The 113,999-nt window shown below is 62.2% G+C and carries 94 protein-coding genes and 2 pseudogenes; 38 read left to right on the top strand and 58 right to left on the bottom strand.

The window, feature by feature from the left end; all coding sequences use genetic code 11:
* The coding region (locus tag ABIB91_RS30755) for a mannose-1-phosphate guanylyltransferase (protein WP_354170080.1) at nucleotides 1–654 on the bottom strand (654 nt) is incomplete at its 3' end.
* 7 nt (nucleotides 655–661) lie between these two features.
* Nucleotides 662–946, bottom strand: a pseudogene (locus ABIB91_RS30750) (UDP-glucuronate 5-epimerase); the annotation flags it as partial.
* 223 nt (nucleotides 947–1,169) lie between these two features.
* Between ABIB91_RS30750 and ABIB91_RS30745 the strand changes: the two are divergent.
* The gene (locus tag ABIB91_RS30745) at nucleotides 1,170–2,129 is read left to right on the top strand and encodes a lysylphosphatidylglycerol synthase transmembrane domain-containing protein (protein WP_354170078.1); all 960 of its coding nucleotides are present in this window, start codon (nucleotides 1,170–1,172) and stop codon (nucleotides 2,127–2,129) included.
* A gap of 102 nt (nucleotides 2,130–2,231) precedes the next feature.
* On the top strand, nucleotides 2,232–3,005 hold the full coding sequence (locus tag ABIB91_RS30740) for a glycosyltransferase family 2 protein (protein WP_354170076.1): 774 nt from the start codon (nucleotides 2,232–2,234) through the stop codon (nucleotides 3,003–3,005).
* Here the strand turns inward: ABIB91_RS30740 and ABIB91_RS30735 are convergent.
* The 4 genes from ABIB91_RS30735 to rfaD form a co-directional block, all read right to left on the bottom strand.
* Entirely contained in the window at nucleotides 2,983–4,905 is a 1,923-nt protein-coding gene (locus tag ABIB91_RS30735; protein ID WP_354170074.1) for an SDR family NAD(P)-dependent oxidoreductase, read from the bottom strand. The genes ABIB91_RS30740 and ABIB91_RS30735 overlap by 23 nt on opposite strands.
* An 85-nt stretch (nucleotides 4,906–4,990) precedes the next feature.
* Nucleotides 4,991–6,280 carry an O-antigen ligase family protein gene (locus ABIB91_RS30730; RefSeq protein WP_354170072.1) on the bottom strand — a complete coding sequence of 430 codons (1,290 nt, stop codon included), beginning with the start codon at nucleotides 6,278–6,280 and terminating at the stop codon, nucleotides 4,991–4,993.
* Complete coding sequence (gene rfaE1 / locus ABIB91_RS30725; protein ID WP_354170090.1) at nucleotides 6,277–7,749, bottom strand: D-glycero-beta-D-manno-heptose-7-phosphate kinase; 1,473 nt, start codon at nucleotides 7,747–7,749, stop codon at nucleotides 6,277–6,279. The genes ABIB91_RS30730 and rfaE1 overlap by 4 nt, the downstream gene beginning before the upstream one ends.
* A gap of 23 nt (nucleotides 7,750–7,772) precedes the next feature.
* Nucleotides 7,773–8,753 (bottom strand): ADP-glyceromanno-heptose 6-epimerase, encoded by a 981-nt coding sequence (gene rfaD / locus ABIB91_RS30720; RefSeq protein WP_354170070.1) that lies wholly within the window; start codon nucleotides 8,751–8,753, stop codon nucleotides 7,773–7,775.
* A 174-nt stretch (nucleotides 8,754–8,927) separates the two neighbouring features.
* Here rfaD and waaF point away from each other — a divergent pair, with 174 nt between their 5' ends.
* Together waaF and ABIB91_RS30710 are read left to right on the top strand one after the other, a co-directional pair.
* Nucleotides 8,928–9,998, top strand: a complete 1,071-nt coding sequence (waaF, locus tag ABIB91_RS30715; protein WP_354170068.1) for a lipopolysaccharide heptosyltransferase II — start codon at nucleotides 8,928–8,930, stop codon at nucleotides 9,996–9,998.
* Nucleotides 9,991–10,521, top strand: coding sequence for a D-glycero-alpha-D-manno-heptose-1,7-bisphosphate 7-phosphatase (locus ABIB91_RS30710; protein WP_354170066.1), 531 nt, complete (start codon nucleotides 9,991–9,993; stop codon nucleotides 10,519–10,521). Before waaF ends, ABIB91_RS30710 begins: the two co-directional genes overlap by 8 nt.
* A 223-nt stretch (nucleotides 10,522–10,744) precedes the next feature.
* Here the strand turns inward: ABIB91_RS30710 and ABIB91_RS30705 are convergent, their stop codons facing one another.
* Entirely contained in the window at nucleotides 10,745–11,782 is a 1,038-nt protein-coding gene (locus ABIB91_RS30705; RefSeq protein WP_354170064.1) for a glycosyltransferase family 4 protein, read from the bottom strand.
* Nucleotides 11,783–11,907: 125 nt separating this feature from the next.
* On the opposite strand from ABIB91_RS30705, the gene galE reads away from it, so the two are divergent.
* The 3 genes from galE (at nucleotide 11,908) to ABIB91_RS30690 (ending at nucleotide 15,579) form a co-directional block, all read left to right on the top strand.
* Nucleotides 11,908–12,921: a UDP-glucose 4-epimerase GalE gene (gene galE, locus ABIB91_RS30700; RefSeq protein ID WP_354170062.1), complete on the top strand. Its 1,014-nt coding sequence runs from the start codon at nucleotides 11,908–11,910 to the stop codon at nucleotides 12,919–12,921.
* Between the two features lie 118 nt (nucleotides 12,922–13,039).
* A complete protein-coding gene (locus tag ABIB91_RS30695) occupies nucleotides 13,040–14,842 on the top strand; it encodes an ABC transporter ATP-binding protein (RefSeq protein ID WP_354170060.1) in 1,803 nt (600 codons plus the stop codon).
* A 35-nt stretch (nucleotides 14,843–14,877) separates the two neighbouring features.
* Nucleotides 14,878–15,579, top strand: coding sequence for a fumarylacetoacetate hydrolase family protein (locus tag ABIB91_RS30690; protein ID WP_219682080.1), 702 nt, complete (start codon nucleotides 14,878–14,880; stop codon nucleotides 15,577–15,579).
* A gap of 63 nt (nucleotides 15,580–15,642) precedes the next feature.
* Here the strand turns inward: ABIB91_RS30690 and ABIB91_RS30685 are convergent, their stop codons facing one another.
* The 3 genes from ABIB91_RS30685 to ABIB91_RS30675 all read right to left on the bottom strand — a co-directional run bounded on the left by ABIB91_RS30685 (nucleotide 15,643) and on the right by ABIB91_RS30675 (nucleotide 18,000).
* Entirely contained in the window at nucleotides 15,643–16,983 is a 1,341-nt protein-coding gene (locus ABIB91_RS30685) for an MFS transporter (protein ID WP_354170058.1), read from the bottom strand.
* 146 nt (nucleotides 16,984–17,129) lie between these two features.
* Nucleotides 17,130–17,588 carry a YybH family protein gene (locus ABIB91_RS30680; protein ID WP_354170088.1) on the bottom strand — a complete coding sequence of 153 codons (459 nt, stop codon included), beginning with the start codon at nucleotides 17,586–17,588 and terminating at the stop codon, nucleotides 17,130–17,132.
* Nucleotides 17,589–17,703: 115 nt separating this feature from the next.
* Nucleotides 17,704–18,000: a hypothetical protein gene (locus tag ABIB91_RS30675; protein ID WP_354170056.1), complete on the bottom strand. Its 297-nt coding sequence runs from the start codon at nucleotides 17,998–18,000 to the stop codon at nucleotides 17,704–17,706.
* 1 nt (nucleotide 18,001) lies between these two features.
* On the opposite strand from ABIB91_RS30675, the gene ABIB91_RS30670 reads away from it, so the two are divergent.
* A complete protein-coding gene (locus ABIB91_RS30670) occupies nucleotides 18,002–18,250 on the top strand; it encodes a hypothetical protein (protein WP_354170054.1) in 249 nt (82 codons plus the stop codon).
* Nucleotides 18,251–18,256: 6 nt separating this feature from the next.
* Here the strand turns inward: ABIB91_RS30670 and ABIB91_RS30665 are convergent, their stop codons facing one another.
* The 3 genes from ABIB91_RS30665 to ABIB91_RS30655 form a co-directional block, all read right to left on the bottom strand.
* Nucleotides 18,257–19,183: an aspartyl/asparaginyl beta-hydroxylase domain-containing protein gene (locus tag ABIB91_RS30665; protein WP_354170052.1), complete on the bottom strand. Its 927-nt coding sequence runs from the start codon at nucleotides 19,181–19,183 to the stop codon at nucleotides 18,257–18,259.
* Nucleotides 19,184–19,318: 135 nt separating this feature from the next.
* Complete coding sequence (locus tag ABIB91_RS30660) at nucleotides 19,319–19,474, bottom strand: hypothetical protein (RefSeq protein ID WP_007601983.1); 156 nt, start codon at nucleotides 19,472–19,474, stop codon at nucleotides 19,319–19,321.
* Between the two features lie 146 nt (nucleotides 19,475–19,620).
* A complete protein-coding gene (locus ABIB91_RS30655; protein WP_354170050.1) occupies nucleotides 19,621–20,544 on the bottom strand; it encodes a LysR family transcriptional regulator in 924 nt (307 codons plus the stop codon).
* Between the two features lie 212 nt (nucleotides 20,545–20,756).
* Here ABIB91_RS30655 and ABIB91_RS30650 point away from each other — a divergent pair, with 212 nt between their 5' ends.
* Together ABIB91_RS30650 and ABIB91_RS30645 are read left to right on the top strand one after the other, a co-directional pair.
* Nucleotides 20,757–21,467 carry an SDR family NAD(P)-dependent oxidoreductase gene (locus ABIB91_RS30650; RefSeq protein WP_354170048.1) on the top strand — a complete coding sequence of 237 codons (711 nt, stop codon included), beginning with the start codon at nucleotides 20,757–20,759 and terminating at the stop codon, nucleotides 21,465–21,467.
* A 29-nt stretch (nucleotides 21,468–21,496) separates the two neighbouring features.
* Complete coding sequence (locus ABIB91_RS30645; protein ID WP_354170046.1) at nucleotides 21,497–22,732, top strand: YbfB/YjiJ family MFS transporter; 1,236 nt, start codon at nucleotides 21,497–21,499, stop codon at nucleotides 22,730–22,732.
* Between the two features lie 19 nt (nucleotides 22,733–22,751).
* On the opposite strand, the gene ABIB91_RS30640 is transcribed toward ABIB91_RS30645, so the two are convergent.
* The 4 genes from ABIB91_RS30640 to ABIB91_RS30625 all read right to left on the bottom strand — a co-directional run bounded on the left by ABIB91_RS30640 (nucleotide 22,752) and on the right by ABIB91_RS30625 (nucleotide 28,532).
* The gene (locus ABIB91_RS30640) at nucleotides 22,752–24,212 is read right to left on the bottom strand and encodes a flavin-containing monooxygenase (RefSeq protein ID WP_354170044.1); all 1,461 of its coding nucleotides are present in this window, start codon (nucleotides 24,210–24,212) and stop codon (nucleotides 22,752–22,754) included.
* Nucleotides 24,213–24,370: 158 nt separating this feature from the next.
* The gene (gene ahcY, locus ABIB91_RS30635) at nucleotides 24,371–25,792 is read right to left on the bottom strand and encodes an adenosylhomocysteinase (protein WP_354170042.1); all 1,422 of its coding nucleotides are present in this window, start codon (nucleotides 25,790–25,792) and stop codon (nucleotides 24,371–24,373) included.
* Nucleotides 25,793–25,919: 127 nt separating this feature from the next.
* A complete protein-coding gene (gene metK, locus ABIB91_RS30630; protein WP_354170040.1) occupies nucleotides 25,920–27,116 on the bottom strand; it encodes a methionine adenosyltransferase in 1,197 nt (398 codons plus the stop codon).
* 60 nt (nucleotides 27,117–27,176) lie between these two features.
* Nucleotides 27,177–28,532: a hypothetical protein gene (locus ABIB91_RS30625; RefSeq protein ID WP_354170038.1), complete on the bottom strand. Its 1,356-nt coding sequence runs from the start codon at nucleotides 28,530–28,532 to the stop codon at nucleotides 27,177–27,179.
* A gap of 172 nt (nucleotides 28,533–28,704) precedes the next feature.
* Between ABIB91_RS30625 and ABIB91_RS41770 the strand changes: the two are divergent.
* The 7 genes and pseudogenes from ABIB91_RS41770 to ABIB91_RS30580 all read left to right on the top strand — a co-directional run.
* Nucleotides 28,705–29,748 (top strand): annotated as a pseudogene (locus ABIB91_RS41770) (tetratricopeptide repeat protein); the annotation flags it as partial.
* A gap of 113 nt (nucleotides 29,749–29,861) precedes the next feature.
* Nucleotides 29,862–30,704 (top strand): FkbM family methyltransferase, encoded by an 843-nt coding sequence (locus ABIB91_RS30605; RefSeq protein ID WP_354170030.1) that lies wholly within the window; start codon nucleotides 29,862–29,864, stop codon nucleotides 30,702–30,704.
* A gap of 161 nt (nucleotides 30,705–30,865) precedes the next feature.
* Nucleotides 30,866–32,329, top strand: a complete 1,464-nt coding sequence (locus ABIB91_RS30600; protein WP_354170028.1) for a glycosyltransferase — start codon at nucleotides 30,866–30,868, stop codon at nucleotides 32,327–32,329.
* A 10-nt stretch (nucleotides 32,330–32,339) separates the two neighbouring features.
* On the top strand, nucleotides 32,340–33,089 hold the full coding sequence (locus ABIB91_RS30595) for a class I SAM-dependent methyltransferase (protein WP_354170026.1): 750 nt from the start codon (nucleotides 32,340–32,342) through the stop codon (nucleotides 33,087–33,089).
* Nucleotides 32,972–35,719, top strand: coding sequence for a hypothetical protein (locus ABIB91_RS30590; RefSeq protein WP_354170024.1), 2,748 nt, complete (start codon nucleotides 32,972–32,974; stop codon nucleotides 35,717–35,719). The genes ABIB91_RS30595 and ABIB91_RS30590 overlap by 118 nt, the downstream gene beginning before the upstream one ends.
* A 102-nt stretch (nucleotides 35,720–35,821) precedes the next feature.
* Nucleotides 35,822–38,425 (top strand): hypothetical protein, encoded by a 2,604-nt coding sequence (locus ABIB91_RS30585; protein WP_354170022.1) that lies wholly within the window; start codon nucleotides 35,822–35,824, stop codon nucleotides 38,423–38,425.
* Nucleotides 38,426–38,635: 210 nt separating this feature from the next.
* On the top strand, nucleotides 38,636–39,157 hold the full coding sequence (locus tag ABIB91_RS30580) for a hypothetical protein (protein ID WP_354170020.1): 522 nt from the start codon (nucleotides 38,636–38,638) through the stop codon (nucleotides 39,155–39,157).
* Nucleotides 39,158–39,883: 726 nt separating this feature from the next.
* On the opposite strand, the gene ABIB91_RS30575 is transcribed toward ABIB91_RS30580, so the two are convergent.
* The 7 genes from ABIB91_RS30575 to ABIB91_RS30545 form a co-directional block, all read right to left on the bottom strand.
* Nucleotides 39,884–40,069: a hypothetical protein gene (locus tag ABIB91_RS30575; RefSeq protein WP_354170018.1), complete on the bottom strand. Its 186-nt coding sequence runs from the start codon at nucleotides 40,067–40,069 to the stop codon at nucleotides 39,884–39,886.
* Between the two features lie 7 nt (nucleotides 40,070–40,076).
* Nucleotides 40,077–41,195: a cobalamin-independent methionine synthase II family protein gene (locus tag ABIB91_RS30570; RefSeq protein ID WP_354170016.1), complete on the bottom strand. Its 1,119-nt coding sequence runs from the start codon at nucleotides 41,193–41,195 to the stop codon at nucleotides 40,077–40,079.
* 21 nt (nucleotides 41,196–41,216) lie between these two features.
* Nucleotides 41,217–41,933, bottom strand: coding sequence for an ABC transporter ATP-binding protein (locus ABIB91_RS30565; protein WP_354170014.1), 717 nt, complete (start codon nucleotides 41,931–41,933; stop codon nucleotides 41,217–41,219).
* Complete coding sequence (locus ABIB91_RS30560; protein WP_354170012.1) at nucleotides 41,926–42,681, bottom strand: ABC transporter ATP-binding protein; 756 nt, start codon at nucleotides 42,679–42,681, stop codon at nucleotides 41,926–41,928. Before ABIB91_RS30560 ends, ABIB91_RS30565 begins: the two co-directional genes overlap by 8 nt.
* A complete protein-coding gene (locus tag ABIB91_RS30555; protein ID WP_354170010.1) occupies nucleotides 42,678–43,706 on the bottom strand; it encodes a branched-chain amino acid ABC transporter permease in 1,029 nt (342 codons plus the stop codon). Before ABIB91_RS30555 ends, ABIB91_RS30560 begins: the two co-directional genes overlap by 4 nt.
* Nucleotides 43,707–43,714: 8 nt before the next feature.
* The gene (locus ABIB91_RS30550; protein WP_007601971.1) at nucleotides 43,715–44,584 is read right to left on the bottom strand and encodes a branched-chain amino acid ABC transporter permease; all 870 of its coding nucleotides are present in this window, start codon (nucleotides 44,582–44,584) and stop codon (nucleotides 43,715–43,717) included.
* Nucleotides 44,585–44,745: 161 nt separating this feature from the next.
* Nucleotides 44,746–45,936 carry an ABC transporter substrate-binding protein gene (locus ABIB91_RS30545; protein ID WP_354129509.1) on the bottom strand — a complete coding sequence of 397 codons (1,191 nt, stop codon included), beginning with the start codon at nucleotides 45,934–45,936 and terminating at the stop codon, nucleotides 44,746–44,748.
* A 525-nt stretch (nucleotides 45,937–46,461) separates the two neighbouring features.
* On the opposite strand from ABIB91_RS30545, the gene ABIB91_RS30540 reads away from it, so the two are divergent.
* Together ABIB91_RS30540 and ABIB91_RS30535 are read left to right on the top strand one after the other, a co-directional pair.
* Nucleotides 46,462–46,728, top strand: a complete 267-nt coding sequence (locus ABIB91_RS30540; protein ID WP_354170007.1) for a hypothetical protein — start codon at nucleotides 46,462–46,464, stop codon at nucleotides 46,726–46,728.
* A 53-nt stretch (nucleotides 46,729–46,781) separates the two neighbouring features.
* On the top strand, nucleotides 46,782–47,648 hold the full coding sequence (locus ABIB91_RS30535) for an NAD-dependent epimerase/dehydratase family protein (RefSeq protein ID WP_354170005.1): 867 nt from the start codon (nucleotides 46,782–46,784) through the stop codon (nucleotides 47,646–47,648).
* Nucleotides 47,649–47,748: 100 nt separating this feature from the next.
* Here ABIB91_RS30535 and ABIB91_RS30530 read toward each other — a convergent pair whose 3' ends face one another.
* The 6 genes from ABIB91_RS30530 to ABIB91_RS30505 all read right to left on the bottom strand — a co-directional run bounded on the left by ABIB91_RS30530 (nucleotide 47,749) and on the right by ABIB91_RS30505 (nucleotide 54,392).
* Entirely contained in the window at nucleotides 47,749–48,309 is a 561-nt protein-coding gene (locus ABIB91_RS30530; RefSeq protein WP_354170003.1) for a sugar transferase, read from the bottom strand.
* Nucleotides 48,306–49,253: an NAD-dependent epimerase/dehydratase family protein gene (locus ABIB91_RS30525; RefSeq protein WP_354170001.1), complete on the bottom strand. Its 948-nt coding sequence runs from the start codon at nucleotides 49,251–49,253 to the stop codon at nucleotides 48,306–48,308. Before ABIB91_RS30525 ends, ABIB91_RS30530 begins: the two co-directional genes overlap by 4 nt.
* Nucleotides 49,254–49,356: 103 nt before the next feature.
* Nucleotides 49,357–50,565 (bottom strand): glycosyltransferase family 4 protein, encoded by a 1,209-nt coding sequence (locus tag ABIB91_RS30520; RefSeq protein ID WP_354169999.1) that lies wholly within the window; start codon nucleotides 50,563–50,565, stop codon nucleotides 49,357–49,359.
* 71 nt (nucleotides 50,566–50,636) lie between these two features.
* Entirely contained in the window at nucleotides 50,637–51,719 is a 1,083-nt protein-coding gene (gene wecB, locus ABIB91_RS30515; protein ID WP_354169998.1) for a non-hydrolyzing UDP-N-acetylglucosamine 2-epimerase, read from the bottom strand.
* Nucleotides 51,720–51,930: 211 nt separating this feature from the next.
* The gene (locus tag ABIB91_RS30510) at nucleotides 51,931–53,310 is read right to left on the bottom strand and encodes a hypothetical protein (protein WP_354169996.1); all 1,380 of its coding nucleotides are present in this window, start codon (nucleotides 53,308–53,310) and stop codon (nucleotides 51,931–51,933) included.
* 71 nt (nucleotides 53,311–53,381) lie between these two features.
* Nucleotides 53,382–54,392 (bottom strand): polysaccharide biosynthesis protein, encoded by a 1,011-nt coding sequence (locus ABIB91_RS30505; protein WP_354169994.1) that lies wholly within the window; start codon nucleotides 54,390–54,392, stop codon nucleotides 53,382–53,384.
* A gap of 807 nt (nucleotides 54,393–55,199) precedes the next feature.
* Here ABIB91_RS30505 and ABIB91_RS30500 point away from each other — a divergent pair.
* Together ABIB91_RS30500 and ABIB91_RS30495 are read left to right on the top strand one after the other, a co-directional pair.
* The gene (locus ABIB91_RS30500) at nucleotides 55,200–56,051 is read left to right on the top strand and encodes a hypothetical protein (protein ID WP_354169992.1); all 852 of its coding nucleotides are present in this window, start codon (nucleotides 55,200–55,202) and stop codon (nucleotides 56,049–56,051) included.
* A gap of 157 nt (nucleotides 56,052–56,208) precedes the next feature.
* Nucleotides 56,209–56,559, top strand: a complete 351-nt coding sequence (locus ABIB91_RS30495) for a hypothetical protein (protein WP_354169990.1) — start codon at nucleotides 56,209–56,211, stop codon at nucleotides 56,557–56,559.
* A 151-nt stretch (nucleotides 56,560–56,710) separates the two neighbouring features.
* On the opposite strand, the gene ABIB91_RS30490 is transcribed toward ABIB91_RS30495, so the two are convergent.
* The 5 genes from ABIB91_RS30490 to ABIB91_RS30470 all read right to left on the bottom strand — a co-directional run bounded on the left by ABIB91_RS30490 (nucleotide 56,711) and on the right by ABIB91_RS30470 (nucleotide 63,514).
* The gene (locus ABIB91_RS30490) at nucleotides 56,711–57,583 is read right to left on the bottom strand and encodes a dTDP-4-dehydrorhamnose reductase family protein (RefSeq protein WP_354169988.1); all 873 of its coding nucleotides are present in this window, start codon (nucleotides 57,581–57,583) and stop codon (nucleotides 56,711–56,713) included.
* A 117-nt stretch (nucleotides 57,584–57,700) separates the two neighbouring features.
* Nucleotides 57,701–59,077, bottom strand: a complete 1,377-nt coding sequence (locus ABIB91_RS30485; RefSeq protein ID WP_354169986.1) for a hypothetical protein — start codon at nucleotides 59,075–59,077, stop codon at nucleotides 57,701–57,703.
* Between the two features lie 1,086 nt (nucleotides 59,078–60,163).
* The gene (locus ABIB91_RS30480) at nucleotides 60,164–60,295 is read right to left on the bottom strand and encodes a 50S ribosomal protein L11 methyltransferase (RefSeq protein WP_354170086.1); all 132 of its coding nucleotides are present in this window, start codon (nucleotides 60,293–60,295) and stop codon (nucleotides 60,164–60,166) included.
* 253 nt (nucleotides 60,296–60,548) lie between these two features.
* Nucleotides 60,549–62,396 (bottom strand): asparagine synthase (glutamine-hydrolyzing), encoded by a 1,848-nt coding sequence (gene asnB / locus ABIB91_RS30475; protein ID WP_354169984.1) that lies wholly within the window; start codon nucleotides 62,394–62,396, stop codon nucleotides 60,549–60,551.
* Nucleotides 62,375–63,514, bottom strand: coding sequence for a glycosyltransferase (locus tag ABIB91_RS30470; RefSeq protein WP_354169982.1), 1,140 nt, complete (start codon nucleotides 63,512–63,514; stop codon nucleotides 62,375–62,377). Before ABIB91_RS30470 ends, asnB (ABIB91_RS30475) begins: the two co-directional genes overlap by 22 nt.
* A gap of 298 nt (nucleotides 63,515–63,812) precedes the next feature.
* On the opposite strand from ABIB91_RS30470, the gene ABIB91_RS30465 reads away from it, so the two are divergent.
* Nucleotides 63,813–64,640, top strand: coding sequence for a methyltransferase domain-containing protein (locus ABIB91_RS30465; RefSeq protein ID WP_354169980.1), 828 nt, complete (start codon nucleotides 63,813–63,815; stop codon nucleotides 64,638–64,640).
* 9 nt (nucleotides 64,641–64,649) lie between these two features.
* Here ABIB91_RS30465 and ABIB91_RS30460 read toward each other — a convergent pair whose 3' ends face one another.
* Nucleotides 64,650–65,933 (bottom strand): nucleotide sugar dehydrogenase, encoded by a 1,284-nt coding sequence (locus ABIB91_RS30460; RefSeq protein ID WP_502917024.1) that lies wholly within the window; start codon nucleotides 65,931–65,933, stop codon nucleotides 64,650–64,652.
* Nucleotides 65,934–66,184: 251 nt separating this feature from the next.
* On the opposite strand from ABIB91_RS30460, the gene ABIB91_RS30455 reads away from it, so the two are divergent.
* The 3 genes from ABIB91_RS30455 to ABIB91_RS30445 all read left to right on the top strand — a co-directional run bounded on the left by ABIB91_RS30455 (nucleotide 66,185) and on the right by ABIB91_RS30445 (nucleotide 69,886).
* Entirely contained in the window at nucleotides 66,185–67,378 is a 1,194-nt protein-coding gene (locus ABIB91_RS30455; protein ID WP_354169978.1) for a glycosyltransferase family 4 protein, read from the top strand.
* 42 nt (nucleotides 67,379–67,420) lie between these two features.
* Nucleotides 67,421–68,443 (top strand): NAD-dependent epimerase, encoded by a 1,023-nt coding sequence (locus tag ABIB91_RS30450; RefSeq protein ID WP_354169976.1) that lies wholly within the window; start codon nucleotides 67,421–67,423, stop codon nucleotides 68,441–68,443.
* 105 nt (nucleotides 68,444–68,548) lie between these two features.
* The gene (locus ABIB91_RS30445) at nucleotides 68,549–69,886 is read left to right on the top strand and encodes an oligosaccharide flippase family protein (protein ID WP_354169974.1); all 1,338 of its coding nucleotides are present in this window, start codon (nucleotides 68,549–68,551) and stop codon (nucleotides 69,884–69,886) included.
* A gap of 29 nt (nucleotides 69,887–69,915) precedes the next feature.
* Here ABIB91_RS30445 and purU read toward each other — a convergent pair whose 3' ends face one another.
* Nucleotides 69,916–70,779, bottom strand: coding sequence for a formyltetrahydrofolate deformylase (gene purU, locus ABIB91_RS30440; RefSeq protein ID WP_354169972.1), 864 nt, complete (start codon nucleotides 70,777–70,779; stop codon nucleotides 69,916–69,918).
* 158 nt (nucleotides 70,780–70,937) lie between these two features.
* Here purU and ABIB91_RS30435 point away from each other — a divergent pair, with 158 nt between their 5' ends.
* The gene (locus tag ABIB91_RS30435; RefSeq protein WP_354169970.1) at nucleotides 70,938–71,780 is read left to right on the top strand and encodes a uroporphyrinogen-III synthase; all 843 of its coding nucleotides are present in this window, start codon (nucleotides 70,938–70,940) and stop codon (nucleotides 71,778–71,780) included.
* A 123-nt stretch (nucleotides 71,781–71,903) separates the two neighbouring features.
* The gene (locus ABIB91_RS30430) at nucleotides 71,904–73,166 is read left to right on the top strand and encodes an MFS transporter (RefSeq protein ID WP_354169968.1); all 1,263 of its coding nucleotides are present in this window, start codon (nucleotides 71,904–71,906) and stop codon (nucleotides 73,164–73,166) included.
* Here ABIB91_RS30430 and ABIB91_RS30425 read toward each other — a convergent pair.
* Nucleotides 73,163–73,837, bottom strand: a complete 675-nt coding sequence (locus tag ABIB91_RS30425; RefSeq protein ID WP_061021477.1) for a Crp/Fnr family transcriptional regulator — start codon at nucleotides 73,835–73,837, stop codon at nucleotides 73,163–73,165. The two genes, ABIB91_RS30430 and ABIB91_RS30425, sit on opposite strands and share 4 nt — an antisense overlap.
* 327 nt (nucleotides 73,838–74,164) lie before the next feature.
* Here ABIB91_RS30425 and ABIB91_RS30420 point away from each other — a divergent pair, with 327 nt between their 5' ends.
* From ABIB91_RS30420 to ABIB91_RS30395, 6 genes are all read left to right on the top strand, one after another.
* Entirely contained in the window at nucleotides 74,165–74,986 is an 822-nt protein-coding gene (locus ABIB91_RS30420) for an ABC transporter ATP-binding protein (RefSeq protein ID WP_354169965.1), read from the top strand.
* On the top strand, nucleotides 74,983–76,914 hold the full coding sequence (locus tag ABIB91_RS30415) for a long-chain fatty acid--CoA ligase (RefSeq protein ID WP_354169963.1): 1,932 nt from the start codon (nucleotides 74,983–74,985) through the stop codon (nucleotides 76,912–76,914). Before ABIB91_RS30420 ends, ABIB91_RS30415 begins: the two co-directional genes overlap by 4 nt.
* Nucleotides 76,915–77,134: 220 nt before the next feature.
* On the top strand, nucleotides 77,135–78,028 hold the full coding sequence (locus ABIB91_RS30410; protein WP_247392420.1) for a branched-chain amino acid ABC transporter permease: 894 nt from the start codon (nucleotides 77,135–77,137) through the stop codon (nucleotides 78,026–78,028).
* Nucleotides 78,029–78,031: 3 nt separating this feature from the next.
* Nucleotides 78,032–79,105 (top strand): branched-chain amino acid ABC transporter permease, encoded by a 1,074-nt coding sequence (locus ABIB91_RS30405; RefSeq protein WP_354169961.1) that lies wholly within the window; start codon nucleotides 78,032–78,034, stop codon nucleotides 79,103–79,105.
* A gap of 46 nt (nucleotides 79,106–79,151) precedes the next feature.
* The gene (locus ABIB91_RS30400) at nucleotides 79,152–80,435 is read left to right on the top strand and encodes an ABC transporter substrate-binding protein (RefSeq protein ID WP_026233336.1); all 1,284 of its coding nucleotides are present in this window, start codon (nucleotides 79,152–79,154) and stop codon (nucleotides 80,433–80,435) included.
* 183 nt (nucleotides 80,436–80,618) lie between these two features.
* Nucleotides 80,619–81,458: an ABC transporter ATP-binding protein gene (locus ABIB91_RS30395; protein ID WP_354169958.1), complete on the top strand. Its 840-nt coding sequence runs from the start codon at nucleotides 80,619–80,621 to the stop codon at nucleotides 81,456–81,458.
* A gap of 61 nt (nucleotides 81,459–81,519) precedes the next feature.
* Here the strand turns inward: ABIB91_RS30395 and ABIB91_RS30390 are convergent, their stop codons facing one another.
* Nucleotides 81,520–82,671 (bottom strand): AGE family epimerase/isomerase, encoded by a 1,152-nt coding sequence (locus ABIB91_RS30390; RefSeq protein ID WP_354169956.1) that lies wholly within the window; start codon nucleotides 82,669–82,671, stop codon nucleotides 81,520–81,522.
* Nucleotides 82,672–82,751: 80 nt separating this feature from the next.
* Here ABIB91_RS30390 and ABIB91_RS30385 point away from each other — a divergent pair, with 80 nt between their 5' ends.
* A complete protein-coding gene (locus ABIB91_RS30385; protein ID WP_354169954.1) occupies nucleotides 82,752–83,975 on the top strand; it encodes a phenylacetate--CoA ligase family protein in 1,224 nt (407 codons plus the stop codon).
* Here the strand turns inward: ABIB91_RS30385 and ABIB91_RS30380 are convergent.
* The 12 genes from ABIB91_RS30380 to ABIB91_RS30325 all read right to left on the bottom strand — a co-directional run bounded on the left by ABIB91_RS30380 (nucleotide 83,972) and on the right by ABIB91_RS30325 (nucleotide 98,000).
* Nucleotides 83,972–85,069 (bottom strand): DegT/DnrJ/EryC1/StrS family aminotransferase, encoded by a 1,098-nt coding sequence (locus tag ABIB91_RS30380; RefSeq protein ID WP_354169952.1) that lies wholly within the window; start codon nucleotides 85,067–85,069, stop codon nucleotides 83,972–83,974. The two genes, ABIB91_RS30385 and ABIB91_RS30380, sit on opposite strands and share 4 nt — an antisense overlap.
* A 2-nt stretch (nucleotides 85,070–85,071) precedes the next feature.
* Entirely contained in the window at nucleotides 85,072–85,539 is a 468-nt protein-coding gene (locus ABIB91_RS30375) for an acyltransferase (protein ID WP_085360012.1), read from the bottom strand.
* Nucleotides 85,536–86,597, bottom strand: a complete 1,062-nt coding sequence (locus ABIB91_RS30370) for a Gfo/Idh/MocA family protein (protein WP_085360014.1) — start codon at nucleotides 86,595–86,597, stop codon at nucleotides 85,536–85,538. Before ABIB91_RS30370 ends, ABIB91_RS30375 begins: the two co-directional genes overlap by 4 nt.
* Nucleotides 86,598–86,734: 137 nt before the next feature.
* Nucleotides 86,735–87,910 carry a glycosyltransferase family 4 protein gene (locus ABIB91_RS30365; RefSeq protein WP_354169949.1) on the bottom strand — a complete coding sequence of 392 codons (1,176 nt, stop codon included), beginning with the start codon at nucleotides 87,908–87,910 and terminating at the stop codon, nucleotides 86,735–86,737.
* Nucleotides 87,903–88,835: an NAD-dependent epimerase/dehydratase family protein gene (locus ABIB91_RS30360; RefSeq protein ID WP_354169947.1), complete on the bottom strand. Its 933-nt coding sequence runs from the start codon at nucleotides 88,833–88,835 to the stop codon at nucleotides 87,903–87,905. Before ABIB91_RS30360 ends, ABIB91_RS30365 begins: the two co-directional genes overlap by 8 nt.
* 79 nt (nucleotides 88,836–88,914) lie before the next feature.
* A complete protein-coding gene (locus ABIB91_RS30355) occupies nucleotides 88,915–89,535 on the bottom strand; it encodes an acyltransferase (RefSeq protein WP_354169945.1) in 621 nt (206 codons plus the stop codon).
* 113 nt (nucleotides 89,536–89,648) lie between these two features.
* Nucleotides 89,649–90,737, bottom strand: coding sequence for a glycosyltransferase family protein (locus ABIB91_RS30350; RefSeq protein ID WP_354169943.1), 1,089 nt, complete (start codon nucleotides 90,735–90,737; stop codon nucleotides 89,649–89,651).
* Nucleotides 90,738–90,739: 2 nt separating this feature from the next.
* Nucleotides 90,740–92,578, bottom strand: coding sequence for an asparagine synthase (glutamine-hydrolyzing) (gene asnB / locus ABIB91_RS30345; protein WP_354169941.1), 1,839 nt, complete (start codon nucleotides 92,576–92,578; stop codon nucleotides 90,740–90,742).
* A 3-nt stretch (nucleotides 92,579–92,581) separates the two neighbouring features.
* Nucleotides 92,582–94,129, bottom strand: a complete 1,548-nt coding sequence (locus ABIB91_RS30340; RefSeq protein ID WP_354169939.1) for a lipopolysaccharide biosynthesis protein — start codon at nucleotides 94,127–94,129, stop codon at nucleotides 92,582–92,584.
* A gap of 759 nt (nucleotides 94,130–94,888) precedes the next feature.
* Entirely contained in the window at nucleotides 94,889–95,281 is a 393-nt protein-coding gene (locus ABIB91_RS30335) for a hypothetical protein (protein ID WP_354169937.1), read from the bottom strand.
* A gap of 126 nt (nucleotides 95,282–95,407) precedes the next feature.
* Nucleotides 95,408–95,623: a sugar nucleotide-binding protein gene (locus tag ABIB91_RS30330; protein WP_354170082.1), complete on the bottom strand. Its 216-nt coding sequence runs from the start codon at nucleotides 95,621–95,623 to the stop codon at nucleotides 95,408–95,410.
* A 43-nt stretch (nucleotides 95,624–95,666) separates the two neighbouring features.
* Nucleotides 95,667–98,000, bottom strand: coding sequence for an NF038122 family metalloprotease (locus ABIB91_RS30325; RefSeq protein ID WP_354169935.1), 2,334 nt, complete (start codon nucleotides 97,998–98,000; stop codon nucleotides 95,667–95,669).
* A gap of 342 nt (nucleotides 98,001–98,342) precedes the next feature.
* Here ABIB91_RS30325 and ABIB91_RS30320 point away from each other — a divergent pair, with 342 nt between their 5' ends.
* On the top strand, nucleotides 98,343–99,536 hold the full coding sequence (locus ABIB91_RS30320) for a CaiB/BaiF CoA transferase family protein (RefSeq protein ID WP_354169933.1): 1,194 nt from the start codon (nucleotides 98,343–98,345) through the stop codon (nucleotides 99,534–99,536).
* Nucleotides 99,537–99,633: 97 nt separating this feature from the next.
* Here ABIB91_RS30320 and ABIB91_RS30315 read toward each other — a convergent pair whose 3' ends face one another.
* From ABIB91_RS30315 to ABIB91_RS30300, 4 genes are all read right to left on the bottom strand, one after another.
* A complete protein-coding gene (locus tag ABIB91_RS30315; RefSeq protein WP_354169931.1) occupies nucleotides 99,634–100,509 on the bottom strand; it encodes an outer membrane protein in 876 nt (291 codons plus the stop codon).
* Nucleotides 100,510–100,675: 166 nt separating this feature from the next.
* Nucleotides 100,676–102,193 carry a tripartite tricarboxylate transporter permease gene (locus tag ABIB91_RS30310; RefSeq protein ID WP_354169929.1) on the bottom strand — a complete coding sequence of 506 codons (1,518 nt, stop codon included), beginning with the start codon at nucleotides 102,191–102,193 and terminating at the stop codon, nucleotides 100,676–100,678.
* 11 nt (nucleotides 102,194–102,204) lie between these two features.
* Nucleotides 102,205–102,747, bottom strand: coding sequence for a tripartite tricarboxylate transporter TctB family protein (locus tag ABIB91_RS30305; RefSeq protein WP_354169927.1), 543 nt, complete (start codon nucleotides 102,745–102,747; stop codon nucleotides 102,205–102,207).
* 179 nt (nucleotides 102,748–102,926) lie between these two features.
* Entirely contained in the window at nucleotides 102,927–103,901 is a 975-nt protein-coding gene (locus ABIB91_RS30300; RefSeq protein WP_354169925.1) for a Bug family tripartite tricarboxylate transporter substrate binding protein, read from the bottom strand.
* A gap of 520 nt (nucleotides 103,902–104,421) precedes the next feature.
* Here ABIB91_RS30300 and ABIB91_RS30290 point away from each other — a divergent pair.
* The gene (locus tag ABIB91_RS30290) at nucleotides 104,422–107,877 is read left to right on the top strand and encodes an autotransporter outer membrane beta-barrel domain-containing protein (RefSeq protein ID WP_354169923.1); all 3,456 of its coding nucleotides are present in this window, start codon (nucleotides 104,422–104,424) and stop codon (nucleotides 107,875–107,877) included.
* Here the strand turns inward: ABIB91_RS30290 and ABIB91_RS30285 are convergent.
* From ABIB91_RS30285 to ABIB91_RS30275, 3 genes are read right to left on the bottom strand one after another with little or no spacing between them, the layout of a single operon-like run.
* The gene (locus ABIB91_RS30285) at nucleotides 107,841–108,104 is read right to left on the bottom strand and encodes a GspMb/PilO family protein (RefSeq protein WP_354169921.1); all 264 of its coding nucleotides are present in this window, start codon (nucleotides 108,102–108,104) and stop codon (nucleotides 107,841–107,843) included. The two genes, ABIB91_RS30290 and ABIB91_RS30285, sit on opposite strands and share 37 nt — an antisense overlap.
* A 24-nt stretch (nucleotides 108,105–108,128) precedes the next feature.
* Nucleotides 108,129–108,926, bottom strand: coding sequence for an enoyl-CoA hydratase/isomerase family protein (locus tag ABIB91_RS30280; protein ID WP_354129491.1), 798 nt, complete (start codon nucleotides 108,924–108,926; stop codon nucleotides 108,129–108,131).
* A 44-nt stretch (nucleotides 108,927–108,970) separates the two neighbouring features.
* Nucleotides 108,971–110,170: a pyridoxal-phosphate-dependent aminotransferase family protein gene (locus ABIB91_RS30275; RefSeq protein ID WP_354169919.1), complete on the bottom strand. Its 1,200-nt coding sequence runs from the start codon at nucleotides 110,168–110,170 to the stop codon at nucleotides 108,971–108,973.
* Between the two features lie 230 nt (nucleotides 110,171–110,400).
* On the opposite strand from ABIB91_RS30275, the gene ABIB91_RS30270 reads away from it, so the two are divergent.
* Complete coding sequence (locus ABIB91_RS30270; RefSeq protein WP_354169917.1) at nucleotides 110,401–113,412, top strand: FAD-binding and (Fe-S)-binding domain-containing protein; 3,012 nt, start codon at nucleotides 110,401–110,403, stop codon at nucleotides 113,410–113,412.
* Nucleotides 113,405–113,833, top strand: coding sequence for a GlcG/HbpS family heme-binding protein (locus ABIB91_RS30265; protein WP_007601896.1), 429 nt, complete (start codon nucleotides 113,405–113,407; stop codon nucleotides 113,831–113,833). Before ABIB91_RS30270 ends, ABIB91_RS30265 begins: the two co-directional genes overlap by 8 nt.
* Nucleotides 113,834–113,999: the final 166 nt, after the last annotated feature.

The following is a 113,999-nucleotide window of genomic DNA, read 5'->3' as shown; positions in this document are numbered from 1 at the left end:
CTCCACGCTTGCCGCATCGACCTTGCGGTATTCGTCGAGCAGGACGCTGGCCGGGAACATGAAATTGCCGCTGTTCCAGAGATAGCCGGAATTGAGGTAGTCGGCCGCCTTCACCGCATCCGGCTTCTCGACGAAGCGCGCGACCGCGTGCACCTCGCCGGAGATGACCTCGCCCGGGCTGATATAGCCGTATTCGGTCGCCGGCCGCTCTGGCTTGACGCCGAACGTGACGATGCGCCCGGCGCTCGCGGCGGTGAGGCCCTGGCGGCAGGCCGCGACGAAGGCGGCATTGTCCTGCACCACGTGGTCGGCGGCGAGCGCGAGCACGATCGCCTCACTCGAACGGTTCTGTGCGAACACCGCGCCGGCTGCGATCGCCGGGCCGGAATCGCGCCGCATCGGCTCGAGGATCACGTCGGCCTCGATGCCGATTTCGGCGAGCTGCTCCAGCACCATGAAGCGGTAGGAGGCATTGGTGATGACGATCGGGCGATCGAACAGCGAAGCCTCCGAGACGCGCAACAGCGTGTCCTGGAAGGTCGAGCGCGTGCCGAACAGCGGCAGGAACTGCTTGGGGCGCACCTCGCGCGAAGCCGGCCACAGCCGCGTTCCGGCACCGCCGCACATGATCAGGGGGATAATGCGTTTGTCCATCGTCATTTCAAACCTTGAACTCGTTCCGATACCAGGTGACAAAATTACGAACTCCGTGCGCGATCGGCGTTGACGGTGCAAAGCCGGTGTCGCGCATCAGATCCTCGACATCCGCGAACGTTTCCAAGGGGTCTTCCGGCTGCATCGGTAGCAATTCTTTGATCGCCGTCCGACCCAGCTCCTGCTCCGGCTCCAGAACTCCGACGACGTGCATCAGCTCTTCCGGGTGGTAGTTGCCGACATTGTAGACCTTAGACGGCGCATTTGCGGCAGCCGGACGATCTGCGGTGATCCCTCATCCTGTTCCCAAGGTCTGCTTCGCCCGATCCGTCGCTCGATCTCTCGCCCGCGGCGTCTCTTTAACCTCCGCATCGACGGGGTCGCAACAGCCCCGCCGCCCTGCATGAGGGCTCCCGATCACCGCTATTGCAAGATCGGCGCCAAAACCATACCAAAGCGGCCGAATTCGGCGCCTTGCGTCGGGTTGCTTCAAAACCCTTGTTCATGCGGGCGAAATGCGCCGAATCCTGCTGTCGACGGCCAAGATCCTGATTTCCGGAGCGCTGCTGTACCTGGCGCTGCGCAAGGTCGATCTGTCCGAACTGTTTTCGCGGTTCACCCTGACCAGCCTGTTCTGGATCGGCTTGGCGATCGCCGTTACGTTCCTGCAAATCTTCGTCGGCGTGTTGCGTTGGCGCGAGATCAGCGCCGCATGCGGCGCCCCGCTCGAGCTCGGGCGGGCCATGCGCTACAACGTGATCGGATCGTTCTTCAACCAGACCCTGCCCTCGGCGATCGGCGGTGATGCGGTCCGGCTGTGGCTCGTCGCGCGCGCCGGCGCCGGCTGGCGCGCTGCGACCTACTCGATCTTCGTCGACCGCGCGATCGGTTTGATCGCGCTCGCGATCATGATCGTCGCGAGCCTGCCCTGGAGCTACGGCCTCATCGCCGATCCGCACGGGCGCTCGGCGCTGCTGCTCGTCGACCTCGCGGCGCTCGCGGGTGGCCTCGGCTTTCTGGTCTTCGGCGCGCTGAAATGGCACTGGTTGAAAACCTGGTGGGCCACGCATCACATCCACGCCTGTGCCGTGATCGCCAACCGCGTGATCTTCAGCCGCTCGCGCGGACCGGCCGTCGTGATCCTGTCGCTCGCCGTGCATGTGCTGGCCGTCGTGGTTGCCTGGTGCGTCGTGCAGTCGATCGCCGCGCCGGTCGGATTCAGCGACGTCTTTGTGCTCGTGCCGCCGGTGATGCTGATCACGATGATGCCGATCTCGATCGCCGGCTGGGGCGTGCGGGAAGCCACCATGGGCCTCGCGTTCGGCTTCGCCGGCCTGGCCGCAAACGAGGGGGTCAACGTCTCGCTGCTGTTCGGCGCCGTGTACTTCATCGTCGGCGCGATCGGCGGTCTGGTCTGGATCCTCAGCGCGGAGAAAGCCGCGCAGGGATCGGCGCCGCTCGGGGTGCGTGAATAAGGGTTCACAAGGCCGGCACGAAAGTACGCGACCGCGGCGGTTACCTATCAATCTTCGGAGCTGTTTCCTATAGTATCCGGCGCGTAGCATCACGGATCCGGAATGAAGATCAGCGTCATCACAGCCAGCTACAACTCCCAGGCGACGATCGGCGCCACCATCGAATCCTTTCTCGCCCAGACCCATCCCGACAAGGAGATGCTGGTCGTCGACGGCGCCTCGAAGGATGCGACGCTGAAGGTTGTGGAGTCGTTCGGCTCCAGCGAGATCCGCGTGATCTCCGAGCACGACAAGGGTGTCTATGACGCCATGAACAAGGGGTTGCATCTTTTCAAGGGCGACGCGATCGGATTCCTCAATTCGGACGACACGTTCCACGACGACGGCGCGCTGGCGGCGATCGCGGCGGCGCTGGAACAAGCGGACGTCGTCTATGGCGATCTCGACATGGTCACCGATCATCAATCCAAGGCTCTCGTGCGAGCCTGGCGTGGCGGGCACTACGGTCGCTACTCGTTTCAGCTCGGCTGGGTCCCGCCGCATCCGACGTTCTATATGCGGCGCCAGGTCGTCGAGACGGTCGGCGACTACGATCTGAGTTATGTCACGACCGCCGACTACGATTACATGCTGCGTACGCTGGCGCTGAACGATTACCGGGTCGCCTACCTTCCGCGCGTCATCGCCGATTTCCAGATGGGCGGCATCAGCACCAGCGGCTGGCGCGTGACCCTGCGAGGCAATCTGGAGTGCCTGCGGTCGCGCCAGCAGCATCTGAACGCGCCGGTCATCGACGCCGCGTTCTTCCTGCGCTTTGCCCGGCGGATCTTTCAGCTCCGCTCGCCGGCATCCCTCAGGATGCGGCGCTCGCGTTGACCCCGAACTCCGGAACGGCATCTTTCAGGATTGTCCTGATGGTGGCGCGATCGTCATGCGCGATGGCGAGCTCGAGCGCGGAGATCCATTTGCGCAGCGTCTGCATCGGCGGTTCATTCGGCTTCGCCGCCATGACGCCAGCGACCCCGATATTGACGGTCGGCTCCTCAGAGGCGAACAGAATTTCGTTCAGCCGCTCGCCTGGCCTCATGCCGCTGAACACGATCTCGATGTCGTGGCCGGGCTGCAAACCCGAGAGCCGGATCATCCGTTCGGCCAGATCGACGATCTTCACCGGCTGGCCCATGTTCAACACATAGACCGAAACGTCGAAACGCTTGGCGCCGAGCGCGTGGGTGGCGGCCGTGATGACGAGATCGCAGGCTTCGCGAATGGTCATGAAATACCGGACCATGTCGGGATGCGTCACGGTAACCGGACCGCCGGCCTCGATCTGCGCCTTGAACTTCGGCACGACCGACCCGTTCGAAGCCAGCACATTGCCGAACCGGACCGAGATGAAGCGCATCGCCGGCTTGCTGCCGCCGGCCTGCGCCACCAGGTCGTGGTCGAGCGCCTGGCAATACATCTCCGCGAAACGCTTGGTCAGACCAAGCATCGAGACAGGCTCGATCGCCTTGTCGGTCGAGATCATCACCATGGCCTCGGCGCCTGCTGCAAGCGCGGCATCGGCCACGTTGATCGAACCGAAGATGTTGGTCTTGACGCCCTCGCTCCAGTCCCGCTCCAGGATCGGAACGTGCTTAAGCGCGGCGGCATGGAACACGATGTCCGGCTTGAACTCCGCCATCAGGCGCGTGATGCGCTCGCGGTCGCGGATATCGGCGATCCGACCTTCGATCTCGGCGTCGGATCCGCGCGCGGCGAGCGCCTCGGTGACCGCATAAAGGGCCGGCTCCGAATTCTCGACGATCAGGAGACGCGCCGCGCCGAACGCAACCACGCGCTCGCAGATCTCCGAGCCGATCGAGCCGCCACCTCCGGTGACAATAACGCCCTTGTCCCTGATCAGGGCTTCCAGCCGCGCGTAGTCGATCGTCTCGCTCGGCCGCAGCAGCAGGTCCTCGACCGCAACCGAGGTGAGCCGCGGCATATCCCCCTGCTCGAGCGAGGGCAGGCGGCTGACGATCAGGCCAAGCCGCCGCGACCGCATCAGCACAGATTCGGGATGCGACTCCGGTGCGAACGCAGACGGCGTCATCACCACCCGGGCGATCGGCTTATTGCGCTTGGCGAAGCTGGCGATGACGTCCTCGATGTCATCGATCGCGCCGACGACCGGCACGTTGCGGATGAGCTGGCCGAGATCGGAGCGCGACGGCGACAGCACCCCGACCGGCCGCAGATGCTTGATGGCGCCACTCTCGATGCCGCGCAGCACGACCTCAGCATCGGCGGCGCGTCCGATCAGGAGCGTCGCCGCGGCATTTTCGTTCCTGACGTGGTGCATGACGCGGGTATAGCGGAAATAGCGATAGGTCAGCCGCAGCGTGCTTAGCGCGGAGATTTCCAGGAACCAGTACAGGACAATGGTGATCTTGCCGAGAAAGAAGGTGCCGTGCACGTTCGGCGCGACGAAGATGTAGTCGAGCACGAGAAGGGCGACGGTGAGCACCGTAGCGACGCGGATGATGTTCAGCGCATCGGGCAGCGAGATGAAGCGCCACTTCGTTGTCGTCAGGTTGAAGACGTAGAAGACGACCACGCTGAAGGCGAGGAAATAGGGCAAGATCTGGAGCAGCAGCGGCAAGCGGGCCGTGAAGCCCGCACCACCCTCGAAGCGTACATAGAACGCAACGAACAGGGCCGCGGCCGTCGCCACCACGTCGTGAAGCGCGATCAGGAAATTGCGCAAGGTAAGATGCGAAAGACGCGTCATCTGCCGGCCGACTATATCCAGTTCTTCAACACAACCTGATCGCGCTGATACCCCATCTGTCGGGGACTTGCCAGCGCCCTGAAGCTCAGTTGCGGGCTTCTCCCGGGCTCCGGCCGGTCCGGCGCGAATTGCACACCATGCCGCCGGCTACACCGACACCAAGCACGTACATCCAGCCTTCATGGAAGTCGAACAGATGGGAATTGAAGAGCGAAGTGAATACGTTTTGGACAACGACCAGCAACCCAATCCAGTTGGCGAGCGCGTCGCCGCGGAACAGGAGGAAATGCACCGCCCACATGGTATACAGGATGATGATGCCGACAACGCCCCATTGCACGGCCACGTTCAGCGTCTGGTTATGAGGATTGCCGATCACCTCGCTTGAGGCCTGGTGGGGGCCCCCGGTCGCAGCCTGCTCGAACAGGCCGCGCGTGGAGCCGGTTCCGTGACCGAAGACCGGCGCCTCGGCAAAGAAACCCAGCGATTTGCGCCAGAACTCGAGCCGAAGTCCGATCGATGTCGGGATGCCCTTGTCCTTGTAGAGCTCGTACTGCACGGAGAATGTTTCAATCGTGTTGTGCAGCGTCGACGAGGTCTTCCATGTCAGCGCGGCGATGGCCGCGAGAGCCGCGAAGATGAGCAGGACGCTGCGCCATTTCAAATGCAGCAGCCCGAAGACGGCCAGCATGATCGGTACGGTCACAAGTGCGGTGCGCGAGATCACCACAAAGGCCATGTTGATGAAGAAGCTGAGCGCAATGGCCGCCAGTAGCGCAGCCAGCCAGACCCTCTTCTGCTGCAGCAGCTTCACGATCGGATAGGCGAGCCCGACCGCGCATAGCGTAAATTCCTGGCTCTGGTCGATATAGTTCTTCACGAAGATGCCGCGCGAATTGGGTTCATCAGGCGGCTTCAGCGAGAGCGTGGGATGGAAAAACACGAGCCAGGACATCACCGACAACAGCGCGCAGGACACCAGAAAGGCGACGAACACCCAATGTCCGCGCGGCGAGCGCGCAAAATGATAGAGCAGGACCGGCAGCACCAGCAGCTTGACGGTCGGATTGACCGCATAGAAGCGCGCGCCCCAGGCCGCGTCCGACCACAGCGTCCCCGCCAGCGCGAGCAGGACCAGCGCAATCGGCGCCGCACAGATCGGACGCTTGAGCGATTGCAGGAACTCACGGACGTCGAGGAACGGCACCATGCAGAGCAGCATCAGGACATTGAATATCGCCGCAAGCGACGTCGACCATGGCAGCGAGGCCGCGGTCAGTATCGCGAACAGATCGACCGTCTCGGACCAGGCCGCCGGACTGCGCAGACGCCGCCACAGCATCTGACCGGTCGTCGCACCGGCGAGTGTCTTCATTTGATCTCTCCCCGCGCGCGATGAACCAGCGTCGTCGTGCTGAAGCCCTGGAGAATGTCGACCAGCACGACGGTCCCGCCCGCGGCCTCGACGACCTCATGACCAACCACCTGCTCGCGGGTGTAATCGCCCCCTTTGATCAGCGCGCTCGGCTTGATGCGGGTGATCAGGTCGATCGGCGTATCCTCATCGAAAATAACGACGAGATCGACGGCTTCGAGCGCCGCCAGCACTTCTGCACGCGCCCGCTCGTCCTGAACGGGGCGGTCGGCGCCCTTCAGCCGCCGCACCGAGGCGTCGCTGTTCAGCCCCACGATCAGGCGGTCGCAGGCGGAGCGCGCCGCTGTCAGCACCTTGACGTGGCCGGGATGCAGGATGTCGAAGCAGCCATTGGTGAAGCCGACGCGCTGGCCTTGCTTCTTCCATTCCGCGAGCTGCGCCTCGAGCGCGCCGGGCTCGAGCGCGATCTTCTCTTCGGCCGCGAGAGAGGCATGCGGCAAGATCTTTCGCTTCAGCTCGGCCACAGTCACGCTGGCGGTGCCCTGCTTGCCGACGGCGACGGCGGCCGCGGCACTCGCCATGCGCAGCGCCGTGTCCCAGGCCGCGCCGGTGGCGAGCGACACCGCGAGCGCCGCGGCAACGGTGTCGCCGGCGCCGGAGACGTCGCGCACCTTGACGGGAAACGCCGGAACGTGAACGGCCTCGCCGTTGCGCGGCACCAGCGTCATGCCGTGCTCGCCTTGGGTGACCAGGATCGCTTCGCAATCGGCGAGCCGCATCACGTCCTCGCTGGCATCGACGATGCTCTGCGGCGTGTCGGCGCGGCTTCGGGTCGCTTCTGAAAATTCCTTGCGATTGGGCGTGAGCAGCGTCGCGCCGCGATAGATCGCCCAGTTTAGGCTTTTGGGATCGACGATCACGGGCTTGCCGAGTTTTCGCGCAGCGTCGATGGTGTGGCGGATGACGCGGGCGGTCAGCACCCCCTTGGCGTAGTCGGACAGCAGCACGATGTCGGCGCGCGCGATCTGCGGCAGGATTGCTTCGATCAGCTTGGTCTCGATCGTATCGGAAGCAGGCTGTGCCTGCTCCCAATCCGCACGCAGCATGTGCGTGGAAAAATGCTCGGAGACGAAACGCACTTTTCGCGTGGTCGGACGCGAGGGATCGCACACCAGTACGCTTTCGATGGCGCCCTGCTCCGCAAGCGTCGAGGCGAGCTGCCTGCCCGCCTCGTCCTCGCCGACGAGGCCGACGAAGATGCAGCGCGCGCCGAGCGCGGCGACGTTGCGCGCGACATTGCCGGCGCCGCCGATATGGATCTCGCTGCGCTGGGCCGCGATGACAGGCGCCGGCGCCTCCGGCGATATCCGCGACACCTCGCCATAGACGAACTCGTCCAGCATGATGTCGCCGATGCACAGCACCGTGCAGCCTGAGATGGCTTGCGCGAGGGCATCGAAATCGAGAATGGGCGTTGGCATGGTGATGGACCTCAGCGGAAGCGGTCGGGCCGGTCGAGATAATCCCCGACATAGGCCTTCACCGCGTCCTCGAGCGTCGTGAAACCGCCATTATAGCCGGCGCGGTGGAGGCGATCGACCTTGCTCTGGGTGAAGTACTGGTAGCTGCCGCGGATCTGCTCGGGCATGTCGATGTATTCGATATTGGGGCTGGCGCCGAGCGCGGCATAAGCCGCGAGCATCAGGTCCTTGAAGCTGCGTGCCTTGCCCGTGCCGACATTGAACAGCCCGGACACCGAGGGCGTTGCCAGCAGCCACATGATCACGCGCACGACGTCGTCGACATAAATGAAATCGCGGCGCTGATCGCCGTCGGCGATGCCCTCGCGATGCGACTTGAACAATTGCACGACGCGGCCCGCTTTGACGTCGTCGAAGCGGCGCGCCAGAACGCTCATCATCGAGCCCTTGTGGTATTCGTTGGGGCCGAACACGTTGAAGAATTTCAGTCCGGCCCATTGCGGCGGCAGCTTCTCGCCGTTCGCGGCGCGCTCGGCGACGGCGAGATCGAACAGGTGCTTGCTCCAGCCGTAGAGGTTCATCGGCCGCAGTTTTTTCAGTGCAGACACAGAGCTGTCGTCGTCAAATCCTGCTTCGCCGTCGCCATAGGTCGCCGCCGAGGAGGCGTAGATCAACGGCACCGCATTCGCCGTGCACCAGTCCAGGAGGCGCATCGACAGGCGGAAGTTGGTCTCGAACACGAGGTCGCCGTCGGTCGCAGTGGTCGCGGAAATCGCCCCGAGATGGATCGCGGCATCGAGCTTGCGGCCCTGCAGCCAGTCCGGCAGCTCAGCCGGCGGCACGATATCCAAAAGCTGCCGCTTGGCGAGGTTGCGCCATTTGCCCTCGTTGCCAAGGAAATCGCAGACGACCACGTCGCTGCGGCCGGCCTCGTTCAGCGCGGCGACGACATTCGATCCGATAAAACCGGCCCCGCCGGTCACCAGCAACATTCCAACTTCCCTGCCAGATTCCGCGTGCCCGAAGTTTTGCGGCCCGGTTCTGCCCTAGCGCATGATCCGCCAAAGTGTAAGCGGTTTTGGGATTGCCACTCAGCCGGCTTTACCTGCCGGCCCGGAGCGGCTAACCGAACCGCCACATCCAGCGCACCCCGGCCTTCTTAACGAATGAACCAAGATTCGCAACTTAGTAGGGAGGCAGATCGGGGCGACACGCGCCCGATCCTGATCGTCCCCTACATGTGGATCGGCGATTTCGTCCGGAATCACACCGTCGTGCGGGTCCTGAATGAGCGCTGGCCGAACCGGCCGGTCGATCTGCTCACGACCCCCCTATGTGCGCCCTTGGTCGATTACATGCCGGGCGTGCGCGAAGCGATCGTCTGGGACCTGCCGCGCGGCCGGCTCGCCGCGGGCCGCCAGCTCGGCCTAGCGAAGCTCCTGCGCGAGCGAAACTACGGCACCGCCCTGGTGCTGCCCCGGACCTGGAAGGCCGCCATTGCGCCCGCTTTGGCCGGCATTCCGGAAAGGGTAGGCTTCGTCGGCGAGTTCCGATTCGGCCTGCTCAATCGCTGGCGCTGGGGCGAAAAGAAGCTGCCCCGCTTCATCGACAAGAACGCCGCTCTCGCCCAGCCCGATGGCGCCCCGCTGCCTCCGGAATGGCCGGTGCCGCAGTTGCGGGTTCAGGCAGAGGACATCGTCCGCTGGCGGCAGGCCAACGGCCTCAGCGCCGGCGCTGCCGTGGCGCTCGCCCCCGGCTCGGTCGGCGTCTCAAAACGCTGGACCTACTATCCCGAGGCCGCCCGCTTGCTCGCCGAGCGCGGCCTTGAGGTCTGGGTTGTCGGCGGTCCCGGGGAAAAGGGCTTCGCCCAGGAGATCGTCGCGGCCGGCGGCGCGGGGGTGCGGGACCTTACCGGCAATGATCTGCGCAACGGCGTGCTGGCCATGGCTGCGGCCGGCGTCGCCATCTCCAACGATTCCGGCCTGATGCACATCGCAGCCGCCCTGGGCACGCCGACCATGGGCATCTTCGGCCCGACCAGCCCCTATCTCTGGGCCCCCCTCAACAGCCTCGCCGCGACCGTGGTGCAGGACAAGAGCGTGCTCTCCTGCCAACCCTGCCAGAGCACGATCTGCAAGATGAACGACCACCGCTGCATGCGAGATATCGCGGCGCAGGACGTGGTCGAGATCGCGAGAGACGTGCTGGCGAGGACGCAGGGACTTGGAAATGTCTGACGGCCGCGCGGCGAAACCCGCCGCATTCCTCGATCGGGATGGCGTCATCAACCGTGACGATGGCTATATCGGCACGCAAGACCGCATCCGCTGGATGCCCAACGTTGCGAGGGCCATTCGCCGCCTCAACGAGGCCGGCTATTGGGTATTCGTCTTCACCAACCAGTCCGGCGTCGCGCGCGGCCTCTTCACTGACGCGGACGTGAACCGGCTGCACGGTTGGATGTGCGCCGAGCTCGCCCGTGACAGCGCGCGGATCGATGACGTCCGCTTCTGTCCATACCATCCGCAAGGAACGGTCGCCGGCTATATCGGAGAGCATGATTGGCGCAAGCCCGCACCCGGTATGTTGCGCGATCTCGTCCAGCACTGGCCGGTGCAACTCGACGGCAGCTTCGTAATCGGAGATCAGGCTAGGGACATCGAGGCCGGCAAGGCGCTCGGACTGCCGGGCTTTCTCTTTCCAGGCGGCGACCTCGACGCGTTCGTGACCGAGGTGCTCGCCCGGACAAAACGATCGTAGACCGCGGCGATCCGGCGGGACATCGAGTCGAGAAAGAACGTCAACGGGTGCCGTGCCGGAGTGTATCCCCGGGGGTCGCGCACAATCTGGAATGCCGTCTACTTGCAGTGTCTCGTCCGACGGCTCAAAACAAGTTCGTAAATCCGCATTTGCATTGCGCAGGCCGCCAAGCCATTGATTCCGCTGCCCGGCTGGTGCATGGGGAGATATTTTCTCCGCTCGCTCAGAGCAGTGGCCGATAGACCTCACCGATCCGGGCCGCCTCGGCATCGAGGCTGAATCGTTCGAGCACGCGTGCCCGCCCGCGCTCGCCCATCGCGATCGCGGCGGCCACATCACGCATCAGCGGTTCGACCGCTGCAACCAGCGCGTCCGCATCACCGGTCGGGATCAGCACGCCAGTCACGCCATCCTCGACCACGAGTTCGGCCGCGCCGGCGCGCGCGGCGACCAGCGCGCTGCCAGCCGCCATCGCCTCGATCAACGTCAGGCCAAAGCCTTCGTTGCGCGAGGTGAAGGCGTAGATGGTCAGCCGCTGATACCAGCGTTGCACGTCTTCGATCGGCAGCTCGCCGGTGATGACGATGCGCGATTGAAGGCCAGCGGCCTCGATCCGCTTCTTCAGGTCGTTTGCAAAAACGGTTTGCTCGGGTGTGACCTGGCCGACGATGATTGCGGTGAAGTCCGGATAGCGCGGCAGCAAGCGGCACATCGCATCGACGAACACATCGGTGCCCTTCTGCGCGCGCACCCGGCCGAAGCAGCCGATTGCGTAGCGGCCCGGCAGCGCGGCTTCCGCGAAGGCAGCAGTGCGGTCGAGCGGCGGTGCATAGACGGCGGTGTCGACGCCATGTGGGATCACCGTCGCCTCCACTTTCAGGAACGAGGCCGAAAGATCTGATGTCGCGATGATCGCGTCCATGCGCCGGATCAGCCAGCGCGTGATCCAGCTATGATGGCGCTGTGCTGCCGAGGTGAAGACGAGCTTGAGCGGCCAACCGAGCGCGCGCAACAGCACGCCCGCGATCATCTCGTTGTTGCGGCGCGCGTGCCAGATCACCGACGCCTTGCGGCGCCACAATCCCAGGAGATCGGCACCGCCCAGGTGCGCGATCCCCTCCGGCGCGTCGGAGCCGAACCACGCGGCGCGAAACAGCTTTGCCAGCCTCGGCGCCACCATCCGGTTGGTCGCGGTGACCCCGGAATAGCGCCTGTGCAGATTTGGCACGATCACTTCGAGATCGCTTGGGGAATTCGTCACGCCACGCTCCGTTTCGAAAGTCCCTATACGCAACATTAAGCATAGTGACCAGTTCAGCCGCGCCGATACCCACTCTTCACCACGTAAACGTTAGCTTGGAGCGTTGATCGAAGACGGGTGAGATCATGACTGTGCTTGTCACCGGCGGTGCCGGCTATATCGGAAGCCACACGGTTCTGGCCCTGGCGGAAGCCGGCGAGGACGTCGTCGTGATCGACGATCTCTCCACCGGTTTCTCGGCCTATCTGCCCGAAGGCGTGCCGCTGTTCATTGGCGATGCCGGCGACGAGAACCTGCTCGAAGGCGTGATCGCCCAGCACAACATCGAGAGCATCATCCATTTCGCGGGCTCGGTGGTCGTGCCGGATTCGATGCGCGATCCGCTCGGCTATTACCGCAACAATTTCACGACCGCGCGCAACCTGCTCAACGTCGCGGTCAAGCGCGGCATCGACCGCTTCATCTTCTCCTCGACCGCGGCCGTCTACGGCGATCCGGACCTGGTGCCGGTGCCCGAGCATGCGCCGACACGGCCGCTGTCGCCCTACGGGTCGTCGAAGCTGATGACCGAGATCATGCTGCACGACGTCGCCGCCGCCTACGGCATGCAATACGTGACCCTGCGCTATTTCAACGTTGCGGGTGCCGATCCGCAGGCCCGCATCGGCCTTGCCACCGTCGGCGCCACGCACCTGCTCAAGATCGCGGTGGAAGCCGCGACCGGCCAGCGCGCCAAGATCGACGTGTTCGGCACCGACTATCCGACCCAGGACGGCAGCTGCATTCGCGACTTCATCCATGTCACGGACCTGTCGCAGGCGCATCGCTCGGCGCTCGCTTATCTGCGCAACGGCGGCGCGTCGACGACGCTCAATTGCGGCTATGGCCGCGGCTACTCGGTGCTGGAGACCATCGACGCGGTGCGCCGTGTTTCGGGCCGCAGCTTCGCCGTGCAATACGCCCCGCGCCGGCCCGGCGACATCATGACCATGGTCGCCGACACCAGCCGCATCCGCGGCCTGCTCGACTGGAAGCCGCAATACGACGACCTCGAGACCATCGCCGCCCATGCGCTGGCCTGGGAGGACAAGCTGTTCCGCGAGCGTCACGGCGAGCTCCGCCACGCCGCCTCGGCCTAGATTCCATTCCAGCGCAAGCCCTTAATTGGGCTTGAAAAGCGCGGGCTTAGCGGGCACAGAGGCCGTTCGATCCCTGACGCGCGGGCAGGCTTATTCCTGTGCCGTCAATGGACTGCGGATGGCTCAGTTTCCAAAGAAAATCACCGACGATCCCTATGCGGCAGCGGTGCTGATTCGCCGCCTGGTCACGGAACAGGGGATCCTCTACTGGCGGCGCTACCTCGTCGCCTTCGCGCTGATGGCGCTTGCCGCCGGATCGACCGCGGGCGCGACCTACGTGCTCGGCCAGGTCATCAACCAGGCCTATGTCGACAAGAACATCCCGGGCATCGCGATGTTCTCGGGCATCACGGTGATCCTGCTCTTCATCAAGGGCGTGGCGACTTACGGCCACATGGTGATCCTGACCAAGATCTCCAACGCCATTCTCGCCACCAACCAGCGCCAGCTGTTCGCCAAGCTGATGCGCGAGAGCGTCGGATTCTTCTCCGAGCGGCATTCGTCGGAATTTCTGGCACGGCTGACGGCCGGCGCGAAGTCCATCACCGATGTCCTCAACATGCTGGTCAACGCGGTCGGGCGCGACCTCATGATGCTGCTCGCCATGATCGGCGTGATGGTGTGGCAGGATCCGGTGATGTCGTTCATCGGCCTCGTCGCCGTGCCGCCGGCGATGCTGGTGCTGCGCAAGCTGGTCAAGCGCATCAAGGGCCTCGCCTACAACCAGTTCACCGGCACCGCCGACATCCTGGAGACGATGCAGGAATCGCTGCAGGGCATCCGCACGGTGAAAGCGTTCACGCTCGAAGACACCATGCAGACCCGCATCAACGAGAACATCGCGATCGTCGAGCGCAACGCCAACAAGATGGCCCGCGTCGCCAACCGCTCCAATCCGCTGATGGAGATGCTCGGCGGCTTCGCCGTCGCGGGCTGCCTGCTCTATGGCGGCTATAGCGTGGTCGCGCTCAACGCCACGCCTGGCGCATTCTTTTCCTTCATGACCGCGTTCCTGATGGCGACCGAGCCGGCCAAGCGGCTGGCGCGGCTCAACATCGACCTCAACAGCCAGCTCGTCGGCGCCCGCATGCTGCTGGAAGTCGTCGACAGCCCCGCGAGCGAGCATTCCGACGACGACAAGCTGGCGCTGAAACTGTCGACTGCACGCATCGAGCTGCGTGACGTCAGCTTCTCCTATCGTAGCGGTGAGGCCGTGCTCAACCGCATGAGCTTTGTTGCCGAGCCCGGCAAGGTCACAGCATTGGTCGGCCCCTCCGGCGGCGGCAAATCGACCGTGCTGGGGTTGCTGCTGCGCTTTTACGAGGTGACGCAAGGCGACATCGTGATCGACGGCCAGTCGATCGGCGCCGTCTCGCGAAAATCGCTGCGGGCCCAGACCGCCTATGTCGGCCAGGACGTCTACCTGTTCCGCGACACCATCCGCAACAACATCGCCTTCGGCCGCGCGGGCGCAACCGAAGAACAAATCATCGATGCTGCGAAAGCAGCCTGCGCGCATGATTTCATCATGGGCTTCCCGCTCGGCTACGACACGCCCGTCGGCGAGCACGGCACGCAACTGTCCGGCGGCCAGCGCCAGCGCATCGCGGTCGCGCGCGCGCTGATCAAGAACGCGCCGATCATCCTGCTCGACGAAGCCACCGCCGCGCTCGATTCCGAGTCCGAGCGGCAGGTGCAGGAGGCGATCGAGCATCTTTGCCAGAACCGCACCACAATCGTGATCGCGCATCGCCTGCACACCATCATGCACGCCGATGCGATCCTGGTGGTCGAGGGCGGCGAGATCGTCGAGCAGGGCCGGCATGACGAGCTGCTCCGCCGCGGCGGGCGCTACGCCTCCTTCTTCCGCCTGCAACATCACGACGCCGGCGCTCTGGCGCCGATCAGCGCAACCGCATAGAGTTCCTTTCACCTCAAGAGCAGCGAGATCGCACCATGAACGCCGCCTCCTACGTCATCCCGCTTCCGACCCAGGCCTCGCTTCCCGTCGTCGGGGAAAGCGGCCGTTATCCCGTGCGCCGCATCTGGTGCGTTGGCCGCAACTATCTCGAGCACATCCGCGAGATGGGCAATGACGAGCGCGCCCCGCCGTTCTTCTTCGCCAAGCACGCCGACATGCTGGTGCCGGACGGCGCCACCATTCCCTATCCGCCGCTGACAAAGGACTTGCATCACGAGGTCGAGCTGATCGTCGCGATGAAGAGCGGCGGCCTCAACATTCCCGCCGAGAAGGCGCTCGACCATGTCTACGGCTATGCCGTCGGCATCGATTTGACCCGCCGCGACCTGCAGATCGCCTCGCGCAAGAAGGAGCGTCCGTGGGAGGTCGGCAAGTCGTTCGACTATTCGGCGCCTTGCTCCGCGGTGCAGCCGGCATCGAAGATCGGCCACCCCGCCAAGGGCAAGATCTGGCTCACGGTCAACGGCAAGGAGGCGCAGAAGGGCGACCTCACCGAGCTGATCTGGAATGTGCCCGAGATCATCTGGCAACTCTCGCAGCAGGTGAAGCTCGCCGCCGGCGACATTATCATGACGGGCACGCCGGCCGGCGTGTCGCAGCTCCAGCCGGGCGACAAGCTCGAATGCGGCGTCGACGGCGTCGGCACGCTGAAGGTGAGCATCGGTCAGCCGGAATAAGGCTGAGCTCGAGATCACGGGACAGCAAAGCCCCGGGCATCGCGTCCGGGGCTTTTTGCGGATTCAAGTTCGTCGCTCGTACGCCCCCGCCGCGTTGATGTCCTTTCCGGTGTAATCGGTCATCATCGCGGTCGCGACCAGCGTCACGACCGCGCAAATCGCGATGTAGACCGCGATCGCGGTCGCCGAGTGGAACGTGCCGTACAGCCAGGTGGCGATCAGCGGTGCGGGGCCGCCGGCGATCACGGATGCGAGCTGGTAGCCGAGCGAGGAGCCGCTGTAGCGCAGGCGTCCGGTGAAGCTCTCGGCGATCAAGGCGGCTTGCGGTCCATACTGCATGTCGTGCGGAATCAGCGACAGGATGATCGCGAGGAAGATGATGGTCAGCGACCCCGTATTGAGCATGGCGAAATAGACGAAGCCGAAGATGCCCGTCACAGCAGCGCCGAGCATATACATGTTCTTGCGGCCGATCTGATCGGAGATATGTCCGCACAGCGGGATCGACACGAACGACAGCACCGAGGCCGAGAGCACCGCGGTCAGCAGGAAGTCGCGCGATACGTGCAGGGTGCCGATGCCATAGGAGAACACGAAGGCCGTGAAGATGTAGAACGGCGCCTGCTCCGACATGCGCGCAAACGCAGACAGTAGAATCTCCTTCGGGTATTCCCGGATCACCGTGAGCATCGGCGTGCGATCGACCTGGCGTTCGGCCACGAGCTTGGAGAACACCGGGGTTTCGAGAATGCCGAGCCTGATATAGAGGCCCACGCCGACCAGGATGATGCTGAGCGCGAAGGGAATACGCCAGCCCCATGCCAGGAACTGATCACCCGCCATCTGGCTAAACACCAGCACGGCAAGATTGGCGAGAAAAAGCCCGCAGGGCACACCGAACTGCGGCCATGATGCGATCAATCCACGGGATCGGTCGTTGCGCGCCCATTCCATCGACATCAGTACCGAGCCGCCCCACTCACCACCGACGCCGACGCCCTGAATGAACCGCAGCACGGTCAGAATCACGGCGCCCCAAATACCGATGCTCGCATAGGTCGGTACCACCGCCACGGCAGCGGTCGCCAGTCCCATCAAGAGCAACGTCGCGATCAGTGTGGATTTACGTCCGATGCGGTCGCCATAATGGCCAAAGATTGCCGCGCCGACGGGCCGCGCGGCGAATCCAACCGCGTAGATCGCAAACGCCTCCAGCGTGCCGACCCAGGGATCGGAGTGAGGAAAGAAGAGCTTTGCGAAAACCAGACCCGTGACGGTGCTGTAAAGAAAGAAGTCATACCACTCGATCGCGGTCCCGATTGTGGAGGCGATCACGGCGCGGCGAAGCTGGCGCTGATGCTCGGGGGCAGTAAGTCGGGTGGCGTCGAGATCAAGGGTTGCCATGGGAGCGCATCCTCAGATAGGCCCCCGCTTGCGTGTTTTCACCTGTTATTGTTGCCGAAAAAACGACGTTGGGTTCCAAGAGTTCCAACCGACGTGAAATGGGAGGCTAAAACTTTAGTCGGTCGATAAGCCCGGCGAGGGGGGCACTACCAAGCCTTCACCGGTCGATTGGCGTGGCTTGTCTGCGGCACACCGCGATTGAGCGACATGTGCGAATGCACGCAGAGCCAGCTATCGCCATGTCTTGAAAACACCATCGTGGCCCGGCCGGGGCGCGGAAACGCGCTGCCGTCGGGATGATAGCCCGTGCTCGTCCATGGCACGATCACTGTCGCCGTTGTGCCATCGGACGATGCCAGGATCGAGGCCTGGGCGATGACGAAACGGAAGTCGGACGTCTTCGGCCAGACGTTGTCCCATTGCGTGGTGACCCATTGGTCGAGGCCGGGAATGACGTCGTTGTGCGTGCCGAAGGCCAGCACATCCGGATGGAAGAGCGGCCGCGCCGAAGCATAGTCGACCTCGCGGACATAGCCCGCGAAGGTCTCCAGCCAGTGGCGAAAGAACTGCGTGATCTCGGTATTCGCGGTCGGCAAGGAGGCCATCGCCTGCTCCATGTTCGGCAACTCAATCGCGGCAATCTTTGTTGCCATGAGGCGAACCGTCCAGCAAGATATGTGGAGAGCACCGGTGGAGATCGATCCACGAACCGGGCCGATTTCATGGAGCAGACTCATGAGACGCCTTCTCCTGCTTGCAGCCACGCTTATCGTCTCGTGCAATGTTGCCAGCGCGCAGTCCAGTCAGCCCTATGCCGGCCTTGAGCATCGCCCAATCAAGGCGCTGTCGCAGCATCAGATCGACGATCTTCGAGCCGGACGTGGCATGGGCCTGGCGCTTGCCGCCGAACTCAATGGATATCCCGGCCCCAGCCATGTTCTTGAGCTCGGTGATCGACTTGATTTGACCGCGGATCAGCGCATCCAGGTTCAGCGCCTCTTCGATGCCATGAAGCAAGATGGGTAACAAGCTGGTCGAGCAGGAAACGGAGTTGGACCGCCTCTTCTCCGCCCGCGTCGTGACATCGGAATCACTCAAGGCGGCCCTCGTTGCCATTTCGGAAACCCAGGCACTGCTCCGCGAAAGCCACCTCAAATATCATCTATCGACAACCGCGTTGCTCGACCGGAGCCAAATGCAGCGATACGCGGAGCTGCGCGGTTACCAACGCCCTGGTGGCTCCGAAGAACACAAGCACCGTCACTAAACGCGATCACCGCAATGCCGACAGCACGATGAGGCCGAGGATCACCGCCGTCAGCGAATATTTGAGCGTGTAGTAGACGTTGCGATTCCATTGCTTGACCTTGCGGTTCGCAAGGATCTCGTAGAGCTTCCCGAACACCTTGTTGAGCACGCCGACGCTCTCGCCGTCCACGTTCTGGGTTGCAGACGCCTTGACGATGTGGTGGCTGACCCAGCGGTTGATCGCGGTCATGAAGCCGTACTTCATCGGACGCTCGACATCGCAGAACAGGATGATGCGATTGACGTCGGTGGCATTCTCGGCGCTGTGAATGAAGGTCTCGTCGAACATGAAGGCCTCGCCGTCGCGCCAGACGCATTCGACGCCATCGACCAGGATGTGGCACCTGTTCGAGTTCGGCGTGACGAGGCCGAGGTGGTAGCGCAGCGAACCCGCAAAGGGATCGCGGTGGGCGCCGAGCTTGCCGCCCGGCGGCAGCATCGCAAACATCGCACCATGCACGCTCGGAATGGAGTTGAGCAACTCCACCGTCTTCGGGCACAGCGTGCGCGCCGAAGGCAGGAAGTCGTCGTACCATTTCAGATAAAAGCGCTTCCAGCCGCTCTTGAAGAACGAGTAGAAACCCCAATCGTTGTTCTTCGCCGCCGCGCGAATGAAGCCTTCGTCGAACAGGCGAACGGCCTCGTCGCGAATGGTCTCCCAATTCTCACTGAGGGCTTTCAGCTCCGGAAACTGATCGACCGGGATCACCGGCTTGTTCGGCACCGCCGAGCCCGCGTACATCAGCACATTGTAGGGCGCGAGATAGGTGGAGTGGTCGCCAAGCTGGCGCGCGAAGCGCAGCCGCTGCTTGCCGCGGAAATGAACGTAGATCGTTGATGCCGCCAGCACATAGAGAATGACGAGTTGCGGCGCAAAAAGCTGTTTTAACATCTCCCCCGTTCCCCGGTGATTCAACCGGGGACGTGATCTATCCCGACGCGGCCCGAGCGGCAAGATATTCGCCGATGGGTTGCAATCACGCTCCGGAGATCAGGGCCGGGAACTTGAGGCCAAAACGAGCCGAATTCAGGCCCGTGACAGCGCCTGGAGACCCTTGAAGGTCAGGCGCTTGGGGTCGGTGACGCCGGCGAGATACAGGCGGCGGATGAACGTGATCACGGCGTCGCGGTCGCAATCGGTCAACGCGACGACGGCGTCGACCGCGATTCTCTGGGCTTCCATTGGGCTCATCTCGGCCTTGCAAGTAACCCCGGCCGAGACAGGCTAGGACTCCGCGGTTAATCCGGCGTTAACCGTTCGGGCAACATGGCCGATTCACCCGAGCGGCCGTATACGCAAAACAACGCATTGCCCGTGCACGCAGCGGCTCACCGCGCGGTGATGCTGTTCTTGAGCTGAGCAAACTGCTTCTTCAGCCGTGGCACCGCAAAGTCCGTGAAGGTCCGCACCTTCGGCACCGAGAGCCGGCCCTGCGGACAGATCAAATGCGCGGGCATCTCGGGATCCTCCTCGCCGGCCAGCACGATCTCGAGCTCGCCGCGCGCGACCTGCTCGCCCACCTGGTACGAATACATTCGCGCCACACCGCGGCCGGCGACGGCCGAGGCCACCGCCGCATAGGTGCTGTTGACGACAAGCCGCGGCGTGAACTGTACCGTGCGGGCTGCCGATGACCCGGCCTGCGGTGCAAAGGTCCAGGAATTGGGAAGGTGCGCCATCGCGACGATCTGGTGCTTGGCGAGGTCGCCGGGCTCGGTGATGCGCGGGTGCTGCTTCAGATAGCGTGGTGATGCCACCACGACGCGGCTGATCTCGCCGACCCGCATCGCGACCATCGCCGAATCCGCGAGATGGCCGATGCGGAGCGCGACGTCGACCCCCTCCTCGATCAGATTGACCGCACGATCGAACAGCAGGAGTTTTGCCGACACGGTCGGAAAGGCATCGAGAAAGGCATCGAGGATCGGCCGCAGCACCATCTCACCCGACACCACGGGCGCAGTGATCGTGAGCGAGCCACGGGGCGCCGTGCGAGGCCCGGCCGCAATGTCGTCGGCCTCCTCCAACTCGGTGAGCACGCGGCGACAGACTGCGACATAGCGCTCGCCCTCCTCGCTCAGCTTGAGCGAACGTGTGGTCCGATGCAGCAGTTCGGCGCCGGCCCGCTGCTCCAGGAAAGCAATGGCGCGGCTCACCGCCGCCGGCGAACGGCCGAGCTTGCGGCCCGCAGCCGCGAGGCTGCCCTCGTCCACCGCAAGGACAAACACCTTCATCGCATCCAGACGATCCATACGTTTCCCGCCAGCCATCGAGCTCCGACTCCAAGCTAGGCGTTCGCTCCCGCTGCGACAACCGCCGCCGGGCGACGGCCGGCATTCGTTCGCGCCGCGAAAGAGTGTCTGCCGGACAGCGCATATTCGCAGCTGGCCCGCTGCGGCGTACGTCATATGCCAAGCCAGCCGCCGCTGGCGCAGATTATGAACGCCAACAACAGGAGCCCGTCATGGGTATCGAACAGAAGGTCGCCATCATCACCGGTGCTTCGCAGGGCATCGGTGCCGCCCTAGTCCAGGGTTTTCGCGATCGCAACTATCGTGTCGTCGCGACGGCACGCTCCATCAAGCCGTCGGGCGATGACGATGTCCTCGCCGTTCCCGGCGACATCTCCGAGAGGGGTACCGCCGAGCGCGTGGTCTCCCAAGCCATCTCCCGCTTCGGCCGTGTCGACACGCTGGTCAACAACGCCGGCATTTTCGTCGCAAAGCCGTTCACGCAGTACACGGCGGAGGACTATGCGGCGGTGATGGGCACCAACGTCGCGGGCTTCTTCCACGTCACGCAGCTCGCCATCGCCGAGATGGAGAAGCAGGGGCACGGCCACGTCGTCCAGATCACAACCACGCTGGTCGACCAGGCCAATTCGAACGTGCCCTCGGTGCTGGCCTCGCTGAGCAAGGGCGGGTTGAGCGCCGCGACCAAGTCGCTCGCGATCGAATATGCCAGGCGCGGTATCCGCGTGAACGCGGTGTCGCCCGGCATCATCAAGTCGCCGATGCACCCCATTGCGACGCACGCCCAGCTCGATGCGCTGCATCCTGTCGGCCATATGGGCGAGATGTCCGACATCGTCGATGCTGTGCTCTATCTCGAAGGTGCCTCCTTCGTCACCGGCGAAATCCTGCATGTCGACGGCGGCCAGAGCGCCGGCCACTGAACGCTAGCGCCTTCGCGCACGAGGACGACATGACAAACGCAGATGCCAAGCAGCAAGTCCACCCCCGATCGCATCAGCGGTCGGGTTCGACATCACAGACTTCCTCACAGCAAACCTGGCGATATGCGGTAGCAGGATTGTCCGCATCGCTGGTCGGGCTTGGCCTCGCGCGCTTTTCCTACACGCCGCTGATCCCGGCCCTGATCGCCGCAAAATGGTTCGACCCGTCCGACGTCATCTATCTCGGTGCAGCGAACCTGGCCGGCTATCTTGCCGGCGCGCTCGCGGCGCGGACCGTGGCCGCGCGCATCGGCGCCGTTCGCGGCTTGCGGGCGATGATGTTGCTCGCGACCCTCTCCTTTTTTGCCAGCTCGACCCCGGTGTCGTTCACCTGGTTCTTCGCCTGGCGCTTCCTGTCGGGGCTCACCGGCGGAATCATCATGGTACTGGCGGCCTCCGTCATTCTGCCGCATATCTCGGCGGCGAGGCGCGGCATCGTCGGCGGCGTGATCTTTGCGGGCGTCGGGCTCGGTGTCGCCGCATCCGGCACGCTGGTGCCGCTGTTGCTGCAGCAAGGCTTGCAACAGAGTTGGTATGGTCTTGGCGTGCTCGCGGGCACGCTCACGCTGGTGAGCTGGTGGAACTGGCCCGCTGAGGCCAAGGCCGATACCGTGTCATCGCAGCGGGCGAGGCACGCTTCGCCCGCTGCTCGCGGCTTGCTCATCCAATACGGCCTCAACGCGGTGGCGTTGGTGCCGCACATGGTCTTCATCGTCGATTTCGTCGCGCGCGGCCTCGGCCAGGATATTGTTGCGGGATCGCACTACTGGGTGCTCTATGGCCTTGGCGCAATCGTCGGCCCGCTGGTCACCGGTCATCTCGGGGACCGCGCTGGGTTTGGACCGGCGCTGCGCGCCGCCTTCCTGATCGAAGCGGCCGCCGTGTTGCTCCCGACCGTCAGTACCGCGCCTCTCCCGCTAATCGTATCGAGCGTGGTGGTCGGCGGCTTCACACCTGGCATCGTACCGCTCGTGCTCGGACGCATCCATGAGCTGGTCCCACATTCTGCCGAGCAGCAGCGCACGACATGGAGCCATGCCACGACCAGCTTTGCGCTGTTCCAGGCGGCCGCGGCCTACGGCTTCTCCTGGATCTACGCACAGACCGGCGGCGATTATCTCGCCTTGTTCGCGCTGGGCGGCGGCGCCGTGGTGCTCGCACTCGCGATTGATCTTGCCCTGCCGCTTGCCACGCGCAAGGCTTAGAACGCCGCGGTCGTCGCGATCAGGAATATTGCATCACGCCGTCGTCGATCCGGCCGAACCGCAAGGAGACGATGTCGAGCGCGTAGTTCTGGTAGAGCCGCCACGGCTGCTTCGAGCCTTGCTTCGGCATCTTTGCGACCGAGCGCTGCACATAACCCGAGGTGAAATCGAGCGACGGCTGCGCCGTGATCGTGGGATCGTCATTATGTGGCATGCACTGCCGGAAATTGTGCCGGTCCATGTAGTTGATGAGCCGACAGACATATTCGCAGGTGAGGTCGCATTTCAGCGTCCATGATGCGTTGGTGTAGCCGAACGCAGAAGCCATGTTGGGCACGTCGGCATACATCATGCCCTTGTAGGTCAGCGTGTTGGCGAAATCCGCGGCGCGGCCGTCGACACTGATGTCAAGACCGCCGACGACCTGGAGCACCAGTCCCGTCGCGGTCACGATGATGTCCGCCGCAAGCTCGCTGCCGTCCTTCAGGCGGATACCATCGTGCGTGAACGTGTCGATCTCTTTGGTGACTACGGAGGCGCGCTGCTCGCGGATCGCCTTGAACAGGTCGCCATCCGGCACAAGGCAGAGCCGCTGGTCCCACGGATTGTAGCGTGGCGTGAAATGGGTCGCGACGTCGTAGTCGGGGCCGAGCGCCATCTGCACGCCCTTGAGAACCAGCTCCTTCACCTTCGCAGGGCGGCGCCGACTGAGCTGGAAGAAGAACATCCCCCACATCACGTTGCGCCAGCGGATCAGGTGATAGGCAAGCCGCGTCGGCAGATTGCGCCGCAATTTGTTGGCGACGGGATCCTGTGCAGGGCGCGACACCACATAGGTCGGCGAGCGCTGCAGCATGGTGACCTGCGCGGCCGTCTTGGCGAGCTCCGGCACCAGCGTCACCGCGGTCGCGCCCGAGCCAATCACGACGACGCGCTTGCCGGCGCAGTCGATGTCGTCGGTCCATTTCTGCGGATGCACGATGCGGCCGGCGAAATCCGCGAACCCCGGAAACTCCGGCGTGTAGCCCGCCTCGTATTTGTAATAGCCCGAGCACATGAACAGGAAATTGCAGGTGAAGCGCACGGTTTGTGCCACGCCCTCGCCGGTGATGCGCTCGGCCTCGACGGTCCAGCGCGCCTCACTCGTCGACCACGCCGCACGCTCGACCCGATGGTGAAAGCGAATGTGCTTCTCGATGCCGTTCTCGGCTGCGGTTTCGCGAACGTAGCTGAGAATTTGCGCGCCGTCGGCGATCGCCTTCGGATCGGTCCAGGGCTTGAAGGAATAGCCGAGCGTGAACATGTCGCTGTCGGAGCGGACGCCGGGATAGCGAAACAGGTCCCAGGTGCCGCCGATACGGTCGCGTCCCTCGAGGATGACGTAGCTCTTGGTCGGACATTTGGTCTGAAGATGATAGCCCGCGCCGATGCCGGACAGGCCGGCACCGACGATCAGCACGTCGAAATGGTCTTGAGCCATTGTTTCCTCCGCTGCCAAGGATTGTCTGACCGGGATCATTGCTCGTCAACTGGCAATCGGCCTGAGACAACCTCGGGGAGACGCGTGCGTCACGCTCAAGACAACAAAGCCCCGGATCGCTCCGGGGCCTTGCATCGAAAATAGATACGATCAGCGGATCAGTAGCGGTAATGGTCCGACTTGTACGGACCTTCCTGCTTGACACCGATGTAATCGGCCTGGTCCTTGCGCAGTTCGGTGAGCTTGACGCCGATCTTGGCGAGGTGCAGGCGCGCGACTTTTTCGTCGAGCGACTTCGGCAGCACGTAGACTTCCTTCTTGTACTTGCCGTCCTTGTTGTTGGCGAAAAGCTCGATCTGCGCCAGCGTCTGGTTGGTGAAGGAGGCCGACATCACGAAGGACGGATGGCCCATCGCGTTGCCGAGGTTCACGAGGCGGCCTTCCGACAGCATGATGATGCGGTGTTTGTCGGGGAACTCTATCTCGTCGACCTGCGGCTTGATGTTGGTCCATTTCAGGTTACGCAGACCCGCGATCTGGATCTCATTGTCGAAGTGACCGATGTTGCAGACGATGGCGCGATCCTTCATTGCGCGCATGTGCTCGATCGTGATGATGTCCTTGTTGCCGGTCGCGGTGACGAAGATGTCGGCGCGGGGCGCGGCGTCTTCCATGGTCACGACTTCATAGCCTTCCATCGCCGCCTGCAGCGCGCAGATCGGATCGACTTCGGAGACCATGACGCGGCAGCCGGCCTGGCGCAGCGAGGCGGCCGAACCCTTGCCGACGTCGCCGAAGCCCGCGACCATCGCAACCTTGCCGGACATCATCACGTCGGTGCCGCGGCGAATGCCGTCGACCAGCGATTCACGGCAGCCATAGAGGTTGTCGAACTTCGACTTGGTGACGCTGTCGTTGACGTTGATGGCGGGCCATAGCAACGTGCCAGCCTTCTGCATGTCGTAGAGACGATGCACGCCCGTGGTGGTTTCTTCGGAAACGCCCTTGATGCTCTTGGCGATCTCCGCGAAGTAGCCCTTCGGCTTCTCCTTGAGCTGCTTCTTCAGAAGCGCGAAGAAGACTTCCTCTTCTTCCGAACCCGGCTTGTCCAGGAACTTGGTGTCGCCGGTCTCGGCGCGCAGGCCGAGATGGACGTACATGGTGGCGTCACCGCCGTCGTCGAGGATCATGTTCGGGTGACCGCCGCCGTGCCAGTCGAACAGCTTGGCGGTGTAGTCCCAGTACTCGGTAAGGCTCTCACCCTTGACGGCGAATACCGGAATGCCGGCGGCTGCGATCGCCGCCGCGGCGTGGTCCTGCGTCGAATAGATGTTGCAGGAGACCCAGCGGATGTCGGCGCCGAGCGCGGCCAGCGTCTCGATCAGCACGCCGGTCTGGATCGTCATGTGCAGCGAGCCGGCGATACGCGCGCCCTTCAGCGGCTGCTTCGGGCCATATTCTTCGCGGGTGGCCATCAGGCCGGGCATCTCGGTCTCGGCGAGCGAGAGCTCCTTGCGGCCGAAATCGGCGAGCGAAATGTCCTTGACGATGTAATCGGTGAAGCCGGGCTTCGCGTTCATTGCGGGCGTCCTGTTGTTGAATTGGTCATCCCGGGTCACCCTGGAGGGGCGAGCCCGGAATCTCGAGGCGATCGATTAGGAATTCCGGGTTCGCCGCTATCGCGGCGCCCCGAAAGGTCGTCGGTGATCAGACCGCGCGCTTGAGCGCTTCGACGAGATCGGTCTTCTCCCAGGAGAAGCCGCCCTCGTTGTCGGGAGTACGGCCGAAATGGCCATAGGCGGAGGTGCGCGCGTAGATCGGGCGGTTGAGATCGAGATGGCTGCGGATGCCACGCGGGGTGAGATCCATCGCCTTGGCCGCGGCCTTCTCGAGCTGATCCTCCGACACCTTACCGGTGCCGTGGGTGTCGATGTAGATCGACAGCGGACGCGCCACGCCGATGGCGTAGGCGAGCTGCAGCGTGCAGCGATCCGCAAGACCGGCCGCGACGATGTTCTTGGCGACATAGCGGGCGGCGTAAGCCGCGGAGCGGTCGACCTTGGTCGGATCCTTGCCGGAGAACGCGCCGCCGCCGTGCGGGGCCGCGCCACCATAGGTGTCGACGATGATCTTGCGGCCGGTCAGGCCGGAATCGCCGTCGGGACCGCCGATGTAGAACTTGCCGGTCGGGTTGATGTGCCAGATGGTCTTCGCAGTGATCCATTCCTTCGGCAGCGCCTCGCGCACGTAGGGCTCGACGATGTCGCGAATCTGCTTGGACGAGATGTCCTCGATCAGATGCTGATGCGACACCACGATCTCGCGCACGCCGACCGGCTTACCGTTCTCGTACTGCACCGTGACCTGGCTCTTGGAGTCCGGGCCCAACACCTTCTCGCGGCCGGAGTGGCGCGCTTCCGAGATGAGGCGCAGGATCTTGTGGGCGTAAAAGATCGGCGCCGGCATCAGATCCGGCGTCTCGTTAGTGGCGTAGCCGAACATAATGCCCTGGTCGCCCGCGCCCTCTTCCTTGACTTCGCCCGGCTGCAGCGCATCGACGCCCTGCGCGATGTCGGCCGACTGCGGATGCAGCAGGATCTCGATGTCCGCCTTCTCCCAGTGGAAACCTTCCTGCTCGTAGCCGATGTCCTTGATCGCGGCGCGCACGACGCCTTCGATCTGCTCATTGGTGACGGATGCAGGACCGCGGGTCTCACCGGCGATCACGACCTTGTTGGTGGTCGCGAGCGTTTCGCAGGCGGCACGGATTTGCCAGGGATCGATGCCTGCTTTCGGTCCTTCGCGGTAGAACAGATCGACGATCTCGTCGGAGATCCGGTCGCACACCTTGTCCGGATGGCCTTCGGACACGGACTCGCTGGTGAAGAGATAGGACGCGCGCATCAGTAACCCCTTGTTCCGCCGCTAGCTGGCGGGCGTTGCGATATTTAGCTTTGAATGATGTCAATCACGCCGGCGCGAGATGACGTAGGATTCGTCGAGAAACCAGAGCCCATTGTACTTTCGCAGCACGTCCCTGGCGGCGTCCAGAGTGCGGCCGTTTTGAGTCATTTCCGTCAACCGGTCGTCCTCAATCTGAGCGACATACACCGCCGCATTCCAGGCTGCAAAGGCTGTCGAGGTTCCGATAGTACCCGTCACCTCGTTGGGCAGCGCTTCCATATCATACCTGAAGATCGAGCGGTTATCTGCGTAAGCATTAAAATTTAAGTCGCGGCCCACCGAGCCGAGCTCGTACTTCACCGCGCGCAATAGCTCATGACGGCTCACCGAGAAAGGATTTTCTCCGGGCCAGATCGCCTGGATCATCTCCATGCCCGGATCCTGGCCGTGGGAGTGAATACCGATCAGGCGGCCGCCTGCCCGCAAGGCCCGCGCCAGGGGCGCAATAATCCGTTTTGCCCTGAAATTGACCGAGGACAGCGCGCGGTATGGCTGGGATGCAATAACGAGGTCGAAATTGGCCTCGGCCTGGCCCGGCCGCGGTATGGTCGAATCGAGCAGAAACCGCTGGTCTTCACGGTACAGCACCAGCACGACAGGCCGCTCATAGAGCGGCATCCCCGTGCGCGGGCTGACAGCCGCGCGCCAGTTCTGCTCCAAAAACGGCTTCAACTCCGCGATTTGCGTCTCGAACTCGCCCGAGGAAGCCCCCCGCAGGGGAACCTCGTGCCAAACGGTCGCCGCGGCCGCCGCGGGCGATGCCGGCGTGAGCCAGGGCGCCTCCGCGTAGAGCATGTTGGTAAAAACGAACACCGAGGCCGGATGCTCGAAAATGCGATCCGGCACCTTGTCCAGCGTCAGGCGGAGGTCCTCGAGACTGAGTTCCTTGCCGGCGACATAGAACGGCATGTGCGGAAAGCGCTGATGCATCGAGCGCAGCACGCGTGCCAGTACCGTGCCGTCGCCCACGCCGGCATCGAACACGCGCAACGCCGGGGGCCGGGGATGGATGCTGGCAAGCTCCAGCGCCACGCGCTCGGCGACCACCCGCTTCTCACTGCAAGTGTGGACGAACAGCAGGTATTTCTGCCGGTTCTCGAAAAAGCGGAAATTGCCGCGCGGATCGCGCTTTTCCGGGGGCACCTGAAGCCCCCGCGGCGGCGGCACACCGCCGACCATCGATGCAGCCATGTAGGCCTGGATCCGGTCCAGGGTGTCGATCGTGATGCGCTTGCCCTCGCGCAGGCGGTGCACGAGCTTCCCATCGTTCACCGCGCGCCGGCCGAACGTCGACTCCGCCATGTCCGCCTTACGGCAAAACTCGGTGATTTGGCTTAGGATTTCGTCATTCTTCATGGAGTGGGACGCAGTGGGCAGAGGGATTGGGTAGTGCCTCCTAGCAAAATCTGCCCACCGAGGGAATAGGGGTAGGCCGCCCCCCGTTTGCCGTGTGTACAACAGGGAGCCGTGAACCACCTTCCCCTGCCGGGCAACAAACAGACGCCTCTCCTCTACGGGACCACCGCCAATGCGTCGCCTGCTCATCACGCTCTGCCTGCTTGCCGCAACCCTGTGGTCGGCGCCAGCTTTTGCGCAGGCGCGCAACCAGCTGGGGCCGCTCTGCACCACCGACACCACGCCGGCGGACCAGATGATCGATGCCTGCACCAAGATCTCGCGCTGAAGGTGTTCAAGGGCTAGCTCGCGACGGTCTATTTCTGGCGCGCAGTCGGCTGGAACAAGAAGGGGGGACTACCCAAAGGTCATCACCGACGCCACGGAAGCGATCCGGCTGCAGCCGAGCCAAGCGCCCCACAATCAGCGCGGCTCTGCCGACTATGACAAGGGCGAGCTCGACGTCGCGACCGCGGATTTCGTGCGCTGAAGCTCGGCCCGTCCAGCGGCACCATCTTCCACAACCGCGGCAATGCTGGCGCGGCAAGGGCGATTACGCCAAGGCGATCGCCGATTGCGACGCCACGATCAAGCTGCAGTCGAAATCGGCATTGTCGTTCCAGAACCGCGAATCGCGAAGGAGGCGCTCGGGGATCTCAACGGCACGCTGACCGACATCAACCAGGCGATCCGGCTCGATCCGACGCTGCCGCAGCCACTGATCAACGGCTCCGCAATCTGGTGTGCGAGAGGCGATCTCGATCGCGCCATTGCCGACGGCTCCGAGCCATCCGGCTGACCAAGGAGAAGCCGCCCGCCAACATTATGATGGCGCCGAACAACGTGCTGATGTCGCGTTACCCGCCCGCGCGCAGGCCTATGAGACCAAGGGCGATTACACCCGCGCGAGGGGATCATGGCATCTGATGCCGGCAGCACGGCCAACCACCACAAAGGTGCGGCTGTCGCTAGTGACGGATGCAGCCGCCAATCCCGCGCGATGCGCCGACCCAGCCCACGTCGGCGCCGGCGCCGCAGACTGGCGGGGCGTCAGTGCCTATCGCCTGCTCCGGCCGTTCGCGGCCCGCGGATGGCGCTGATCATCGGCAACGGCGCCTATGCGCACGTCAAGGCACTGCTCAATCTGCCTAACGACGCGCGCGCCGTGGCCAAGAGCCGAATGGGGTCGCCACAGGGGTCAATTCCTCATTTGCAGGGTTGGCGCGTTTACACTGGATCGCTCATCAGCTAGGCATACCCCTTCGCTGAGGCGCCACCCGGGACCCATTGATGAAGACGGCCCACAAAATTGGCCTTGCCCGCATGATTTATCACGCGGTTCATGCCGGGCGCACGCTGCTCGGCCGAACCGACCGGCAGGTCGTGGTCAGGGACGGCATAAGCTATGATCTGGACCTCTCTCAGGGCATAGATTTTGCCATCTATCTCGGCGGAATTTTCGAGCGCAGCACTGCAGTCGCTCTGAGCAAATTGGCCGAGCCCTCCTCTCTCGTGCTCGATATCGGCGCAAATATCGGGGCGCACACGTTGCGCTTGGCTAAGCTCGTTGGTCCAAATGGGCGAGTCATCGCGTTCGAGCCGACCGAATTTGCATTCCGAAAGCTTCGACGCAATCTCGATCTCAATCCAACGCTTGCCTCCCGGGTGGAAGCGCTCCATTGCTTCCTGACGGCCAATGACGCGACCCCCGTTCCGAACGCGATTTATTCCAGTTGGCCGCTTGCAGCCGAGGCCGGATTGCATGCCAAGCATCTTGGCCGCGAAATGCAGACGGAATCGGCACAGGCGCGGAGTCTCGACAACGTTCTGGCACAGGGGGCTGATCGCAAGGTTCAGCTGGTCAAACTTGATGTGGACGGCTTTGAATGTGACGTACTGCAAGGCGCCACTTCATTGCTTCGCGATACGCGCCCAATCTTCGTGATGGAACTGGCGCCCTATGTGCTTGAGGAACGGGGGGCCTCGCTGGACCAGCTTCTTTCCTACTTCATTCCGAATGGCTACTCGTTTTACGATGAGCGGACGCAAAAGCGGCTGCCTTCCTCGGCCAAGGAGCTGCAGGGGATGGTTTCGAGCGGTGAAAGCGTGAACATCATCGCGCGTGTGGGCTGATCCACTCGGAACTTCACGCAATCAGCCCCTTGCGCTCCCTGGTTGCAGTTCGAAGCTGGTTCAGTCTACAAAAGCCGGGCGCGTGCCGGGGCAAGGGACCAACACGGCATTTGACCGATCCATCAATACGGACGCAAGTCCCGACACGATCTGAGGCTGCAATGAATCTAGCGCACTCTGCCGTTCCGCTGCAGTTGAGCAGCCTGCGCAAGCGGGAATTACTGGAACACGTAGATACTAATCTCGATGACCTGGAACACTGGCGCAAGTTCAATGCCGCCTACCATGAAGACGACCGCAAGTTCATGCGATTTCTCATTCCGCCCGGCAAACGGGTTCTGGAACTCGGCTGCGGCACCGCGCGTCTACTCGCCGCATTGCAGCCCTCTTACGGCGTCGGCATCGATTTCAGCGCCAAGACCATTGCCAAGGCGCGCGAGTCGTTCCCCCACCTTCATTTCGTTCTGGGCGATGTTGAAGATCCGGCTACGCTGGCCGGGATCGAAGGACCATTCGATTACATCGTGATCGCCGACACCATCGGCATGTTTGAAGATATCGATGGTACATTAAGACAAGTGCATCATTTGTGCACGCCGTCGACACGGATCATCATCGCCTATTACTCCCACCTATGGGAGCCGATTCTGAAATTTGCCGAACTACTGCGTTTGCGCAGCAAGCAACCAAGAATCAATTTTATTGCGACGACTGACTTTCTGAATCTGATGGACCTCGCGGATTTCGAAGTGATCAGTCAGGAGCAAAGGCAATTGCTGCCAAGGCGATGGTTGGGAGTTGGTCCCTTCATCAACCAGTTCATCGCGCCGCTGCCCGGCATCAGAAATCTGTGCCTGAGAACCTATATCGTCGGACGTCCGGTGCTGCCATTTCCAGATCGGAAACTATCGGTGAGCATCGTTATCCCTTGCCGGAACGAAAAGGGCAATATCGAAAACGCCATTTTGCGAATGCCGAGATTTGCCGCGAACCAGGAAATACTGTTCGTGGAGGGGAATTCGCGCGACGGCACCTTTGAGGAGTGCGAGCGGGTACGCGAGGCCTACAGTGATAGCTGGGACATCAAGGTGATGAAGCAGGAGGGCAAGGGCAAAGGCGATGCGGTCCGGAAAGGTTTCGCAGCAGCGAACGGCGACGTGCTGATGATTCTGGATGCCGACCTGACGATGCCCCCGGAAATGCTGCCGAAGTACCATGCAATCATCGAGAGCGGAAAGGCCGAATTCGTGAACGGAACCCGCCTGATTTATCCCATGGAAAATGAGGCGATGCGGCCGCTCAATTTCATCGCCAACCGCTGCTTTGCCTATATGTTCAGTTACCTGGTGAATACGCGGCTGACGGACACGCTCTGCGGCACCAAGGTACTTTTGCGAAAGGACTACGAGGTGCTGGCCCGGGAGCGCGACTATTTCGGCAACTTCGACCCGTTCGGCGATTTCGATCTAATCTTCGGCGCCGCGAAGCAAAACCTCAAAATCATCGAGACACCGATTCATTACAAGGCGCGGACGTTCGGCGAAACTCAGATTTCCCGATTCCGTGACGGATGGCTGTTGTTGAAGATGGTTTGGTTCGCGTATCGCAAACTCAAGGCCGTTTGAGCGGTGAGCCATGACGAACAGCGCCGACGGATTGAATCAACGCCAGATCATTCATCGGGACGTATGGGAGACAAAGAAGGCGCTACGGCTCCTTTACCGCGACTACCATCGGCAGCTTTTTGAGAGCTGTCCCGAAGGCGCCGTCCTCGACATCGGCGGCGGCACCGCCCATATTAAGGAAACTCGTTCCGACGTTGTCTCTGTCGATATTCTGTCCTTTCCGGGTATCGACGTGGTCGCCGACGCTCACCGGCTACCATTCGGGAACGGCCTCTTTGCCGGCGTGGTGATGCTCGATGTCTTGCACCATCTTGAGCGCCCGATCGAATTCCTCAAGGAAGCGTCGCGCGTGCTGAAACCTGGTGGAAGACTGGTCATGATCGAGCCCGCGATGACAACGCTGGCGCGCAGGTTCTACGATCGGTATCACGAAGAGCCTGTGGATATGAATGCCGACCCATTTGCTTCGGTGGCGATCAATCCCGACCGGGACCCTTTCGACGCCAATCAGGCTATTCCCACCCTCCTGTTTGCCACCGCGCCGGCGCGTCGGCGTGTCGAGGAGACGATTCCCTCGTTGCGCGTCCGAAGTGTGGACTGGCACAGCCTGTTTGCCTATCCGATGAGCGGCGGATTTCAGAAATGGTCATTGATTCCAGCAGCGCTGGTAAGCCCGACGCTGGCATTCGAGAACTTGGTGCCCGCAATTCTCCGAAAGCATCTGGCATTTCGGATGATCGTTATAGTCGAGCGAATATAGGGTGCAAGCAGCTGTTGCGGATTTCCGGATTTGCTATCGAGCTCGCTTCTATCCGCCGCATCCATGACCGGATGCTGTTCGGAGCCAGGCTGATATTCTGGCCGCTTATCGTGTTGACGCTGGTATCGCTAGCGCTTCAGCTCGGTGGCTGGCAGAGCGAATTCAACGTCTCCGGACCATTTGCAGAGGAGACGAATCCGCCACGGGCTTCCCTCGTATTAGAGCTCCCCGCGGATGGACTCGCTCGGTGGTGGAGGCAGCCGCTGATCGGAGACGACGGCGGCAATCTCTCTAAATCATCCCTAAAGCTGCGCATCAACGGCCGCGAGATGGGGCCGCCACATACCCTGCACGAAACGATTCGGACAGGTCACACGACCGGCTTCAGCCACTGGGGGCGCCAAATAATCTTCGCGCTTCCCCCTGACATCAAGAATGGCCCGGAAACAACAGCAACACTTCGGTACAAAGTACGGCCGAGGATTTGGGTGACATCCGCCCTGGCAGTTCTGAGCACCCTGCTGGGCTATTTTGTATGCTCCGGTCCGCTCAGAGCGGTCACGGAACGCTGTGGAGAGCCAATCAGGGCGGGGGTCCTAAAAGTGCCTTACGTGATATTGTCGGGACTTTGCTGGGCCGGCTTGGTCGCCTCTGCGGTATATATCCTCTCGAGCCTCTATGCCTTGGTAACGGGATGGGCGCTGCCAACGACCGCGCTCATTCATTGGTCGTCAGTCACCGAATGGGCCGCCAGCAATGAGCCCTATTTCGGCTATCCACTTTTGATGCTGGCCGGCCTCGGGACGGTAACGACGTGGCTCGTCGGCTCGAATCCGCTTCACCAGGGAGCGATCGAATCAAACGAACAGTCGCTGCAACGGCTTCTCGCATGGTGCGAATTTCCGATCACCGCGTGTGCCCTTGTTCTTTGCATGAGCGCGATATGGGCGGGACTCGTCAGACCGGGGGACCCGAACGCGACCAACATTGGCGGTCTGCTTCCCTTTCTGGACGGGGGCAATTATCTCGCCGCCGCCTTCGATCAGGTAAAGGACGGCGTTTGGAACGCGCCGGCCCTGCGGCGGCCCTTGGCTGCGGCTTTTAGATCTGTTCTTTTGTTTCTTGGTAATTCTTCCGTGCAACTCATGCTCATCTTGCAAGCCTGTCTGGTAGCAGGGGCCGCCTGCTTCGCGACCCATGCCATCGCCGCGTGGCGCGGCGTCTGGGCCAGCGTAGCCTTTCTTGGGTTGACGTATATCTACAGCCGCTACTTTGTGCCCACTGCTCTCACTGAGCCGTTTGGCTTGTTCTGGGCGCTGTTGTCGATCCCGTTTTTCATCAAGGCTTTCCGTGATCACTCGGTTAACGCGGCGCTGGTGGCGTTTGCGATGACGACCGTGGCGCTGACGACGCGAATGGGCAGCATGTTCACGATTCCCGCACTAGCAGTGTGGCTGGTTTGGCAATTCGGCAAAGGCCCCGCGGCAAAAATCAGGACTGGCACCATAGCGATCTGCATTTTGCTCAGCGTTTTCGTGCTCAATTCGCTACTGCAAAGAGCTTATGCAAGAGGTCCTAGTCCCAGCACCGGGAACTTTGCTTACGTGCTCTGCGGATTGTCGATCGGGACAACATGGGACGGCTGTGTCAAAAAACTTGCCGCAGAAGGCACCCCCATTGAAGGCTCCGAAGATGACCGTACGCGGCAACTGTATTCGGCGGCCTGGAGAAATTTTCGCGCGCAGCCCGGAACCTTTATCCGGCGACTGACCGATAGCGCTCAGGCCTTCGCTACGCAATTTCCCGAGGTAGTTTGGAGGGGCTACGGACGGATCAACGCGCCTGATTGGCTACTTCGGAATGTACTGACTGCGATGGCCCTCACCGGATTTTTGTACGGCGCTGCGAGAAGAGCCAACGCTGTCGAACTTACGTTCTGGACTCTTCTCTGGGCAAGCATCGTGGTTTCGTCCTCCTTGATCTACTTTGATGACGGCGCACGCTCTCTCGCCGCGAGCCATCCGATGATGGCGCTTTTCTTTGCGCTGGGGATGAGCAACCTGGCACAGCTACCGGCGAAATCCACCTCGCGCTCTCAACTAGCACGAAACGGTTTCGTTGGATTAATCGCTGCGGCAATGCTCTTTGTTTGCGTTCCGTGGATAGCTCATCGCTTCTCTCCCATCTCGGCCTTAGTAAGCGCAATCCCGCTCCCAAAACCAAACGAGACTTTTGTCTTCGGGGGACACCGAATGTCCGGCTTTCTCGTAGTCGAGGACAACCAGCCTCTTCGCGACGACGTACCGTCGCTTCATCTGGCGGACTTCGATGCCATCATCACACAGAGCGGCGTGGAACAATATCAAGAACTAGTTCACCCGATGCTGCCGCCGCTGCCGTTTGGCTTCGTCTTTGCTCCGCGCGTGGAGAGTGGCAGCAACAGCGGCCTCCTTTACATCGTGCCAGCGGAGGTGGTTGAACATCGTGAAGTTCCAGTCTGGCATTTCGATCTCAAGCGATGGCGCGAAAAACCAGATTTCGAGCGATGGTTCGACAAACAGGACGACACTGACGACTATTGGATCTACGTGACAAAGGCTGAGCCGTGGCAACCGCTGGATCCAAAATAGCTGTGCGAGGCCGCTTACCGCGAGTTTGTGTGGACGCAGGGGAGATCAACGCCAGGATCTCCGAAGGCATCTGGCATTCCGCATGATGGAGCGCGTGTAGGGATGCAGCGGCTATTTCGAACAGGTGAAATTGCCATCGGGCCGTCTTCTATCCGCTTGCACGGCTGGATGCTATTCGGTGCGAGGCTGATATTCTGGCCGCTCGTCGTGTTGACACTCGTGTCGCTGGCGCTTCAGCTCGGTGCCTGGCGAAAGGAATTCACAATTGTCGGCCCCTTCGCGGCGGAGACGAATCCGGCGCGAGCTTCGTTTATATTAGATGTCCCGCAGGAGGCGCCCGCTCCGTGGTGGAGGCAGCCGCTGAGCGGCGACAACGGCGAGAAACCTTTTCAGTCCTTTCTCGACTTTCGCATCAATGGCCGCGAAATGGGACCTCCGCACACGTTGCACGAAAAGATTCGGACCGGCAAGACGACTGGCTTCAGCCACTGGGGCGCTCAAGTGATCTTCTCACTTCCTCCTGACTTGACGAATGATCCAAAGACAGCAGCAACAGTTCGATACAAGGTACGGCCGAGAGCCTGGGTTAGCTATGCACTGGCAATTTTGAGCGCCCTGGTCGGCTATTCCATATACTCTAGTCCGCTCAAATCGCTCGCGGCACGCCTTGGGGACCGACCAAAGGCGATCGTAATAACAGCGCCGCACCTGATGTTATTTGGGCTTTGCTGGGCTGGCCTGATCGCTTCAGCTGTATATCTCCTGTCTATCCTCTATGCATTGGCAGCGGGTTGGGCCCTCCCGACCACTGTATTGATTCGTTGGTCGCCGGTCGCGGAGTGGGCGGCCAGGTATGAGCCTTATTTTGGCTATCTGCTTCTAATGTTGGCGGGCTGGGGGACTGCGACAAACTGGTTCATCGGGCTGGCTGCGCGTCACCACCAGCCGTTGCTGGAATCGACCGAGCAGTCGCTGCAACGGCTTCTCGCCTGGTGCGGATTTCCGGTTGCCGCGTCCGCATTTGTATTTTGCACCAGCGCAATGTGGGCCGGAATTGTCAGGCCGGGCGACCTCGACTACGCGAACATCGGAGGCCTGATTCCATTCTCGGACGCGGCCGGATATCTGGCGGGTGCCTTCGATCAAGTGAAGGATGGCGTCTGGTCCCCCATCGCGCTGCGGCGACCTCTGGCCGCCGGTTTCAGATCGGTTCTTCTCATCTTTGGCAACTTCTCGTTGCCGTCAATGTTGATATTGCAGGCTTGTGTGGTCGCGGGCGCTGTTTGTCTCGCCACCTATGCGATCGTCGTGTGGCGCGGCATCTGGGCCGCAATAGCTTTTTTTGCTCTGACCTATATTTTTGATCGCATCTTCGTGCCGACAACGCTGACCGAACCGCTGGGCGTGTTCTGGGCGTTATTGTCCATCCCTTTCTTTATCAGAGCCTTTCGTGATCATTCCGTAACGGCAGCGCTGCTGGCGTTTACGATGACGAGCGTCGCTCTGATGACGCGAATGGGAAGCATGTTCACGATTCCTGCTCTCGTGATGTGGCTGATTTGGCAATTCGGCAAGGGCATCGGAGCGAAACTAAGGATCGCTGTCGCAGCAACTTGCGTTTTGCTTGGTGTTTTCGGGCTTAATTCCCTGCTGCAGAATGCTTATGGAGCAGGTCCCAGTCCGAGCACGGGCAACTTCTCTTACGTGCTCTGCGGGCTGTCGATGGGAACAACATGGGATGGTTGCCTCAAGAAGCTCGCTGAAGAAGGCACCGCTGTTCAAGGCAGCGAAGATACTGTTGCGCGGCAACTCTATTCCGCGGCTTGGACGCATCTCCGTGCGCACCCTGGACCCTTTTTCCAGCGACTAGCGGAGGGCGCCCAAACGTTCGCTACGGAATATCCGAGCGTCATGTGGCAGGGTTACACAAGGGCTATCGATTTTCCCGCCTGGCTGTTTCCGAACGTACTGGTCGCGATATCCCTGATTGGCCTCCTGCACGGCACGATGCGAAGAGCCAAGGCTGTCGAAGTCACGTTCTGGATACTTCTCTGGGCGAGCCTCGTGGCATCGTCCTGTATTATCTACCTCGAAGAAGGATCGCGCGTCCTCGCCGCGAGTCATCCGACGATGGCGCTGTTCTTTGCGCTGGGGATGAGCAACCTGGCATCAACTCCGGCGGAACTGCCGTCGGACTCCCGATTTTCACGAAACGGCCTCATTGGATTAATTGCGATGGCAGTGCTCTTTGTTTGCGTTCCCTGGTTAGCCCATCATTTTTCGTCCACTGGGACCATGGCGAGTGCAACCCCGCTCCCGGCACGAAGCGAGGCTTTAGTCTTCGGAGGCCCACGGATGTCCGGCTTCCTCGTAATTAATGACGACCAGCCTATTCGCGACGATGTCCCGTCCCTTCATCTGGCGGACTTCGACGCCATTATCGGGCAGAGCGGCCTCGAGTATTACCAAGGTCTAATTCACCCGGTGTTGCCACCCTTGCCGTTTGGCTTTGTTTTTGCTCCGCGCGTGGAGAAGGGCGGCAGCGACCTCGGTGTCCTATACATTGTGCCACCGGAGGTCATGGAACGTCGTGAAGTTCCAGCTTGGCATTTCAATCTTAAGCGATGGGGCGACAAAAACAACGGCGCTGGTGACTACTGGTTCTACGTGACGAAGGCGGAGCCCTGGCAGCCGTCCGATCGCTGACGATCGCAGCTGCGACTTTCAAGGGGCGTGAAGCGCGTCTTGTTCACGGAACGGTTGCACACTAAGAACGGGCCGCTAACAGGGCGGGGAATAGCCAAGGGCTGTCAGATGGGAAACTTTACGATTTCTGCTGGCCCTTTGGTGTCGTTGTTACTCACGCTCCCGGCAGCCAACTGTTCGGCATCGACTTGCTTTCAGGCATAAACCGCCGTGCAGGCCTTCTACGTAGTCTTGGGCTTCCTGATTACATTAGTACTCAACACCCGCGCCGAATATCTGAGCGTTTTTCGCTTCTACGTGAGCCGCTATCTGCGGCTTTGGCCAGCATATGTGGCAGTGGCGGCGGCATCCCTCATGCTGGTCGAGAGGCCTGTCTGGTTCGAGAGCGTCTCAAACCTGGATGTTCCGGCTGCACTCTTCGTGATTGTGAGTGACTGCACGATTTTCTTTCAGGACTTTTTGTTGTCTTTCGCAATCAGTCCCGACGGCACACTTTATCGAACCTCCCACTTTGGCACCGAGCCCGGCAACCCGATGTGGAAAGCTTTTGCTGATTCCGCAAACGTGGAGCCTCGGGGTCGAATTGACGTTCTACCTGATAGCGCCGTTCGTTTGCCGGTCGCCGGCACGGCTGATCACATTGTTCGGTTTAGGATTGCTCACTCGAGTCGCGATCGGTCTTTGGTCGCTGCCAACGCGCGATCCCTGGCTCTAACGTTTCTCGCCTGCTGAAATGATGTTGTTTGCCGCCGGTGGCCTAAGCTATTTTGCGGGTAGGTGGTTGGAGCGTGGGGCGTCCCTTCCGAAGGGCTGGCATGATTTGCCTGGGAGTGCTGGCGATCATCATCGTGTACCATCATCTACACTTGACGACGCTTTGGCAAATTCCATTCCTATTGAACGGAAACATACTCGCAATGGTCGCCGTATCCTGTCCCTTTCTGCTCGCCCTGTCGCGCGGATCGGCATGGGACAGCATGATCGGCGAATTGAGCTATCCGATGTATCTGTCGCATTTTTATAAGAGAGATGATGTACCGAGACACGCGCGATGTGACGGCACCGAATAACGTCGGTATGTCTGCGCGACCGTCGCATTCAGCATTGCGCTGCTTTGGCTGGCCGTGCTCCCTGTGGATCGATATCGAAAGGTTCGGCGCGCGGCGAACAAACCAAAGCGATGAATTGATTCCCGCCATTACCTGACCTTCGCACGGCAGCTCCGCGCGTAACAGCGGCCTTCTTACATCGTGCCGGCGGAGATCGTGGAACGTCGCGACGTTCCTGCCGGGCTTCGAGCTCTAGCGGTGGGATAATCGCAGTCGCATGGCAAGTACTGCTTCTACGTCAAAAAAGCAGAGTCATGGCAACCTCCGATCGCTGATAGTACACACCGACTAGCTCTAGAGGCCAGCAGAGAGGCGAAGCGGCGGCGGTGGCTGAAGCTCTTGCACGACTTCAGTTCATCCCAGGCTGAAATCCGCGCCCCTCAAGGACGACCAAGTCGGCCCACCGGCTTGGATTAATCTTTAATTCGGGAAGGACGGTGACATGAAGATTCGTGGCCGGCGAGAGCACGGAGAAGCCGTTAAAGCCATTGCGCGGGGAAAGCTGGGTGATCGGACGCGCCGCGAGAATGAGCATGGAAACCCTATTTCCCCCAAACTTCCCTGGCGATCTCGACCGCGAGGCTGAGCTTGGCCCACTGCTCCTCTTCGGAGAGGACGTTGCCCTCTTCCGTCGAGGCAAAACCGCATTGCGGGGAGAGTGCGAGCTGCTCCAGCGGCGCGAACTTGGCGGCTTCCTCGAGACGGCGCTTGATGGCGTCCTTGTTCTCGAGTTCACCGAACTTCGAGGTGATGACGCCGACCACGACGACCTTGTTGCCCTTGGGCAGGAAGCGCAGCGGCTCGAAGCCACCGGCGCGGTCGCTGTCGTATTCGAGGAAATAGCCGTCGTAATTGGTGCCGGCGAGCATGGTCTCAGCAACCGGCTCGTAGCCGCCTGACGAAATCCAAGTCGAACGGAAATTGCCGCGGCAGACGTGCGTTGTCACCACCATGTCGGCGGGCTTCTCGGCCAGCGCGTAGTTGATGACGCGCGCATAGATCTGCTGGAGACCCTCGGAATTGTCGCCGCGCTCGCGCGCCTTCTGCAATTCGTCCGGCGAGCAGAGATAGGCCCACACGGTGTCGTCGAACTGGAGATAGCGGCAGCCGGCGTCATAGAACGCCTTCACGGCCTTGCGGTAGGTCTTGCCGAGGTCCTCGTAGAAGGCGTCGAGATCGGGATAGACGTCCTTGGAGATCGCCTTGCGGCCGCCACGGAAATGCAGCACCGCCGGCGACGGGATCGTCATCTTGGCGGTCACGTGGGCCTGGTCGGCGACCTTCTTCAGGAAGCGGAAGTGATCCAGCATCGGATGGTCATCCGGGAAGTCGAGCTTGCCGATCACGCGTACCGCGTCATGCCGGGTCTCGACGCCCGCGAACTGGATGCCGGTGTCAGGGTGGAACATTTCGCAGCCGGTGAGCTTGGCCAGGAAATCGAAATGCCACCAGGAGCGGCGGAATTCGCCGTCGGTTGCGAGCTTCAGGCCAAGCGAAGCCTGCTTATGCACGACCTTCTCGATCTCCATGTCCTCGATCTTGCGCAGGTCGTCGGCCGAGATCTCGCCTTTCTCCAGCCTGGCGCGGGCTTCCTTGATCTTGGCGGGGCGCAGGAGGCTGCCGACCTCGTCGGCGCGGAAGGGGGCTTTGGTTCGCTGCATTCTTAAACTCCCGTGAATTTTTTAGTGGGCCGCCGCCCCTGCGACGCCGAGGTGGCGCTCGAGGACCGACGGGTCGGCCTTCAGCGCGGCGCTCGGGGCGTCGTGGACGATCGTTCCGCGCTCCAATATCACAACACGGTCGGCCAGCCCCAGAATCTTTTGGGCATTCTGCTCAACGATGATCGAGCAGATGCCGCCCGCCCGCGTGATGGTCCCGATCGCTCTCAAGAGCTCCTCGACGATGATGGGGGCAAGGCCCTCGGTCGGCTCGTCCAGGAGAAGCACTTTCGGATTGAGGGTCAGCGCGCGACCGATCGCCAGCATCTGCTGCTCGCCGCCGGAGAGCTGGTTGCCAAAATTGCTCCGCCGCTCCTTCAGCCGCGGGAACATCTCGTAGACCCTCTCGACGGTCCAGGGGCCGGGCCGGGCCACTGCGGACATGTTCTCCTCCACCGTGAGCGAGCGGAAGATGTTGCGCTCCTGGGGCACCCAGCCGATCCCGGCGCGCGCCCGCTGGTCCGGCCGCAAGGTGGTGACGTCGGTACCGGCCAGCCCGACGGTCCCGGAGAAGCGACGGGTGACGCCAACGATCGAGTTGATCAGCGTGGTCTTGCCGGTGCCGTTGCGCCCCAACAGCGCCAGCACCTGGCCTTCGGCGAGACGCAGGGACATGTTCGGCAGCACCACGGCCTCGCCGTAACCGGCGCGAAGCGAGTCGATCGCGAGCAGGTCAGACATTGACCGCCTCCTCGCCGAGATAGACCGCCTTCACTTGCGGGTCGCGCGCGACCTGCTCGGGCGGGCCTTCGGTGAGCAGCGCGCCGGAGACCAGGACAGAGATGCGGTCGGCGAAAGAGAACACGAGGTCCATGTCGTGCTCGATCAGTAGCACGGTCACATCGCGCGGCAGGCTACCGACGACGGCGAGGATGTCGTGGCGCTCGCTCTCGGGCACGCCGGCGGCGGGCTCGTCCAGCAGCAGCACGCGCGGCTTGGCGGCGATCGCGACCGCGATCTCGAGCAGGCGCTGCTTGCCATAAGGCAGCGTCACGGTCTGCTCGTTCATGACGTCGAGCAGGTGGAAACGCGTCAGGAGGTCGGCGATCTCGCCGTTGACGTCCCTGCGCGTGCCCATCCGCCGCCACCAGTCGCCGCCATGGCCTAGGCGCTCAGAGACAGCGAGACCGATGGTCTCGAGCGGGGTCAGGTCGGGATAGAGCTGGTTGATTTGGAAGGTACGCGACAGGCCGCGCAACACGCGCTTGTGCACGGGCAGATCCGTGACGTCCTGGCCTTCGAGCAGGATGCGGCCCGAGTTCGGCTTGAGCACGCCAGTGAGCTGGTTGATGACCGTGGTCTTGCCGGCGCCGTTCGGGCCGATCAGCGCGTGGCGGGCGCCTTGTTCGATTTTTAGCGACAAGTCGCGGGTGACGCGCAGACCGCCGAACTGCTTTTCGAGATTCTGGGTTTCGAGCGCGATAGTCATGCGTCGCTCTCCGGCGCGGCGACGACGGCCTTGCGCCCGGCTATCTGCCTGATGACCAGATTGGGCACATACAGCATCCAGCGATGCAGGCGCTGCCGTCCGATCAGGACGATCGCGACCAGCACGAGGCCGATCCAGAATTGCCAGTATTGCGGGGTGATGGTCGAGAACAACTCCTGGAGCATGCGAAACAGCACTGCGCCGATCAGCCCGCCATAGAGATAGCCGGTGCCGCCGATGACGAGCACCAGCATCAGGTCCGCCGAGCGCTCGAAGGCGAACACATCGAGAGAGGCGATCGCGGTGGTCTGGGTGAACAGCGCGCCTGCGATGCCGGCATAGAACGCGGCGAGCGTGTAGATCGCAATCAGGTGGCGGTTGACGGGAATGCCGATGGCGGCCGCGCGCAGCGGATTGTTCTTGATCGCGCGCAATGACAGCCCGAACGGCGAATGCACGACGCGGCGGGCGAACAGGAACAACAAGAACAGAACGGCGAGCGAATAGAAGAAGCCGGTCTTGCCGAACATGTCGAACGGGATCTCGCCGAAGATCGGCTGCATCTCGATACCCTGCAGGCCGTCGGTGCCACCGGTGATGTTGGAGAAGCGTTCGGCCAATGCCTCAAGCAGCAACGCGATGCCGAGCGTCACCATCAGCCGCGTGAGATCGACGCCACGGATCACCAGGACGCTGGTGGCGAAGCCGAGCACCATCGCGACAAGGCCGGCGACAACAAGCGCAAGGACGGGCTCGTTGATGATCCCGTGCAGCGCGAGAAGCCCCGCCGCGTAAGCGCCGACGCCGAAGAAGGCGGCATGGCCGAGCGAGACGATGCCGGCGTAGCCGAGGATCAGATCGAGCGACATCGCAAACAGCGCGAGCCGCAGGATGTCCGTCATGATCAAATAACGCGTGGGAAATACGAAGCCGCAGGCCAGCACGATCAGCCAGAAAGCGGCCTCGCCATAGTGCCAGCGTGCCTGGCGCTGGGCGTGATAGCCGACGTCGGAGGAGGCGCTCATCGGCGAACTCAACGCGCGGCCGTGCGGCCGAACAGACCGTTCGGGCGCCAGATCAGGATCACGATCATCATGGTGTAGATCACGAAAGGTCCCATCTTCGGGACGTAATATTTGCCGGCGACGTCGCCGATGCCGAGCAGCAGCGAGGCCAGGAACGGGCCGGTGATCGAGGACGAGCCGCCGACGGTGACCACAATCAGGAAGTAGATCATGAACTTCAGCGGAAAGTACGGGTCGAGGCCGAGGATCTCGGCGCTCAGCGCGCCGCCGAGACCGGCCAGGCCGCAGCCAAAAGCGAATGTGAAGGCGAACACCTGCGGCACGTTGATGCCGAGGCCGCTCGCGGCGCGGGGATCGTCGACCGCGGCGCGCAGGCGGCTGCCGAACCGCGTCTTGGCCAGCACCATCTGGAGACCGATGGTGAGCAGCCCGCAGATCACGATGATCATCAGCCGGTAGCGGCCGATGCCAACGCCGAACAGGTCGAACTGACCCTGGAGCGCCGCCGGCAGGTTGATGAAGACCCGCGACGAACCCTGGATGTAATCGACGGCCGCGACCGACATGAACGTGAGGCCGATCGTGAACAGCACCTGGTCGAGATGGCTGCGCGCATAGAGGTGTCGGTACAGCGTGCGCTCGAGCACAATGCCGATCGCAGCGGAGGAGACGAAAGCAAGCGGCAATGCAGCGAAGAATGGCCAGCCCATTCGGTTGACCAGCACCATGCAGACATAGCCACCGGCCATGGCGAAGGCGCCATGGGCGAGATTGACGAAGTTCATCAAACCAAGCGTAACCGCGAGCCCGCAAGCCAGCACGAACAGCAGCATGCCGTAGGCAACGCCATCGAACAGGTTGGTGAGGATTGAGGTCATCGTCTCAGCTTAGCGTTATCGTCATGGCCGGGCCGTCCCGGCCATCCACGTTCTTGGTTCGACTCTCGCGTGGATGCCCGGGTCAGCCCGGGCATGACGAGAGTGGCGGGCGAGATCCCCGATGCGCTAATGCGCGCTTGGGGATGACGCGCTTTCGCGCGTCACTTCTTGGTCTTGCCGAGATCCTTGACGGCCTCGAAGGTCGCGAACTCGACGTTGTAGAGCTCGCCGTCAACCTTCTCGACCTTCCGGATGTAGATGTTCTGCACGATGTCGCGGGTCTCGGGGTCGATCGAGATCGGGCCGCGCGGGCTCTCCCACTTCTGGCCTTTCATGGCTTCGACGAGCTTGGTGCCGTCGGTGTCGCCATTGGTCTTCTTCAACGCTTCGTAGATCAGGTGAATGCCGTCATAGCCGCTCACCGCCATGAAGCCCGGCCGGTTTCCGTAGGCCTTCTTATAGGCCGCGACGAAATCCTTGTTCATCTGCGAGGGATGCGCCGCCGAATAGAGGTGCGCGGTGACCGTGCCCAGCACGGCGTCGCCCATGTTGTTGAGGAGGTCGTCGTCGGTCACATCGCCCGGTCCGATCACCTTAATGCCGGCCTTGTCGAGCCCGCGTTCGGCATACTGCTTCATGAAGTTGCCGCCCTGGCCGGCCGGCACGAACACGAAGATGGCGTCGGGCTTGGCGTCCTTCATGCGCTGGAGGAACGGTGCGAAATCGGGATTGGCGAGCGGCGTCTTCACCTCTTCGACCACCTCGCCGCCACCGGCGGTGAAGTTCTGCTTGAAGAAGTTGAGCGCGTCATTGCCCGGCGCGTAGTCCGAGGTCAGCGTCGCCACCTTCTTGATGCCGTTTTTCACCGCCCAGTCCGCGATGATGGTGGAGGACTGCGCCAGCGTGAAGCTGGTGCGCACGATATAGGGCGAGCGCTCGGTGATGATCGAGGTGCCGGCCGCCATCACGACCTCCGGGATCTTGGCTTGCGTGGCCAGCGGCGCCGCCGCGAGCGCGGCCGGGGTCACGCCGAAGCCGGCGATGAAATTGACCTTGTCGTTGACGATCAACTCCTGCGCGGCGGTCTTGGTCTTGTCGGGAATCGCAGCATCGTCCTTGAGGATGATCTCGATTTTCTTGCCGGCGACGGTGTCGCCCTTCTGCTGCATGTAGAGCTTGATCGCGTTCTCGATCTGCTTGCCGGTCGAGGCCTGGCCGCCGGTCATCGGCAGGATCAGACCGACCTTGACGCTATCCTCGGCCTTGGCCGGTGCGATGGCCGCAAGGCCCGCGATGGCGGCAGCTGCTGCAGCCCAAACAGTCCTACGAGACAGTTGTTTGCGTTCGAACATCAGATGTCCCTCCCCTTCATTCCTGATCTCTTGTGCGCTGGACCGAGTGCCCGATCCTTGCCTTAAGTTTAGCTCACGCACGCGTGATGCCGTGCGCCACATGGCGTCTTTCGCGCCCTTATTGTCAATCGGACGTTTGGCGACCATTCGGCGCAAGCCGAGCGTTCCGATTGCCGACGGCAGATGCGATATCGGGTCACGACCGGGTAACCCGGGCATCGTGAACATGATTGCTATATTTTGTACGATTGTACAAACAAAATGGACTTGTCAACAAAAAAGCCCCATCTCGGATCGAGCGCCTTTGCCGCGAGCCCTTGCTGCAGTCTAGAAACGCTGCCACCCGGGTGGATGGAGGATTTCGTCTTTTGTTTGCAGAAATTTGAACATCCGCAGGGCGAGAGTCGGCACTGTATGGTATCATATTACCGGTCTCGAATAAGTCTATTTTACCTTGTTGAAGGCTACTCTCCCGGCGACAGCCTACCTGGCGTCCAACACGACTGACCTCGCGCCCTCCGTACAATGCCCAGATCTTTACGTGCCCTCCTGATCCTCCTCGCGCTCTCGGCGAGCCTGTCCGGCTGCGGCACCGTCAACGAAAAGCTCTCGTCCGGCATGGGCGACTACGTCCCGCAATGGGCCGGCGGCTTGCCGGCGGATGCCCCGCCGCGGGCGGGCACGCCGGAATACGACGCGTGGATGAAGGAGCGCGAGCGCAGACGCCTGATGCCGGCTGCCGAGCGCGAGGCGGCCAAACTGGAGCAGAGCAAGCTTGACCCAGTGCGCTAGCATTGCTTCTACAATCACGGGCACCATGAGTTCGATCTGGCTGGGCGGGGCGCATGGACGACGAGACGACACATCAGCTCGGGACGCGTCTTGTTATCGGCGGCAGCGGACTGGTCGGCGGCTACATCGTCGAGCACCTGGTCCGCCGCGGCGAGAACGTGCTCGCGCTGTCGCGATCGCCGCGCACGAGCGCCGGGGTGACGTGGATCCGGGGCGATCTTCAGCAGCCGGATACGCTGACCTTTGCACCATTCGATACGCTCTACTGCACCACTGACGCCATCCTGCTGGCTGACGCGCTGCCACTGATCCTCACACGGTCCATCAGGCGCGTCGTGGCATTCAGCTCAACCAGCGTGCTCACCAAGCAGGATACCGAGATCGCCGAAGAGCGCGAAATAATCCGCAAGCTGATCGGGGCCGAGCAAACCATCGCCGCGCTCTGCGCACAGCGGGGCATCGGCTGGACCATCCTGCGCCCGACCCTCATCTACGCCGAGGGCCGCGATACGAACATCACGCCGCTATCGCGGCTGATCCGTCGCTTCGGGTTCATGCCGCTGGTCGGCGGCGCGCCGGGCCTGCGCCAGCCGGTTCATGCCGAGGATCTCGCCATCGGTGCCATCGCCGCGGCCGGCTGCCCGGCCGCCGCCAACAAGTTCTACGCACTCCCCGGTGCCGAGACACTGTCCTATCGCGAAATGATCGGCCGCCTGTTCGACGGAATGCGGCGCCCGCGGCGGCTGGTTTCAGTCCCACCCTGGCTGTGGCGCGTGGCCTTCAGGACGGCGAGGCCATTGTATCCGACCGCGAATGTCGCCATGGGCCTGCGCATGATGAAGGACATGACGTTCGATGCCACGCCGGCCGCCCGGGACTTCGGCTGGAAGCCGCGAAGCTTCCGCCCGGTATTTGATTAGAGCATGACCCGGAAAAGTGTGCAGGGGTTTTCCCTCGCCACAAACGCGGAACGCGTTCGCGAGGAGATCATGCTCGAACAATAACCAACCGAGCGCGTTGTCAGGTCCGCACGACCTGATCCACGCCGACCCCCTGCCCGCGCAAGGTCGCCCAGATCAATTTGAGATCGCCCGCGAGGCTCTGGTCGTGCACATATCGCGCGTCAAGCTCGGCGAGGCGCTCCGCGTCCGACATGTCGACGCCGCTGACCTGGGCAAGCCCGGTGATGCCGGGGCGCACGCCGAGCACACCCAGCTGCCGCCGCGCCTGGACGAGCTCAACCTGCGAAGGCAAAGAGGGGCGTGGGCCGACCAGACTCATGCGGCCCGAAATCACGTTGAAGAGCTGCGGCAGCTCGTCGATCTTGAAGCGCCGCAGATAGTCACCGAGCGGGGTGACCGCGGATGCTGCGACCTGATGGGTCGGAAGATCAGCCGTGCCCGTGAACATCGTCCGGAATTTGTAGCAGGTGAACTCACGCCCGTCCTTTCCAACGCGGATTTGCTTGTAGATCGCCGGCCCTTTGCTCTCCAGCCGGATGGCGAGAGCAACCAGAAGGAGGATCGGCCAGAGCGCCAGGAGGAGGAGTGCCCCCGCCGCAACATCGAGCATTCGTTTCATCGCGACGAACCCTGCGACTGCGAGATGGCCGCCTGGATCATCGCGCGCAGACCCTCTCGCGTCGCCACGCGGGGACACCATCCGACCTTCTGAAGGTCCGCCGAGCTTGCCACGAGTTCCCGGCCGATGCGATCCCATAGCGAATGTCGTCCCGCAGCAATCACCAGGGCCCGCACCGCCAGCGGCGGGACCGGGATCAGGTTGGGCGGGCGGCCCGCCGCCTCCCGCAACGTCGCGATCATATCCGCAAGCGTGATCGGCTCCGGATCGCAGACGATGAACGTCCGGTTGATCGCCTGGGGATTGTCGAGGCAGACCATCACCGCCTGCACCAGATTGTCGATGGACAACAGCGACCGGCGGTTCTTGAAGGAGCCAAACGGGAGTGGCACGGGCAGTGCCGCGATGCGGATCATCATGGCGATATTCGCCTTCGCCCCGGGTCCGTAGACGATGACCGGCCGCAGAATCGTGAACGGCACGCCGGCGCGACGAATTTCCTCTTCGGCGGCGAGTTTCGCCCGATCATAGGCCGTGATCGGCCACGGCTCGTCCTGCTCGGTGATGACGTGGTCCGCCGCAGAGCCCGCCTGGGCACTGATCGAGGACATGAAAATCAGGTGCTTGATTTGATGCCGAGCGCAGGCCTGCACCAGATTCGCGGTCGCAAGCCGATTGGCCCGGGCATACTGCCCGCTGTCGATGTGGCTGCGATGGGCAATGGCGGCAAGATGAATGACGGTATCGATGCTGTCGAGCAGCGGGGACCAGTCGACAGTGCTCTCGAGATCCGGCAGTTCCATCCATTCGACGCCGGCTGCGTCCAGAGGCGCGCTGCGCCTGCGCGAGGCGCCTCGCACGACGTGGCCGGCGTTTGCGAGCGCGGACGCCACGGCCGATCCGATAAATCCCGAGGAGCCGGTCACCAGGATCCGCAAGGCCATTCCCTCATTTATGCCTAGATTGCAGGAGCGGAACATCCCACCCGATGATAAAGTTCCATTCCATTGCACGTGAGCCTGTTCCCGACCTCGCTCCTTGTGTCGGTCATTCCCCGGGGGTTGCCGACGCAGCCTCTGCCGAAGCAACAATTTGACGGGCCGCCGCGATCGGAGAGAACATTGAGCGGCCGAGTTTCCGTCCACGCTCGGCCATGGCACGCAGCTGGCCCGCGTCATCCACAAGCTCTACGGCCAACCGTTTGAGTTCGCTCACGGAATCACCCACATATACTTTGCCCACCTGTTCGTCTTCAATCAATCGTTGCAGATCCGTACCGGCGTTTACACGTGCCAGTACAGGAACGCCATACTGAACATACGAAACAAACTTGCCGGGAATATTGTGCGTTTTGTGGTCCCGATGGAGCGCGACCAGGCCAACATGGCATTGCGCAAGAAGACCTGGAATTTCGCAAGAATCGATCTCGTCGAAGAATAGCGTGTTCTTCAGGCCCCGCGATGCCTTCTCCTGCTGGAGGCGGGCAAATTCGGAGCCACGGCCCACGAAGACAAACCCGATGTCGGTTCGGTCAAGCGAGCGCTCGATAAGCTCGAGAAAAATGTCGAGGCCTTGAGCGACGCCCATGTTGCCGATGTAGACGAAAATCTTTCGGCCAGCGAGAGCCGTCTTCTCTAGCGCGATGCTGCAGCCGATGTCAGGCGTAATCCTGAGCCAGTTGTGCAAAACCTCGATGCGGCGCGACGGGCTCGCCCAACTCGAGAGGTAGGCGAGGTTGGACGGCGTTTGCACTCCAATGACGTCGGCGATTGCGTACTGAATGGCGGCCACGGCCTTGAACAGGAAGAAGACCGGCCCCCTGTTGATCAACCCCAGGTCGAGGGCCCATTCCGGGAAGATATCGCGCAGGATCAGGTAGGTCTTGGCTCGGCACTTGCGTCGCAGCACGGCGACCAGAGGGCCGAAAAAGACCGGTGGCGAATACCACACCAACAAGTCCCATTTCGCGGAAGCAAAGGGGCTGCGACGCATGCTGCGAAGCATTGCAAACGGAAGCCACATCTCGGCGATCGCCCGCCGCGCGAAGGATGGTGAGCGAGTCGGGGGCGCCGCGAGCCGCAGCACCTCAATACCGTCCATCCGCTCGAGCATCCATGGCTTGCCCGACATGGGGGATGGAACGATGACCACCGGATGATGACCGAGCCCGGCGATTTGCTGCGCGAGGTCGCGCAACTGCACCGCCGCAGAAGTTCGTAGCGGTGGATAGTCGGTCGAGATGAGAGCGATCTGCAAAGCCGCCGGCCGTTTTCTAAGCTTTGGATGAGATCCGGGACTTCAGCCGGACAACCCGCCTTCCACAAGATCTAGAAGAAATTCGTGATCTTGGTGCGAATCGCGTTTACCACGACCGAGGACGGTGAATAGTCTTCTTCGAGCTCGTAACGCGCACTCCATGGCAAACTCGTCGCCAGCGTCACCGCCTCAACGATATTCTCTGCCTCCATGCCCGAGACGATGGTCGCTCCGCTCTCCAGCGTCTCCATGCGCTCGGTCGCCATGCGAAGGCTGACATTTGGGACCTTGTAGAACAGCCCCTCCTCCGCGGCCGTACCGGAATCGGACAGCACGCAGTAGGATTCCTTGAGCAATTGGTTGAAATCGTAGAAGCCGAGCGGACGCATGATACGTATGTTCGATGGGACCTCTATCCCCTTCAGCTTACTGGTCGTGCGCGGATGCATCGGAAAGATGATCTCGCGCTTCAGGCGCTGATTGAGGACGCCGAGCGCCGTGAAGATGATTTGCAGGTTTTCGCGATTGTCGACGTTCTCGCTGCGATGCGCCGTCACCAGAATGTAATTTTTTGGCTCGAGCCCCAAACGCTTCAAGACATCGCTACGATCAATCTCGGGCGCAAACGCACGCATGACCTCAAATGTCGGATTGCCCGTCATGATTACCTTCGACGGATGTATGCCTTCACGCAGTAGGTTCTCGCGGTGATAGCGGTTGTAGGGCAGCAGGACGTTGCTGAGATGGTCGATCAAAATTCGGTTGCGCTGCTCCGGCATTCGACTGTCCCAAGCCCGCAATCCCGCCTCCATGTGGAAAATCTTGATGCCCCGATGAGCTGCCGGTAGCACACTAAGCCCGCTGTAGGTGTCCCCGAGTGTAACGAGGGCATCCGGCTTGACCTTCTCCATCAGGGCGTCCGACTTGCGAATCACGTCGGCCACTTCCGGCGCGTAGCCAGACGTGTCTATTTCCAGCTCGTAGTCCGGCCTGCGCAGCTTCAGGTCGTTGAAGAAGAAGTCGCGGAGCTCGGGCGTGAAGTTCTGCCCCGTATGCACCATGATATGGTCGAAATTCAGCTCGTCGAGCTTCTTCAGCGTCCCCCACATCTTGATCATTTCAGGGCGCGTGCCGAAAATGGACATTACCTTCATGGTATTATTTCCAGATTAATCCTTTGAGGGGCCACCGCCTGCGGCGTCTTTATCACGCCAGGTCTCGAGGGCAAATAGGCCCCATCAGGACGAGTCCGCGGATCAGCAACGCGGGCGCACGCCTTGGCGGGGCGATTCCCGCCGGCTCGCGAGCTCGCCTCATGGTCTCGCCGTCGTTCTTCGTGTTCCGAGACCCGCTCCTCGGCGTGTCCTAGAACGACGTCGGCGCGTCAGTCCCCATCGCAGAAGCCGGGCGGCCTGTCCCAGACATTGCTCGCGGCGTAAGATACCAAAGCAGGAAAAGCAATCCCATGCCGTGACTGACCATAGCTGTCGACAGCGGTACGTTGAGCAAAATTTGCGGAAGGATTGCGGCGGAAACCAAGATGAAGTCGGCCGGCAATCCGGCAGACAACCGATTTCCAAGAGCAAAAACGAGACCGCATGCGAAGGTCACCACCGGAGCCCAAAGCGGTCCAACCGATGCGATACCTTCCGTCGCAAACAACGACGCGTTGTAGTTCCCCAGCCGGTACTGCTCTTCAAGGAGAACGGACAGTTGCCCCTGATACGGACAGCGCATCAGCGGCTTCAAGACCGTGATTTGGCAGAAGTGGGTGAGATCGTGCCAGGAAAAGAAGTCGTTGTAGACATCCAGGGCGAGAGCCGGAATCGTGATCTGTCGAAAATCAACTATGTAGAAGAAGAACGCCGCTTTTGATCCCAGCGCCAGCAACAGGATCACTCCCACAAGCATGGGGACAAGCAGCGACAAGATGACGACGACCCTGGCCTCAAGAAGCCTTGCAAGCAGCAACATGAGAAGGAGCCAGAGCGGCGCAAAGAACGCCAATTTGGTCAAGGTGATTGGATAAAGGGCCAGAAGGACCAGCAACACCGCAAAGGCCAGCCAATACGCCCTGCGCGCGACGAAGCCGGCAAATGCGAATGGCAGCAGCACACTGGAAACTATCGTAACGAGATAATTCACGATCGTCGGCGCCGACATCTGCTCCCGAAATCGATAGATATCCGGGAGTGCAACGACCCGGAAATTGTAGATGGCGCCGACCGCAGCGATCCCAATACTAAGCAGCAGAATGAGTGTCAACATCCGGTCGAACGCCAGCATCGATAGTTTGAACCGCTGGCGTAACGGAGCCGATATGAACAATGCAGGCAGCAGAAAAGTGATGAGCGAAACCGCCGCGGAAAGTCCCGCCAATTTATGATTGTACTCGAGATCGGAGAAAGAATTTAGCCAAAGATAGCCAAAGATCATCGTGTAGAAGTAGAAGCCGGCGAAATAGCCGAAGCTGAAACGCGCTGTCGCGAACAGCCAGGAAAGGCAAGCAAAGACCGCAATCACGAAGGCGACGACGTGCAACTGATCGGCATCGTAGAAGATGTGAAAGATCGGGGGATAGAACAAGTAGGCGGCGCGAACGTCCGGTCCAACCAAGCGGTCATATCTTGCGACCAGAACTAATGTCACACTGAAGATCGCAATATGGGAGCAAATCGTCAGGCACAGCCGGGCGCCCTCGGAAAACCGCCGCGATCCATCAGCTGCCTGGGGTATCCTGTTCATTGAGAACGAGTTGCATCCAGAGATGAGCCGTCCCAACATCCACTGCGCATCGCTCCGCACCTAGCCGGCGTTCACGCGCTCAGATGCTGCTGGATGAAATCGAGCTTGAGCAGCAATTGCTTCAACTCGCTCACGCTCAGCCGCTCGGTGTTGTGGGACGTGTAGTCATCGAGACTTGCGATCTCCTCCTGACCACGGGTGAAATACATCGCGTAGTTGAGATCGCGGTTGTCCGCGGGAATACGATAATATTGCACCATATCCTCTACGCGCGCCATCTCCTCGCGCGAAACGAGGGACTCGTAGAGCTTTTCTCCGTGGCGCGTTCCGATCACCTGGACGGGAGAATCGGAATTGAAGATCTCCTTCAACGCCTGTGCCAGATCTGCGACGGTCGCAGCGGGCGCCTTTTGCACGAAAACATCACCCTGACGACCGTGGGCATAGGCATGCAGAACGAGAGCCACAGAGTCGTCGAGCGACATCATGAAACGCGTCATGTTGGGATCGGTGATCGTAATCGGCTTGCCAGCCTTGATCTGTCCGACGAACAGAGGAACGACCGAACCGCGCGAGGCCATCACGTTGCCGTAGCGGGTAGCGCACAACAACGTCTCGCTCGACGTCAGGTTGCGCGATTTGGCAATCATGACCTTCTCCATCAGCGCTTTGGTCTGCCCCATCGCATTGATCGGATAGACGGCCTTGTCGGTGCTCAACACGACGACCTTCTCGACACCGCTCGCTATCGCCGCACTCATGACGTTCTCTGTCCCAAGGACGTTCGTCCGAACCGCCTCGAGGGGATAGAATTCGCAGGACGGCACCTGTTTCAGCGCGGCTGCATGAAAGACGTAGTGCGCTCCTTTGAGAGCCTGGTAAATGCCATCGTATGCACGAACGTCGCCAATATAGAACTTCAGCTTGGCATTGTTGTAGGCAGACCGCATTTCCTCCTGCTTCTTCTCGTCGCGACTGAAGATGCGTATTTCGGCGACGTCCGTGTCGAGAAAGCCTCTCAAAATATGCTGCCCGAACGATCCGGTGCCGCCGGTGATCACCACAATCTTGTTCGCAAACATCATATCCTCGTCACAACAAAACCGCCACAAAATGTCAGACCGTCACGACCGCCCAGACACATTGAACAAGCCGGCCAACTCTCGAACACACACGCAGGAAGTGACCTCCTCCACAGAGGACGCTCTCCGACCTGACTTCGAACAAAGCCCCCACTGCCGCGAAGGTCACCGTGGCCCGCCAATAGCATATCGGCCACACGATCGGCAAAAAACTCCATTGCTGCCACCGGGCCGTGACCGGATCCCATTCGCGCCATCAACCTATATTCCAGTTCCCGAGCCCAGATCAAATAGGCCTCGTGGAAAATCGGGACAAAACGTGATGCATAGCGGAAAAGAGGATTTCCCGCGCGGCCGCGGGAGGACCATTCAGATGGCTCGCCGCGGGAATGCCGCGGCCATTCCTGTCAGGATTAATCGTACCGTTCCTTGGAAACCTGGGATTCTGCTGGCTTTTCTGGCTTATGCCGACATGTCGTTTTCGATCGCGACTAATCAGATCGACCCGGAGATCGGGAAGGCCTATCAAACGGTGCCTGTTGCCGGCACAGGCCGATTTTATGTCCGTCCGACGGAGAGGGCCGCAACGCCGGATGCCTCGAGGCTCATGTTATTCGAGAGCGGCCGAGCGCTCGGACCGCGGCATTCAGTGCGCGCTGATATTCGGACGCAGGCCGGCGGCAGGTTTCGCAATGGGACGGGACACTCATCTTTTCGGCCAGCGACGGATCCGATCCACGCTCCAACGGTCGAACCTACACGATCACGACTCCCGTCAAGCGCAATCCTAGCCTCAAGCCTGCACTCTTGAGTTTCCTCGCGTTGGCAGATGCGGCCTTCGCGATCTTGTTCCGGACTTGCAGGACTATCAGCTTTTGGCCGGGCGCGATAGTCGTCGCGAAAGACGGTCCGCCGAAAGATGCCGCACTGGTCCCCCAGAATCCGCAGCATGCATTGCTCGGCTGCGTGACATCGTGCGGCATCTGGGCGGCGGGTGCTGACGTCACACGGCTCTTACTGCGAGACCCGCGCAGCAGCCTCGCGCAGGTGCTGATCCCGGCCTTTCCCGTCAGCCTCGCGGAAAGTATTCCGATGGTCTTTGTTCCGCCTTTGACGGTTGCCGTCTGGTGGATGGCCGAACGCAGCCCAAATGCGTTTGGCTGGAGTATTGCCGCAATGCTGGCCGGCTTGGTTGAATCGCTCCTCTCCAGGTCACCAGCGCTGCGGTCCTCGTTCCGCCCGGCTCCGCCGGCATTTGGTGACAAATTCGCGCGCTTCCATTCGCAGCAAGCTCGCTGTGTTTGCGACGATCGCGATTTCAGCGTCTATACGGCTTTCATTGGCGCAGTTTCTGCCATTTTCCCGGCCGACGCAGCTATTGGAGCCGAGAGCTATCGTACACCGCATTGGTATTTCGCGAGCCGGGACGCCGGAGGGGAGCTCATGATGGTGCTCGCGTGGATGATTGCGGATTGGCCAGTCGCTCTGTCTCTCACTCTTGGTTTGCTGACGTTCCTCGCCTTCTCATGGCTATTTTCAGATCAATTTCGTATGCGTCTCCATCGTGCTCGGCCTGATCTTGGTTTCGCAGCGATCCACTTCCATTCATCAGCGAATGCTCGGCCTGGCAGCCCTTTATCCTATCCTTGCCGGCGCTGATCCTCGGAGAAATAGCGGGGCCGTCTAGCGGTTTGATTTGAATCGTGTGCCTTGGCGGCGCGGTGCTGACCGCTCTGCTCAATGCACCGGACCTTGACATAGCAGGTCCGAAGCTGACCTTGCGAACACCTAGCTCGGTTGCAGCGACAACCTCGTCGTGACGGTTCTTGGCCTGATCGGAGTCTCGCGGATCAATCATCGTCGACTCGGCTGGCAGTTCACGCAGGCCGAGTCACTCACGCCGGCGCTGAAGGAGATTTGGTCGGCCGTGCGCGAACGCACTCCAAAGGACGCCCTGATCTTCACCGACCAGGTTGATAAGACCGAACATGTTCTTGGGGGCTCGAACACTTTCGCGTATTCGGGACAGCGACAGATATACCTGTCGTCCTATTACACCAATTTCGAATTGCGGCGGGACCATCGCAAACTCAAAACAGGTATTGGGGACGAACAAGGCCGTGCTCGACGGCAGCCTTGCCTCGCAACGCGCATCGGTCCCACGTAGCTACGGCTCATTTTACGCGGTAGTAACCGGAACCAGAGCCATTCCGCCTGATTGGCAACTGGTTTTCGAGAGCAGAAATACGCGCTGCATCGGATGACGCTTCATTGAGAGGCATGGCCATTGGGCCGATCGCGGACGGACGGCCTGCCGATCAGCCAAATTCCTTCATTCCAGCAACCAGCTCCGACCACGAGGGCGGGCTGTAACCGGTGGCCCGCCTGAACCGCGTCGAATCCAGCGAACGGTCGATCGCGACCTTATCATCCGGCGTGATCTCTATGACCTTCCCGTACGCTTCGGCCACCCGTTGGAGCAACGTGAATTTGTCGATCGCGTCGACAGACACATGATAGACGCCCCTCAATTCCGCGTGGGGAATGACGCAATCGTGCATCACGCGCGCGAGCTCCACGGTTGTCAGACCAGAGAATACGGCCTTTGTGTAACCGCAGATGCGCGCGTCCTGCGACAGAAACCATTCAACGAGCCCGTGAGCGCCATCGAGCTCACGGCCGATGATTGACGTACGAAGCGTGACAGCGTGCGGGTAATCGACCTCACCGAGAAATTTGCTTCGCCCGTACAGATCCCGCGCATCCGAGATATCGTCTTCGCTGTACATTCCCTTGCCGCCGGAGAACACGCAATCGGTGCTGACATGGATGAGGCGAGCGCCCTGGATCGCGCAAAGCCGCGCCAGTCGGTGCGGCAGCAGCGAGTTGATCGGCAGCGCGGAAAGGACGTCCTCTGCCTCCGCCCGTTGCTTGATGAGCCCGATACAGTTGATCACGATGTCCGGACGAACATCGGCGAATGCCAAGCTGAGACTATCGAAGCTCTCGACGTCAATTCCACTCACCACACACCGCTGCAAAGCGGACGGAAGCTGGCGCGAGCGCGACTGCGACCTAACTGATCCCACCACCAAGTGCTCGCCTCGCTCCACAAAATACCGAAGCACCGCATGACCGAGCATGCCGGTTGCGCCCAGGACCAGGATTCTCTTGCGCTCGCTGTCAGTCATCGGCCTTTGCCGCTCCAATCCAGGGCGCTTCCGTACTGCCTGCGACCGACGGGCGGAGAAGCTTCCCTCACTTGGCAAATCGAGGAGCGCCAGTTCAATCAGGCGCGCGTCCTGCCGTCAAGCGCGGGCGCCGGCCTCTCCTCTCAAGGATCGCTGGATTCTGGTGCCTACGACCGAAAGGCCGCACGCAAGAACGAATACGATTGCGGTCTGTCTCAGCATTACCAACGTGTAGTGAAGATCGTTGCGATGAATGTAAAAAGCGATCACAACGCCTCCGAAGACAACAGGCGCGATAGCCGCGGGAGGGCAACTCAGCAAGAGCCTGTGCAACCCGACTAACGTGAGGATCAGCAGAACGCAGAAGATCGCAACTCCACCATAGCCGAAACGGCAAAGCATCTCGGCCCAAATATTTCCTCCGGTACCATACGTGAGGTTGGGGTACAGGATCGGCTTATATTCGTCATAGAACGTTGGGGGAAATGAGGCACTGGGCAAGTATCGCACTAGGCCTGGCGGCGCCAACAGGTAGATTGACTTGAAAATGTTCGACGCACTGCACGAGAGGTTCGTTTGGACCGTACCGACAAGCGTCGCTTGGATCACGAAAGGTTCGGACTGCTCGAACAAGCCAAGGGGAATCGACAGCCACTTCTGCATCGTCGATTTGATCGATTCGTCACTCTTTTCGCCAGGTTGCGCCGCCGCCTGGCCGAACTGAACTATATCCCCGCGCATCTCCGATGCTTTGGTTATCCTCTCGGAAGGAGGGGTACCCTTGATCGCCGCGATCTCGTCAAAGATCGCAAAACGCACAGAATGGACAAGAAGCATGCACGCCACCAACGCAACGGCGGCGACCCCGTAGGTCGCGATTCTTGAATAGAGTCGAATGCGCCCGAAAGACATCAACCGAACAAGCACGACACCTATCCATGTGAGGATGACGAACACCCGAAACCCGACCAGAAGATCGATCGACAACAAGACGGCGCTCCCAGCAACCACCTGCCACCGCCGTTCGACCGCGGCGGCGACGCAGGACAAACTCGCGGCGACCTCGAACAAGACGTAAAAGTATCCAACCTGGTTGAGCGCTTGGACCTTGTCGGCGGTGATGATGGCACCATTGGTCGATATCAGCGAACCAAGGAGACCGATGACCGCGAGGATTAGATAGCAAACTGACGAGCGAAGCGCGGGTCGACTTGTCGCCTCAATATCGTCGCTATCGTTGAATGACCGTAATGCGGCGCCGGCCAAGACCAGCCCAAGCACGTAAGCTGTCGCAATCCAGTAAACCGCCGGCTGAATTGTCGACGTGAGCTCCGGTGATGACTGTTGCACTCGCCCCCAAAAAAGGGGCGCGAAGTAAAACATCGCACCGACGTAAGCAATCGTGAGAAAGTCGAAATCTCGTTTGGCGAAAGTGAAAAAGGCGAAAGCCGATAGAGCCGCACAAATGAACGCCATCCAAGCGAATTGAGGCATAAAAACCTACCGTCCTGTCAGCATCTCAGATCGCCCACCGATATGGCAATACATCAAAATGCGAAACTATCCGCTCGGCCCGATTGTGCATTAGCGAGGATCCCGGCCAGTCAAACGTTGTGGTTGCACAATTGAATACCGTCTACCATTGTAATTCGGATTGCTATTGTCGCTGGTAGAGAAAACAATTCCAATTCCTTTCCAGTGGGAGAAGCGCCCTCGACCGATTGCGCCGATGTCGGGGTGCGAACTGTGAGCCGGGCCCAAGGCACGATCGTTCTCTAATAGGATGATCGGAGACCGGCCGCTGTCAGTATCCGAGTCAGCAAACTCCTCGAATGGAACTCGCGCCACATAGGCGAAAGCGGATCCCCCAAACCTTTCGAACCGTCCCTCCAACCCAGTCGCGCCACCGGGCGGTTTCGGCATGGGAACGTAAGACGTTTTCAGGTAAATGGCGGCCGCGAAATAGATCGCGGCACCGGCTAGGCCAGCAATCAACTTTCTCTGTCTGCTCCACGGTCGCATGCGATGATTTCCGAGTAAGGCTATTCCAGCCGGGTGGGACCTACGCGACCAGCTTTTTGAAGACGAACTGTGGCAACCGGTTCCCATAGACGGATAGCATCAGGAAGAAGGATCGCAACAGGCAAATCCAAGGCCTGTTATTCTACAATCGAGTTCTTCTGCGCTGCGTCTCATAGGGATAGCCGCCGAACCAGTCGTGCACGTCGTGGGACAGGTCATTCCGCGGGTAAGGGGGTCGCGGAAGATTGCAAGGGGATTCTTGCCGCGCAACTTTTCGCCGCCACCAGAACGGCAAAGAAGAGCTGTCGAAGTATCCAGTGGATGGCCGCCGGCGAGGACGCGTAGAGCCGTTTCTCGATCTTCTAGGCAAAGGCGAGCGGCGTCTTTGCATAAATTGCTAGCGCGAACTGCCCGCCTGGCCTAACGAGCGCCGCGCCTTCTCGGCGCTTGCCACATATCTCCGGTGTGGTGCAGCACGCCCCAACTATAGACAATATCGAATGTCCCGGTCGCGTCGGAGGAGGTGCCAAAGACGGAACAAATCTTCGTCTCCCATTCTTATCGGGAGCATACCGGTTCAGGAGTTCCCGCGTTGTACTCACAGAATTCTCGTCGAGAATCGACGGCCAACACCGAGGCCGCGCCCAGCGAGAGTGCCGCCAGGGCGTGCATCCCCGAGCCACACCCGATACCAGAACGGTCTTGCCCGCGACTCCCTCTGGGAACAGCTTTTCAAGGCCGGCAATTGCCAGATCAATTCGAGCCTGGTCGATCGTCTTGGCGTAGTCACGCCAATTGGCGCCAAACTCAAAATGGGCTTCTCGATCCCTAAGAGTCATGGTTGTTGGGGACAGGGTTGCCAGTATACACGCCAAGTGTACCGTGGCGAATGACCGCTTGGGCTTGAATCACACAGGCTTATTGCCAATCGGCACGTGAGGCGTCAAATGCCGTATTCTCGCCGCCAAAGCTCGAAGACGGTGAGCCCGAACAGCCGTTCAGCATTGTTCCGTTTTCCTCCATGCCCCTCAATCAGGGCGGAGACGGCACGCTTGTCAAAGATGCTATTGGGATCGAGCAGGACGTCGGAGACGAAGCTGCGCCAGGGACCTGCCTTCAGCCATTCCGGCAACGGAATGGAAAATCCCTGCTTCCGATCGGCGTCAAACTGCGGCGGCAGAATTTTCTTGCACAGGCGCTTGAGCAGTATCTTGCGCTCAGTGGAACTGGACTTCAATCGGGTTGGGACCCGTCCGAACGCAAACTCCGCAATTCGCAAGTCAAGAAAAGGCGCCCTCATCTCGAGCGACGCCAGCATGCTGGCGCGATCGACCTTCACCAGGATGTCTTCCGGCAAGTAGTTTTCAAAATCCATTCGCGTATTGCGTTGCAGAAGATCCCGCGCGATGGGAACACGCGCAGCTCGGATGTCATCAGCTGGCGTATCCCAGAGAGGTCCCATCAACGCACGACGTTCGCTGGCGGCAAAGTGACTGGCGACGGATGGTAGATCGGCCTTGAAGTCGACGCCAAGCGCCTTGATCCAGTTTCTGCCCCGAAAGCCGGTAGGCAAGAGAGCGTCACCGGCTGTTGCGGCCATCTTGCGGAGCGCCAGCGGGATCGGCCCGACTTTCTCTTCCAGGAATAGAACTCGCCGGTACTCCTCGTAGCCACCGAAGAGTTCATCGCCGCCGTCACCACCCAGCGCCACCGTGCAATGCTGGCGCACGAGCCGACTGACCAGGAACGTCGGAATCATCGACGAGTCGAACAGGGGTTCATCGTATTGCCGCGCAAGCATAGGCAGGATATCGGGCGTGGCATCGCCGGCATAGAGCTCGATGTGGTCCGTCCCGAAATGGTCCGCGACGAGCCTCGCATATTGAGCCTCGTCATATCGACCGTGCCCCTTAAAGCCGACCGTGAACGTCTTGACATGCGGCGAGGCTCGCACCGCCATCGCAGTGACAAGGCTGGAGTCGACGCCCCCGCTCAGGAGAACGCCGACCGGCACGTCCGCGACGAGTTGGCGTCGCACCGAGTCTGCCAAAAGAGCTTCAAGCTCGTCGACCAGCGCTTGGTCGTCATTTGCGTCAAACTCCGGCGCCGGCGGCAGGCTCCAGTAACGCCAGACTTTGGTTTCGCCATCCTCCAGGCTGAATGTCAGCGCATGAGCAGGCGACAGCTTGTGCACCCCCTGTAGGATGCAAGCGCCTCCCGGTACGTATCCCATCATCAGGTAGCAATCGAGCGCGACCGGATCGATCGTGCGGCTGAACCCAGGATCTGCCATGAGTCCCTTGAGCTCAGACGCAAAACGGAGTTCCGAGTCCTTGACCGCATAGAACATCGGCTTTTCACCGGCGCGATCCCGGGCGAGGAACAACCGCTTCTTGTCGTCATCGTACAGCGCGAGGGCAAACATGCCATTGAGATGCGAAAGACAATCGGTGCCCCATTCCGAATAAGCCGCAAGAACGACTTCCGTATCGGACTGGGTCGTGAACTTGTGCCCTTTCGATCGAAGTAGATCGCGCAGATCCAGATAATTATAGATCTCACCGTTGAATACGATGGTGAGGCGGTTCGCCGCGTAATGCATGGGCTGATGACCGCCCGGTGACAAATCAATGATCGCGAGCCGGCGCTGAGCGAGCCCCACGTTTCCCTTCGCAGACCACCAGGAACCACCGTCGTCAGGGCCGCGATGCGCCATCGCTGCGCAGCCGGCATCAAGCCATTCTCGACTGGCAAGCGGGCGTCGTGAAGCTACGCCAATGATGCCGCACATAATTCCCTACCCAGCGCTTCTTCGTACACAGCCTCGTATGCATCGGCCATCGCACCGACGCTCATGGATTTGGTTCGGTCCAACGCCTTTTCGGCCCGCCGCGAGGCGGCATCCTTGTCCGCGAGAAGAGCCGAAATCGAGGCCGAGAGTGCCGGCACATCGTCGACCGGCACAAAGATCGCGAATGAGGAATCTGCAATTTCACGGTGCGCAGATATATCGCTCAAGATCACCGGACAACCGCCAGCCATCGCCTCCAAGACGACGTTGGGATTTCCCTCATATCGGCTCATGCTGATCAAACCATCAGCGACCTTCAGCCATCGCCACCAGTCTGACTGGTATGGCAGGAGCATGACGCGCTTGGATAACGACGCCGTCTCGATTTCACTCTCGATCCTGGAACGCTCGCTTCCCTCGCCGATCATGAGAACATCCACCGATCTTTCTCCGCAAACAGGGATCAGCGATCGGACGATCGTTTCATGTGCTTTTTCATGACTGAACCGCCCGACGACCAACAGCAGAGGATTTGGAGAGGGCTCCCGTGCGACCTGCGTGAGGACGCCCTGAATGCGCTCAATGTCCACGGCGTTCCGTATGGTGGCCAACTTAAGGGACCGAGGTGCGGCCTGTCGCCAGTATCTCGTACCTCCCTCGGAATTGGAGATTACCGCCGATGCAAATCGGCCAAGTAAGAGTCGCAGGCGGGCTATCGCCGGAATTTGCTTGTAGTAGTTGCCAGACGTTCGCTCGGAAAGAATCCAGGGTATCCGGCTTGCAAGGGCGAGAACTCCACCCAGAATGTCCATCTGAGGCAGCCAAGTTTGCACGATGTCGGGCCTGATTTTGCCGACGACGCGCCTCATCGCCATGAAGAGCCGCGGCCTGACGCTGCGAATATCACCCAATTCGTGGAACTTCACCCCGCCATCCCTCATGCGCTGGGCATGCTCCCCACCCCGGCGAACAGCCACGTGGACATCAAACCCACGCCTCACCTGTTCTGTGGCCAGCAGGCTCAGCTGCCGCTCCGCCCCGCCGCCCTCCAGCGTCGGGATGAAATGAAGAACGGTCAAACGCGCCAGTTTGCCAGGTGCGGCCGAGTTCACGGTCATCGGCTGGAATGGACTTTCATCGAATGGTCTGGACACCCAGTGAAAAGAATTTTAGCACCGCTCAACGAAAGGCGCTTGTGGGACGCGGATCGTCGATGTCCATAGCATCCCTAGTCGTTTGCATCCATAGTTTAGAACAGTTGCCACAGATATGACGATCAGCGACAAAATCCGGTCCAGACTTGGGCTCCTCGTCTGCCCTTCCTGCAGGAAGGGGGGCCTCGCAGCACGGGATGAGCACCTTCTGTGCACAAATTGCGGCGCCGCCTTTCAAGTCATGCGCGGGGTGCCGCGCTTTGTGCCCGACGACAGCTACGCCCAGTCGTTCGGCTTCCAATGGAATGTTCATGCCCGGACGCAACTCGACAGCGTTTGCGGGAAGCCGATATCGCGCAACCGGTTGTTTGAGACGACCAAGTGGCCGGCCGACCTGTCTGGACAAACAATCCTGGAGGCTGGTTCCGGAGCCGGCCGCTTTACCGAAGTCCTGGTCACGACTGCGGCGACAGTCATCTCATGCGACCTGTCCTCAGCGGTGGACGCCAACTATCGAAACAACGGCGACAATGCGAATTTGCTGCTTGTCCAAGCGAGCCTGCTGAACCTTCCTGTTCGCCCGCGTTCAATGGACAAGGTGATTTGCCTTGGAGTCATCCAGCATACGCCTGACCCGGCGGAGTCGTTCTCGGCCCTTGCCAACTGCGTTCGCCCCGGTGGGGAACTCGTGATTGACGTCTACGCGGCAAGGCTCCGTTCGCTGCTCTCCTGGAAGTATCTGTTGCGGCCAATCACCAAGCGGATGAAGGGCGAGAAGCTGTACGGACTCATCGAACGTGCCACGCCGGTTCTTCTTCCTATTTCCGAGTTTCTTTATCGCATCCTCGGGCAGTTCGGCCTTCGCCTGTTGCCGATCGTGCACTATCCCAAACTCAATCTTTCGCCGGACCTGTCCTTGCGGTGGGCCGTGCTCGATACGTTCGACATGTATTCTCCCGCGCATGACCACCCCCAGACGCTTGCGGAGGTCAGGAGATGGTTCGACAAGGCTGGTTTCGCTGATGTCGCTGTCGAGTACGGACCAAACGGCATCGTGGGTCGCGGCCGAAGGCCCGCGAACCCCGTCTAGACTCTTTGCTTACATGCGCCAGAGTTGCACATCCGCAGGAGTCGCGCTGCGATCAAGGATGGCTTTCAGGTCCATCACGAGACCCCTTCCACCCTTCAGGCGCTCGATCAGGAGCGGCCAGCCGCCCTGTCTATAGTCGTCGTGGCTCACCGCCAAGATGACCGCGTCCGCCGGCGGAAGATTCGCGATCGGCTCGAGCTCTATTCGATATTCGTGCTTGCACTCCGCCGACTTTGCCAGGGGGTCCGCGATGTGGACGTCGACGCCGTACGATCGCAACTCCGAGAAGATGCTCGCCACCTTGGAATTGCGAATATCCGGCACATTCTCCTTGAATGTGATGCCCAGAATGACGACGGTCTTTCCGCTCCCGTTAGCGAGCAAATACTTGACGCATTCGCGCGCCACCCACGCGCCCATCTGATCGTTGACGCGCCTTCCCGCCAGAATGACTTGCGGGTGGTAGCCGGCACGCTCGGCGCGATGAGTCAGGTAATACGGGTCGACGCCGATGCAATGGCCGCCCACCAAGCCGGGCGTGAACTTGAGAAAATTCCACTTCGTGCCTGCCGCAGCAAGGACATCCGATGTGTCGATATCAAGCAGGCGGAAGATCAGCGCCAGTTCATTGATGAGCGCGATGTTGAGATCGCGCTGGGTATTTTCGATGACCTTTGCCGCCTCGGCGACCTTGATCGAGGGCGCCCTGTGAATTCCCGCGGTGACCACTGAGCCGTAGACGTCGGCGACAATGTCGAGCGTCCTCGCATCCTGTCCCGAGACGACCTTGACGATGCTTTCGAGGCGGTGCTGACGATCTCCGGGATTGATCCGCTCCGGACTGTAGCCGACGTGAAAGTCGACGCCGCACTTCAGTCCGGACTCGCGCTCGAGGATCGGAATGCAATCCTCCTCGGTGGCGCCGGGATAAACGGTGGACTCGTAGACGACGATGTCGCCTCTCTTCAACGCCTTTCCGACCGTCCGCGAAGCCGAGAACACAATCGACATATCCGGCTGGTTGGCCGCATCGATCGGCGTAGGCACCGTCACGATGAAAAAGTCGGCCGCGTTCAGCTCAGCCGCATCGGTGCTGACTTTCATGTCGGCTGCGCGCAAATCGGATCCGCTTGCTTCCAGCGTGCGGTCGAAATGGCGCCGCAGTTCCTCTACCCTGGTGCCGTCGATGTCGTAACCGATGGCCAATGCGCCTGCTTTCGCGAAGGCGATCGCGACGGGCAGTCCGACGTAGCCCAGACCGACGACCCCAACTTTCCGAATTATGCGTTGCAATCTCGCACCTGTGGCGGCCGCTTCATGGATTTTCTAGGTAGCGGCGCACACCGCCTCAGTCAATGCAATCCCTGCCGTACGGAAATCGAGGAAAGCATCATCCCGCTTTGTCATCTTTCGCCACCGCCGGAACTAGGTGCTACAGCCGGACTCGAGGGCCTCCACAACCGCGAATCACCTTTACAAGGGCGGGCTCAGCAGCATAAAAGCACCCAGTTTCGACCCTTGGCAGCAACGGCGGACAAGGCCACATGGTGCCGACAAGGCGCGATAGCCCTCAAAGCCCAATTCGTCTCGGAATTGATGCATCCAACCTGCGGATCGGCGGGGGCATCACTCATCTCGTCGAGCTCCTGCGAGAATCCAATCCTGCCGAGCATGGATTCGAAAGGATATTCGTGTGGGCCAGCGCGGCTACGCTCGCGCGCGTCGAGGACAGGCCGTGGGTCGAAAAGCGGACCTCCGCCGCTCTCGAAGCGAGTCTTCCGAGGCGCGTTTCGTGGCAACGTCTGGTCCTGCCTCAGGAATTAAGCGCGGCGAAGATCGACTTGCTGTTCGCGCCCGGCGGCTCAATCGTGGTTAAATTCAAACCGGTGGTGACCATGAGCCGCAACATGCTTCCATTCGAATGGACCGAGCTGAGGCGGTTCGGCTTGTCACGGACCGCGCTGAAGTTGGCGCTGCTGCGCTGGAATCAGGGCACGTCGTTCAAACGTGCCGATGGAACCATCTTTCTCACCCGATATGCCTTCGATGCGGTCACAAAAGCAACCGGTTCCCTGAAAGGGAGAACCGCGATCATTCCCCACGGCGTCGACACCCGCTTTCGCATGCCCCCTCGCTGTCAGCGCGCAGCCGCCGAATTGACGGCACCGGATCCATTGCGCGTCGTCTATGTCTCCACCGTCGATGAATACAAACACCAGTGGAACGTCGTGGAGGCGATCGGACGCTTGCACGCGGAAGGCCTGCCAATTCGCCTCGATCTGTACGGCTCAGCGCGACCCAGCACCCTGCCGCGCCTGACAGAAGCGATCAAAAGGGTGGACGGCGAACGCCAGTTCGTTCGCTATTGGGGCGCTGTGGACTATAGCGAAATCCACCAGTGCTACGCGGCGGCAGATGTGTGCGTGTTCGCGTCGAGTTGCGAAAACATGCCCAATATCCTGATTGAGAGCATGGCTGCCGGACTTCCGATCGCTTGCTCCGATCGCGGCCCGATGCCGGAAGTGCTCGGCGATGCCGGCTCGTATTTTGATCCGGAGGATCCCGTGAGTATCGCCGATGCAGTAAGGCAGCTAGCTCTGGCGCCGCAATTGCGCGCCGACAAGGCCCTCGCTGCTTTCGAAGCATCATCGCAATTTTCGTGGGCCCGATGCGCGAGGGAGACATTTGACTTTCTGTCGATGGTCGCGCGAGAGCACCAAAACAGCTCTGCGAAATGATATCCTGGCACGCGGGCCGAAAGTGTAGAGACAGGTGAAAAGATGCGGGTTCTAGTTACAGGCAACGCCGGATTCATCGGATTTCACGTCGCGGCCCATCTCCTGCGACGAGGCGACTCGGTCGTCGGGGCGGATGTCGTAAACGACTACTATTCGCCCGAGATCAAGGAGGCGCGGCTCGCGATTCTTGAACAATCGGCCGCCCAGAGTACGGGAGAATATCGCTTCCACAGGGTGAACCTTGGCGATCCCGCCGCGATGGAGGCCGTCTTTTCGGACGGCCCGTTCGATCGGGTCATTCATCTCGCAGCCCAAGCTGGCGTCCGTTATAGCCTGGAAAACCCGCGGGCATATGTTGAGAGCAACATTATCGCCTTTACCAACATTCTCGAGGCATGCCGCCATTCGAAGGTGAAGCACCTGACCTACGCCAGCACGAGCAGTGTCTACGGCGCCAACACCACTATGCCGTTCAGCGAGAATCAGGGGGTTGATCATCCTCTCCAGTTCTACGCGGCGACCAAGCGCGCCAATGAGCTGATGGCCCATAGCTACAGCCATCTGTTCGGGCTTCCCACGAGCGGACTGCGCTTCTTTACGGTCTATGGACCTTGGGGACGGCCGGACATGGCGCTGTTCCTGTTCACCAAGAACATTCTCGCGGGACTTCCCATCCGGCTCTTCAACAATGGGCAGCACATACGTGACTTCACCTATGTCGATGACATAGTCGAGGGAATCGTCCGGGTGAGCGACGACATCGCCCGTCCCGATCCGGACTGGAACAGCGACTCTCCCAAGCCCGCGACCAGCAATGCGCCTTTCCGAATCCTCAACATCGGCAACAACTCTCCCGTTCATCTCACCGAGTATGTCGAAGCCATCGAAGCGGCGCTCGGCAAGAAGGCAATCAAGGAACTCCTGCCCCTGCAGCCGGGAGACGTGCCGAATACCTTTGCCGACGTGAGCGCGCTGATGGCAGCCGTCAACTATCGCCCAAGCACAAAGGTCCGGCTCGGCGTCGCCCGTTTCGTGGAATGGTATCGCCAGTATTTCAAACTATAGTCCGGCGATGTGGATGCGGTGGTCTCTTGGATCATCTTTTGGAGCCACAGATGAGAAAAGGCAGAGCGACATGCGACGGCCTCCGCAGCGCGCCGACGTGAATCAGTGATCAAGACCCTCCTTCGCCACTCCTATTGGAACGCGGTGGCCACCTTCAGCCACCAGGCCTCGACGTTTGTCAGCAATTTCCTGGTCATCAAGCTGCTCGACCGCGCCACGTATGGAAAATATGCGCTCGTTATTCTGACAGCGTTTTACGCGGCCAGCATCCTGCAATTCGCGATCGGATCCACCGCCTCGAAATTCGTGGCCCGCTACGTCAACGACCCGATGCGATTGCGGTCGACGATCTGGAGCTGCGCCGCCTTTACGCTGGCGAGCAGCTGTCTGGGTCTTGGCCTGCTCGCCCTAACCTCTGGAATCCTGGCGCGCGGCGTCTTCGTCGAGCCGTCCCTGGCGCAGCCGCTGGCAATCGCCTCCCTTGCGGTGCCGGGGCTGATCGCCATGATTTTCCTCATCGGACTGCTTCAAGGGCTTCACGATTTCCGATCACTGGCTGTTTCGTCGGTCGCATCGAGCGTGTTCTTTGTCGCCATCGTGACGGGAGGCGCCTGGGCAGCCGGTTTGACCGGGGCCATTTGGGGCTTCGCCGCAGGATCGACGCTTCGCGGCTTGATCATGGGCGCTGTGACGTTGACAGTTCTCAAGGGAAGGCGCATTAGACGCTTTTCGTGGCGCAGTTTGCGACACAGGGTGCGGCACGAAATCTTCAGGTTTCAGATCCCGGCCGGCCTGGCCGGATTCGTCACCGTCCCGACGCTTTGGCTGATCCCCACCATCCTCACGCGAAACACCCAGAATTTTGCCGACGTCGCCTCGTACAGCGTGCTCATCATGCTCAAGACGCTCATCGTGCTGCCGGCGTCAGTCATCTCCATTGCTCTGCAGCCTTCGGCCGAGAAGGCTTGTGCCTCGCACCAATTCGACCAGGCGATGCGGGTATTCCGCATCAGCTCGATCACGGCGTTCGCGTTCGCCGTAACCGCTGCGTTCTTCTTTGTCGTGTTTGCGAAAGAGGTACTTGGGGTGTTCGGAAAGAGCTTTACGGCCGCAAGTTCTGAACTCCAACTGGTGATGATCGCGGCGATTGCCGAATCGCTAGCTACCACTCTCTACATGAGAATTCAGGCGGCGAGCCGCATGTGGAGTTCGATCTTTGTGACCCTGCTGCCTCGCGACGTGACAATGCTTGTCATCGTCGCTGCATTTACAACGAAGTACGGCCTGCAAGCGGCGATTGCCGGCCACGTCGCAGGAGCGATTGTAAACCTCGCCGGAGTCTACTGGCTCAGTGCGAAGTCGATAGGATCATTGAGATCCCAATCGGCACAAATGGCCCCCTCCATCCCGTCAGCGCTCGGCGAACGCACTGCGACGCGCTAGCTGAAACGCGGGCGCGCCAGGCGTCCTTCTCAATCCACGAACACGACCGTCTTGCGGCCGTTGAGGATGACGCGGTCATCCAGATGGTAGCGCATGGCGCGGGCGAGTACGCGGCGCTCGATGTCGCGGCCCTTGCGGACGAGATCTTCGGGCGTGTCGCGATGGCTGATGCGCTCGACGTCCTGATCAATGATCGGGCCCTCGTCGAGGTCGCGGGTGACGTAGTGCGCGGTGGCGCCAATCAGCTTGACGCCACGCTCATGGGCCTGGTGATAGGGTTTTGCGCCCTTGAAACCTGGCAGGAACGAGTGGTGGATGTTGATGCAGCGTCCCGACAGGTTTGCCGAGAGATCGTCCGACAATATCTGCATATAGCGGGCGAGAACGACGAGATCCGTGCCGGTCTTGGCGACGAGGTCGAGGATCTGCGCCTCCTGCTCGCGCTTGGTCTCTTTCGTAACAGGCAGAAAGTGGAACGGAACCCCGCCGAAATCGAGCCCGTCATAGACCTCGCGCGGATGGTTGGAGACGATTGCGGCCAAAGTCATCGGCAGCTCGCCGGTGCGCCAGCGATAGAGGATGTCGACCAGGCAGTGATCGGACTTTGACACCAGCAGCATCACCTTGCGATGCGCGGCGCGATCGCGCATCTGCCATTCCATGCCGAAACGCTCGGCGATCGCGGTAAAGCCGGTCTGGAGCGCCGACAGCTCCACGGCGAGATCGGCGGCGGTGAACACCACCCGCATGAAGAACTTATTGGTCTCGGTGTCGTCGAACTGTTGGGCGTCGAGGATGTTCTGTCCATTGTGGGCCAGAAAGGTCGACACCGCGGAAACGATGCCGGGGCGATCCGGACAGGACAGGGTCAGGACATATTGGTGATCGGGCATGAGCCTTGATGAAGGTTTGTGCAGACGGCGCGGAACCCCGCGATTTGCGCCCTGCTCTAACACCGACCTCGCCCTTGCGCCAATCCCAAGACTTGCTTCAACGTAAAGCGCGGAGTCAGGATGAACAGACGATTGCGAAATCCGACCGGAGCATCCCCATGGCCGACCGCTTGAACGGCTACCGCATCCTGATCCTGGAAACGCGCGAAGAGGCGCAGTTTTCGAAGCTGCTCGCCGAACAGGGCGCCGAGGTCGTGCAATGCCCGATGTTCACCATTCAAGACGCGCCCGACCCCGCCCCGGTCGCGGCCTGGATCCGCCGCGCCGTCGACAAGCCCTTCGACGACCTCGTGCTGATGACCGGCGAAGGGCTGCGGCGGATCATGAAGCTCGCCGTCGCACGAGGGCTCGATCAGGCCCTCGTGGCGGCGCTTGCCAGATCGCGAAAATTCACCCGCGGCCCGAAGCCCGGCAAGGCGCTGCGCGAAGTCGGGCTCGAGGCGCAGGAGACCACGGAAAAGCCGACCACCGAGGGTGTGATTGAGATGCTCGGCAAGCTCGATTTGAAGGGGCACCGCCTCGGCCTCCAGCTCTATCCCGACAAGGATCACAGCGCGCTGACCGGTGCGCTGTCGGCGCAAGGTGTCGAAGTCGATACCGTGCTGCCCTATGCTTATGATTCCAAGGCGGCGGACGCCAGCATCGTCGCCGCCATCCACGACATGGCCGAAGGACGGATCGATTCCATCGCGCTGACCAATCTCGGCCAGGTCCGACGGCTCATCGAAGCTGCGAGAGCCCACGGCAGCGAGGCGAAGCTGCGCGCGGGCCTCGAGCGGACGCTGATCGCGTCGGTAGGACCGGCGGTCTCGGGCGAGCTCACCGCGCATGGTTTGCGCACGGACGTCTCGCCGGTGGAAGACCACTATTTCATGCGTCCGCTGATTTCAGCGATGGCTGCGGCGCTCGCGGAGCGGAAGCCGGGGCCTGCGGCGAGGTAAGAGCCGAGCGCGGGGGCGGCCTGCGGCGACTGTGATTGACACGAGCACCGTCAGCGCTAGGTTGCCGAACAGCAAGAAGAAACAACAAGGCAAGGGAATCGCCGTGATACGCGTCATCGCGCCTTGAGCACACCCGCACGCCCCTCCGCGCTCGCGCCATTCCGCATCCGCAACTATCGCTTCCAGTGGCCGTCCGATCTGCTCACCTCCTGGGCATTCGAAATCGAGACGCTGGTGCTCGGCTGGTACATCATGGTCGAGACCGGCTCGGTGCTGCTGCTCACCGTGCTTGCGTCGCTCCAGTTCGTCGGGACATTGGTGGCGCCGGTGTTCGGCATGATCGGCGACCGCATGGGTCATCGCGATCTCCTGGTCGCGATGCGTCTTGCCTATATGGTGCTCGCGTCGACCATCATGACTTTGGCATTGACCGGTCACCTGACACCGCCAAGCGTCATGATCATCGTCGCAATCGTGGGCCTGATTCGCCCCTCGGACCTCGGCGTTCGCGGCGCGCTGCTTGCCGAGATCATGCCGATGGAGCAACTGGTGGGCGCGATCAGCGTTGCGCGCACGACCCAGGACAGCGCGCGCATCGCCGGCGCGTTGACAGGCGCCGGACTGTTTGCCGTCCTCGGCATTGGCCTCGTTTACGTGGTGATTGTCTGCCTCTATCTTGCGGCCGCGCTGCTCATGCTCTGCCTGACCCGGCCGGAAAGGACCATTGCCACAACTCATCTTCCGGCAGACAGCCGCGCCGTTTCAAGATTGCTGGGCGATCTGAAGGAAGGGATCGTCTACGCCTGGAATGGCCCCGGGATGCGCGCGGCGCTATGCGTCGCCTTCCTGGCCAACTTGACCGCATTTCCTTTCACCGGCGGATTGCTGCCCTACATCGCGCGGGAGATCTTTCATACCGACCAGACCGGCCTCGGTTATCTCTCGGCGAGCTTCGCCGTCGGCTCGCTGATCGGCTCCATCACGCTCAGCCTCGTCAGCGGATTGCGCATTGCCCGGCTCCTGATCGGCGCGACGCTGGCCTGGTACGCCATGCTGCTGGCATTCGTCGAGATCAGGACCATGCCGGTGGCGATGGCCTGCCTCGTGCTCGCCGGCATCGCCCAGAGCATGTCGATGATATCAGCTGCCGTGATCCTGATGCGGACGGCCAGCGCACATCTTCGCGGTCGCGTGATGGGCGTGCGCATGATGGTGATCTACGGTCTACCGCTCGGATTGCTCGCGGCCGGCAGCCTGATCGATATCATCGGCTATTCCGCGACGGGGTCGCTCTATGCCGTATCGGGGTTCATCGCGATGATGGCGATCGCGGTGCGCTGGCGCGCAGACCTCTGGCCCGTGCACGCCCCCGCCAATGGGCGCTAATCCCCGTAACCGCGCAACCGCTCGATATCGAGGATGGTGACGCCGCCATATTCCAGCCGCAGCAGCCCCTCCTTCTCCAGCCTGTTCAGCGCGCGGTTGGCATTCTGGCGGGACATGCCGGAAAGCGCGCCGATCTCTTCCTGGGTGATCTCGAGATGCGCGGTGGATTCCGGATAGAGGATCGGATTGAACAGGGAGGCGATGCTGCGGGCAAGCCGCGCGGTGGCATCCAGCGTGCGGTTGACCTCGAGCATGCCGATGAACTGGCCGAGCCGCTCGTTGAGCTGGCGGACCAGGAAACGATTGAAGCCGACGCTGTTCTCGAACAGCCACATGAAGGCGCTGCGCTCCATCAGCGCGACGCGACTGTCGCGAAGCGCGACCACGTCGTAGCGGCGCGGCTCGTTCTTGAGCACGCTGCCCTCGCCGAACCAGGCCCCTGCCGTCAGCCCGGCAAGGCTGGTTTCCTTGCCGTCGCGCGAGACTCCACCCATCCGGGCCAGCCCGAATACCATGCCGGCCCAATAGTCGAACGTGTCGCCGCGCATGAAGACGGTCTCGCCGGTGCCGTAGGATCGCTCCGTGATCCCGGCACGAGCGACCTCGATCTCCGCTTGCGTGAGCTCGCGCGACCAGGCAGCGACGCGCTTCAGTTGATCCTCTGAAATCATGGTCCCGAAGCCAGCCGCACCGCTCGTCACTCCTGTTCTGCTGCAACGCAGCATGACCCTTTCGACCAATCCGACGAAAGACGGATGATCCCCATCCAAAAACTTTGTCGCAGAATTGTCAGGCGGGAGACATTTCAAAATAGCGCTTTCCCCTATTGAGGACCACCTCGGGCGATGCGGCTTTTTATCCCAAACGGGAACGAGAGCGGCGCGGCTCCGGTCGAGACCATCTGCTGCATGGCCTCACCGGCACGGTCGTACTAGGATCGCCCGATAGAACGGACGAAGAGCGCCACTGAAAGCGCCATCACGGGAGGGATCTGTTTGGTGGCTACCAGTCTTGAAGTGCGCGGCGTGTCCTTGCGATTCGGCGGCGTTCGTGCGCTGACCGATGTCGGCTTCGCCGTCAGGGAAGGCGAGCTGTTCTCGATCATCGGCCCCAACGGCGCCGGCAAGACCTCGATCGTGAACTGTATTTCCGGCCGCTACAAGCCGACCGAAGGCCAGCTGTTCTACCTGGGCCGCGACATCACCGGCCTGACGCCCAACGCGCGCGCGTCGCTCGGCATCGGCCGCACCTTTCAGAACCTGGCGCTGTTCCACCACATGAGCGTGCTCGACAACATCATGGTCGGACGCCATCACCTCCTGAAGAACAATTTCCTTACGGGCTCGCTGTACTGGCTCACCGGCGCGCGCAAGGAAGAGCTCGAGCACCGCCGCAAGGTGGAAGAAATCATCGATTTCCTCGATCTCCAGTCGGTGCGAAAGGCGCCGGCCGGCACTCTCTCCTACGGCTTGCGTAAGCGCGTCGAGCTCGCCCGCGCCATGGCGCTGGAGCCGCGCCTCATTCTCCTCGACGAGCCGATGGCCGGCATGAACTTCGAGGAGAAGGAGGATATGGCCCGCTATATCGTCGATCTCAACGAAGAGTTCGGCATGACCGTAGTGATGATCGAGCACGACATGGGCGTGGTGATGGACATCTCCCACCGCGTCATGGTGCTGGATTTCGGCCGCAAGATCGCCGAGGGCGATCCGGCCGCCGTGCTCGCTGATCCGCACGTCAGGCGCGCCTACCTCGGCGAAGAGGACGAGGTGCTGGTCGATCCTGACGATGCTCCGCCGGCGCAGGAGAGCGCGGCATGATGGATTACGCAGGCCGCGTTGCTCAGGCCGAAACCTATCCGAAGATGCTCCGGCTCAATGCGAAGGAGTACGGCAACGAAATTGCGCTGCGCGAGAAGGATCTTGGGCTGTGGCGCCCGTTCACCTGGAACGACTACCAGACGCGGGTGCGCGACTTCGCGCTCGGCCTCGTCGAACTGGGCCTTGGACGCCAGGATGTCATCGGCATCATCGGCGACAACCGGCCGGACTGGGTCGCGGCGGAAATCGCCACTCATGCGGTTGGAGGCTTGAGCCTCGGGCTCTACCGCGACGTGCTCGACGAAGAAGCTTCGTATCTCCTCAATTATGGCGAGGCGCAGCTCGTTTTCGCCGAGGACGAGGAGCAGGTCGACAAGCTGCTCACCCTGGCAGACCGCGTCCCAAAGCTGAAGCACATCATCTATTCCGATCCGCGCGGCATGCGGAAATACGACGATCCGCGTTTGATGTCGGCGGAGACGTTTGCCGAACTCGGCCGGGCGCGGGCTACGCGCGAACCGGAACTTTACGACCGGCTGGTGGACGCGACCAAGGGCGAGGACGTCGCGATCCTCTGCACGACATCAGGCACCACCTCGCATCCAAAGCTTGCGATGCTCGCCGCCGGCCGCGTGCTCGGCCATTGCGCGACATATCTCGCTTTCGACCCGAAAGGGCCCGACGACGAATACGCGTCGGTGCTGCCGCTGCCTTGGATCATGGAACAGGTCTATGTACTCGGCAAAGGCCTCTTGTGCCGGATGAAGATCAACTTCGTCGAAGAGCCCGAGACCATGATGAACGATCTGCGCGAGATCGCGCCGACGTTTGTCCTGTTTGCGCCGCGCGTTTGGGAATCGATCGCCGCCGACGTCCGCGCCAGGGTGATGGACGCAACGCCGTTCAAGCAGCGCCTGTTCGACATCGGCATGAAGAGCGGGCTTGCCGCGCTCGAACAGGGCGAGCGTTCCGGCTTTGCCGACGCGATCCTGTTCCGTGCATTGCGCGACCGTCTCGGCTTCACCCGCCTGCGTTCAGCCGCAACCGGCGGCGCGGCACTCGGGCCCGAGACCTTCAAGTTCTTCCAGGCCATGGGCGTGCCGCTGCGCACGCTCTACGGCCAGACCGAGCTGCTGGGGGCTTACACGCTGCATCCTGCTGGCAAGGTCGATTCCGACACGACGGGCGTGCCGATGGCCGACAGCGTCGAGATCCGCATCGACAATGCCGACGTCCACGGCGTCGGCGAGATCGTGGTGCGGCATCCCAACATGTTCCTCGGCTACTACAAGAACCCGGAGGCGAGCGTCGCCGACGTCAAGGACGGCTGGATGCTGTCGGGCGACGCCGGCTATTTCAACGCGAATCGCCAGCTCGTGGTGATCGACCGCATCAAGGATCTCGCCGAGACCTCGCGCGGCGAGCGCTTCTCGCCGCAATTCATCGAGAACAAGTTGAAGTTCTCGCCCTATATCGCGGAAGCCGTGGTGCTGGGCTCGGGGCGCGACGCGCTCGCCGCAATGATCTGCATCCGCTACTCCATCATCTCCAAATGGGCGGAGAAGAACCGGCTCTCGTTTACGACCTACAGCGACCTGGCCTCGCGGCCCGAGGTTTATGCGCTGCTCAAAAAGGAAGTCGAGACCGTCAACGCGAGTCTGCCGCCGGCACAGCGCATCTCCCGTTTCCTGCTGCTCTACAAGGAGCTCGACGCCGACGACGGCGAGCTCACCCGCACGCGGAAAGTGCGTCGTAGCGTCATCAACGAGAAATACGAAGGCATCATCGACGCGATCTACCGCGGCCAGGCCGACATCCCCGTGGACACCGTGATCCGCTTCCAGGACGGCAGCACGCAGCGCGTACGTACAACGCTGAGGGTCGTGGACCTGGGCGGACCCGGGCACATGACGGAGGCCGCGGAGTGAGCCTACTTCGAACCGAGAGCGCGATGCGGGTCGATGCGCCCTCTCCCCTTGCGGGAGAGGGCATCTCCGCTATTAGCCAAGACCCCACTCGGGTGAGGGGTCCTCTCTCCCCGCCCTTACTGCTGAGACAACCCCTCACCCGTCTTCGCTTCGCGAAGCCACCCTCTCCCACAAGGGGAGAGGGGAAGAGCGCGCCGGATTTGTCAGCGAGCACCACTTCATGAACACCGCCTTCCTCATCCAGCTCCTGGTCAACGGCCTCGTGGTCGGCACGCTCTATGGCGTGGTCGCGATGTCCTTTGTGCTGATCTACAAGGCTAGCCAGGTCGTCAATTTCGCGCAGGGCGAGCTCTTGCTTGTCGGTGCCTGGGTGTGCTGGACCTTGCTCGCGAAATACCAGGTGCCGTTCTGGATTGGCATGCCGATGACGCTGGTGTTCATGTTCGTGTTCGGCATCGCGGTGCAAGTCCTGATCCTGCGACCGATGATCGGCGAACCCATCATCTCGGTCATCATGGTGACGATCGGCCTGTCCACCGTGCTGCAGGCGACGTTGAAATGGATGTTCGGCGTCAATCCGCAGCCGTTCCCGCGCGTGTTCGAGAGCCAGTCCGTCAGCCTGCTCGGGCTTCAGATCCAAACCGTCTATGTCATGAGCCTCGTCGTCTCGATCGCGATGATGATCGGCATGGCCTGGTTCTTCCGCGCCTCGAAGTACGGACTTGCGATGCGCGCCACCGCGTTCAACCAGCAGGTGGCACAGTCGCTCGGCATCTCCGTGAAAAGCGTGTTCGCGATGGCGTGGGCGATCTCAGCGACGGTTTCCGCGGTCGCGGGCGTCGTCGTTGCCGTGGTGAACGGCGTCTCGTCCGGGTTGGCCGGCTACGGCATTAAGGTGTTTCCGGCGGCGATCCTTGGCGGACTCGATTCCGTCGGCGGCGCCGTGCTCGGCGGCATCATCATCGGCCTGCTCGAGAACATCGCGCAATATGTCGACAGCGAATACCTTCACTGGGGCAATCTCTACGAGATCGCGCCGTTCTACGTCCTCATCATCGTGCTGATGATCAAGCCCTACGGCCTGTTCGGCACCCACGACATCGAGCGGATCTGATCCATGGCCGGCCCTGTCCTCATCCCTGCTGGTGACTTCCGCACCTCCTATGCGGCCGACACCACGATCTTTCCGACTACGACCAGCCGCAATTTTGCGATCGCCGGCGTGCTGCTGCTGTGCTTCGCGCCCCAGTTCTTCAGCGGTTACTGGCTCAGTATCCTGATCCAGATCGGCATCTTCTCGATCGCGGCGCTGGGGCTGAACATCCTGGTCGGCTTCACCGGCCAGATCTCGATCGGCCATGCCGCCTTCTTCCTGCTCGGCGCTTTCACCTCGGCCTACATCTCCAACAACGCGCCGATCCCGGTGTTCTTCGCGATCCCGCTTGCCGGCATCATCACGGCGCTGGTCGGGCTGATCTTCGGCATCCCGGCGGCGCGCCTGAAGGGGCTCTACCTAGTGATCGCGACACTGGCCGCGCAATACATCCTGCTCGACTTCTTCTCCCGCGCCGAGTGGTTCACCGGCGGCTCGGTGCCGGCGAGCGCAACTCCGTTCTCGATCTTCGGCTACACGCTGCGCGGCGACAGGCAATATTTCTACGTTGTGCTGGCCTATGTGCTGGCGAGCTACATCCTCGTCACCAACCTGATGCGTACCCGCGATGGCCGTGCGCTGGTGGCGATCCGCGACCATTATCTCTCCGCCGAGATCATGGGCATCAACCTCACAAAGTATCGCACGCTGTCGTTCGGCCTTGCCGCGTTCTTCGCCGGCATCGCCGGCGCGCTCTATGCGCACTACCAGCTCGTGGTATCGCAAGAGGGTTTCGGCATCGAACGTTCGATCCTGTTCCTCGCCATGATCATCATCGGCGGGACCGGTTCGATCATGGGCACGCTGATGGGCACCGCGTTCGTGGTGCTGCTGCCCGAGACGATGGAGTTCCTCAGCGTTGCGCTGAAGGGCGGCGCAATCGACAAGGCGCTGTCGCTCAACAATAACATCACCTTCCTGCGCGAGATCGCGATCGGGGTGATCATCATCGCGTTCCTGATGTTCGAGCCCGACGGGCTCGCCCATCGCTGGCGACAGATCAAGGCGTACTGGAAACTCTACCCGTTCTCGCATTGAGCGCGGGCAACTCGCTAACCAACAAATAAACAGGAGGAGGCAACCCATGAAGACAAAATCCCTTTTGAGCACCGCGTCGCTGGCGCTGGCGATCGCCGCATTCTCGGCAAGCGCGCAGGCGCAGATCGCGATCGGGCACCTCGCCGATTATTCCGGCGGCACCTCCGACGTCGGCACACCCTATGGCCAGGCCGTCGCCGACACCTTCGCCTGGGTCAACAAGAACGGCGGCGTCGGCGGCAAGCAGCTCAATGTCGACACCAACGACTATGGCTACCAGGTGCCGCGCGCCATCGCGCTCTACAAGAAATGGTCGGCGCCCGACTCCAAGGTCGCGGCCATCATGGGCTGGGGCACGGCAGACACCGAGGCGCTGACCGGCTTCCTCGCACAAGACAAGATCCCTGACATGTCCGGCTCCTATGCCGCCGCGCTCACCGACCCCGAAGGTATCAGCGGCAAGGCAAAGCCCGCGCCGTACAATTTCTTCTACGGCCCGAGCTATTCGGACTCGCTCCGCGCCATGCTGATGTGGGCGGCCGAGGACTGGAAGGCCAAGGGCAAGTCCGGCAAGCCGAAATTCGTCCACATGGGGGCCAACCACCCTTATCCGAACGCACCGAAGGCCGCCGGCGAAGCCATGGCGCAGGAGCTCGGTTTCGAGGTGCTACCGCCGCTGGTGTTCGCGCTCGCGCCGGGTGACTACAGCGCGCAGTGCCTGAGCCTGAAATCCTCGGGCGCCAACTACGCCTATCTCGGCAACACCGCCGCGTCCAACATCTCGGTGATGAAGGCCTGCAAGACCGCCGGAGTCGACATCCAATTCATGGGCAATGTCTGGGGCATGGACGAGAACGCCGCCAAGACCGCCGGCGATGCCGCCGACGGCGTGATCTTCCCGCTGCGCACCGCTGTGAGCTGGGGCGGCGATGCGCCCGGCATGAAGACCGTGATGGAGATCTCGAAGATGTCCGACCCGACCGGCAAGGTCTATCGGCCCGTGCACTACATCGCGGCGGTGTGCTCGGCGCTCTACATGAAGGAGGCGATCGATTGGGCCGCCAAGAACGGCGGCGCAACCGGCGAGAACGTCGCCAAGGGCTTCTACCAGAAGAAGGACTGGGTGCCGGCCGGCATGGAAGGCGTCTGCAATCCCTCGACCTGGACCGACAAGGACCACCGCGGCACGTTGAAGGTCGATCTCTACCGCACCAAGATTGCGGGCGCGACCGACGGCGACCTCAACGACCTCATGGCCAAGGGCGCGATCAAACTCGAGAAGGTCAAGACGGTCGAGCTGCCGCGCAAGCCGGAATTGCTGGGCTGGTGAGCCTAGCTTTCGCAGTACGCACAACTGTTATCCCCCGCCTTGTGCGCAGCGCGCACTGGAGCGGGGGATCCAGTACGCCGCGACTTCCCGGTGAATCTCCGGCGTCTCTGGAACACTGAGTCACCCCGCCCCAGTGCGCAATTGCGCACAAGGCAGATGACGACATCGAGAGAGTAACTGATCATGAGTGAAGCGGCTCACATCGAGCGCCCCTCCCCGACCGTCGTATCCGCGCCGCCTCTCCTCGCCGTGCGCAACATCGAGGTCGTCTATGACGACGTCATCCTGGTGCTGCGCGGCCTCAGCCTCGACGTGCCCAAGGGGGCGATCGTGGCGCTGCTCGGCGCCAACGGTGCCGGCAAGTCGACGACGCTGAAGGCGATCTCGGGGCTGCTCAAGACTGAGGACGGAGAGGTCACGCGCGGCGAGATCCTGTTCGAGGGCGAGCGCATCAACGGCATCGATCCCGACAAGATCGTCCGCCGCGGCATCTTCCAGGTGATGGAGGGACGCCGCATCGTCGCCGACATGACCTCGTTGGAAAACCTCAAGCTCGGCGCCTTCACCCGCAAGGACCGCGAGGTCGGTGCCGATCTCGACATGGTCTTCAACTATTTCCCGCGCCTGAAGGAGCGCACGGGGCTCGCCGGCTATCTCTCCGGCGGCGAGCAGCAGATGCTCGCGATCGGCCGCGCGCTGATGGCCCGCCCGAAGATGATCCTGATGGACGAGCCGTCGATGGGCCTGTCACCCCTGCTCGTGAAAGAGGTGTTCTCGATCATCCAGAAGATCAACCGCGACCTCGGCGTCACCATCCTGCTGGTCGAGCAGAACGCACGCGCCGCGCTGTCGGTGGCAAGCCACGGCTACATCATGGAGCAGGGCAAGATCGTGCTCGACGGCACCGCGGATGAATTGCGCGACAACGAGGACGTCAAGGAATTCTATCTTGGCGGCGCCGGCGACCAGCGCAAGAGCTTCAAGAACCTCAAGAGCTTCAAGCGGCGCAAGCGCTGGCTATAGCGGTTTTCAAGCGAAGTAGGAACCGGCTCGCGTGAAGAAAGCGCGTCAAAACAACAGATTCTCAGCTCAGCACCTGCTCCGCTTCCGTGACTGCGCAGAGAACATGATAGAACGACGACGCAGGAATGGTGTCGCTCAGCGATGTTCCGTCGCGATCGAAATGATCGTACCAGCCACCTTTGACGGGATGGCTGAGATAATGCCGTTCGAGCCGCATCAGCGCCGCGCGCGCTTCCTCCGCCGCCCCCGCCTCGCCGGACTCGGCTTGGGCGATCCACGCCTTGGCAATCTCGGTCTGCGGCCACAGCCGGCGCGATCCGCGGCGGATGTTGCCGGTGTCGTCGCCCTCATCGACGAGGCAGCCGGTGGCCTCGTCGCGATAGCGCAGCGCGGTTTCCAGCAGCTCGGCGCGCCGCTGCCCGGTCGGACATCCCGTGATGCGTTCAAACCCCTTCAGGAGCCAGACCCATTCCGCCTGGTGGCCCGGCTCGACGCTGACCGGCTCGATCTTCGACCAGTCCTCCTCGAAATATTCCGTCAGGATGTGTTTCTGCTTGTCGTAGAGATTGGCCAGGAACAGCGCGAAGAATTCACCGGCGCGGTTCTGGAACGACAAATCATGGGTCGCCTCGAAACACGCGATCATCGCCTCGAACAGGTGCATGTGCGGGTTCTGCCGGCGCGGCAGCGACACCGGAAGGCTCTCATGCACGCCGCCATGCGGCGAGCGCAGATGGCCGTCGAGGAAGGCCAGCAGCGCGTCAATCTCGGCTCGAACCTGGGCGTCCTGGTCGAGCGCATAGACGGTCGCGAGCGCAAACAGGATGAAGGCGTGGTCATAGGCGTCGCGCCGACCGTCCAGCACCGCGCCCTCCGGCGTCAGCCGATGCACGAAACCAGGCCGGCCGTCGGGCGCTTTCGCGCATGCCAGCAGATGCTCCAGCCCTCTCAGCGCCACCGCGCGCCCCTCGGGGTACCAGCCCATCTGCGCCGCCTTGGCAAAGCACCAGATCTGGCGCGCCTGCACGAACACGCGCCGGGGCGCGGCCGCATCCGCGGAACCATCCGCGTGCAGCCGGTCGACGAAGCCGCCGGCGCCGGGGTCCCAGCCGACGGACGACCACAGCGGCAGCGCCTCCTCGATCATACGGTGCTTGAGGCGCGCGACCACGTCGGCCGCCCCCTCCGCCGCAACGATCCGTTCGTCCGTCACCCCAAGCTCTCCAGGCCGCCACGATTGCCGTCTGATACCCATGCCGGCGGCGGCGTGCAACCAACCCGGAAAGACCCGTCATGACCGCCCATTATGATGCCCTTGAGACGCGCGAGGCCGCCGCGCGCGAGGCCGAGCTGTTCTCCCGCCTGCCGGGCGTGCTGCGGGCCGCGATGGCCGCCCCGGCCTATGCCGAACGGCTTAGGGGTCTGGACCCGAGCTCGGTAACCTCCAGAGCGGCGCTGGCGCACCTGCCGGTGCTGCGCAAGTCGGAACTACCGGCCCTACACAAGGCCTCACAGCCCTTTGGAGGCTTCGTGGCGGCCGTGCCTGGCTCATTCGCTCGCCTCTACACGTCTCCCGGCCCGATTTTCGAGGCGGAGGGGAGGCAGGCCGACCCTTGGCGCGGCGCACGGGCGCTGTTCGCGGCCGGGTTCCGGGAGGGCGACATCGTGCTCAACACCTTCAGCTACCATCTCACGCCCGGTGGCTTCATCTTCGACGCGTCGGCACGCGCGCTCGGCTGCGCGGTGATCCCCGCAGGTCCTGGCAATACAGAACAGCAATTCGAGTTGATCGAGGCCTATCGGCCTGTCGGCTATAGCGGAACGCCCGACTTCCTGAAGATTTTGCTCGATACCGCGGCGAGCGCCGGCCGCGACGTCTCCTCGATCAAGCGGGCGATGGTATCCGGCGCCGCTTTCCCGCCCTCGCTCCAGGCCGAGATCAAGGCGCGCGGCATCGACGCCTACGAGGCCTTCGGCACGGCAGATCTCGGCCTTGTTGCTTTCGAGACGGCGGCGCGCGAGGGCATGGTCGTGAACGAGGACCTGATCATGGAGATCGTCAAGCCCGGCACTGGCGATCCGGCGGCGCCGGGCGATGTCGGCGAGATCATCGTCACCTCGCTCGATCCGCACCATCCCTGGATCCGGCTCGCGCTGGGCGACCTTACCGCGGCGCTGCCGGGCACGAGCCGGTGCGGGCGCACCAACATGCGCATTAAGGGCTGGATGGGCCGTGCCGACCAGACCACCAAAGTCAAGGGCATGTTCGTCCGCCCTGAGCAGATCGCAGAGATCGGCAAGCGCCATCCCGGGCTCGGGCGGCTGCGTCTCGTCGTCACGCGCGAACGCGAGACGGATGCGATGACGCTGAAGGCAGAGACGAGCGGGCCGAGCGAGGCCCTGCGGGACGACGTCGCAGCCACCTTGCGCGCGGTGACAAAGCTCGGCGGCGCCGTTGAACTCGTGGGCCCGGGCACGCTGCCGAACGACGGCAAGGTGATCGCGGACGAGCGCTAGAACTCTCGGATCGCGCGAACGACGTCCTCCTGCTGCCCGCGGGTGATCTCCGCAAACATCGGCAGGGACAGGATGCTGGACTGGTCGGCGCTGGCATTCGGGAACTGGGATGGACTGTGCCCGAAGCGCCGATAGGCCGGCAGCAGCGGCAGCGCGGTCGGATAGTTGATCGCGGTCTGGATGCCCTTCGTGCTCAGATGCTTGGCCAGCGCATCGCGCCGGGGATGCTTGATCGTGTAGAGGTGATAGACATGGTCTCGCCCGGGCGCGACCCGCGGCACCTCAACCTCCTCGATCGGATTGAGGCCGGCGTCGTAGATCTCCGCTGCCTCTTGTCGCGCACGCGTCCAGTCCGCCAGATACGGCAGCTTGGCCGAGAGGATCGCAGCCTGTATGCCATCGAGCCGACTGTTGATGCCCTCGATGTTGTGCTGGTGCTTTACGAGCCCGCCGTGGCGCGCCAGCATGGTCATGTGCTCGGCGAGGTCAGCGTCATTGGTGACGATCGCACCAGCGTCACCCATCGCGCCGAGATTCTTGCCGGGATAGAATGAATAGGTGGCGGCCGCTCCGAACGTTCCGACCATCTGCCCCTTATAGCGTGCGAGGTGCGCCTGAGCGCAGTCTTCGATCACCCACAATCCATGCTTCTTCGCGATCGCCATGATCGCATCCATCTCGGCGGGCTGTCCGTAAAGATGCACGGGAATGATGCCGACGGTACGCGCGGTGATCGCGGCCTCGATGGCCGCGGGGCCGATGGTGAAGGTCGCCCCGTCGGTGTCGCAGAACCTGACCGTCGCGCCGGCATGCGTGATCATCGCCGAAGTCGATATCCAGGAATGCGCCGTCGTGATGACCTCGTCGCCGGGCTTCACCTTCAGCGCCGCCATGGCGAGATAGAGCGCATCCGTCCCGTTGGCGCAGGAGACGCAATGCGCGACGGAGGCGGCCTTCGCAAAGTCGCGCTCGAAAGCGTCGACATAGTGGCCGCGGATGAAGGCGTTGTCACGGATCACAGCGGCAACCGCAGCGTCGATCTCGCCCTTGATGTTCTGATACTGGAGTTGAAGGTCAGCGAAGGGAACCGCCATGGTTATTCCCGCAAGGTCAGGAGCCGGGCCGGATTGCCAGCATAGGTGCCGGCAATGGTGATATCCTTGGTCACCACCGATCCGGCGCCGATCACGACGTCCTCGGCGATCGTCACGGGCATGATCGTCGCGTTCGACCCGATCGACACGCGATTGCCGATCCGGGTCTCGCGCCACAATTCCTTCCGCCCGCGGGCCGGGCCGCCACTCGCAAAGGTGTCGTTGATGAACATCACGCCATGGCCGATGAAGCAATCCTCGCCGATGCTGACGAGCTCGCAGACAAAGCTGTGGGATTGCACGCGCGTGCGGGCGCCGATCACGACGTCCTTCTGGATCTCGGTGAACGGCCCGATGAAACAGCCGTCACCGATCTTGCAGCCGTAGAGATTGCAGGGCTCGACGACCTTCACGCCGGCGCCGAACGTGACGTCGCGGATACCGGCCTGGTGGCGCTCGGGATCGTTCACGGGGCGACACCCAGCCGGCTGCGACGCGGCACGAAACGGAGCGACACCTCCTGCCCAGTCTCGATGGATTCATAAAGCGCGGAGATCAGCTCGAGGCTCTTGCGACCCTGAAGACCGTCGACCAGTGCCGCGCCGCGATCAGCGAGACACTCGACCACGTGCTGATAATACGCCTGATGGCCGAAGCCGTAGACGTTCGGTGGGTTGACCGAGAATTTCTCGATCACCTCCTTGTCCGTCGGCAGCTCGTTGACGAAGCGCCAGTGCCGGATCTGGTTCATGGCGAAGCCGCCAACTTCGACCGTGCCTTTCTCGCCGAGGATCGAGAGCGAGCCCTCGAGATCGGCGGGCCGTGCAGCGGTCGTGGCCTCGATGATCCCGAGCGCGGCGCTGCGGAATTTCAGTGTCGCCACCGCCGTATCTTCGGTCTCGATCTTCACCAGCGCGGTGGTGCTGCGGGCGTGGACGCTGACAACGTCACCGAAGAACCATTCCAGCATGTCGATGTGATGGCTGGCCTGATTGGTGAGCACGCCGCCGTCCTGAGCCCAGGTGCCGCGCCAGGCGTCCTGGTCGTAATAGGCCTGATCCCGGCACCAGCGGACGCGGACGGTGCCGAGCACGAGCTTGCCGAACCTGCCGGCATCGAGCGCCTCGCGCGCCTTAACGATCGGGACGTTGAAGCGGTTCTGCTTGACGACGAAGAGCTTGACGCCGGCCTCGTCGCAGGCGCGGATCATGTCGTCGGCATCCTGCAACCGCAGGGCCATCGGCTTCTCGACAATGACGTGCTTTCCGGCGCGCGCACAGGCGATCGCATGCTGGGGATGCTGGCCGCTCGGGGTGAGGACCGCAACGGCATCGATATCCTTGCGCGCGAGCAGATCGTCGATCTCGTAATGCGCGGCGACGCCGAACCTCGCGGCGATCGCATCGGCGCGCGCGCGCTCGGAATCGCAGACCGCGACGAGGGCTGCCCCCTCGATGTGGTTGCCCCCCAGCAAGTCGGAGTGGCGCTTGGCGATGCGCCCGCATCCGAGCAGGCCAAATCTGATCATGGGACCTCGGTTTCCGTGAGCGCCCGAAACAGCGGGCTCCAAGCGCACAATCCGGCTTGACCTATATTAACAAAAGCTGGGTCGAATCAAGACATTCCACCGATGCGGCAACCCTATTCGCGCCCATGAGATCGAAGCTATCTGGTCCTTGCGCCGCGCATCACATCCGTGGCAAGCCCCACGAAATCGGCGACGAAAGCGCAAACCCGGTCCTCGAGGTCCGGCTGCAACTCCCGAACGACCGGGGCCCGAGCCGACTGGGCCACATTCAGGATGTGATCGGCCAATGCCTGGGCGTCATCGACGCCGAAATATTGCGCCGCGCCGCCGGTCTGCTCGCGGTGAACGTCGAGGTCGGACAGGAGCATCGGAACGCCAAACGCTTTTGCCTCTTCGACCGTCGTGCTCCATCCTTCGCACCTCGACGGGTTGATGAGCGCTGCCGATGCCCGTAGCAGTGCGTAAACGTGGTTCAGCGGGATCATGCCGAGATGGCGGAAGTTCGAAACAAGACCGCGGTCCTTGACCTGCCTCATCACGCTTTCGAAATAGTCGGGCTCGCGCGGATCGTAAGTGCTGCCCGAAGCCGCAACGATGACATCAAGCCCGCGCCGTTTCACCAGATCAAGCGCATCGACGACGAGCTCGTGGTTCTTGTGCCGCCAGAACTGGTTCGGCAGGTAGAAATACGGTTGCGGCAGGTCGTATTGCAAGATGACATCGACAGGATCGGCCGAAAGCAGATCCGAAGGAGGCGCGGTGGCGAAGCGCACCACCGAGACGCCCTTAGTCATGGCGGGATAGAATTTCCTGAGATCGCCAAGCGCGCTCGCGCTGCTCAACATGATGTGGCGGCCCGATGCGATCTGAACCCGGAAACCGAACTCGCGACGCCAATACGCGGCATTGGAGAAGAGATGCGGCAACAGTCGATGCTGAAAATCTGGAAACCATGCAATCGCGGGAAACGGCAGGCGCCAACCGAAGAATCGGGCGGATTCGAACACCATGTCGATGTTGCGATCGCGGAACAGTGCGGTCGCAGGTTTGTCGAGTCCGAGCGTGAGCGCGCTGAAGAGCTTGCTACCGGCGCGATCGAATACCGGCGACTGGACCACTTGCACGCCCGGGATTCGTGCGTAGGCCGCTACCTCGGCGGCATCATCTTTCGCGCCGGCGAACAACACCGGCGCGATCGCGCCGGGACGATAGCGGTTCAGCACCTCGAAGAGGTTGCGCTGATAGTTGTGCCCACCCGCCCACAGGCGCGAGGGAATATTTGTGAAAGCGACCCGCAGCGCCGGCTCAGCCACCAATCTGACCCTTGAACCATTCCACGTAATCGGCGAGTCCCCATTCAAGCGGAATCCGCCACTCGAACTTCATGTCACGCAGACGTCTGTCGTCGGCAAGCAGGCTTGTCGGATCTCCCGACCGCGCGACCTTGGAGTAGTGGACCATGGTGTCGCCTCCCCAATTCCTGATGATGCCCTGAGCAATGTCGGCCACGCTTGTGCCCCGCCCGGAACCGCCATTGATCACACGAAAACGCTCTTGCTGTGAACTCTCCCCCATCTGCACCAGCAATCGGGCCACGTCGCGCACGTCGGTCCAGTCCCGTATTTCAGCGCCCGTCCCGCCGAGCGTGAGCGGGGCCTCTCCAGCGCTGAGCCGCGAGCAAATGTCCCAAAGCAACTGCTTGCGCAGGTTCGGTCCAAAGACCGAAAACAATCGCACGGCGACGCAACGAATCCCGTAGCTACGCGCGTAGCTCCTGCACAGTTGCTCCATCATTAGCTTGTGCTCGCCGTAGGGCGACATCGGCGTCAGCGTGGCGTCCTCGGAGATCGGGCCGGCATGGTCGGCCCCGTAGACAGCCGCACTCGAGACGACAACCAACTGGCATTTGGGCGCAAAGCTGCGGAGCCATTCCAGGAGGCGCGCCGTGCTGGCGACGGTACGCGAAAAATCCTCGAAGGGCCGCTCTACCGACAACCCGACGGACGAACCTCCAGCGAGGTGGAAGATCCGCGAGGGAAGCCCATGCGCCGCCGCGAGCATGTTGAGATTGGCTGCATCAACCTCGCCATTGATCCAGGTCTGCAGGCCGAGCCGGCGCGCTTCGGATGGGTCCAGCGCACCGTGCCCGACGCCATGAAGGACATTGCCGGTCCTCGCCAGCTCACGAACGAGATGGCGGCCGATGAACCCGTTAGCGCCTGTGACCCAGATGGACATCGAACTTTCTTATGCTCAACTAGCGGCATTTCGAACAGCAAGCCGGATCGGCTTCCGATCTGATGCCTTGCTGATTGTCTCATCGCTCATCCGGAGACAACTCCCTGACGACGGTTGCGGGATTTCCGGCAACAATCGCGTAGGCCGGAACGTCCTTGGTGACAACCGCTCCTGCGGCTACGATCCCGCCCTCCCCAATCGTCACGCCGCGCATGACCATCGCGCCGGCGCCGATCCAGGCGTCATCACTTATCTTAATTGGACGATCATCAAGAAAAACCTTTCTGGGGTGGCCCCTCGAAAAGATCTGCTTGGCCTGCTCGTGCCGCTCGCTAGCCTTGATTGGATGCGAGAGATTGTCGAAGATATTCACTGCATGTGAGATCAGGACCCGATTGCCAATTTGGATCGACGCGCCCGACCAAATCCGCGTGCCCACGCCCACGTAACACCATTCTCCAATTGATATCCGGCCGCCGTGACCAAGAACCATCAGTTCGCCCCTGATATGCGAATGGGGGCCGATGGCAATCTTATTGCTATCGCCAAGCGCGTTCCTGATCCTTGCGCAGTGAGCCAGAAAAGCGCCCTCTTGCAAACGGCAGGTGGCACGCCCGATGAGCCGTTGGGCGAGCAAATGGAGATTAACCCCGTCAATGAATCTTGCGCAGGGGCGCGCAAGCTCGGCGAGGCTGAACATCAAGGTTTCCTCTTATATGGCGCCGACGCCTTCGCCCGAAAACGCACAGGACACCTCCCAAAAATCAGGCTTCGATCTTCAATGGACGACATTCGAAGCGATGCGTCAAATGGCTAGAGACGAGCTACGATAGCCTGAAACAGGCCCCACTGACGCGCTTTAGTGTGGACTTCATTGACTCGAATTCGGCCGTTCATGGCTATTTGCCGTGCGTGGGTCCAGTCGGAGATTGCTCGCTCGATCTGCTCAAGACACTCCTTCTCATCGTGGTATACCAGCATCGTTTCGTCAGCGACCATTCCCTCGGGATAGTGGCCAGCATCCGAAACCAGCAGCGCACCGCACCCCATCGCCTCGAAGCAACGCATGTTGCCGCGATCCTGGCCTGCCATGTCGATCGCCCCATTGAGGACGATCTTGGACCGTCCGATTAATTCGTAGAGCTCTCTCCCAAAGAGCGGCGGCTTGGCGATCCCCGCAACTATCTTTGGTCGCCGATACTTTTTGAGCGGCAATAGGTAGCCGACCGAACTCTCCGCAAGTCTTGTCAAACGCGACGAGTCAAGACAATAAACGATCTGTCGGCTTCCCGCGAGAGCAGCAACCTTCTCGAGCGTTCTTGCTCGCGCCGAATGATGCCGCGAGTAGCCGCCGACAAACAGCACGTCGATGGGGCGGTCATCCTGTACGTAATCGCTCATTGCAGGATCTATTGCGGGCGAAAACCATTCCGCCCGGCACCCCTTGTCGCGCCATGACTGCAGAATCGACGGGAAATTTCCGAGCACCGCGCCGTAGGCCGTCAGGTCTGCGTTTCCCGACGGTGCCGCGCGCCAACAGAGTGTCTTCTTCACGCAGCCAGGCAGCCTGCGAACGAAGGAGTTCGGAAACGCCACTGGATCGAGATTGTAGAGCACTTCGGTTCTGTGTTGCTCGATCTGCGCGAGCAGGATGTCTTCGGGCGCGGCTCCCGAACGAACACCATGTTCGCGTGCCCACCGGCCTTGTAGACGGCTATCGTTGGCGCAGGTCAGAAACGCGCTCGCATCACCGTCGAGCACAGGTTGCAGAAAGTGAAGCGCGCCGAACCGATCGTTCAGAAAGGCGCTGCGTCGCGCCTGAAAGCTAAAGCCTTCTGGTGCCAGGCGATCCAGTCGCGCGAGGTACGAACTCGTGAGACCGCAGTTCTGAAAAACCCGCATATCTAGGCGTACCTTGCCAGCGTCCACTTCATATTAAGATACGGCCAAATCCGGCCGGCCGCCTCCCAGTCCCACGCCTTGGCCGCGGTCAAGCGGCCGACCGTCGCCGATAGGCTGGCTTCATCGACCAACTCGGCGAATGCCGGGACCTTGGACTCGAGCAAGGCTGTAATCCAGCCGGCAAGCGGGCCGTTGAGCCACTCCGGCATCGGCGAATTGAAGCCGACCTTGCGTCGCTCGGTACGGATCGATTCCGGCATCAGGTTGGCCATTGCCCGCCGCGCGACGGCCTTGGTGTGGCCGTCCGACAGCTTGCTCGATTCCGGCAGAGCCATCGTATAGGTCACCAGGCGCCAGTCCATGAACGGCATGCGGACCTCGATACCGTGAGCCATCGAAAGACGATCGTAGTTGCGCAGAATGGTGGGCAGCACCGTGCTGTGGAACATGCGGTAGAGTCGGCGATTCAAGGCACCCCATTCGCGCGGCAACTCGTCGCCTTCGGCGACCAGCGGCAGCTCGTCGGGAACGTTCAACAGACCGCCGCGCAGGAAGTAGTGTCCTCGGGCCCTGACCGTCAACGCACGCGCGAGATCGACGCCGCGCCGCGCCAGCGCCGAGCGGGAGGCAAGGTCGGCCGCCGCGTTGCGGATTCGGAAGGCGCCCGCTTGTCCGTCCTGCAAATAAGCGCCCATCAGCTCGTCCGCGCCATGGCCATCCAGCGACACCGTCACGTCGTGGCGTCTCAGCTCCCGGTAGATTAGCCACGCGGCGCTGGGCAGCCCGATATAGACGTCGTCATTGTCGTCCAGGATCTGGTCGATATCGGTCAACGCATCTCCGAGCCCGATTTCGAGAAACGTGGGCGCGACGCTGGCCCAGGCGGCCGCGACCTCGGCCATCGGCCGTTCGTCGTTGGCAGCGCCCGGGAACGTCGCGACGAAAGCGTGCCGCCATGCGGTGCTGTCGCGCGGTCCCATGCCGGCCCTCTCATGCGCCGCCATCGCGCAGATCACCGCTGAGGAATCGAAGCCTCCGGACAAGCACGTTCCGATTGGGACATCGCTGCGCATCCGCAAGGCCACGGCGTCCTGGAACAACTCGCGAAAACGATCCACGCGTTCGGCTTCGGTGGGCGGTATGTTCGGCAGATGGTCGACGGTGCGCCACCAGCGCCGGACCTCCACCTTACCCTGGCGCAGCCACATGCAGTGACCGCCCTGCAGCCGGCGCACGTCGCGAAACAGTGTCCGTTCGCTCCCCTCGATGCCGAAGGCGTCGAGCAACAGACGTCGTGCCACATCGGTATCGATCGACGCATCGATCAATCCGCTGCGCGCCAGCGCACGCTGCTCGGACGCGAAAACGAGGCGTTCGGACGACAAGGCGTACAACAGCGGTTTGATGCCGAAACGATCTCGCGCCAGAAACAATTCGCCGCTGACGGTATCAAAGATCGCTAGCGCCCACATGCCGTTGAAACGCTGTAGCATGTCCTCGCTCCAGGCCTGCCAGGCCGCGAGGATCACCTCGGTATCCGACTGGGTGCGAAAGATCGCGCCGCGCTTTTCGAGTTCCCGGCGCAATTCGAGAAAATTGTAGATCTCGCCGTTGAAGACGATCACGTGGCGGCCATCGGCGGAGAGCATCGGCTGACGGCCACCCTCGCCGGGATCGATGATTCCAAGGCGGCGGTGGCCGAACGCCAGACTTCGGTCGACGCTGAACCAGGTTCCCTCACCGAACGGACCACGATGCGCGATCAGATGGGTCAGCCGCGAGATGTCCTCCGGCGGAACGGCCGTGCCGCGAAGATTCACGATGCCAGCAATTCCGCACATTCCCTAGACAGCCTTGAGGGGCACAAAACGGCCAACGATGACGCAGAGGTCGCGCCAGCACATGGCCCGGTAGGGGCCGAGCTGCGAGGCACCGACTGCAAAGACAAAGATGCTCGCTGCCGACAAGGATGCGACACCGCCGACAGACCACCATGCCGGCGCTGAATCGAATGCAACATGGCCGAAGCCATAGCGAAGGGCCAGTGCAACCAGGATCCCGACGCCAAGCGGCATCAGCATGAAATGGAGCACGCGCGACCATATTCGGGCGATCCTGACACTGCGCCAAACCAGGATGACGGTCGTAATCATCTGCGCGATCATGCCGACACAAGCGCTCCAGCCTGCGGCCTGCCAACCAAAGCGCGGCAACGCGATCAAGCTGGTTGCAAGCGTAACGACACCCGTGCAGAGAGAGATCAGCGCGTTGGCCTGCGAGCGCCCCTGCGCCAGCAAATAGAACGCAAGAACATTGGCGCTCGATCCCAATATGCCGGCGATCGACAGCACCACGAGTACGTTCTCGGCTCCAGCCGCAATTTCGGCGCCGGTCCAGAGATGGAGCAACTGTCCGGCGACGGGGATGAGCGCGCCAAGCGCGCTCGCAGCAAGCAGGTTCAGGATCCAGGACGAGCGGAACAGCAGATCGACCTTGCGGTCTTCCGCCTCCTTGTGCAGCGAGCTGAAGAACGGAAACAGGGTCTCGCCCATCTTCAGGACTCCGATGTACACGGCTTCCTCGAGGCGCTGCGCAACGCCATAGAATCCGACGAATTGCGGCTGCAGGAGCGCGCCAAGCAGATATCGGTCCGCCTGCGCCGCAAACAGTCCACCGCCCTGTGCGGCCAGCTGCCAACCGCCGAGCTGGAACAGCCGTCGCAACGCGTCGCGATGGAAAGCCGGTCGCGCCAGCCATTCCCCCACCGCATGGCGAGACCAACCGAGGGTCGCGAGCAGACTGGCCGCAAAGCCCAGTGCCTGACAGCCGAGAAATGTCGACGCATGCGGCGCGGACGGGACGAGGAGCAGCATGGATGCGGTCGCGGTAACGGTACTGATGATACTGATGGACGCAATCCGCCGATAATCCTGACGGGCCGTGAACAGCGTGAGAAGAACCGCCGACAAGCATTGGCATAGCCAGCCGAAGCTCGCCAATGCAAAGGCGCGCTCGAGATCGTCGCCCACCGGTCCGCTGAGATGAAATCCAAGGCGCGCGAGCGGCGCGCCGGCGAAGGCATAGAAAGCCGCAATCAAGATGCCTGCACCGATCGCCAACGCCATCGCGGTTGCAAACATCCTTCGCGCATCGTGGCGATCGGATTTCGCCAACCGCTGCGCAAGTTCGCGCGCCGTCGACATTGACAGCGAGTTGCTGAACACCAGCGCCGGCGCAATGCAGGCAGTGACCAGCCCCGCGACGCCGAATGCAGCCGGGCCAAGGCGAAACACGACGAACGGCAAGATGGCCAGGTTGAGCGCTACCGCCACCACAAACGCCATTGCGTTCCAAGCCGAATTTCCAAGCAGATCGGACGAACCTTTTCTCACGCAATTCCAACCGTTAGGGCCATGCCTTCTCGCGCGCGGTCATCAGTCCATTCCTGCAACCAGAAAAGCGGCTCCAGACAGGGGACGAAGCTTCCGAAGGCGGTCTTAAGACGATTGGGGGGGCTAAGCAATGGTCGCCAGCACTTAAGTTGCACCGCAGATCAGCGCGCCGCTGGTGCCCGGGCGGCGCGCTCACAACCGCAGGACCTAAAACCGAGGAGCCGGTTGATGGCGCACCGGCAAGCTGGCATCTTCGGACAACGACGAGGCTGCCGGCGGCATAAATCGCAAGCCAGGCCGGCGACGTCTTACCGAACCAGAAATGCAGGAAGGCCGGAAACAGCAGGAGCTGCTGGCTTAGGCCGAGCAGCATCTGCACCAGATTTGCCGACCACCCGTGAATGAGCCGCCCGCGGCGGCCGGCAACTTCCATCTTCCCATGCCCGGCATCCTTGACGGACGCATCAACTTGCAAGCCGGTCGAGGCGCTCGGGCGGATGGAAGGCTCAGGCAAGGGAATTGATCCGTGGTACCGGCCTTGTCCCGGTCGAGAGACACAGCTCTACACCGAACAGGGACTGCGGAGCCACCGCCTCTCCGGCAATGCCCCCTTTGAGGCGTAGGACGGGCGCCCCGCTTGCAGGAAGATCGGCAGCAGATGGCCCGCGCGATCCCGGATCAGAGACCGTCGGATTCGCCGTTCTTCGGCGTCGAACGGGATGAACGGGACAAAAGACGTGTTGCCGGCCGCCGGCATGGTCAGCCCTCCGGCGGTGCCGGGCGGGACGCCCGCAAGACCGCGCACGGAGGTGCAGCCGCCGGCGTATCCGGCCGCTGCAGCGCAAGCACTTCGCTCCGATCGCCCTGCTTAATCGTAACCTCGCGCGACTGAACCGAGCTCAGGGACCAACCGGCCCGCGATTCACCCTGGCGCAGGTGGATGACCTTCTGATCGGTGCTGTCGAGCAAGATTGCGATAGCATCGCCCTCACCCACCACGGCCCCGAGCAGGACCAACGGCGGCAGCGTCTCGGCCGACTTCGGCGGCGGCGCGGCTACCTCCTCGACCGGCATCGCGGCGACCACGCGCGGCAGCGGCCGTCGCGACGCCGAGAAGATCGGACGCTCTTGGGTCGCAGTCAGCGCGGACAAACGCACTGCCCACAGCGGGTCTCCACGAGGGACCGGGTCGCTTGGCCTGGGCGGACGCCGATGCCAAGAGCGCGGCAATTCGCTGCAGTTTATAGTGCTAGGGGTCGTTCCTGGCCGCGTGCGCCATCATCGGGCGAAGTGGAGAGGTCCGAGCGCGTCGAGCTCTTCCGCAAGCGGGCGCTCCCATGAGGGAGGCTGAATGCCGTAGGCTTCCATGAGGCAGGTTAAGTCCAACCGGGAATTGGTCGGACGCGTCACCTTGGAGTGGTATTCCGAGCTTGCGATCGGTATCACCTCGGTTGCCTTCAGCGAGACGCCGCGAGACCGCAAAGACTCAAGAATCGCGTGCGTGGGCGATTGCCGTGCACTAGACGAAGTGTTGTTGCTAGGCGATGAAGTAGCCGTGAAGCAGTTCTGCCCGATGGCTTTCCGCCTGATTCAGGACATCCGACGTCGGAACAGCGACAGCGGATTGCAAGCGCGCGACGTCGGATGGATCATGAAGGTTAGCGAAGATGACGTCCTGCAGCACGGAAGCGTGGGTGTAGAGATCTCCGCTCGCCTGCAATCCGGCCGAGCTCGCCAAGACCGCATGTCCACCGGTCGGACCGTCACCAAAAACAAACCCATCGTTGGCTCCGACTGAGACCACCGCAGGCAAGGGGAATTTCCCGCCCGGGCTCAATCCACTCGCGGAACGGAATAAGAAGGCTTCATCGGTCCTCTGTGCGGTTGCGGCGAAACTTTGAGCCGCCGAAGGAACACCAATGATGCCATCGCCGTTGAGATCTTGATGAAAGATGGACTCGTACGATTGTAGTGCAGCATTGCTGCCGGAGACGAAGCTCAGCGGGGTCGCAGTGTAGTTACCGTTCGAGGCGGTGGTCCAAATATTGTACTGGCCGGTGCTCGCATTCTTCCACGCCACATCGTAGCCGCTGCCCGTCTGCTCAGCCCCGATCGGCGCCCACCCTGGCCACATGCCGACAGTGACCGGCGCTCCCGAAAACACAAGCTCCGGTCCCGTTCCACCCGCCACGGGATTGAGGAAATAATCGCTTCCAATTTGGACCAAACTGGTCGACCCAGCGGACTCGATCGTCACCGTCGCAACATTGCCGACACCGATGGTGCCATCGCCGTTGAGATCTTGATGAAAGATGGACTCGTACGATTGTAGTGCAGCATTGCTGCCGGAGACGAAGCTCAGCGGGGTCGCAGTGTAGTTACCGTCGGAGTCGGTGGTCCAAATATTGTACTGCCCGGTGCTCGCATTCTTCCACGCCACATCGTAGCCGCTGCCCGTCTGCTCAGCCCCGATCGGCGCCCACCCTGGCCACATGCCGACAATGACCGGCGCCGCCGAAAACACAAGCTCCCGTCCCGTTCCACCCGCCACAGGATTGAGAAAATAATCGTTTCCAACTTGGACCAAACTTGTCGCCCCGGCGGACTCGATCGTTGCCGTCGCAACATTGCCGACACCGATGATGCCATCGCGGTTGAGATCTTGATGAAAGATCGGCTCGTAGGATTGTAATACAGCATTGCTGCCGGAGACGAAGCTCAGCGGGGTCGCAATGTAGTTACCGTTCGAGTCGGTGGTCCAAATATTGTACTGCCCGGTGCCCGCATTCTTCCATGCCACATCGTAGCCACCGCCCGTCTGCTCCGCCCCGATGGGCGCCCATCCCGCCCACATTTGAACCGTGACCGGCGCACCGCCAAACTTCAGCGAAGGACCAGCGCCGCCGGCGGTCGCGTTCATGAAGTAGTTGCTTCCCGCCTGCACCAGGCTCGTCGAACCGTAGGACTCGACCGTGGTCGGCGAGCTGGTCGCCAGATGAAATCCGAGCGCGTCGAGCTGCTTGAGGTCGATGGCCGTCAACCCTTGAATGGTAGTGCCGGTATAGTATTCATTGAACGGATCGTTGGGCCCCTGCACACCGCTATTGAGGAAGTCGCTCGGGTCGGAGTTCTGGCCGTAATCGGCGACCTTGGTAGCGCCACCGTCAAGCGAGAAATACGCCGCCGGCGCAGTCGCGCCGCCCTGGAACAGACGCGCGCCGGGACTCGTGAAGCGGTAGAGGTCGAAGACATCGGGCGCCGAACCATAGGGCACACGGCCCATGGCGTGGGTCAACTCGTGCAGCGCGACGCCCACCAGCAGGTTGGAATTGATGTCCGTGGAGAAATTCGCGCTGGCATCGTCGGTCGTGGTGTCATTGGCGCCAATGACGCCCCAGAGCTTGAGCTGCGCGTTCCAGACTGCGACGTTCGTCTGTCCTTGAACCGTTGTGCCGGCCGGCAAGCTGTTGAACGTGGTGTCGCCGACGCTCGCGTTGTTGATCAACTCCGAGCGGGTCCACGCGTAGCTTTCATAAAAGCCGCTGTCCGGGCCGGCTGCGGCGCCCCCGCCCGTGCCGCTATAGTCGATGTTGATGTTGACGGTGATCTTGTCGGTGATGTTCGCGGCCAGGATCGCAACGGCCTCCTGCAAGCCGTTCTTGAAGCTGGCCGGAGCCGCCTGTGCCGCTGCATCGAGGATCAGGTTGATGGTGATGCCGCCCGCGGTGACCGACGTGATCGAGCCGGATGTGGAGCCGCCCGATGTCGAGCCTCCCGCTGTGGCGGGGATGTAGCTCCCCTGAATGCTGTTGCCCGCGACCGTGTAAAACGGATCGTCAGAAAGATTGTCTTGGGCGAATGCGCTTCTCATCGTCTGATCTCGACTTGGGGTCGCAGCAGTCGGAGTCGTCGAAAGCCTGACTAGCAACGAATCGCTACGCTCGATACCGGCAATATCATGCCTGGAGTACAAGGATTGACCTGGCGGCGTTAAATTCCAGTTTCGACGGAACCGGCAAATACGACCGACGGCGCAAAGGATCTATACATACTAGACTGCGCGCCAATCCGCGCAATTACCGGGACGTTGCGGGATCCGGCCGGAACTCCGTCGGTACTGCTCGAGTATCAGCCTTCGGCCATTGAATTTCTGCTTGATTTGCCCGATCACAGAGGACTGCGGTATCACCCCGCCCTCTCGGAGCCCCCGAAAATGCCAGTCCCACACGCCTCCCAAGCCCTGTCGCGGTTCACCGTGCTCGATCTGACCCGCGTCCGGTCCGGGCCCACCTGCGTGCGACAGCTCGCGGACTGGGGCGCGAGCGTGATCAAGATCGACGCGCTGACCGAGGATGCCGGCGGCGAGCAGCCGGGCGGGCCGCGGCGAGGCTCCGACTTCCAGAATTTGCATCGCAACAAGCGGGCGATGACGCTGAACCTCAAGGACGAGCGCGGGCTCGGCGTGTTCAAGCGCCTCGCCGCCAAGGCCGACGTCGTGGTGGAGAATTTCCGCCCGGACGTGAAGAAGAAGCTCGGTATCGATTATGAGGGCCTCGCCAAGATCAATCCGCGCCTCGTCTACGGTAGCATCTCCGGCTTCGGCCAGGACGGGCCCTACCACAAGCGGCCGGGCTTCGATCAGATCGCGCAAGGCATGGGCGGGTTGATGTCGATCACCGGCGCGCCGGGCGAAGGGCCGATGCGGGTTGGCATTCCGGTCGCCGACCTCACCGCCGGTCTATTCTGTGCCATGGGGATCCTCACCGCACTGCTGGAACGCGAGGTCTCGGGCAAGGGCCAGTGGGTGCAGACCTCGCTGCTGCAGGCCCAGATCTTCATGCTCGACTTCCAGGCCGCACGCTGGCTGATGGAGAAGGAAGTGGCAAAGCAGGCCGGTAACAACCACCCGACCAGCATTCCGACCGGCGTGTTCAAGACCTCGGACGGCTACATCAACATCGCCACTACGGGCGGCCGAATCTGGGAGCGTTGCGCGCAGGCGATCGGCGCGCCGGAACTCTACAGCCATCCCGACTATCTGACCGCGCCGGCCCGCTCCAAGAACCGCGACGCGCTCACTGCAGAGATCGAGAAGCGTACCTTGACGAAGTCCACCGAGACCTGGGTCCGCGAACTCAACGAGGCCGGCGTGCCCTGCGGGCCGATTTACGCCATCGACCAGATGTTCGAAGACGAGCAGGTCAAGCATCTCGGCATTGCGCAGGAGGTGCCGAATGACGAGGGTCGCGAGATCCGCCTGGTCGGCCAGCCCGTGACGCTGTCGCGCACGCCGAGCAGGATGGTGGCGCGGCCGCCAGAGTTCGGCGAGCAGACCGAGGAAGTGCTGAAGGAGTTCGGCTTCGGCGCGGATGAGATTGCGCGGCTCAAAGAAGCCAAAGTAGTATAGGCCCACTCACAACAGACGGACGCGTGTCCTGACATGACAAAGCCCGGCTTGAGGCCGGGCTCTGCCATTGAATGCGCAGGAAAGCCTGGGCCTTGCCTCAGTACTTGGCGACGACCGGTCCGGAAAACCGATAGTTCACGCCCACGCGAACGATATTGTCGGTGAAGCGAGTGCCGAAGTTTGCCGTCGTCGTGGTCGTGGTCACGGTGTTGAAACCGACGCCAGGCGTGTTGAGCGCGTTGGTGACGGTGGTCGCGCTGGCCGAAGCTCCATTGAACGAGCCGAGATCCATGTAGAGATATTCGACCTTCACCGACCAGCTGCGGTCGATCGCGAACTCGCCGCCAGCACCCACGGTCCAACCGGCGTTGGTGCCGCCCCAGCCAATTCCGACGGCCGGAGCACTCGCGTCCAGATGTCCATATGCTAAGCCTCCGGTCGCATACAGAAGGATGCGCGGAGAGGCGAGCCAGCCGACACGACCCCGCACGGTACCGAACCAATCTAGCTTGTAGTTGGCCGGAAACAGCGCCGAACCTGTCGGACAGCCAACCGCCACGCAGATAGTGCCAGTCGATTTCTCATCGCTGGCCTGAAGGTCGGCCTCGAGGCCCACGAGCCAATTGCTCTGCTGCCAGTTGTAACCGAACTGGCCGCCGCCGATGACGCCATCGACGTTGGAGCGGCCCCAGACCGGAACCGCGCCCAGCGCCGTCACGACCGGAGCGCCCACCGGGGTCGGACCTGCCGTACGGAATATCTGGGCGCTCGATACGCCGGTTAGCGTGCCGTCGTCGCGTTCGCGACCCCAGCTATAGCCGACGTTGCCGCCGACATAAAAACCGCTCCAATTGTACCCGGGGTCGACCATGACAGGCGCCTTCGCGTAAGGCCTCGCCGCCAGGTCCGCCGCCACGGCGTTGGTTCCAACTAGGGAGATCACGGTCGTAACCGCCAATGCAATCTGCTTCATCAAAAAACCCCTTCCCGCTAAATCTGGCCAAAGGATAGGCTTTAGCGCGGGGCCTGGCTGTCACACAGCGGCAACATTGAGAAACAATCGTGCTCAAAGCAGCCGAGGATGACGAGCACGTTAAGCCTGCGTAGAGCCTTGATTTTACTACTTATTTGAATGAAGCCTAGCGCGGCCGCGAGTTCGCGCGTTGCGACACTCCGACCCTGGCAAGCAAGCTGTCGATCACTGGCCAGAATAGCAGCATGATCGCCAGCGTCGTGATCGAGCCGACCAGCCCGTTCGACCAGAACACATTGAGGTCGCCGCCGGCGCCGATCATCGACAGACGGAAGGCGTCCTCGGCGCGGTTGCCGAGCACGAGCGCCAGCGTGAACGGCGCGAGCGGAATGCCGATCTTCTTGAAGACGTAGCCAACGACGCCGAAGCCGAGCATCAGCCAGATGTCGAACATCGCGTTCTGGATCGCATAGGCGCCGATCGCGCATGACACCACGATCATCGGCGCCACCGCGGCGAACGGCACGCGCAGGATCGAGGCGAAGATCGGCACCGTCGTCAGCACCAGCACGAGGCCGACGACATTGCCGAGATACATCGAGGCGATCAGGCCCCAGACGAAGTCTTTGTGCTCGACGAACAGCAACGGTCCCGGATTGAGCCCCCACACCATCAACCCGCCGAGCAGGATCGCGGCGGTTCCGGAGCCGGGAATGCCGAGCGCCAGCATCGGCAGCAGCGCCGCGGTGCCGGAGGCATGCGCCGCCGTCTCCGGCGCGAACACGCCCTCGATGCGGCCCTTGCCGAAGCTCTCGGGATCCTTGGAGAAACGCTTGGCCAGGTTATAGCCCATGAAGGAGGCCGCGATCGCGCCGCCCGGGGTAATGCCGAGCCAGCAGCCGATGAAGGAGGAGCGCAGCAGCGTCACCCAGTATTTCGGCAGGTCCTTCCACACACTCAGCACGACGCGCAACGAAATGCTCGCCGCGTGTCCGCGCAGCGCGAGGCGCTCCTCCATCGTCAGCAGGATCTCGCTGATGCCGAACAGGCCGATGACGGCGACGAGGAAGTTGATGCCGCGTAAAAGTTCGGACGAGCCGAAGGTCATGCGCAGATTGCCCGACACCGTGTCCATGCCGATGCCGGCGAGCAACAGCCCCAGCGACATCGAGATGACAGTCTTGTGCTTGGCCTCGCGCCCCAGCCCGACGAAGGAGCAGAAGGTCAGCAAATATACCGCGAAGAACTCGGGCGGGCCGAACTTCAGCGCAAAGGACGAGATCATCGGGGCGAGGAAGGTGATCATGAGCACCGCGACCAGCGAGCCGATGAAGGAGGACGTGAACGCCGCCGTCAGCGCCTCCGCTGCCCTGCCCTGCTGCGCCATCGGATAGCCGTCGAAAGTGGTCGCGACCGACCAGGCCTCGCCCGGGATGTTGAACAGGATCGAGGTGATCGCGCCGCCGAACAGCGCGCCCCAGTAGATGCAGGACAGCATTACGATCGCCGAGGTCGGATCCATCGTGAAGGTGAGCGGCAGCAGGATCGCAACGCCGTTGGGGCCGCCAAGGCCCGGCAGCACGCCGACGAAGATGCCGAGCACCAGCCCGACCATCATCAGCACGAGCGTCTTCCACGTCAGCAGGACGGCGAAGCCATGAAGCAAGAGACCGAAAGCTTCCATCGCGGGCCCGCCTAGTAGCCGAAGGCCGCTTCGAGCGGCCCTTTCGGCATGATAACGTCGAAGGCGATGTCGAAGGTGACGAACATGATCGCCGTGAATACGATAGCGGTGAGCAGCGACTTCCACAGCGCGATCTTGCCGACAAGGCGCATGAAGCTGGCGATCAACAGGAAGCTCGCGACATAGAGGCCGAGAAACTGCGTCGCCAGACAGAACAGCAGCGTCGGCACGAACACCGCCATGACGCGGCGGGCTTGCGCGCGCGTGACGAAGGTCTCAGCTGCCGCGCGGTGCGCGACCAGCGCCGCGATCAGGCCGTAGAGGCTGGCACCACCGAGAATGACGGAGAGGTAGAACGGGAAATAGCCGGGCTCCGGCCCGGTCGAATCCCAGGAGGCGCCGGTGCGCCAATTGTCGTAGCCGAGCGTGGCGGCCAGCGCGAGCAACAGGAGACAGACGAATATCTCGATCGTGCCGGAGGAGACGACGGAAGGCGAGTCGTTTTCGGGCGCGGTCGGATCGTCGACGACAATTTCAAGATCGGTTTGGGGCATGAGCCATCAGGTGCAAACTGCGTTCCCCCTCTCCCCGCTTGCGGAGAGAGGGTTGGGGTGAGGGGGAGTCTCAACGGGGACGGCGAGAGTTGGACTCGCGGAGAGAGCCCTCACCCAACCCTCCCAGCGCGAGCGAAGCTCGTCGCGCTCCCGCAAGCGGGGAGAGGGAGAAGCCAAAGCTACTTCGCGACGAACCCGGCTTCCGTCATCAGCGACTTGTTGACTGCATCGTCCTCCTCGAGGAATTGCACCATGTCCTTGCCGGTGAGGAAGATCGGCTTCAGCGCCTGTTTTTCCATGTAGTCCTTGTATTCCGCGGTCTGTGTCACCTTGTGGAACAGCTCGACATAGAACGCCTGCTGCTCAGCGGTGACCTTGCCGGGCAGGAACATCGCACGCAGCATCAGATACTGCACATCGACGCCCTCCTCCTTGCAGGTCGGGATGTCGGCCCAGGACTGCGTCTCCGTCACTTTGCTGGTGTAGGAGATTCGCTCCTTGTCGAACACGCAGAGCGGACGCACCTGGCCCGCGCGCCAGACTTCGAGATTTTCGGATGGATTGTTGACGTTGGATTCGGTGTGGTTGCCGACGAGTTGGGTCGCGGCCTCGCCGCCGGACTTGTAGGGCAAATAGGAGAATTTCGCGCCGGTCTTCTGCTCGAGGAACACGGTCAGCACGTGATCCTCGCGCTTCGAGCCGGTGCCGCCCATCTTGAACGGCGCGCTCGCCGCCTTCGCCGCGGCGACGAACTCCTTCACCGTCTTGGGACCCGCGCTGTTGTCCCACAGCACGAACTGGTCGAGCGCGATCACCGAAACGGGGGTCAGCTCACGCCAGTTGAACGGGATCTTTGCCGACAGCGGCAGCATGTAGATCAGCGAATAGGCGATCAGCACCTTGTTGGGGTCGCCCTCGCTGGATTTCATGTACATCAGTGCTTCGGCGCCGGAAGCCCCGCCCTTGAGCGAGACCACGATCGGCTGCTTCATCAGATTGTTCTTCTGGATGGCGGCCTGCATCATCCGCGCCATCTGGTCGGAGGCGCCGCCCGCGCCTGCCGCCACCACGATCTCGACCGGCTTGGTCGGCTCCCACCCAGCCAAGGCCGGCGCGCTCAACGATAGCACTGCTGCGACGCCAACAGCTTTCATTAGGATTCGCACGAGTTTCGTCCCCTGGATTGTTGGCTTTGTTTGCCAGGAATTTATCGATGCATTGTGCGGACTAATGCGGGCGAGTTCAAGCACACAGGCATCCGCTGTCAGTGACTTTCGACTGATGAAGCCAAGCCGGAGATTCGCTACTTGCCCTTCCAGTTCAGCGTGCGCTAGTTGAGGAAGGCGTCCATTCCCTCGCGGAAATCTTCGCTTATATGGGCCTCGAGGATCAGGTCCTCGCCATCCTCGCGCGCGACCGCGGGCAGCGGATATGGCGCACCGCTTCACCGGTCGCTTCCCCGCGTGAGCGCATGGGGAGCGACATGGATATGTTGCCTATTGGCCACGATGGCTGAAAATGCAAAGCGGAACAGGCCAGAACCCGGCGCGAATGGATAGCCGTTCATTGCAGGCTGTTGCGGCGCCATGAGATCATGTCGCAGGGTATAGGGGCATCAGTACGTGCCCGGGTTGCATGCTCGCGATAATTTCATTGCTGATTTGAGAAGATTAGATGGCCGAACCGATGGCAGGTGGGCGGATCGGATACGGGCTGCGATCCGTCGTGCGCCACTCCTTGGCGACCCTGCTGGCGACCACCGCGCTCGGCGTGGTCGCCGCGCGAGCCGTCGACGGCACCTGGGCCGGCGGCAGCAGCGACTGGACGAATGGCACGAACTGGTCATCCAACCCGGTCGTGCCGGACGGGACCGCAACGTTCACCAACACCGGAAGCACAGCGGTCGACAACAATAACGGTGTCGTTGTCATTGGCACGGTCCAGTTCACGAGCATCGCCCAGGCCTACTCCATCACGATTGGCAAGCCGTTCACCGTCAACGCGGCAGGCATTGTCAACAATTCCGGGACGACGCAGAATTTCGAAGTCACCTCCGGCAACAGTCTGGTGTTCCAGAACAGCAGTACCGCGCGCGGCGGCGTCGGGGCTGGAGCCGTCATCATCACGAACGACGCCGGCGGCCAGATCGATTTCTTCACCAGCGCTTCGGCCGGCAGCGCCACGATCAACAACCTCACGTCGGCGACGCTGAACTTCCACAACACCACGACCGCCGCCACTTCGACCATCACCAACGACGGAACGGTGAACTTCGACGGCTCCAGCACGGGCGGCGGCGCGCGTTTCGTTAACAATGCCGGTGGCACGGTCGATATTTCCGGCCTGACCAGCGGCGGGATGACCGCGGGCTCGATCGAAGGCGCCGGCAATTACGTGCTTGGCGCCAAGACCCTCACCACAGGCAGCCTCAACACCTCGACCCAGGTCGACGGCGTGATCTCCGGCATCGGCGGCGGACTGACCAAGGTCGGCACCGGCACGATGACGCTGACCGGCCTCAACAGCTACACCGGCGCGACGACGATCTCGGCGGGGACGCTTGCGATCTCCGGCTTCGGCAGCATCGCGAGCTCCAGCATCGTCACGGTGAACGCGACGTTCGATATCTCGGCAGTGACCCCGTCATCCGCCGCGATCACGACACTCGCCGGCAGCTCGAGCGGCGTCGTCAACATGGGCGGCAACGGGCTGTTCATCACCAACGGCTCGACCGAGTTCGCGGGCGTGATCCAGGGCACCACCGGTGGATTTGACGTCGCTGGCGGAACGCAGACCCTCTCCGGTGTGAACACTTACGCCAATGCCACACAGATCGATGCCGGCGCGACGTTGGCGCTGAAAGGCGGCGGATCGATCGCGAACTCGGCGAGCGTCACGTTCACGCCAGGCGCAGGCGGCACGTTCGACATCTCGCAAACAACCTCCGGCACGTCGGTGAACGCTCTGTTCTCCTTGACCGCTGGCGGCATCGTCGCACTTGGATCGAAGACACTGACAATCACCAGTGGCAGCTTCTTCGGCGGCGTCATTCAGGATGGCGGCATTGCGGGCGGCACCGGTGGCAACGTCGTGATCGCCAACGGCGCCACCCAGCAGCTCTACGGCACCAACACCTATACCGGCGCCACGACCATCGCGAGCGGCGGCGAGCTCGATCTCATCAATTTCGGCGGCAGCGATGGCAGCATCGCGACCTCGCGCAATGTCATCGCCAACGGCATCTTCGACATCTCGGCCCTGAGCGCCGGCACCTCGATCAAGTCGCTGGCGGGCTCCGGTAACGTCAACATCGGGGCCAACACACTGACCATCACCAACGGCATTGGCAATTTTGCGGGCGTCATCGACGACGGCGGCGCGGGTGGCGGCCTCACGCTGACCGGTGGCACGCAGGCGCTGTCCGGCGCCAACACCTATACCGGCGCCACCACGATCAACGGCGGCAAACTCGTCGTGGACGGCTCGATCCTGAGCCCGATCACCGTCAATGCCGGCGGCACACTCGCCGGCGGCGGTACGCTGCCCGGCCAGGGCCTCGTCGGCAATGTCACCGTCGATGGTGGTACGCTCGCGCCCGGCAGCAGCACGAATTCGTTCGCACCGCTAACGATCAACGGCCCCCTCAGCTTCACCGCGGCCTCGACCTATCTCGTGCAGGTCTCCTCCAGCAATGCCAGCCTCGCCAATGTCAACGGCGCGGCAACGCTCGGCAACGCGACGGTGAGCGCGATGTTCGGCTCGGGCACGATCAAGAAGCAGTACACCATCCTGTCGGCGACCGGCGGTTTTGGCGGCACCTCCTTCAACGCAGCCGTCCTCTCCAACATGCCGACGATCAACGCGTCGCTGAGCTACGGCACCAACGATGTATTCCTCAACATCGGCATCAACTTCGCGCCCAGCGGCGGCGGCCTCACCGTCAACCAGCAAAACGTTGCGAACACGCTGACCAGCTTCTTCAACTCGACCGGCGGCATTCCGGTAGCCTTCGCAGCGCTGACGCCGGCCGGGCTCACGACGGCCTCGGGCGAACTCGGCACCGGCATCATCCAGTCCGCGATCAATGCCGACGGGCAATTCCTCAATCTGATGCTCGACCCGACCGTCATCGGCCGCTCGGGCGGTTTCGCCAAGGCAGGCAGCGTCGCGCAATTCGCCGAGAGCGACGACGCGGCCGCCTATGCGTCCATGCGCCCGGCCAACGCGCGCGAGCGCGAGGCTTATGCGATGGCGACCAAGGCGCCGCTGCTCGTCTCCCAGCCGGCCAGCCGCTGGAGCCTCTGGACTGCCGGCTATGGCGGCTCGGCACAAGTCGGCGGCAATGCGCCGGTCGGCTCGCAAGACCTGACCGCACGAGCCTGGGGCGGCGCGGCCGGCGCCGACTACAGGGTTTCGGTGGACACGCTGGTCGGCTTCGCGCTCGGCGGCGGTGGACTGAGCTACTCGCTCGCCAATGCGATGGGTTCGGGCTCGGCAGACCTGTTCCAGGCCGGCGTCTACGGCCGGCACAATTTCGGACCGGCCTATATCTCCGCCGCGCTCGCTTATGGCTGGCACGACGTTACCACCAACCGCACCGTGGCGGCCGGCGGCTTCGACCAGCTGCAGGGCCGCTTCAAGGCCGACACCTTCTCGTCCCGCTTCGAGGGCGGCTACCGCTTCGCGACGCAGATGATCGGCCTCACCCCCTATGCGGCTGCGCAGGTGACGAACTTCAACCTGCCCAACTACTCCGAAGTCAGCCTCAATGGCGGCGGGCTGTTCGCGTTGAACTATGCCTCGCAATCGCTGACTGACCCCCGCTCCGAGCTCGGCCTGCGCACCGACAAATCGTACGCGATGCAGAACGGCGTGCTAACGCTGCGCGGTCGCGCCGCCTGGGCGCGCGATTACAATCCGGGCCGCGCCGTCACCGCGCTATTCCAGACCCTGCCGGGCACCAGCTTCGTCGTGAACGGCGCCCGGGTCGACTCCGACTCCGCGCTCGTCAGCGCCAGCGCCGAGATGAAATGGCTGAGCGGCTTCTCGATCGCCGGCACCTTCGACGGCGAGTTCTCCGGCAACGTCACCAGCTATGCCGGCAAGGGCGTGTTCAAGTACGCTTGGTGAGCCGACGTCGTGAGTTGACGAGGCCCCCTACTTCCCGCCTGCCATTGGCCGGAGACGCCCAAGATCACCCTGACGCGGCCGGTTGCCACATCACTCAGCGACGTGGTCTGCGGCACCTGGACGTCCAGCTGGTCGACCAACAAGAACGGCATGCCGGCTTCGCATAAAGGGAGAAGCGGGCAATTGTGATTCCGACAGGCGGAACCACTTGAATTGAATAGTTGCACGGCGCAATCGGCAGAGGACGCGCGCTACTTGCCCTTCCAGTTCGGCGTGCGCTTGTTGAGGAAGGCGTCCATTCCCTCGCGGAAATCTTCGCTCATATAGGCCTTAAGGATCAGATCCTCGCCCTCTTCGCGGGACAGCGTGCGGCGGATGCGGCGCACTGCCTCCTTGGTCGCTTCAAGCGTCAGCGGGGCGTGGCTCGCCACGAGCCTGGCGGTTTCGTCGGCGCGGCGCTGCAGCGTCTCGACATCAGGGACGATCTCGTTGAGGAGGCCGAGCGCCAGAGCTTCCGGCGCCTCGACGAGGCGCGCCTTGAAGATCAGATCCTTGGTGCGGGCGGGGCCGACCAGCGAGACGACGCGGCTGATGTTCGACATCGACAGGCAGTTGCCGAGCGTGCGCGCGATCGGAAAGCCGATGCGCGTCGCTTCAGTCCCGATGCGGAGGTCGCAGCAGGCCGCAATTCCGGCGCCGCCACCGGTGCATGCCCCCGCGATCGCCGCGATCACGGGCACGCGGCACTGCTCCAGCGTGCCGAGCACGCGGTCGATCCTCGCTTCATAGTCGAGTGCGTCCTGCGCGGTTTTGAACGCACGGAATTGAGAAATGTCGGTGCCGGAGGCAAACGCCTTGTCGCCAGTGCCGGTCAGGATCAGCGCCTTGATCGAGCGGTCGGTGTTGATCTCCTGGCAGATCTCCGCCATGCGCTCGTACATGGCGAAGGTCAGTGCGTTGCGCGCCTGCGGGCGGTTGAAGGTGATCCGCGCGATGCCGTCCGTGACGGAGTAGAGCAGGTCTTCGTTGGCGGTCGTCGGTGCGTTCATCGCGCGCTCTCTTTTCTCGAAGTTGGCTCAGGCAACCTGGGCCTTCAGGCCACCTGAGCTTTGGTCATCGGCACCGCGTCGCGTCCCTTCAGGACGTCCATGGCCGCCAACACGCCGCCGCTCCGGTGCGGGATCTTGGCAAGATCGAGGCCCATCTCGACGCCGGCGAGCGTCCCCATCAGCATCAGGTCGTTGAAATGGCCGATATGGCCGATACGGAACACCTTGCCCTTGATCTTGTTCAGGCCGGTGCCGAGCGACATGTCGAAGTTTTCCAGCACCACCTTGCGGAAGGCATCGGCGTCATGGCCATCAGGCACGCGCACGCCGGTCAGCGCCGGCGAATGCGCGGCAGGATCGGCGCACTGCGTCTCCAGGCCCCAGACCTTGATCGCGGCACGGGTCGCCGCGCTGTGGCGCTTGTGGCGGGTCCAGACGTTCTCGAGCCCCTCCTCTTCCAGCATCTTGATCGCCTCGCGTAGGCCGTAGAGCAAATTGGTGGCCGGCGTATAGGGGAAGGTGCCGAGCTTGTTGAAGCCGATGACCTCCTGCCAATCCCAATAGGAGCGCATGCCGGGGTTGGCCTTGGCCACCGCGAGCGCCTTCTCCGAGACGGCGTTGAAGCCGAGGCCCGGCGGCAGCATCAGGCCCTTCTGTGAGCCAGCCACCGAGACGTCGATGCCCCAGGCATCGTGCTCGTACTCCATCGAGCCGAGGCCGGAGATGGTGTCGACCATCAACAGCGCCGGATGCTTGACCCGGTCGAGCAGCTTGCGCACCTCCAGCGGCGGCGTCACGCAGCCGGTCGAGGTCTCATTGTGGACGACGCAGACCGCCTTGATCGTGTGCTGCTTGTCGGCGGCCAAGCGCTTCTCGATCTCGGCGAGATCGGCACCATGGCGCCAGTCGCTCGGGATGAAGTCGACGTCGAGCTTGAACTTGTCGGCGATACCGCGCCACAGCACGGCGAACTGGCCGGTCTCGCACATCAGCACCTTGTCACCGGGCGCGAGCACGTTGACCATCGCAGCTTCCCAGGCGCCGGTGCCGGACGAGGGGAAGATGATCACGGGCTGCTTGGTGCGGAACACCCGCTGCATGCCGGCGAGGACGGCGAAACCGAGCTCGGCGAACTCCGGACCGCGATGGTCCAGCGTCGGCATGTCCATCGCCCGCAGCACCCGGTCGGGCACGTTGGTCGGTCCTGGAATCTGGAGAAAATGCCTTCCAGTGTGCACGTTCATCGGCGTCCTTCCCGGTCTTTGAGTCTGTCTTTTGCGTCTGTCTTGGCTTTGAGCTCAACTTGACTTCGAGCCCTTTGGCCTCAAGGGGTGCGCAAGCCGCTCGAATATCACTATTCGCCGGGCTTGTCCCTCGCCCGGCGGGGTCCGTCAATGCACAAGAAGCAGGGCTCGCCTTGCCAAGGGCCGTGACCGAAGGCAAGACGGGGGCGGCGAACAGGCAAGAGCGGACCATGGCGGCGGAAGTGCCCGGGAAATCACAGGAATCGGCCAAAAAGGACGGCATCGCGGCCCGTCTGGCCCGGGAAGTGACCGGCGACGTCCTGTTCGACGCTTTCAGCCGGGGCCGCTACGCCACGGACGCTTCCTTCTACCAGATCGTGCCCACTGGCGTAGTGGTGCCGCGCACCATGGACGAGGCCTTGCGGGCGCTGGCGATCGCGCGCGACGAGGGATTGAAGGTGACCCCGCGCGGCGGCGGCACCTCGCAATGCGGCCAGACCGTCAATGACGGTCTCGTGGTCGATCTCTCGAAGCACCTGAACCGGATCCTGTCGCTCGACGTCGAGGGGCGCACCTGCGTTGTCGAGCCCGGCATCGTGCTCGACGACCTCAACCGCCAGCTGAAAAAGCATGGCCTCTGGTTTCCGGTCGACGTCTCCACGGCCTCGCGCGCCACCATCGGCGGCATGGCGGGCAACAATTCCTGCGGCGGGCGTAGCCTGCGCTACGGCACCATGCGCGACAACACGCTGTCGATGGAAGCCGCGCTTGCCGACGGCACGCTGAGCCAATACGGCGAGGTGTCGCGCGATCTCTCCGATCTCGATGCGAACGGCAGCGCCCGTGCCCTATTCCGCGACATGCTCGATCTCGGCGCCCGCGAGGCCGGGGAGATCGCCGCGCGCTTTCCAAAAGTGCAGCGCCGTGTCGGCGGCTACAATCTCGATGCGCTGGTGCCGCGCAACGCCCGCAACAACATGGCGCATCTGCTGGTGGGTTCCGAAGGCACGCTGGCGTTCACCACCAAGGTCGAGCTGAAGCTCTGGCCCGTGATCCGCAACAAGGCCCTCGGCGTCTGCCATTTCGGCAGCTTCTACGAGGCGATGGATGCGGCTCAGCATCTGGTCAAGCTGAAGCCGATCGCGGTCGAGCTGGTTGACCGCACCATGCTCGCGCTCGGCCGTGACATCGCGATGTTCCGGCCCATCATCTCCGCCGCGATCAAGGGTGATCCGGATGCGGTGCTGGTGGTCGAGTTCGCCGAGGAGGACCAGGCGGACAATTTCGTGCGCCTGAAGCAGCTCGGCGAGCTGATGGGCGATCTCGGCTTCAACTGGAATAACGACAAGCGCAAATGGGGCGGCGTGGTGGAAATCACAGAGCCCGCACTCCAGAGCGGGATCGCCGATTTCCGCGCCGCCGGCCTCAACGTCATGATGTCGATGAAGCAGGAAGGAAAGCCCGTCTCCTTCGTCGAGGACTGCGCCGTGCCGCTGCCGCATCTCGCCGACTACACCGCGCGGCTGGGCGAGGTGTTTGCCAAGCACGGCACCAGCGGCACCATGTATGCTCACGCCTCCGAAGGCTGCCTGCATGTGCGGCCCGTGCTGAATTTGAAGCTGGAGAAGGACGTCAAGGCGATGCGGGCCATCGCCGAGGAAGCCTTCGAACTGGTGCGCGAGTACAAGGGCTCGCATTCCGGCGAGCACGGAGATGGCCTGGTGCGCTCCGAATTCCACGCAACCATGTTCGGCGAGCGCCTCGTCGCCGACTTCCGCGAGGTGAAGCAACGCTTCGATCCCGATGGCGTGCTCAATCCCGGCAAGATCGTCGACGCTCCCAGGATGGACGACCGCTCGCTGTTTCGCTTCAAACCGGACTATCGCGTCGCTGAGCTCAAGACAAAACTCGACTGGTCCGCTTATCCCGGGGCCGGCGGCGGTTTCCAAGGCGCGGTCGAGATGTGCAACAACAACGGCGCCTGCCGCAAGCTCGAGGGCGGCGTGATGTGTCCGTCCTACCGGACGACGCGCAACGAGAAGGACGTGACGCGAGGCCGCGCCAACACGCTGCGCCTCGCAATCTCCGGCCAGCTTGGCGCGGGCGCACTCTCCTCCGACGAGATGATGGAGACGTTGAAGCTCTGCGTGTCCTGCAAGGCCTGCCGCCACGAATGTCCGACCGGCGTCGACATGGCCAAGATGAAGATCGAGGTGCTGGCCGCACGCGCGGCCTCGCAAGGTCTGACCTTGCGCGACCGGCTCGTCGCCTATCTCCCGCGCTATGCGGGCCTCGCCTCACGCTTCGCGGCGCTGGTAAATTTGCGCAACCGCAGCCCGCTGCTGCGAAAGCTGTTCGAGCGCTTTGCCGGCATCAGCGCGCGGCGGGCGCTGCCCGCCTTCCGCAGCGACGTGTTCGCGCCGCCTGCCGAACCGGTCGGGCCGGAGACTGGCCGCGAGGTCGTGCTGTTCGCCGATACCTTCAACCGCATCTATGAGCGCGAAAATCTCGACGCCGCGTTGCGCGTGCTCGCAGCCGGCGGCTATCGCGTGCATCTGCCGAAACCCGCAAGCGGCAGCCGTCCGCTGTGCTGCGGCCGCACGTTCCTGTCAGCTGGCCTCGTCGACGAAGCCAGAGCCGAACTCGATCGTCTCGTCGCCGCATTCGCGCCCTTTGCCGGGCGCGGCGTCCCGATCGTCGGGCTTGAGCCAAGCTGCCTTTTGACCTTGCGCGACGAGCTCGCCTCGCTGCGCAAGGACGATGACGCCAAGGCGGTTGGCGCCCACGCGCTGACCTTCGAGGAATTCCTGGTGCGCGAGGCCGAGGCCGGCCGGCTGAAACTGCCGCTCGGCCCCCTTGCCGACAAAGCCCTGGTGCACGGCCATTGCCATCAAAAGTCCTTCGGCGCCTTCAAGCCGGTCGAGCAGGTGCTGCGCCTCATCCCTCGCCTTGACGTCGAGACCATCGAGTCAAGCTGCTGCGGCATGGCCGGCGCCTTCGGTTATGGCGCGGACACCTACGATGCCTCGATGGAGATGGCCGAGCTGTCGCTATTGCCCGCCGTGCGGCGCGCGGATCAGGCGACGCTGATCGTTGCCGACGGCACCTCCTGCCGGCACCAGATCCACGACGGCGCCCAGCGCGAGGCGCTTCACGTCGCGCGCGTGCTCGCGATGAGCCTCGATCGTGCGAAGACCCAATCCACAACCCCTCCCATTGCAAAGGAAACCAATCGTGGCTGACCTCACCCTCGACACCGCCCGCAAGATCCTCGACGCCGCCTTCGCGAAATCCACCGAGTTGAAGCTGAAGCCGCTCGTCGTCACCATCCTCGACGCACGCGGGGTGCTCAAGATCGCCGCGGCGCAGGACGGCACCAGCCTGATGCGCGCCGAGATCGCGCACGGCAAGGCCTATGGCGCGCTCGCATTGGGCATGGGCTCGCGCGCTCTCTTCCAGCGCGCGCAGGAGCAGGCCTATTTCATCGACGCCATGAACACCATGGCCAAGGGCGCGCTGGTGCCGGTCCCCGGCGGCGTGCTGATCATGGACGGCACGACGCTGCTCGGCGCCGTCGGCGTCTCCGGCGACACCTCGGACAATGACGAGGCGTGTGCCGTGGCGGGCATCCAGGCTGCGGGGTTGAAGGCCAACGCGGGATAGTGATCGTCCACGCACGCAGAGCTCCTGCGCTTCACAAGACGTTATGGAGTGCGGCGCGTAGGATCGCCTGTTGAGCGACCCGAGACATAGGTGACAGTTCGTACCGGACACATGGGTTACACTTTCCGCTTTTGTTCTGCGGGAGGTGTAGATGCCGTGGAAAGCG

Source organism: Bradyrhizobium sp. JR4.3 (assembly GCF_040547695.1).
Lineage (GTDB): Bacteria > Pseudomonadota > Alphaproteobacteria > Rhizobiales > Xanthobacteraceae > Bradyrhizobium > Bradyrhizobium canariense.
This window is presented reverse-complemented; position numbering and strand designations above follow the sequence as displayed.

Coding starts and splice junctions, on each gene's coding strand:
- wecB (WP_354169998.1), bottom strand. CDS start 51,719: ATGAAGGTAATGTCCATTTTCGGCACGCGCCCTGAAATGATCAAGATG.
- ABIB91_RS30470 (WP_354169982.1), bottom strand. CDS start 63,514: ATGACCGTGAACTCGGCCGCACCTGGCAAACTGGCGCGTTTGACCGTT.
- ABIB91_RS30435 (WP_354169970.1), top strand. CDS start 70,938: ATGGCCGACCGCTTGAACGGCTACCGCATCCTGATCCTGGAAACGCGC.
- ABIB91_RS30730 (WP_354170072.1), bottom strand. CDS start 6,280: ATGAAGACACTCGCCGGTGCGACGACCGGTCAGATGCTGTGGCGGCGT.
- ABIB91_RS30670 (WP_354170054.1), top strand. CDS start 18,002: ATGGGTAACAAGCTGGTCGAGCAGGAAACGGAGTTGGACCGCCTCTTC.
- ABIB91_RS30290 (WP_354169923.1), top strand. CDS start 104,422: ATGGCCGAACCGATGGCAGGTGGGCGGATCGGATACGGGCTGCGATCC.
- ABIB91_RS30280 (WP_354129491.1), bottom strand. CDS start 108,926: ATGAACGCACCGACGACCGCCAACGAAGACCTGCTCTACTCCGTCACG.
- ABIB91_RS30385 (WP_354169954.1), top strand. CDS start 82,752: ATGACCGCCCATTATGATGCCCTTGAGACGCGCGAGGCCGCCGCGCGC.
- ABIB91_RS30450 (WP_354169976.1), top strand. CDS start 67,421: ATGCGGGTTCTAGTTACAGGCAACGCCGGATTCATCGGATTTCACGTC.
- ABIB91_RS30735 (WP_354170074.1), bottom strand. CDS start 4,905: ATGACGCGTCTTTCGCATCTTACCTTGCGCAATTTCCTGATCGCGCTT.
- asnB (WP_354169941.1), bottom strand. CDS start 92,578: ATGTGCGGAATTGCTGGCATCGTGAATCTTCGCGGCACGGCCGTTCCG.
- ABIB91_RS30625 (WP_354170038.1), bottom strand. CDS start 28,532: ATGAAGAATGACGAAATCCTAAGCCAAATCACCGAGTTTTGCCGTAAG.
- ABIB91_RS30570 (WP_354170016.1), bottom strand. CDS start 41,195: ATGCAGCGAACCAAAGCCCCCTTCCGCGCCGACGAGGTCGGCAGCCTC.
- ABIB91_RS30310 (WP_354169929.1), bottom strand. CDS start 102,193: ATGGAAGCTTTCGGTCTCTTGCTTCATGGCTTCGCCGTCCTGCTGACG.
- ABIB91_RS30605 (WP_354170030.1), top strand. CDS start 29,862: ATGAAGACGGCCCACAAAATTGGCCTTGCCCGCATGATTTATCACGCG.
- ABIB91_RS30325 (WP_354169935.1), bottom strand. CDS start 98,000: ATGAGAAGCGCATTCGCCCAAGACAATCTTTCTGACGATCCGTTTTAC.
- ABIB91_RS30655 (WP_354170050.1), bottom strand. CDS start 20,544: ATGGATCGTCTGGATGCGATGAAGGTGTTTGTCCTTGCGGTGGACGAG.
- ABIB91_RS30595 (WP_354170026.1), top strand. CDS start 32,340: ATGACGAACAGCGCCGACGGATTGAATCAACGCCAGATCATTCATCGG.
- ABIB91_RS30575 (WP_354170018.1), bottom strand. CDS start 40,069: ATGCTCATTCTCGCGGCGCGTCCGATCACCCAGCTTTCCCCGCGCAAT.
- ABIB91_RS30540 (WP_354170007.1), top strand. CDS start 46,462: ATGCCCAGATCTTTACGTGCCCTCCTGATCCTCCTCGCGCTCTCGGCG.
- ABIB91_RS30315 (WP_354169931.1), bottom strand. CDS start 100,509: ATGAAGCAGATTGCATTGGCGGTTACGACCGTGATCTCCCTAGTTGGA.
- ABIB91_RS30395 (WP_354169958.1), top strand. CDS start 80,619: ATGAGTGAAGCGGCTCACATCGAGCGCCCCTCCCCGACCGTCGTATCC.
- ABIB91_RS30535 (WP_354170005.1), top strand. CDS start 46,782: ATGGACGACGAGACGACACATCAGCTCGGGACGCGTCTTGTTATCGGC.
- ABIB91_RS30555 (WP_354170010.1), bottom strand. CDS start 43,706: ATGAGCGCCTCCTCCGACGTCGGCTATCACGCCCAGCGCCAGGCACGC.
- asnB (WP_354169984.1), bottom strand. CDS start 62,396: ATGTGCGGCATCATTGGCGTAGCTTCACGACGCCCGCTTGCCAGTCGA.
- ABIB91_RS30590 (WP_354170024.1), top strand. CDS start 32,972: ATGGTCATTGATTCCAGCAGCGCTGGTAAGCCCGACGCTGGCATTCGA.
- ABIB91_RS30370 (WP_085360014.1), bottom strand. CDS start 86,597: ATGATCAGATTTGGCCTGCTCGGATGCGGGCGCATCGCCAAGCGCCAC.
- ABIB91_RS30400 (WP_026233336.1), top strand. CDS start 79,152: ATGAAGACAAAATCCCTTTTGAGCACCGCGTCGCTGGCGCTGGCGATC.
- ABIB91_RS30600 (WP_354170028.1), top strand. CDS start 30,866: ATGAATCTAGCGCACTCTGCCGTTCCGCTGCAGTTGAGCAGCCTGCGC.
- ABIB91_RS30665 (WP_354170052.1), bottom strand. CDS start 19,183: ATGTTAAAACAGCTTTTTGCGCCGCAACTCGTCATTCTCTATGTGCTG.
- ABIB91_RS30455 (WP_354169978.1), top strand. CDS start 66,185: ATGGTGCCGACAAGGCGCGATAGCCCTCAAAGCCCAATTCGTCTCGGA.
- ABIB91_RS30300 (WP_354169925.1), bottom strand. CDS start 103,901: ATGAAAGCTGTTGGCGTCGCAGCAGTGCTATCGTTGAGCGCGCCGGCC.
- ABIB91_RS30350 (WP_354169943.1), bottom strand. CDS start 90,737: ATGCGGGTTTTTCAGAACTGCGGTCTCACGAGTTCGTACCTCGCGCGA.
- ABIB91_RS30360 (WP_354169947.1), bottom strand. CDS start 88,835: ATGTCCATCTGGGTCACAGGCGCTAACGGGTTCATCGGCCGCCATCTC.
- ABIB91_RS30525 (WP_354170001.1), bottom strand. CDS start 49,253: ATGGCCTTGCGGATCCTGGTGACCGGCTCCTCGGGATTTATCGGATCG.
- ABIB91_RS30710 (WP_354170066.1), top strand. CDS start 9,991: ATGTCTGACGGCCGCGCGGCGAAACCCGCCGCATTCCTCGATCGGGAT.
- ABIB91_RS30510 (WP_354169996.1), bottom strand. CDS start 53,310: ATGAACAGGATACCCCAGGCAGCTGATGGATCGCGGCGGTTTTCCGAG.
- ABIB91_RS30545 (WP_354129509.1), bottom strand. CDS start 45,936: ATGTTCGAACGCAAACAACTGTCTCGTAGGACTGTTTGGGCTGCAGCA.
- ABIB91_RS30410 (WP_247392420.1), top strand. CDS start 77,135: ATGAACACCGCCTTCCTCATCCAGCTCCTGGTCAACGGCCTCGTGGTC.
- ABIB91_RS30680 (WP_354170088.1), bottom strand. CDS start 17,588: ATGGCCTCCTTGCCGACCGCGAATACCGAGATCACGCAGTTCTTTCGC.
- ABIB91_RS30565 (WP_354170014.1), bottom strand. CDS start 41,933: ATGTCTGACCTGCTCGCGATCGACTCGCTTCGCGCCGGTTACGGCGAG.
- ABIB91_RS30740 (WP_354170076.1), top strand. CDS start 2,232: ATGAAGATCAGCGTCATCACAGCCAGCTACAACTCCCAGGCGACGATC.
- ABIB91_RS30660 (WP_007601983.1), bottom strand. CDS start 19,474: ATGGAAGCCCAGAGAATCGCGGTCGACGCCGTCGTCGCGTTGACCGAT.
- ABIB91_RS30645 (WP_354170046.1), top strand. CDS start 21,497: ATGACAAACGCAGATGCCAAGCAGCAAGTCCACCCCCGATCGCATCAG.
- ABIB91_RS30305 (WP_354169927.1), bottom strand. CDS start 102,747: ATGCCCCAAACCGATCTTGAAATTGTCGTCGACGATCCGACCGCGCCC.
- ABIB91_RS30505 (WP_354169994.1), bottom strand. CDS start 54,392: ATGTTTGCGAACAAGATTGTGGTGATCACCGGCGGCACCGGATCGTTC.
- ABIB91_RS30425 (WP_061021477.1), bottom strand. CDS start 73,837: ATGATTTCAGAGGATCAACTGAAGCGCGTCGCTGCCTGGTCGCGCGAG.
- galE (WP_354170062.1), top strand. CDS start 11,908: ATGACTGTGCTTGTCACCGGCGGTGCCGGCTATATCGGAAGCCACACG.
- ABIB91_RS30685 (WP_354170058.1), bottom strand. CDS start 16,983: ATGGCAACCCTTGATCTCGACGCCACCCGACTTACTGCCCCCGAGCAT.
- ABIB91_RS30485 (WP_354169986.1), bottom strand. CDS start 59,077: ATGCCTCAATTCGCTTGGATGGCGTTCATTTGTGCGGCTCTATCGGCT.
- purU (WP_354169972.1), bottom strand. CDS start 70,779: ATGCCCGATCACCAATATGTCCTGACCCTGTCCTGTCCGGATCGCCCC.
- ABIB91_RS30380 (WP_354169952.1), bottom strand. CDS start 85,069: ATGGCGGTTCCCTTCGCTGACCTTCAACTCCAGTATCAGAACATCAAG.
- ABIB91_RS30550 (WP_007601971.1), bottom strand. CDS start 44,584: ATGACCTCAATCCTCACCAACCTGTTCGATGGCGTTGCCTACGGCATG.
- ABIB91_RS30490 (WP_354169988.1), bottom strand. CDS start 57,583: ATGACTGACAGCGAGCGCAAGAGAATCCTGGTCCTGGGCGCAACCGGC.
- ABIB91_RS30270 (WP_354169917.1), top strand. CDS start 110,401: ATGGCGGCGGAAGTGCCCGGGAAATCACAGGAATCGGCCAAAAAGGAC.
- ABIB91_RS30695 (WP_354170060.1), top strand. CDS start 13,040: ATGGCTCAGTTTCCAAAGAAAATCACCGACGATCCCTATGCGGCAGCG.
- ABIB91_RS30560 (WP_354170012.1), bottom strand. CDS start 42,681: ATGACTATCGCGCTCGAAACCCAGAATCTCGAAAAGCAGTTCGGCGGT.
- ABIB91_RS30415 (WP_354169963.1), top strand. CDS start 74,983: ATGATGGATTACGCAGGCCGCGTTGCTCAGGCCGAAACCTATCCGAAG.
- ABIB91_RS30530 (WP_354170003.1), bottom strand. CDS start 48,309: ATGAAACGAATGCTCGATGTTGCGGCGGGGGCACTCCTCCTCCTGGCG.
- ABIB91_RS30320 (WP_354169933.1), top strand. CDS start 98,343: ATGCCAGTCCCACACGCCTCCCAAGCCCTGTCGCGGTTCACCGTGCTC.
- waaF (WP_354170068.1), top strand. CDS start 8,928: ATGAACCAAGATTCGCAACTTAGTAGGGAGGCAGATCGGGGCGACACG.
- ahcY (WP_354170042.1), bottom strand. CDS start 25,792: ATGAACGCGAAGCCCGGCTTCACCGATTACATCGTCAAGGACATTTCG.
- ABIB91_RS30405 (WP_354169961.1), top strand. CDS start 78,032: ATGGCCGGCCCTGTCCTCATCCCTGCTGGTGACTTCCGCACCTCCTAT.
- ABIB91_RS30585 (WP_354170022.1), top strand. CDS start 35,822: ATGCAGCGGCTATTTCGAACAGGTGAAATTGCCATCGGGCCGTCTTCT.
- rfaD (WP_354170070.1), bottom strand. CDS start 8,753: ATGTTGCTGGTGACCGGCGGGGCCGGTTTTATCGGATCGAATGTCGTC.
- ABIB91_RS30640 (WP_354170044.1), bottom strand. CDS start 24,212: ATGGCTCAAGACCATTTCGACGTGCTGATCGTCGGTGCCGGCCTGTCC.
- ABIB91_RS30650 (WP_354170048.1), top strand. CDS start 20,757: ATGGGTATCGAACAGAAGGTCGCCATCATCACCGGTGCTTCGCAGGGC.
- ABIB91_RS30275 (WP_354169919.1), bottom strand. CDS start 110,170: ATGAACGTGCACACTGGAAGGCATTTTCTCCAGATTCCAGGACCGACC.
- metK (WP_354170040.1), bottom strand. CDS start 27,116: ATGCGCGCGTCCTATCTCTTCACCAGCGAGTCCGTGTCCGAAGGCCAT.
- ABIB91_RS30745 (WP_354170078.1), top strand. CDS start 1,170: ATGCGCCGAATCCTGCTGTCGACGGCCAAGATCCTGATTTCCGGAGCG.
- ABIB91_RS30355 (WP_354169945.1), bottom strand. CDS start 89,535: ATGTTCAGCCTCGCCGAGCTTGCGCGCCCCTGCGCAAGATTCATTGAC.
- ABIB91_RS30690 (WP_219682080.1), top strand. CDS start 14,878: ATGAACGCCGCCTCCTACGTCATCCCGCTTCCGACCCAGGCCTCGCTT.